Genomic DNA, 114,217 nt, shown 5'->3' on the forward strand with positions numbered 1-114,217 from the left:
GTCAGCGCTCGACAGAGAACACAGTCAGCGCTCGACAGAGAACACAGTCAGCGCTCGACAGAGAACACAGTCAGCGCTCGACAGAGAACACAGTCAGCGCTCGACAGAGAACACAGTCAGCGCTCGACAGAGAACACAGTCAGCGCTCGACAGATATCACTGCCTTGCGCGCTGCTTGATCCGTGAGGTGAGTTCCTGGACCTGGTCGTAGATGCGCCGTCGTTCGGCCATCTCCTTGCGGATCTTCTTGTCCGCGTGCATGACGGTCGTGTGGTCGCGGCCGCCGAAGGTCTGCCCGATCTTCGGCAGCGACATGTCGGTCAGTTCGCGGCAGAGGTACATCGCGATCTGGCGCGCGGTCGCGAGCGCCTTCGTCTTGCCGGGGCCGCAGAGGTCGTCGAGGGTCACGTCGAAGAACTCCGATGTGACGCCCATGATGGTCGGCGCGGTGATCTCCGGTGCGTGCGAATCCGGGATGAGGTCCCGGAGCACGATCTCGGCGAGCGCGACGTCGACGGGCTGCTGGTTCAGCGACGCGAAGGCGGTGACGCGGATGAGCGCGCCTTCGAGTTCCCGGATGTTCGCCTCGACGCGCGAGGCGATGAACTCCAGGACCTCGCCGGGAACCGCGAGCCGGTCCTGCGCCGCCTTCTTGCGAAGGATCGCGATACGGGTTTCGAGTTCCGGCGGCTGGATGTCGGTGATGAGACCCCACTCGAACCGCGTGCGCAGCCGGTCTTCCAGCGTTTCGAGGCGCTTCGGCGGGCGGTCGGAGGAGACGACGATCTGCTTGTTCGCGTTGTGGAGGGTGTTGAAGGTGTGGAAGAACTCTTCCTGCGTACCTTCCTTGCCTTCCAGGAACTGGATGTCGTCGACGAGCAGGATGTCGATGTCGCGGTAGCGGCGCTGGAACGCGACCTTGCGGTCGTCCCGCAGCGAGTTGATGAAGTCGTTGGTGAACTCTTCGGTCGACACGTACCGCACGCGCATCCCGGGGAACAGCCGCTGGGCGTAGTGCCCGACAGCGTGCAGCAGGTGGGTCTTCCCGAGCCCGGACTCCCCCCAGATGAACAGCGGGTTGTACGCGCGTGCCGGTGCTTCGGCGACGGCGACCGCGGCCGCGTGCGCGAAGCGGTTCGACGCACCGATGACGAAGGTGTCGAACGTGTACTTCTCGTTGAGCTTCGTCTTCGACGTCTGCGGCTGCGCCGGCGCGGTGTAGGGCTGGCCCGCGATCGGCTGACCGGAGAACGTCGGCCAGATCTCGGTCACGGCGGCGAGGGCCTCGCCCTCTTCGTCGACTTCTTCATCGCTGTCATCGCCATCGTTGAGGCTGTTGTCCACCGGCTGCTGCCTCGGCGGCCTCGGCTTGGGGGGCTCGGGCCGGGGCCTGGTCGGGGACAGCATGCCGTCACCCTCGGGCAGCGGAGGAGTACCCGGCACCGGGCCGGACCCGTTTTCCACCCGGCTGGGTGACGTCGGTTCGTAGCGAGGGCCCGGCGACGGCGGAGGCATCGAAGTGTGGGGCTCGGTGCTGTCGACCTTCACCGCGAGCGAGACCGCGCGGCCGAGCCGGCGCGAAAGGGCTTCGGTGATCGCGCCGCGCAGGGCGCGTTCGATCGCTTCCTTGGCGAAGTCGCTGGGGGCGGCGAGCAGCGCGGTGCCGTCGAGCAGGCCGATCGGCCGGGTCACCCGCATCCAGGCGCGCTGCTGCGGGGAGAGGGTGCCATCGGACAGCTCGCGCACGACCTGCTCCCAGATGACGCCAAGATTGTGCTGGTGATCGGACACCTGCCTGACTCCCCTCCCCTCGTCGGTGCGCTGCGGCGAGATCACTCAGCGGCCCGAACGCCGGGTCGAGCGTCATCATGGCCCGGTCGGCTCATGCGCACAGCAAATATCCACATAGTTGTCCACAGCTGTGCACTAATGTACGGCGACCCGCGGTGACGCCACCTGCGGGATCGTCGTATGCCGACGGGACGCCTCCACATCCCCAAGGACACCCGGGCGCCTGCACCGTTCCACCTCGGCGAAAACCCGGGAGGGGCACGCTAACAAGCCCCGCTCGTTGCCACAAGGCGTCCTCGCGCGCAAGCATTTCACGGTGTACGGCGTGTTGCCATTCGATGCCCTCGCGTCGTCGGTGATCACTCTCCACGTACGGTCGCGGTCCGTGGTCGAGGGGGTGCCTGCCGGGCCCGGGCGGTGGGTGCGTACCCTCGTAAGGTCTCCCGTATACAGCGGGGGCGTTTCGCGTGCCCACGTTGTCGTCGCTCGACGTGACGAGGCCACACGTTGGTAGGAGACACCAGAGACTGCCGTGCGTCAGCACGACACGCCCGGAACGGGTCGAACCGTTCCAGGCGGCCGAGAAACAGGAGAAGTTAGTCGTGAGCAAGGGTAAGCGCACCTTCCAGCCGAACAACCGCCGCCGCGCCCGGGTCCACGGATTCCGGCTGCGCATGCGGACCCGCGCCGGCCGGGCCATCCTGGCGGCTCGTCGTCGCAAGGGCCGCGGCGCGCTGTCCGCCTGATCCGGCCGTCGTCGAGGGACGTCGTGCTGCCGGCCGCCGCGAGATTGCGGCGCAGTGAGGACTTCCGTGCCGTGATGCGGCGTGGGGCCAAGGCAGGCAGGCGCCGCCTCGTCGTCCATGCGTTGACCACGGACCCGCCCGATGCCGCCGAAGCGGCGCGGGCGGGTTTTGTGGTGAGCAAGGCCGTGGGCAATTCGGTGGTCCGCCACCGGGTCACCCGCCGATTGAGGCATCTCGTTTCCGCCAGGATCGGAACACTGCCGCCGGGCAGCTCGTTGGTGATACGGGCACTACCTCCGGCCGCGGACGCGTCCAGCGCGGAACTCGGCTCGGACCTCGACGCGTCGTTGCGGCGTCTCGGGCTGTCCCGCCAGACGCGACCCCCCGACCACGGATCAGCGGTGTAACGGCATGCGAGCCACCGAGAACGACACCACCGAAGAAGCCCGTCCCGGCCCGGTGGCATGGGTGCTGCTCCTGCCCATCAAGCTGTATCGCAAGGCGATCTCGCCCTTCCTTCCTCCGGCGTGCCGGTTCTACCCGAGCTGTAGCGCGTACGCCGTCGAGGCACTGACCCGGCATGGCGCCGGCCGCGGCACTTATCTCGCGGTCCGGCGTCTGCTGCGCTGTGGCCCGTGGACCATGCCCGGCCGCGATCCGGTACCCGAGACGTTCTCGTGGCGCCACCGCCGACCTGAAACACCGATCGAGGAGTAGCTCAGTGCTCGACTTCATCTACTACCCCGTGTCCTTCATCTTGTGGTGTTGGCACAAGGTCTTCGGGCTCGTGTTCGGTGAGGCGAACGCGGTCTCCTGGATCCTCGCGATCATCTTCTTGACGTTCACGGTCCGCGGCATCATGTTCAAGCCGTTCGTGAACCAGGTCCGGTCGATGAAGAAAATGCAGGACTTCGCGCCGGAAATGAAGAAGATCCAGAAGAAGTACGCGAACGACCGGCAGCGCCAGGCGATGGAGATGCAGAAGCTCCAGAAGGAGCACGGCGTCAACCCGCTGGGCAGCTGCCTGCCGATGCTGCTTCAGATCCCGGTCTTCATCGGTCTGAACCACGTCCTGCGGATGTTCACCATCAACCCGTACGGCGGCCCGAAGACCGAGAACTACTTCTTCGACCAGGCCGGCGTCGAGTCCTACGTTCACGCGAAGCTGTTCGGCACCAACCTCGGTGACGCGATCTACACCGGCGTCGACATGGTCAGCGGCGGCAACGCGGCGACCGGCTTCCACTGGGGCGTCGCCCCGGTCGCGATCCCGCTGATGATCGTCGCCAGCATCGCCACGCACCTCACCGCGCGTCACTCGGTCCAGCGCCAGAACCCCGAGTCGGCCACCCCGCAGACCGCGATGATGAACAAGCTGACGATGTACATCTTCCCGCTCGGTGTCCTCATCTTCGGTGCGCTGTTCCCGGTCGGCCTTCTCTTCTACTGGCTCGCCAACAACGGCTGGACCCTGATGCAGCAGCGGCTCGTCTACACGAAGATCGACAAGGAAGAAGAGGCCCGCAAGGCCGCCGAGAAGGAGAAGCGCTCCAACCTCGGCCCGAAGCCCGGTCAGAAGCCGACCGCGCCGCGCCCCGGCCAGAAGCCGGTCCAGCAGAAGAAGAACAAGCAGTCCTCCGGTGGTCAGGTCAAGAAGGCGGGCTCCCCGCACGGCTTCGCCCAGACCGGTTCGTCCGCCGCGGAGAAGAAGGACGCCAACGACGCAACAGCCGAGCCGTCGACGAACGGCTCGAAGGAGAACGGTGCGGACGTGCCCGGTCTCATCTCGGACTCGACTAAGAAATCGGGCCGGAAGCGTCGCTGACGCCGATCCGGTTCGGAGAGGAGACCAGTAATGGCGGAGACGATCGACACGATCGACGCCGAGGAGAACAGCGCGGCCGAGGTTGAGGGCGCCGCTGAAGAGACCGCTCGCAAGGGAGGTGTCGACGACGACGTCCTCGTGAAGGAGGGCGACATCGCCGGTGACTACCTCGAGCGGCTGCTCGACCTTTTGGACTACGACGGCGACATCGACCTCGATGTCGAAGCGGGCCGCGCGATCGTCAGCATCGACGGCGGCGAGGACCTCGAGAAGCTCGTCGGTCCCCGCGGCACCGTGCTGGAGGCGCTGCAGGAGCTGACGCGGCTGGCGGTGCAGCAGGAGACCGGTTCGCGAAGCAGGCTGATGTTGGACATCGCGGGCTGGCGCGCCGACCGTCGCGAGGAGCTCCGCGAGCTCGGCCGCTCGACCGCCGAGACGGTCGTCTCGTCCGGCGAGCGTGTCCGGCTGCAGCCGATGAGCCCGTTCGAGCGGAAGGTCGTGCACGACGCGGTCGCCGCCGTCGATGGGGTCAAGAGCGAGAGCGAAGGAGAGGACCCGAAGCGCCGGGTCGTCATCTTCCCCGCCTGACGGTTACTCGAAAGAAGCGGCCCGCCGGTCATCCGGCGGGCCGCTTCTTTGTGTCCGGGGTGAATTACACGCGTGGCGTTTCACGTGAAACGGGGGAAGGCGAGTGGAGTTGTCCACAACTTCGGACTGTCTCCCCGCTTTGCGCTCGGCGTCATGGACAATCAGTGGAGCGCGTTTCACGTGAAACGGCGTCGAGGGTTGAGGAGCGAGAGTGGGCTTGGACGGGGTCGCCGCATCGGTACGGACCGCGGCGTCGGGAGTATTCGGAGACCGCGTCGAGCAAGCCGCCGGCTACGTCGAACTCCTGGAGCGGCATGGCGTCGAGCGCGGGCTCATCGGCCCCCGCGAGGTCGACCGGTTGTGGGAGCGGCACGTCCTCAACTCCGCCGTGATCGGCGAGCGGATCCCGGACGGCGCCCGGGTGGTCGACGTCGGCTCGGGCGCGGGGCTTCCGGGTGTACCGCTCGCGATCAGCCGACCGGACCTCGATATCGTTCTGCTCGAACCGATGGCTCGCCGGGTCGACTGGCTGGCCGAGGTTGCCGAGAAGCTGGAACTCCCCATCACCGTTGTCCGCGGGCGCGCGGAGGAGCGGCAGGTACGTGAGGAGCTCGGTGGCGCGGATGTCGTCACCGCCCGGGCGGTCGCTCCCTTGGCCCGGCTCGCGAACTGGTGCCTCCCCCTCGTGCGTTCCCAAGGTGCTCTGGTCGCCCTCAAAGGAGCGAGCGCTGGAGAGGAAATCGAACGCGATCGCGCCGCCGTCCGGAAGGCCGGCGGCGGCGAGCCGGAAGTCTTCGAGTGCGGTACCAAGGTGCTCGAGATCCCGAGCACGGTCGTCGTGATCCACCGTCTGCCCCGAAACCGTCTCGACAGCGCGGCAGGCGCAGCTAGACCGGTTCCACGTGAAACAACGCAGAACGACTCTCACGTCCACTACAGAGGAGGCTCGAGACCGGTGACTCCCCCGCCGTCCGACCCTGCGAGCGCCGGCCAGGAACTCGGCTGGACGCCCATCGCCGAAGAAGCCGTCCGCGCCGCCAGCGTGCTGCACCCCAAGGAGGGTGCACTCCCCCGGCCGAACCGTCGGCGAGTGCTGACGGTCGCCAACCAGAAGGGCGGCGTCGGCAAGACGACGAGCACGGTGAACCTCGCCGCCGCCCTCGCCGTCCACGGGCTCAAGACGCTCGTGATCGACCTGGACCCTCAGGGCAACGCGAGCACCGCGCTCGACATCGACCACCGATCCGGCACGCCGTCGATCTACGAGGTGCTGATCGGTGAGGTGTCGCTGGCCGAGGCGGCGGCGCAGAGCGAGCAGTCGCCCAACCTCTACTGCGTCCCCGCGACCATCGACCTCGCCGGCGCCGAGATCGAACTCGTCTCCATGGCGTCCCGCGAGATGCGGCTCAAGGAGGCGCTCTCGTCCGAGATCCTCGACGAGATCGGCGTCGACTACGTCTTCATCGACTGCCCGCCGTCGCTCGGTCTGCTGACCGTCAACGCGATGGTCGCCGCGCAGGAGGTGCTGATCCCGATCCAGTGTGAGTACTACGCGCTCGAAGGTCTGGGGCAGCTGCTGAGCAACATCGAACTCGTTCAGGCGCACCTGAACCGCGAACTTAGTGTCTCCACGATTCTGCTCACCATGTACGACGGCCGGACGAAGCTGGCCGATCAGGTGACGAACGAGGTCCGAAACCACTTCGGGGACACTGTTCTCAAGACGGTGATCCCGCGCAGTGTGAAGGTCTCCGAGGCGCCCGGGTACGGGCAGACCGTCCTCGCTTACGACCCGGGTTCGCGGGGTGCGATGAGCTACGTGGACGCGGCGAAGGAGATCGCCCAGCGCGGAGTGGAGATGAAGGAAAGGAGCGGTACGGCATGAGCGAGCGCAGAGGAGGGCTCGGGCGCGGGCTCGCCGCCCTGATCCCCACCGGCCCTCCGCCGGGTTCGGCGGCTCCCGTCGAGAACGGTTCCCCTGCCCCGTCCGCTCCCGCGAGCAAGCCCGCGGGGCCGGACGACAAGGGCTGGTTCGCGGCCAACGGCGCGGCCGGTTCGCACGGCGGAACGGTCGCCGGCGCGGTCTACCGCGAGGTGCCGGTCAGCCAGATCAAGCCGAACCCGAAGCAGCCGCGGCAGGTCTTCGACGAGGACGCGCTCAACGAGCTGGAGCACTCGATCCGCGAGTTCGGGCTCATGCAGCCCATCGTGGTCCGGGAGCTCGGCAACGACGAGTACGAACTCGTCATGGGCGAGCGGCGGCTGCGTGCCTCCCAGCTGGCGGAGCTGGAGGCGATCCCGGCGATCGTCCGCCAGACCGCCGACGAGGCGATGCTGCGCGACGCGCTGCTCGAGAACATCCACCGCGTTCAGCTCAACCCGCTCGAAGAGGCGGCCGCGTATCAGCAGCTGCTCGACGAATTCGCGGTCACGCACGAGGAACTGGCGAGCCGGATCGGGCGTAGCCGCCCGGTCATCACGAACACGATCCGCTTGCTCAAACTCCCCCTCGCGGTCCAGCGACGGGTCGCGGCCGGGGTGCTTTCGGCGGGCCACGCGCGGGCGCTGCTGTCTCTCGAAGACGCCGAGAGTCAGGAAGAGCTGGCCGCGCGGATCGTCGCGGAGGGTATGTCGGTCCGCGCGACCGAAGAAGCCGTGACGCTCAAGAAGAGCGAAAAGCCGGCCAAGCCGAAGCCCGCTCCCCGCAAGCCGATCCAGGCACCCGGTCTCCAGGAACTGGCGAACCGGCTTTCGGACCGGTTCGACACTCGCGTGAAGGTCGACTTGGGTCGCCGCAAGGGGCGGATCACCCTCGAATTCGGCTCGGTTGACGATCTTGAACGCATCGTGGCGCTCATGGATCAAAATCAGGCAAATCAGACACCGAAAATCGATTAGGGATCACCCCGGGTCGTTTTGTCACGGTGACGATAGCTCGCTGCTGATGATTCTGTGACGCTGAGTGCTTGAACTGGGGGCAAGCGTGAAGGGGTTCTTCGGCGGTCGAAATCCGCGCGCGGTGGTCTTCGACTGCGACGGATTGCTGTTCGCGCGGCGCGGGCTCCCCTTCGGAGCAGACGAGAAGGCGTTGGTGATCGGCAAGTCGCTCCCGGCCGCCGCCGACGCGATGGCGGCTGCGGCCGGCGAACCGGATGCCGGCGCCGAGATCGCGGACGAGTTGCTGAGGTTGGTGACCGAGGTCGTCACCGCGAAAGCGGAGGCGATGCCCGGCGCGCGTGAATTGGTCGAACTGACCGCCGCGGCCGTACCGGTCGCCGTCGCGAGCAACTCGCCCCGGGCGCTCCTGGACGCCGCACTCGTTCGCGGCGGCCTGGCGGAAATGTTTCCCGTGAAACTGGCCGCCGACGAGGTGACCGCGCCGAAGCCGGATCCAGAGATGTACTTGACCGCTTGTGGTCTCTTGAACGTCGAGCCTGCCGACGCGCTGGCGTTCGAAGACTCCATGACGGGCCTTGGCGTGCCCGTCATCGGGGTACCGACGTTGAAGCATCAGGACTTCCCCGCCGATGTCGTGATCGGCTCGCTGCGCGACGAAGAGCTGTTGTCCTGGGTACGCGGATGGTCTCGGCGATGACCGGACTCCCCTTCGTCCGGTTCCAAAGCCCGACTCGGGATCTCGTCAAGGGGCTCGCCCGCGCCGGACGCCTCACTGTCGAGCAGGAAGCGTTCCGCCGGACGAACAACGACTGGTTAGACACGAAGCTCAATCCCGGGCCGAGACGTGGTTCAAGGCGACCGCTCGCGTCTTCATCGAGCGAGTCGACGGCTACCTGTCTGCTCGGCGAATCCAGGGCAGGTCGTCGTCGTGGCCCGGAAACAGAAAGGGGACTCGCCCGCAGTGGGCAAGTCCCCTTCGCCGGGTCTGGTTCAGCTCTTGCGGGAAATCGCCCGTCCGACGAGGTCGGCGAAGACCGAGCCGAGGGTGGCGCCGGCCGCCTCGATCGCCACCGGCACGATCGAGGTCTCGGTGAGACCCGGTGAGGGGTTCACCGCGAGGAAGTGGACCGTGCCGTCTTCGGTGATCACCGCGTCGGTGCGGGAGATGTCGCGAAGCCCGAGTTGCCGGTGCACGGCGACGGCCAGTTCGCCCACTGCCTTGGCGGCGTCGTCGGGAATCCGCGCGGGGGTAAAGAAGTCGGTCAGCCCGGCGGTGTAGCGGGCGGTGTAGTCGTATACGCCGCTCTCCGGCACGATTTCGACCGCGGGCAAGGCCTCGGGTCCCTCTTCGCCTTCGATGACCGTGACGGCCACCTCGACGCCGGAAACGAACTTCTCGGCGAGGACGGTGTCGCCGTAGGCGAAGCAGCCGACCATCGCGCCGGGCATTTCCGCGGCGTCCTTGACGACCTGGGCGCCCAGCGCCGATCCTCCCTGGTCGGGCTTCAGGATCATGGGCAGCCCGAGTGTGTCGACCATCGAGTCCAGCACGGCTTGCGCGCCGAGCTCGCGGAAGGTGCTGTGCGGCAGCACTACCCAGTCCGGCGTGGTGAAGCCCGCGTCGGCGACGAGCGCTTTGGCCGTCGGCTTGTCCCACGCGCGTCGGCAGCCTCGCGAGCTGGTGCCGACGTAAGGCACGTCGAGCATCTCCAGCACCGTCTGCACCGCACCGTTCTCCCCTTCACCTCCGTGTAGGGCGACGATGGCCGCGTCGGGCCGCTGGGTGCGTAGACGTTCGAGCAGACCCGCGTCGGTGTCCCACTCCTCGACGATGAGGCCTTCCGCCCGCAACGCGACCGAGAGCCGGCGTCCGGAGCGGAGAGAGACATCGCGTTCGTGGGACAGGCCGCCTGCGAGTACGGCAACGGTGCGGTCGACCACCGAGACTCCTTTGTGCTTGGGGACGTCCGGTCGATCAGACCGTGTCCGGAGAGGGGTTCTGCGGCCCCGAGATCGAGCGTGGGCTCGCGTTACCGAAGGTACGCGCCAGGTCCATTTCGGACTCGAGCACCGCGGCGAGCCGCCGGACGCCTTCGCGGATCCGTTCGGGCGTCGGGTAGCAGTAGGAAAGACGAAGCTGTCTGCTGCCGAAACCGTCGGCGTAGAAACCGGTTCCGGAGGCGTACGCGACCCGGGCCGTGACGGCCCTCGGCAGCATCGCCTTCGTGTCCACGCCTTCGGGGACGGTCATCCAGACGTAGAAACCGCCGTCGGGTTTGGTCCAGCTGCAGCCGGCGGGCATGTGCTGTTCGAGCGCGGACAGGATCGCGTCCCGGCGCTCACGGTAGTTTTCGCGGAAGGTCTTGATCTGGCCCATCCAGTCGTGAGTCGAGAGGTATCGCGACACGATCAACTGGTTAAGCGTCGGCGGACAAAGCGTCGCAGACTCGGCCGCGAGTACGAGCTTCTCCCGGACCGCGTGGGGTGCGAGCACCCAGCCGACCCGCAGACCGGAGGCGAAGGTCTTCGAAAAAGAGCCCAAGTACACGACATTGTCGGGGTCGATCGAGCGGAGCGCCGGGTACGTCTGGCCGCTGAATCCCAGCAGACCGTACGGGTTGTCCTCGACGATGAGGATGTCGTTCTCGCGGCAGATCTCCACGATCTCCGCGCGCCGCTCGACGGCCAGCGTGACGCCGCCGGGGTTGTGGAAGTTGGGGATCGTGTAGAGGAATTTGACCCGGCGGCCCGCTTTCCGCGTCTCCGCGAGCGCGGCGCGCAGCCCCTCGGGGACGAGGCCGTGGTCGTCCATCGCGACGTGGACGACGTCCGCCTGGTACGCGGCGAAAGAGCCGAGCGCGCCGACGTACGAGGGACCTTCGGCGATGATGACGTCGCCAGGATCGCAGAACAGCCGGGTCACCATGTCGAGCCCCATCTGGGAGCCGACCGTCACGACGACGTCGTCCGGGTGGGCCTTGATCCCTTCGAGGGCCATGATTTCGCAGATCTGCTCGCGCAGGGCGGGGACGCCGTGCGCGGAGCCGTACTGGAGCGCGACCAGGCCGTCCTCGGCGATGAGCTCGCCGACCTGCGTGGACAGCGTGTCCAACGGGAGCGCGGCGAGGTTCGGCATTCCGCCGGCGAGCGATACCACTTCGGGGCGACTGGCCACCGCGAACAAGGCCCTGATCTCGGAAGCAGTCATCCCGGCCGTACGCGCGGCGTAGCGGTCGAGGTGAGGGTCGAGGTTGTGGCGGCCGGGCTCCGGCCGGACAGGGCGGTTCTCGGTCATCAGGCGCTTCACCCGGCTTCGAAGTGGACATAGTCGCTACCGACTGGTAGTTCCATCGAGTGTAACCACCCTCCCTCTAGGGGCCCTGGCCTTCCGGTGTTCATCACATCGGCCTATCCTCGGTCAGGAACCCTTCGGTGAGCCCTGCTCGGGACAAGGCTGCGTCGGGTGTCGTCATTCAGGGAGGTTTGTCTGTGTCGCGTCGCGTCGTGGGCGTAACCCTGGACAACCTCGAGCATCTGCCGAAGAGCTGCCGCCGCTGCGTGTACTGGGAGCTGGCGCCGCATCTGAAGGCGCAGGCCGAGGAATACGGCGCGACCGAGGTCGAAAAGGAAGCTTGGGTCTCCAGCGTGCTGCTGGAGTGGGGTTCCTGCGGCCGGATCGTCTACAGCGACACCCTGCCCGTCGGTTTCGTGCTCTACGCGCCGCCGAACGCCGTGCCGCGCTCGCTGGCCTTCCCGACTTCGCCTCCCGGCCCGGACGCGGTACTGCTGACCGCCTTCCAGGTCCTCCCCGAATTCCAAGGTGGCGGACTCGGCCGCATGCTGGTGCAGGCCGTCGCGAAGGATCTGACCAAACGCGGTGTCCGCGCGATCGAAGCGTTCGGGGACGCCAAACCCGACGAGACCGATCCGGACGGCGGGCACAGCTGTGTGCTGCCCGCCGCGTTCCTGCAGAGCGTCGGGTTCAAGACCGTGCGGCCGCATCCGCGGTGGCCGCGGCTGCGGCTGGAACTGCGGTCGGCTATTTCGTGGAAGGAAGACGTGGAGGCGGCCCTCGAACGGCTGCTCGGCCAGGTCTCCATCACGACGGCCGAGCCGAGCCTCGGCCGCGCCTGACCCTCTCCGCCCGCGCCGTTTAGCAGAGTTTTCGAGCGCGCGCAGCAGCCATCCCCCGGCCTGGGGACAGCTGTGGGTAACCCGCCGAGTTATCCACAGATCGCTGATAGGAGCGGTGGAAAATCTGTGGATGGGTAGGCTGGACCTGGGGACGCCCCCCGGGAAGGGCGGGGGCTGCGCGCCGGGTGGATCTAGGGGTGGCGTGGTCGGCCGAGGGGGCACACAACCGGTTGTGCCGAGGGCGTCGGCAGAGGGATGTGCGCCCGCGTGCGGGTGTGGAGGACTGGCTACTCCGCTTTGGCGAGTTCGTGGGCCAGGACGTCCGCGAAGGTGAACGTGCCGGTCGGCTGGTCCCCTTCGCCGAGGAGGTACAGGCGCTTCACGGCGACCAGGATGCCTTCGGCGACGACGTCGCGGAAAGCCGGGTCCGCCAGTTTGCGGCTGTCTTCCGGGTTGGTCAGGTAGCCGATCTCGATCCGCACCGCCGGGCAGCGGGTGCGGGTGAAGATCTCCCAGGTCTTGTAGTGCGTGCGGCAGTCGAGCATGCCGGTGCGCGCGGCCAGCTCACGCTGGATGAAGCCCGCCAGCAGCTCGCCGACGGTCGACGTGGTGCCGTTGCCGGTGCCGAAGTGGAAGCTCGCGACCCCCTGCGCCTTGGGCGAGGAGTTCTTGTCGTTGTGCAGCGAAAGGAACAGGTCGGCGCCCGCCTCGTTCGCGAACTTCGCCCGGTCGCCCTCGCTCGGGCTCTGGTTCGGGCCGCGCGAGATCAGCGCCTCCATACCGGTGGCCTGCATCCGGCCTTCGAGCCGCCGCGCCAGGTCCCAGGCGATGTCCGCCTCGCGCAGACCGCCGGCGACGACGCCGAGGTCCTCGCCGCCGTGGCCGGGGTCGATCACGATGCGCTTGCCGCGCAGCCGGGGGCCCGCCTGCCGCACCTGCTCCTGCTCACGCAGGAAAACGGGACGGCCGCCGCGGGCACGCGGCGACGAGAGCCGGTGCAGCTCACGGATCGTGGCCGGGCCGCACATACCGTCGGCGACCAGGCGCATGTCGCGCTGGAAGGTCTTGAGCGCGCGTTCGGTCTGCGGGCCGAAGTGCCCGTCGGGGCGGCCTGCGTCGAAACCGAGTTCGGTCAGCCGCTCCTGGAGCGCGAAGACGTCGTCACCCTGCATGGGGGCGGAGAACATGTAGGTCAGCGGGCGGCTGCCCAGATGGAAGCCCGCGCCGCGAAGCGCCTGGTAGGTCGCCGGACCCACCAGACCGTCGGTGATGAGCCCACGGCGCTGCTGGAACGCTCGAACGGCGTGTTCCATCGCCGTGTCGAAGACCTCGTACTCCCCGGATTCGGTCACCGGCGGGAGCAGCTCCATCGCCGCCAGCGTGGACCTGATCTCGGCGACGTCCGGTCCGGCGTCACCGCGGCGGAGTACCCGCATGCACTCCTCGCTCTTCCCTTTGGGGCACCGATCGAGCTCGATGCACGACTATGAAAACCCTGCGGGGCGAACCCCGGTGCTCTATTGTGCCCTGTGAACTCTCGGTGAGCGCGGAGGCCCGGTCGGTGCGTCAAGTCGCCGTTCGTGGAACTCGTCCAGGCGTTCCCGTAACAGGGAGTTTTACCCATTCCGGGGAACGACGAAACCCGGAGCCTGGGCAGGCCCCGGGTTTCGGCAGGTGAAACGCGAGATCAGAGGACGTCGGCGAGGTCCGAGAGCAGCGCGGCCTTCGGCTTGGCGCCGACGATCTGCTTCACCGGCTTGCCGCCCTGGAACAGGATCAGCGTCGGAATCGACATCACCTGGTAGTCACGCGCAGTGTTCGGGTTGGCATCGATGTCGAGCTTCGCGATGGTCAGCTTCTCGCCGTTCTCCGCCGCGATCTCCTCGAGCACCGGGGCGACCATCTTGCACGGACCGCACCAGGTCGCCCAGAAGTCGACCAGGACGGGCTTCTCGCTCGTCAGCACGTCGTCGACGAACGTCTTGTCGGTCACCGTCACGGTGTTGGCCATGGTGTCTCCTTCTGGGTGGTGAACGGGCTGGGAAAGTCAGTTGGTGGTGGCGCCGTAGCCGCCGCCGACCAGCTCAGGAGTCTCTTGGGCGGTCTCGACACCGGCGTGCTCCGCCAGCCATCGTTCTGCATCGATGGCGGCCGCGCAGCCCGAGCCGGCGGCGGTGATCGCCTGCCGGTACGTGCGGTCGACCAGGTCGCCCGCCGCGAAGACACCGGGAAGGTTCGTGTACGAGGTCCGGCCCTTGGTGAGCACGTAGCCGTCCTCGTCGAGGTCCACCTGGCCGCGCACCAGTTCGCTGCGCGGGTCGTGCCCGATCGCCACGAAGAACCCGGTCACGTCGAGCTTGGACTCCTCGCCGGTCACCGTGTCCTTGAGCTTCAGGCCCTCGACCTTGCCTTCACCCTCGACTCCGGTGATCTGCTTGTTGAGCGCCCACTTGATCTTCTCGTTCTCGCGGGCGCGCTCCAGCATGATCTTGGAGGCGCGGAACTCCTCGCGGCGGTGGACGATCGTGACGGACTTCGCGAACTTCGTCAGGAAGGTCGCCTCCTCCATCGCGGAGTCACCGCCGCCCGCGACCACGATGTCGTGGTCGCGGAAGAAGAAGCCGTCGCAGGTGGCGCAGGCCGAAACACCGCGGCCGAGCAGTTCCTGCTCGCCGGGCACGTTCAGATAGCGGGCGGCGGCACCCATCGAGAGCACGACCGCGCGGGCCGCGTAGCGCTTGCCGTTCGCGACGACGTACTTGACGTCACCAGTCAGCTCGACGGACTCGACATCTTCCTGGCGCAGGTCGGCGCCGAAACGCTTCGCCTGCTCCCGCATCTCTTCCATGAGGTCGGGACCCTGGATGCCTTCGCGGAAGCCGGGGAAGTTCTCGACCTCCGTCGTCGTCATCAGCGCACCGCCGAACTGAGTGCCCTCGAACACCAGCGGTTCGAGCTGCGCTCGTGCCGCGTAGACAGCGGCGGTGTATCCCGCAGGACCCGATCCCACAATGATCAGGTTCCTGATCTCCTCGGCAGCCACCCGTGACCTCCGCTCGTAGTGACCTGTTCACCAGGCTCAACACGATCGTAAGGGCCGGTGTTCCCGGGGTGACCGGCGCTACTTTCTCCCGCCTTGCGGCACGGAGGAGATCCGACCTCTAGCGCCGCTAGAAAACCTAGCGTGGTAGCAAAGGTCCCTCGCTCCCCCTGAAATGGGGCTGGTGGGGAGCGAGGGACCAGTGAGGTTTGGGCCGGTTACTTGGCTCCGATGATTTTGTCGAAGAGGACCGCCGGGTTGCCGGGGCCGCAGTCGGCACCGAAGGCGACGATGCGGAACTGGGCGAGTTTGCCCGTGGTGTAGATCACCATCACGCCGTCCTTGCCCGCGACGTTCACCGGCCGGATGCCCTCCGGCCGTACGTCGGCGTCCATTCCGGCCGCGGTGACGCAGGCGTCGAGGCGCTCTTCGGTCTTCAGCGAGCCGAAGTCGCGGACGCCGATCGCCTTGCCGACGAGGGCTTCGGCGCCGCCGCCGTCTCCGCCGACCGAAGGTCCGGGAACCGAGGCCGAGGGCGCGGGCTGGGCGATTCCGCCCGAATCCGGCTCCCGCGTGGTCGGGACGACGATTGCCACGGCGGCGATGGCCGCCGCCGCCACGGTCGCTATCCCGGCGCCCCAGCCGATCCGCTTGTTCCGCCGCCGCCGTGCGGCCGCGAGGTCCACCACCGGGGCGACCTGCTCCTGCTGCCTTTCAGGTGCGCCTTGAAACGCAGGCGTCGCCCGCATTTCGGCGGCCAGCGCGGCGTCGATCCGTGCCGCGTACTCCGCAGGCATCGGTGCGACCGGCTCGTTCGCGAGTTCCGCGAGGTCGGCCGTGGTCGCTTCCAGTGCTTCGATGATCGCCAGTGCTTCGGGGTCGGCGTTCACCAACGGCCACAGTTCGGCCGCCTCACGCTCGTCCAGCACACCTGCGTGCAGGTCGGCGAGCACATCGACAGACCACGGCGGACCGACGGTCCCACCGATCCCCCTGCTCTCGTCTGTCATCGTCCCTCCCCGTCACCCGGCGTGCCCTGAGGACGCCTGGCACCCCGTTGCGGGGTAGCGCGCTCTCGTTTGCTTTCGTGAGTTGGGACGTTCGCAATAGCATCGGGGTTCCGTAGATGTCCGAGAACCTTCGCGAGCTTTCCGCGACCTCGGGCACACCGGCTCTTGACCGTGCCCTCGGCGATGCCGAGCATCTTCGCCGTCTCGGCGACGGAGTATCCCTCGACATCGACCAACACGATCGGGGCACGTTGCTCTTCGGGGAGCTGGTCGAGGGCTTCCTTGACGACCAGGCTCGTCTCGCGCTCGGACATCGAGTCGCGCGGCGAGGCGGGTTCGTTGAACTGCCCGGTCTCGGGCAGCGGAACGGTCGGTCTGGCCTTGCCCCGCCGGATGCGGTCGAGGCACGCGTTCACGACGATGCGGTGCAACCACGTCGTGACCTGCGATTCCGCCCTGAAGTTGCCCGCCGCTCGGAACGCGGAGATGAAGGCGTCCTGCAGGGCGTCCGCGGCTTCTTCCGGATCCCGCAAGGTGCGCAGGGCCACCGCCCACATGCGGTCTCGATGTCGCTGGACCAGTTCACTGAACGCGTGCGGGTCTCCAGCGGCGTGTGCCGCTATGAGATCCGCGTCCGTGGGAGCTGCAGCTGTCACCCGTGAGAGCCTACTGACCCGGTGTCTGAGGTCACCCCGCAGGCAGGAAGGTCAGCTCTTTGAGTTCGGTGATGAACTTGCCTTTGTCATCTTCACCCAGCTGAGTGATCCAGATGATGAAGTACTGACCCTGCTGAGGCTGCTGCAAGGCGACGGTCGACTCGCCCGCCGCGAGGTCCCCGCTCCCGACGACCTTCGTCTCGTCGAGCTTCGGGTTCTTCTTGTCGGCGGAGCGGATCTCGACCTTCGAACCGGCACTCGCCGCGTCGATCTTCACCTGGCTGAGATTGATCGGGTCCTTGAAGGTCACGACCAGCCCGACGCCGTCCTTGAGCACCGGGAACTGCTCGTCGTACTGGTCGGTCTTCCACGAGGTGACCGCGTCGCCGTCGGTGGCGTTCCTGGCTTTGCCGGGGCTGTCGCCCTTGCTGCCCGGGTTGTAGACGGCCACGGCCGACGGTTTCACCGCGGCACCCACCGCGGGGGCCGGCGGCTTCTGCGCGGGCGGCGGCTGCTGCTCGCCCGAGGGCGGCACGACCTGCGAGGACGACGCGGCGACGTTCATCTTCGGACCGCTGGACTTCGACTCACCCTGGAACAGGTTGATCAGCATCATCCCGCCCCAGGCGAGGATGACCACGGTCGCGACGACCAGCACGGTCACGCCGAACGCCAGCTTCTTGCGCCGCGCGACGTCCTTGACCGGTTTCTTCGTCGTCCACACCGTGCCGTCCGATTCGGCGACGGCCTCTTCCTCGCCGACGGCCTTGATCAGCTGGGTGCGTTCTTCGGCTTCGGCGACCTGGTCCAGCACGCGCAGGATGGCCGCGCTGGTGCGGATGCCGCCGTGGCCACCGTCCTCGATGGTGCGGACGGCGAGCGACGACAGCTCGACCGGGACCGTCGGGACCAGTGAACGCGGCGGGATGACGCGCCCGGTCGGCGCGTGCGGCGCCGCCGGGATCGCGGCCGGGCCGCCGGGAAGGGCCCAACGGCCGGTCAGCAGCAGGTACAGGACGGCGCCGAGTGCTTTGACGTCGTCGCGAAGGGTCGCTTCGGGCAGCGGGCCGGGGAAGGCGAGCTTCAGCGCGCCGTCCGGGGTGAGCCGCAGGCGCTGCGGGTGGTCGAGGCCGAGGACGAGACCGTTCTGATGGGCGTGGTCGACGGCTTCCGCCAGTGCCTGCACCATCCGGGCCGCCGCGGCGGGCGCCACCGGGCGCTGCGCCACGAGGTCGACCAGGTCGCTGCCCTTGGTCCATTCCGCCACGACGACACCGAGCAGACCTTCGCTCGAGGTGACGCCGCTGCCGAGACTGAGCACGTCGAGGACGCGCGCGACCCCGCCGTGGCCGAATTTCGACGCGTGCGCGGCGCGTTCCAGCGTCCGGCGCGCGAGCCGGGCGGCCTCCGCGTCCGCGGGGTCGCCGACCAGCAGCGTCAGCGCCACGTCCCGCTTCAGCTGCCCGTCGCGGGCGCGCCAAAGATGCGCGGCTGCCCGCTCGTCCACCCCGAACTGTGCGAGCAGGCGATACCGGCCGTCACCGACGACCCGGCCAGGGGCCAGCGACCCGCCTTGGGCCCGGATGCCCACCTGGCTCGCCTCCCCTGCCTGTTCGCTCCGTCTCGTATCCACCGCACTCTCCCGCGTAGCTCCCGCCCCGAGGGTACCCAGAATACGACCCGTGAACGCGCGTCATCCGTACGTGAATCGTTATCCGCGCTTGATCAACCGGGTGATCCTCGCCGTGGCGGGCTTCAATTCCTCGACCTTCAAGGCGATGAGCACGCCGAACGACACCGCGATCCCGACCACCGTCTGCAGGAGAAGTTTCACCCAGGCATGGAAAGTAGGCCCGAACGAGTCAGGAACGATCTGCCCGGCGAGCCACGCCGCGCCGACCCCGAGCACACTCGCGACGACCGTGAAGAGGATCACCCCGAGAACGCGCTTGCTCCGGAGGTTCCCGAGGGTCACCCACAGCCACACCTGGCCGAGGATCGCGCCGACGACGAACGTGAGGCCGTTGACCATCATCACGCCGAGCACGATGTTGTCCGGCGACAGCAACGCGGGGCACAGGTACAGCAGCGGCACCTTGACCACGGTCATCACGATCATGATCAGCACCGGCGTCCGCGCGTCCTTCATCGCGTAGAACACCCGCATCTGAAGCATGACCAGCGCGTACGGCAGCAGCGCGAACGCGGAGATGGCCAGCGCCTCGCCCATCCGCGACGCGTCCTCGACCGTGCCCTTGCCCAGGGTGAACAGGGCGATACCGACCGAACCACCGACCACGGTCATCACCGCGGAGATCGGCACGAGCATCACCGTCGAGATCCGCGACGCGTAGGAGAGGTCGCCGATCAGCTTCTTGTGGTCGCCGTCGGCGGCCGCGCGGCTCATCCGCGGCATGATCGCGGTCAGCAGCGACACACCGATGACGCCGTACGGCAGCTGGAAGAGCAGCCACGCGTTGCTGTACGCGGTCACACCGCCCTGCGAACCGCTGGTCAGCACGCGGGTGGTGATCGTGTAGCCGACCTGGCTGACCGCGACGTAGCCGACGGTCCACAGCGCGAGCCCGCCGAATTCCTTCATGCGCTTGTCGATGCCCCAGCGCCATTTGAACTTGAACCCGGACCGCAGCAGCGGCGGGATCAGCAGCACCGACTGCGCCACGATGCCCGAGGTCACGCCGATGCCCAGGGTCAGCAGCTTCGGGTCGGTGATCGACACCGGATCGGTGGAGATGTTCCCGGGCATGATCCACACGACGAGGATCGTGAAGATCACGACGAGGTTGTTGATCACCGGCGCCCACGCCGTCGGGCCGAAGATGTTCTTCGCGTTCAGCACCGCCGAGAGCAGCGCGAACACACCGTAGAAGAAGATCTGCGGCAGCAGCAGGTACGCGAACGCGGTGACCAGCTCGGGATTCGCCTGGCCCTTGTCGTCGACGTAGAGCTTGGTGATCAGCGGCGCGGCGAACACGGCGATCGTCGTCCCGACGACGAGCAGCGTGCCCGCCACCGTGACCAGTCGCTGGGTGTAGGCCTCGCCGCCGTCCTTGTCGTCCTGCGACCGCACGAGCAGCGGGACCACGAGGCTGGACAGCACCCCGCCCATCAGCAGTTCGAAGATGATGTTCGGCATGGTGTTGGCGACGTTGAACGAGTCGTTCTCCACCTGGGCGCCGATGGCCGCGACCAGCAGCAGCTTCCACGCGAAACCGGTGATGCGGCTGATGAGCGACGCGATCGCCATCCGGCCGCTGGACTTCGCGATCGACGGCGCCTTCGCCGGGGCGGCGACGTCCTGTTCGCCGGTGTCCCCCGGCCGCGGTTTGACCAGCGGCGCGTCCTTGATCGCCGGCATGACCTGCGTGGCGAGCTGGTCGTACGGGCGGAGGACGTCGGGGTCGGCGACCGGCCAGCGCGAACCCATCGGGACGCCGGGGGTGCGCGGGATGAACCGCGTCGCGTCGGCTTCGTCGCGCCGGTCGACCTGCCACGGGCGGACCGGTGGCGGCTGGCGGCGCCCGCGATGCGGCGGGGGCGGTGTCTGATTGAGGGCCTGCGGAGGCTGGGGTGCCGCCGGACGGCGCGGTGCCTGGCTCTGCGACGGCTGCGGCAGCGGCGGCCCCTGCGGAGGCGGCACCGGCTGACGGCGGGTCGGCGGAGGCGGCGTCCCCTGCCCAGGGGGCATTTTCCGCGGCGGCGGGTTCTGGGGTGGCCTCAGCCGGCGCGTCTCGTCGTCGGGGCGGCCCGCCACCCGCTGGCGGCGGCCGTCCGGCGGCGGCTGCTGGGGTGGCGGCGGCACGGCTCGCCGCGGCCGCTCACCGCGTTCGGGCGGGGGCTGCTGCGGGGGCGGCTGGCGACGCTCCGGACGGCGCGCCGGTCCGTCGGTGCGGCGGGGCGGTGGCGGAGTACCTTCGCGCCGGGGACGGCCTGCACGCTCGGGCGGTACACCCGGCTCTCTTTCCAACGCGTGCCCAATCCTCGGTGCTCGGCTACGTGATGCCCGGCGGCATCGTTCGACCCAGGGTAATCGGGAACGGCCGGAAACACTTAAACCTGTGCGTCCTCGGTCACACGTGGGGCGGTTTCGTTCGTCCGATCGGCCCGTGAGTCCTTGATCCTCCGGTAGATCCGCCGGGACGACAGGAGCAGCAGCGCACCCGCCGCGGTGATGGTGATGATGATGGTGATCGCGCCGTACTCCGTGGAGGTCAGCTCGAACCGCGCGTCGGAACCGAGCGGGGTCCCGTCGGGCGTGGTCAGCGCCACGTCGACGCTGAACCGGCCCGCTCGCAGCGCCTCCACCGGGAGCAGCTGGTTGATGGCGCCGTTCGCCGGGACGGTGCGCTCCGGGACCGCTTCGGTGGGGCGCAGGCCCACGTTGTTCTTGAGCACGGTGCGGACGTTGATGCCGACCGGAAGGCCGTTGGTGATGTAGGCGGGCAGGGGCGACGCGCCGGAGGCCAGCGCGATCGTCTGCTTCGGCCGCTCCACGGTGACCTGGCTGCGGATCGCTTCGAGGTCGCCGCGGGCGTTGCCGGTGACGATCGCGGCGTCCGCGCCACGCCACGAGGTGGACGCGGCCCGGATGAGGGCGAACCGGACCGGGGCGATCACGTCGGCCGGATTCACTCGTTTGGTGGCATCCATCGTCATCGCCGACGAAAGGCCCAGCGTCTCGTTGTCGATCTGGGACATCTTCGCGGTGACCTCACCGCTGGTCGCGGCCGTCAGATCCTGCGGGTCGTAGTTGACCGACGCCGTCCCGGACGGGCTGTCACCGAGCAGATCGGGCAACGGCGCCGGCTTGATCAGACCGGCGGTGTAGAAGTCGCCCATCCGCTCCAGGAACGTGGTGAGTTCGGTGCCGCTCGCGGCCCAGTGCCGCGGCGGCGCGATCAGCAGGCGCGAACGCGACGGCCCCTCGGGCTGGCCGCCGAGCCCCGCCCGGAAGGCGATGGCGCCGAGCCCGTTCTGGGTGGATCCCGAGCCGTTCAGCGCGGACGAGATCAGCGCGTCGATCGGCTGCGCGCGCAGCTCCGTTCCCTCGATCGACACCCCGCCCGAAAGCGGCGAGCCGGACTGGAGCTTGCCCGAATCGGTCAGCAAGGTCTTGACGCCGGCTTTGCCGATCGCTTCGACGGTCTGCGAGTCGAGGGCGCCGCCTGGCCAGAGCACGCCGTCTTGCGGCTGGATGCCGAGCAGGTTCTTGATCGTCCCCGCGCCGCCCAGCGCGCTCGCCAGGAGCGCGGTGTCGGTGGCGTCGCCCGCGCGGACCTTCGTCAGCGCGGTGAGGTCGGCGTCGGCGAACGGGAGGGTGACCACGCACCGGCCCGCGACCAGTGCCTTCAGCCTGCCGAGCCAGTTCTTCGCGGTCTCGACGCCCTTGCCGGGAGCGCCGCCCGCGACCTGGTAGCCGCGGGTCATCCCGTCGACGGTCGCGACCAGGTCGGGGTCGATGGCCAGGCACAACGACGACGAGACCTTCGTGTCGGCCTCGGCCGCCCGCGCCGCCTCGACCAGCGAGTCGAGCCGTCCGCCGGCGGCCAGTTCGACGGCGAGCCGTTCGTCCGCCAGGGTCAGCGGGCCGCCGAGCGGGGACGAGACGACGTGCACGGTGCTGTTCGCGATCGGCCACAGCAGGCTCGTGGACGGTGCCGAAGGCGGACGGGTCGCGGGGGGTTTGCCGGGGACGCCGAGCACCGGCATCAGCAGGGTGACCGCCGCCAGCCGTTCCGGACCGCCGAAGTCCGGGGTGCCGTTGACGTTGACCAGCAGCGGGTACACGCCGGGCCTCGGGAACTGCAGCTTCGACGACTGGCCGAGCGGCACGGACAGGTTCAGCGCGGCGCTCTGCCCCGGCTCAAGCTCGTCCGGTTCGAGGTCGACGAACTCCGTCGCCGCGAGGTCCTTGAACTTGTCACCGGCGAGGACGTCGCCGATCTGCTGTTCGTTCTGCAGCCTGGTGCCCAGCTGCAGCCGGACGCCCAGCTTGCTGATCCGCCGGTCGCCGATGTTGGTGACGCGGCCGGTGACCGTCAGCGAGGCCGAGGTCGTGGTGATCACGCGGGGGTTCAGCTGGTCGAGGTCCACGCGCAGCCGGGGCTGGTCCTGGGCCTGCGCGACCGCGACGGGCAACGCGGTGAAGACCAGGAACAGGATCGACAGGACAGTGGCGGCAAGCCGCTTCACTCAGGTGCTCCCTCGGCGGTGTGCTGTTGCTGCGCGAAGAGTTCTTTGGCCTTCCGGACCAGCTTGCGCTCGTCGGAGTAGGCGAGTTTGGTCTCCAGGTCGGCGAGCGGTACCCAGGCGACCTCGGTCACCTCGACATCCTCGTCCGAAAGTTCGCCGCCGGTGGATTCCAGGATGAAATGGTGCACCGTCTTGTGCACGCGCCGTCGCTCGGCCACGAACCAGTAGTCGATGGTGCCGAGGGGCTGCAGGACGCGCGCGGAGATGCCGGTCTCTTCCTTCACCTCGCGCACCGCGGTCTGCTCCACCGTTTCACCGTCCTCGATGTGGCCCTTCGGCAGCGACCACAGCAGTCTGCCGTGCCGGTCGAGCCGCCCGATCAGCGCGGCGTTCGCCCGTTCGGCGTCGACGACGAGTCCACCGGCCGAGGTTTCGTCGACCGTGGTCAGCCGCCGCCCCCGCCTGCGCCTCCGCCGGCGGCCCGGCTTCGAAGCGCCGGAGCGGCCGGCTGATCCAGACATGCTGCGATGCTAGAGCAAACGGCGGTACGGGTACGCTGGCTCACCGTGCCCGTGTTGGGCCCGGCCGTAGTAAGTACATCCAAATCGTGGTGGGATTGTCGTGAACAAGGTGGTCGCCGGGCAGGCGATTGCGGGGAAGAGCACTGCGATGCAGAACGCTGTGACAGAGCTGATGCGCATCTCCCCGCTCGCGGACGAGCTCGCGAAGCTCTTCGCGAAGGCGGGGCACAGCCTGTACCTGGTCGGCGGCAGCGTCCGCGACATGATGCTGCGCAGGCTGTCGAGCGACCTCGACTTCACCACCGACGCCCGGCCGGACCAGGTGCTCAAGATCGTCAGCGCCTGGGGCGACGCGGTGTGGGACGTCGGCATCGCGTTCGGCACCGTCGGCGTGACCAAACAGGGCATGACCCTGGAGATCACCACGTTCCGCGCCGACAGCTACGACCGCGTCGGCCGCAATCCCGAGGTCACCTTCGGCGACAGCATCGAGGGCGACCTGCTGCGCCGCGACTTCACGGTCAACGCGATGGCGATCGACCTGGCGAACAAGACCTTCGTCGATCCGCACGGCGGCCTCCAGGCGCTGCAGGACAAGGTGCTCGACACGCCCGCCACCCCGCAGGAGTCCTTCGCCGACGACCCGCTGCGCATGCTGCGGGCCGCGCGGTTCTCCGCGCAGCTCGGGTTCACCGCGGCGCCGCGCGTGGTCGACGCGATGTCGTCGATGGCCGAGGAGATCGACCGGATCACCGCCGAGCGCGTCCAGGCCGAGCTGTCGAAGCTGCTGCTCGCGGACGATCCCCGTCCCGGGATCGAGCTGCTGGTGGACACCCGTCTCGCCGATCGCGTGCTCCCCGAGGTGCCGGGGATGCGGCTGGCGATCGACGAGCACCACCAGCACAAGGACGTCTACCAGCACTCGCTGACCGTGCTCGCGCAGGCGATCGACCTGGAGAAGTCGCACGAACCGACCTCCGAGCCGGATCTGATCCTGCGGCTCGCGGCGCTCCTGCACGACGTCGGCAAGCCCGCGACGCGCGAGTTCCAGCCCGGTGGCGGCGTGAGCTTCCACCACCACGAGGTCGTCGGCGCGAAGATGGCCCGCAAACGTTTGCGGGCGCTGAAGTTCTCGAAGGAGATCGTCCAGGACGTCAGCCAGCTCGTGTTCCTGCACCTGCGGTTCCACGGCTACGGCAAGGGCGAATGGACGGATTCGGCGGTGCGGCGCTACGTCACCGACGCCGGCGACCTGCTGCCCCGCCTGCACAAGCTGGTGCGCGCCGACTGCACCACGCGCAACCGCAAGAAGGCGGCCGCGCTGCAGGCGACCTACGACGACCTCGAGCGACGGATCGCCGCGATCCAGGCGCAGGAGGACCTCGACCGGGTCCGGCCGGACCTCAACGGCGAGGAGATCATGCGCATCCTCGACCTCAAGCCGGGGCCGGACGTCGGCAAGGCGTGGAAGCACCTGAAGGAACTGCGGCTCGACCGCGGCCCGCTGGAGCACGACGAGGCGGTGGCCGAATTGAAGAAGTGGGCCGCCGAGAACGGCATAGGCTGAGATAAACCCCCTTGGTCTCTGGATCCACGCGGCGTAACCCGAGATACTCCTGCCGGTGCTCCGGGCAGGGGGAAAATCCATGGCGAAGCGGCCGCCCAGTTTCCTGGTGACTTTGCTGCGCCGTGGCGCGCCCGCGCTGGCGACGGCGACGAGCGAGCTGTCGGACGAGGTCGGCGACCCGACACCGATGCGCGCGCTGCGGCGGATCCAGCAGATGTCCGGCCCCATCGACACGGCCCATCGCGACAACCTGCTGCTCAGGGCAGCCCGCTACGTCGCCCTCGTCCCGCTGGTCTACCGGCTCTTCGCGGTGCCCGGCGCGTTCGGCGTCTACGTCTCCACCCACGGCATGATCGGGATCGGCCCGGTCGGGCTGGTGGCGCTCGGCTCGGTCGGGCTGTCGCTCTACGGGATCCGGTGGATGCTGCGTTCGGCGCCGTTCCGCCCGCAGCACGCCGCCCGGCTGCTGGCGATCGACCTCGTGTTCACCCTGCTCGCGCCGTTGGCCGTCGGTGCGCTGGTGCCGGCTTCGGTCTTCACCGAGGCGATGGCGGTGCCCGGCAAGCACCTGCTCGGCGAGGTCGCGCTGCTGGCGCTGGCGCTGGGCATGCCCGCCGCCGCGGCGCTCGCCGTCGTCAGCTTCCCGGTGCGGATGCTGGCGTCGGTGTTCGGCACCGGTCACGCCGCGCCCGGCGACGCGATGGCCACCTTCCCGGCGATCCTCGGTGTCCTTTTCACCGCGAGCGGTGCCCTCGTCCTGATCGGGCTCGGCACCCGGCTGGCCCTCGCGTACGGCATCCGCAACGGCCGGATCGCCGAACGCGCCCGCCAGCATCGGATGCTGCACGACTCCGTGTTGCAGACCCTCGAAGCGATCGCGCTGGCCAACAAGGGCGATCCGGCCGCGCGGCTCGCGGAGGTGCAGCGGCTGGCGCGGGCGCAATCGATGGAGCTGCGGCGGACGATCGAGAACGAGGCGTCGGAACGGTCTGAGGCCGGTTCGCGGCCGCTGGGCGAGAAGCTCGCGTCGCTGGCGGCGGAGATGGCGCGGGACGGGCTGCGCGCCCAGCTCGTGATCGCCGAGCTCGACGACGACACGCTTTCCGAGGTCCGGCAGATCGCCATCCGCGACGCCGTCCGCGAGTCGCTGCGCAACACCCTCAAACACGCGGGGACGGACAAGGTCGTGGTGCGGGTCGAGGAGCAGGAAGGCGGCGTCGCGGTGATCACGCGCGATCACGGCGCCGGGTTCAGCCTCGACACCCGGCCCGCCGGTTTCGGGATCAGCGAGTCCATCACCGCCCGCCTGAACGAGGTCGGCGGGACCGCGAGGGTGGAGTCGGCTCCGGGCAATGGCACCAGAGTCACCCTTTGGGTGCCTTTCTGACGGTAAACAGGAGAACATGAAGAAATCGGACGTCCTGGCCGAAGCGCTCACCGCGTACCGCGACGGTGACCGGGCCCAGGCAGCGGACCTCGCCGAGCGGGCCGGATCCACGCTCGGCATCGAACTGCACCGGTACCTGACCGAGGGTGGCGGTGGTGCCGTCTACGACCGGCCCGCCGCGTTCACCGCGTTCATCCGTGGCGGTGGCAACGTCAAGCTCTACCGGCAGCTCAGCGCCATGCTCGCCCGGCGCTACGGCAGCGTCGGTTCCCTGCTCGACCTCGGTTGCGGAGACGGTCTCGCCGTCGTCCCGGCGCTCGAACAGGCGGACCGGCAGCCCGGCCGGATCGATCTGGTCGAGCCGTCCAGCGCGCTGCTCGCGGAAACGCGCAAGCACCTCGACGGCACCCGTGGTCTGCACACGTGGGAGGCCACCGCGCAGGAGTTCCTCGGCCGCGACGACGACCAGCAGTGGCAGCTGACGCAGTCGACCTTCGCGCTCCAGTCGATCCCGACCGGGGAACGCACCGAGGTCCTGCGGGCACTCCGGCCCCGTACGTCGTGTCTGGTGCTGGCCGAATTCGACGTGCCCGAATACGACGAAGACTCCGCCGAGTACCTGCTTTCCCTGGTCACGCGCTACGAACGCGGGATCGCGGAGTACGGCAAGGAGGCGCCGCTGGTGGCGCAGGGGTTCCTGCTGCCGGTCCTGCTCGGCCTGGTCGAACCCGGGACGGGCCGGACGAACTGGGAACAGCCCGCCACCGATTGGGCTTCGCAGCTGAAGGAAGCGGGCTTCACCGGCATCCGGATCGAGCCGCTCGCGGACTACTGGTGGTCGCCCGCGGTGCTGATCACCGCGTCCTGAGTTTGGCTACGTTGGGTGCATGGGGATCCTGCTTTCCGCGCTCGAACTCGCCATCGTCGAGGACGGCCGCGCGGCCACCGAAGTACTCGCGTCGACAGCCACCGTCACCACGAAACTGGAGGAACTGGGGTATCACCGCGTCTGGATCGCGGAGCACCACGGCTCGCCCGCCATCGCCACGGCTTCGCCGCCGGTGCTGGCCGCGCATCTGGCGGCGGTGACGTCGTCGATCCGGGTCGGCTCCGGCGGGGTGATGGCACCGAACCACGCCCCGCTGGCGGTCGCCGAGCAGTTCGCGACGCTTTCGGCGCTGCACCCCGGCCGGATCGACCTCGGCGTCGGGCGTGGGCCCGGCACCTTCGACGAGAAGATCGTCCGCGCGTTGCGGCGGGGCGCCGATCCGGCGACGGACGAGGACTACCGCGCCGACGTCGCCGAGCTGCTGCGGCATCTGGCCGGGGAGACCGGGATCCGGGTGCTGCCCGGCGAGGTGCCGACGCCGGAGCCGTGGCTGCTGTGCTCCAGCGCGGCCGGCGCCCTGCTCGCCGCCGAGCTCGGCCTACCGATCGCGGTCGCGCACCACATCCGTCCGCAGAACACCGCCGAGGTGCTGCGGGCGTATCGCGAGAACTTCAAGCCGTCCCAGTGGCGCGAAGAGCCGTACGTGATCCTCTGCGTCGAGACCATCTGCGCGGACACAGACGCCGAAGCGGCCTACGTCGCCGGGCCGTGCGCGGTGATCAAGTCGTACCTGCTGAACGGCGAGGGCGGCGACCTCGCCTTCCCGACCAGGGAGCAGGCCGCCACGCACGAGTTCACCCCGGAATCGAAGGAGCTGATCGCTCAGTTCACCGCCGCGCAGGCGCACGGCGGACCGGCGAAGGTGGTGCGGTCGCTGAAGGATCTCGCTGCGGCCACCGGTGCCGACGAGCTGATGCTGACGGCACCGGTGTACGACGCGGCCGCGCGGGCCCGCTCCTACGAGCTGGTCGCGAAGGCGTTCTGACGCCCTGCATTTAGTCCTCTGAATGCGGTAGTTGCGTGTGCAAGGACCGCATCCAGAGGACTAAATGCGGGAAAGCGCGCCGGATTCGAGATGCTGGGCGATCGGCCGCGGCAGCACGTAGGCCACCGCCCCGCCCGGCGTCCCGTTCCACGGCGCGGTGATGCCGGTGACCACGCGCAGCGGCCGCAGGACGCGGTAGAGCCGCCGCTCGCGTTCGCGGTCCGCGGCCAGCGACGTCTCGATGAACCGCGCCGATTCGGCGTGCACGAGGTTGCCGGTCTCGTTCCCGAACCGCTGCACCGTGGTGCCCGCCGGGAGGACGACGATCCGCTTGCGCCGGAAGAAGTTCAGCGGCGGCTCGCCTCGCAGCGGCAGGATCGGCCAGTCGGCCGGGTTGTCGGCCTCCTCGCTCGCGCCCGCCGCGGCCCGTGCCGGATACAGCAGCAGGGTGCCGAGGAAGAACCGCGCAGCCTCTTCGAGTTTGGCGAACGCCACCGGCTCGTCGGTCGGCGGACGGGACACTTCCCAGCCGCTTTCGGTGCGGCGCAAGGTCCACAGCCCCGGCTCCGGGACCGCGTTCGCGCCGATCCGGTAGGCCGTCGGCGCCACGCCGTGCTCGGCCAGCCGCTGGTAGAGGACGTCCAGCACCTCGACGGCCCGGATGTCGCGGGCGGGCTCGCCGTCGCGTTCGACCCGGGTGCGGGCGCTCTCGTCCGGCAGGTCCGCGGCGGTCTGCGGCGGCCGCGGCTTGCCGACGATGTCCGCCTCGGCGGTCGCCCGCACCAGCTCGCCGACCAGCGGCGGCCGGAAACCGGCGGCCCGGATGTGCTCGATCAGCTCGGGCTCCGGCGGCACCCCGTATTTCCGCAGGTAGTGCGGGACGGCGGCGGGCCAGATCCAGACGCCGTCGGTGTGGAAGGCGTTCGGCACGTCCGGCGGGCCGTTCGGGGTGAAGATGTCGGGCTGCGGACCCGGTCTGGTCAACGCCACCGGCGAGCGGAAGAGGTAGTCCAGGACGCCGCGCATCATGTCCGGCGGCACCGGCGGCCGGTTGACGACCGGACGTTCGCCCTCGTTGTGGGCGTCGACGACCTGCGCGTGCCGGAACACGACGTCCAGCGGCAGCCCCGCCTTGGCCGAAAGCCAGGCCGGGACGTGCTTCTGGTCGCGCGGGAAGATCGCGAGCTCGGTCGCGTACGCGCGCGGAGACGGCTTACCGCCTTCGTTCGGCGCTAGCCGCCACGTCGGCTCCTGATCGGCGTCGAAGTCGAAGTCGAAGTGCGACTCCGCGTCGAGCGTGAACGTGCCCTGGAACCAGGTGCCGGTCTCGGGCTGATGCATCGCCGCGCGCAGCCGCGCGAACAGCGAGCCGAGCTCCGGCGGGGCCGCGACCGACACCGACACCGGGCCGTTGCCCTCGTCGCCGACCGAGCGGACCTCGAGTTCGGAGTAGTCGCCGACCTGCCGGAACTGGGCACCGACCCGCTGCCAGCCGGGCGGCAGCACCCGCAGCAGGGTCCGGCCGATGGCGCGCAGCAGCGCGGCCTGGTCACCCGTACCCGCCTGAAGCCGGGATTCCGGCGTCTCGACAAAGTCGTGCCTGGTCTGCCACAAGGCCGTCAGCCGTGTCGGCGCGGCGGTGGTCGAGAAGTCCGTCAGGCCCAGCTCTGCCGCGCGGGCCGCGTCCTCGCCCGCCCAGCGCAACGTCAGGTCGCCGCCGCCGGTGCTCGGCGCGATCTGGAAATGCTCGTCGTCGAACCGGCCGTACGACTGCAGGCTGAAGGTCGCGCCCGCCTCGCCGTTCAGCACGACCCTGGCCGGACGGCCGTTCCAGTCGCGGTCGAAGCCCTCGGGCGCCGCTTCCCCCGGCGGCGCGATGAGCAGTAACGTGCCGTCTTCGGTCGACCGCTGGGCCGCGAAGACGGTGTCCCCCCAGACGGCGTACAGGCCATCCGGCCGCTCCGCCGCTTGAACCCGGTAACGCACTATGTGTCCCCTCCCCAAGTACCCCAAACCGGAGGTAAATCTAGTGGGCCGGATAGCGGGCGTACCACCGGTCGTCACCCGGTGCGCTCCCGCCGAACTCCGCGAGCGCGTCGTCCGCCAGCCGTCCGATCACCTCGGCCAGTTCCAGCTTCTCGAGCCAGTCCGTCCGCAGGGCCTGCTCGCCGTACATCGCGCCGACGAGGTTTCCGCAGATCGACCCCGTCGAGTCGCTGTCGCCGCTGTGGTTCACCGACGCGAGCAGCGCGGTGTTCGCGTCCGTGGTGGTCAGTGCGACGTAGACCGACATCGAAAGCGCGGTTTCGCCGATGTTCCCCTGGCCGAGTGTTTCGAGCTTCTCCGGCGTCGGAGCACCTTCGCGGGCCAGGGCGAGTGCCTGGTCCAGCGCGACGCTCTGCTCCTCGTGCCCCCGGTACTTCTCCAGCTCGGCACGGGCGGTCGCGACGGCGTCGAGCAGCGGTTTCCCGAGCAGCAGCTCGCGCACGATCACCGCGAAGGCACCCGACGAGAGATACCCGCTCGGGTGACCGTGCGTCAGCGCCGCGCTCTCGGCGCCGAGCCGGAACACCTCGGCGAGGTCGTCCGACCACAGCGCGACCGGTGCCGCGCGCATGATCCCGCCGCAGCCCTTCGAGTTGTTCACCGGCTTGTCCATGCCGACGCGCACGCCCGTCCTGCCGTACGCCTCCAGCTCGCCGAAGCAGGTGAGCCCGGGCGCGCGACGGCTGAACAGCTCGCGGTTCGTGATCAGCCAGCCGTCCGGTTCCGCGCTCGTGTCCTTCGGGCCGCGTGCCCGCTCCCACGGAATGCCCTGGGTGTGCAGCCAGCGCTGGTAGGCCAGCTGGAGCGACTGCTCTACGGGGGTGGTAGCAAAGGTCCCTTGCTCCCGGCGGGCGGCGGCATGGGCCCTGACCAGGCCTTCGAGGGTGAAGAGCGTCATCTGGGTGTCGTCGGTGATCCGCCCGACGCCGCCGTACGCGGGGATGAGGTCGGTGATCCCGGCGGGGCCGGCGATCTCGCGGATGCGGTCGATCGAGTCGAACTCGGTCTTCGCGCCGAGCGCGTCGCCGATCGCCCCGGCGAGCAGGCTGCCGCGCAGCCGCGACCTGGTCGCCGGATGTTGAAGCCACTCGCGCATTGGTCTACTGATCTCCTCGTGGATACCGTTTCGCGTCCCAGCGCCGCCGCTCTTCGGGCTCGCGGGGCAGGCCGAAGCGGTTGAAGTAGTAATAGGCGTCGCCCGCCAGATTGTCGATGACGCCGAGTCCGGAGTACGCGGCGAGCCAGGCCTCCGGGAGACCGGGCACGGTGAGCCTCGCGCCCACCATGGCTCCAGTGAGCGCCGCGGTCACCGAGCCGCCGCGGGCGGCCAGCGCCAGCGCTGCTTCGGCGTCGTACCCGCGCTTGGCGGCGGCGAACAGGGCCCGGCCGAGCACCGAAAGCGGCGTCCTGCCGTCCCCGATGCTGTCGAACTGCTCGACGTCATCACCGCCGACGTCGTTCCGGAGGTCGAGCACGGTTTTGACCAGCTCGCCGACCTCGCCGCTGTACTCGTCGAAGCCTTCGAGGAAGTTCGCGACCGCCAGCTCGCCGTCCCGGGCCGCGAGCTGGGCGCGGAACACGTTCACCAGCAGTTCGGCGCCGTGGACGACCTCGTGCCCGGCGGCGGAACCGACCAGTTCGCGGACCACCTTCATCGCGTAGAAGGTGCTGTCGGCGGGACCCTGCACGCCACCGGTCACCGTCGCGGCGAGCGCGGTCGCCAGCATCGCCGAGAACTCGGCGGGCGCGGGTCCGGCGTTCGCGGTGGCCTTGGCGACCCAGCCGTCCGGCCGTCCGCCCGCGGGCAGCGAGGCCGGGATCTCGGGTTTGTCCGGCGTGGGATCCAGGCCGCGGATCACCGATTCGGTGTGGAACAGCAGCTGCCGGGTCAGGCCGCCGAGCGGCAGGCCGTCGGCGGGATCGGCGCCCGAGCCGAGTGCGTCGCCGAGCGCGAAGCCGACGTACGCGCCGAGAAGCCGCGGGTACGCGAAGCTGCCGACGGGGAGCGTCGGGTCGTAGAACTTCCCGAACGTCCAGGCGCTCGGACGCGGCTCGCCGTTGTCGTAGTAGTGCGTGACCAGCCCGTTGGTGAACAGGTCTTCGGGCAGTTCGGGCAGCGGACGGCCGTCGTACTTCGCCCGGGAGCGCTCGAACGACAGCGTCGAGGCCTGCGTGAAGCGAGTGAGCTCTTCGCTGCTCAGGGGGTAGCCGTTGTCCCGCGCCTGGTCGACGAGGCTCCGCAGGTTCGCGACGGCCGCGGTGTCGTACTCCCCGCTGAAGTAGGCGGGACGCCCGACGGACTCGGGGCGCTCGGTCCCGGCCGGGAGGTCGAGGTCGGCGACCTGCCGCAGCGTCTCCGGGTAGACGTTGAACGTCTCCGGGCGGCCGGGGTTGACCAGCAGGCCGAGGCCCGGGGTGTCCTTGCCCCGGCGCAACAGCACGCGGGGCTGGATCCGCTGCCACACCGTGTACTCGGACGGGACCTGGGCCTCGGAGGTGTAGACGACGAAACGCACGCCCGCGTCACCGAAGTCGCGGACCTGCAGGTGGCCGTCCTTCGCCGGGGCCAGCACGTCGAGGTCGAGCATCCAGTGGACGAACTCCTCCGGCGTGATCCACTCGACGCGGAGGTAGCCGAGGAGCGTCTCGACGGGGCTTTCCGGCGCCGGGCGGCCGGCGAAACGCGGCCCGGGCCGGTGCTCCGGGTTCGCGCGGACCGCGCCGGTCGGCTCGCCGAAGAGCGTGTGCTGCTCCCAGCGCAGGATCGCCGCCTTCGGCACGGGCAAGCCGGGGACGGCGGCCGGGTCGAACTCGGGATCGACGACTTCCGTCCACCGGGTGAACGCTTCAGTGTCGTCGCCCGCCGCCGAAACGGCCATCAGCTCCAGGTCGAGGCGGATTTCGCCACCGTCGTCCGGGACGAAGGCGACCGGGCTGGGGAACAGCCCGGTGCCGGGGTCGGTGCCGTCGAGCCAGCCGACGGTGTTGTAGGTGACGTTCCAGCCGTCGGTCGCGCGCACGACGTACTCGCGGCGGACCCGCAACGCGCCGGTCCCCTCCCCGCCCTGGTCCGTCAGCCATTCCTCGACGCGGCTGACGGCTTCCTCTTCGTTCATCATCCCCATTTCGTTCACCAGCGGGGATACCGCTGGGACCAGCCGTCGACCTCGTGCAGCGCCGAGTGGCGGTCGAAGTGCCAGAACGCGTCCGTGGCGATGTTCTCCAGCAGGTACCGCAGTTCCAGTTGCTCGACCCACTTCTGCGGCAGCCCCGGGATACCGGTGCGGGCGCCGAGCAGCGCGCCGGCGATGGCGCCGGTGATCGCGCTGCGGCCCGAGTGGTTGACCGCCCGCAGCAGCGCCTGCTCCGGGTAGTTCTCGAAGCCGGACAGCGCCGCGAACGCGCGGCCCAGCACGGAAAGCGTGCCCTTGCCGTCGCCGATCAGCTCCGGGACCCGCAGATCGGGCAGGCCGTGTTTGCCGAAGAACGGCACCGATTCCGCGACCATCGCCTTGAGATCCGCCCAGACCGGGCCCCGCTGGTGCGGGTTCTGGTCGCTGAAGATCTCGCGGGAGGTGTTCCAGACCGGGTAGCTGAACGCCTCCGAGGTCAGCGCCGGTTCGAACAGCCAGGTCAGGTAGGTCGCCGCCTCGACGTCGACCTCACCCGGATGCGTGACCGCGACGAGGTCGCGCACCGCCTGCCGGACGCCGCCGCTCATCGCGCTCCCCGGCCCGGCCGCGGTCATCGCCGCCGGCAGCGCCGCGACCAGCGCGTCCGGTCCGCTCATCGGCATCGCCGTCGGCGAGACGGTCGCCAGCGCGTGGTAGGCGTTCAGCTCGGCGTCGTCGGGGGTGCGGCGGACGCGGAGTTCCGGCACCTTCACGAGCCAGCCGTCGGCGTTGTCCAGCGGCGCGCCCTGGGTGTGCAGCCAGCGCATCAGCGAGTTGCGGGCGACCGTGCCGAGCGCCTTTTCGGCGTCGCGGTTCTCCGGCTGCTCGCGATGCGGGCTGCGGATCACGGCCTCGGTGTAGAACAGCAGCCGCTGGGTGAGCGGCCCGACGCGACCGGGCAGGTCGAAGGCGACCGTCAGGTCCGAGACGCCCTCGGGGCCGTAGGTGTTGTGGATCTCGTCGAGCCGCATCCGGTCGACAGCCGCGCCGAGGGCCTCGCCGAGCGCGAAGCCCACATACGCGCCCGTGACGCGCTGCCAGCCGTAGCGCGAGCTGGAGCGGTCTCGGTCGAAGTACTTGCCGAAGGTGTCCAGACGCGGCTGGATCTGGCCTTCGTTGTCGTAGCCCGGCGCCAGCCCGTTCGCCCGAAGGTCGTTCGGACGGGAGCGGGGCGGCTCCGGCTGCTTGAGCCGGGCCAGCCAAGACTGGCCGAGGATGGTCTTCTGGCATTCCTCGGCGCTCAGCTCGAAACCACGACGGCGTGCCCGCTCGGCCGCCGCCAGTGGCGGTTTCACCGGCTCGGCCAGGCCCATCTTCGCGGCGGTTTCGGCGGCGAAGGTCTCCAGTTCCGGATCCGCTTCCGGGCAGCGTTCGTTGACGTCGACCCCCGCGCCCCGGCGGGGGAACCGCTGCGCGGTCTCGGCGAGTTCGGCGCCGCTGACGTCCTCGAACGTCGCGGGACCGCCGTTGATCACGAGGTTCGGCGGACTCTCGTACCCGGCCAGGGTGGCGATGTCGACCTTCCAGTACCCGTGTTCGCGGGACGGGAGGTTCCTGGTCGAGCTGAACACCCGCAGCTCGGCGCGCTCCTCGTTGAAGTAGAACCGCTCCGTCTTGCCCGACGCCAGGTCGAGCGGGACGTAGACCTCGCAGCGCAGCAGCCCGATGAGCAGCTGTTCCCTGGTCAGCCAGCCGACGCTGGCGAACGACAGCAGCGTTTCGAGCTTGTTCTCCGGCTTCGGGTAACCACGGCGGACCGGACCGGCCTTGTACTCGGGTTCTCCCGTTCCTCCCCGGTCTGCACGCCTTCCGCGTTGACCTTGACCCAGCCCGCGACGACGGCAGGCGGGACGCCGAGGTCACCGAGACCGGCCTTGGCGTACTCGGGGTCGACGACCTCGCGCCAGGCCTCCTGGCCGGGGAACGCGACCGGGACGCTGAGCCCGCCGGGCTGCGGATGCGCCTGGCGCAGCTCGCCGTCGGGCTCGCGCACGATCACCGACGGCGGCGGGAAGATCTCCTTCTCGGCGTGACCCTCGTCGAGGAAGGCGATCGTGTTGTAGGGGACCGACCAGCCCTCAGGGATGCGCAGGACCTTCTCGTGGTTCACGCGCAGGCCGGCGCCGCCCGGTTCGGACACGTCCGGACCGTGGACCGCGCGCAGCCACTCTTCGACCTTGGCTACCGCTTCCGCCGATTCCACCTACTCGATCCTCTCCAGGCTGCCGTCGGACACGTGCTCGGCGATGGTCCTCGGGAGCACGTAGGCCACCGCCCCACCAGGCATGTTCGCCCAAGGGACGGTGACACCGATGATCACGTGGAGCGGGCGTCGCAGCCGGTAGGTCCCACCGACACGCTCCCGTTCCAGCGGCAGGGACGTCGTGGCGAACCGTACCCCTCCGTGGTGAACCAGATTGCCGGTTTCCTCGCCGAACCGCAGTACGACCGTACCGGCGACCATCCGGCTCACGCGCTTGTTGCGGAGCAAGGTGAGGGGAGGCTCACCCGGTGCCGCGTGCACCGGCCAGTCGGCGAGTTCCTTCGCCGTCTCCAGTGGCGTCTCGTGTCCGGCGGTCATCCGCGCCGGATGCAGCAGAACCGCGCCGAGGAGCTGATGCGACGCGTCTTCGAGCTTGTCGAAATACTTCGGCGAGACCGCGGCGCCGCCCGAGTAGGCCGCGACCTCCCAGCCCTTCTCGGTGAAGTTGAGGCACCAGGCGCCGTCCGCGCGGTCGCCGATGCGGTACGCCTCCGGCCAGACGGCGTGCTCGCCGAGCCTGCTGACCAGCACGACCAGGAGTTCTTCGTCGGTCAGGTCCGGATTCGGCGACGTCTCCAGCTCCGCGGCGATGTCGCCCTCGGTCTTCTTGACGTCGGAGCGGCCCGGTCTCGGTCTCGGCTTCCCGAGCAGGTCCGCTTCCGCGGTCCGCCGCACCAGATGTTCGACGTACGGCGGCTGGAACCGCTGGCCGCGGATGTGCTCGACCAGCTCCTGCTCCGGCGGGATCCCGTATTTCCGCAGGTAGTGCGGCACGGACGCGTGCCAGATCCAGGTGCCGTCGGTGTGGTAGCTCTCCGGGACGTCGCCGTCGGCCTCCGGATCGAAGATGTCCTTGCCGAGCCCGCTGCCGGACAGGATCGCCGGTTCCCGTTCGAGGTACTGCGCGATCAGCGGCGCTTCGGACTCGTCGAGCTCCGGCCGGTCCACCACCGGCGGTTCGCCCTCGGTGTACGCGTCGACGATCCGGGCGTGCCGGAACTCGACGCGCAACGGAAGCTGCGCGCGCAGCCGCCACCAGTCCGGGACGTGCTCGTCCTCGCGCGGGAACGCGGCCAGCTCGTCCGGGTACGCCGAAGCCGGCGGTGCCTCGGTCCACGACGGCTCGTCGTCGAGGGTGAAGTCGAAGTCGAAGGTGCCGTCGGGTTTCAGCGTGAACCGCGACTGGAGCCACGTCCCCCGGCCGGTCGTGTACATCCCGGTGCGGAGCCTGCCGAAGAGCTCGTTCAGCTCGGGCGCGGGCACGAGGTTGTGGCCCTCGAGTTCGGTGTGCTCCCCGGCCTGCCGGAAATCGGCGACCGCGGCGTGGGCGGGGTCGGTGATGCCCGCCAGGATGAGCCTGCCGATCTGGACCAGGAGCGCGCGCTGTTGTTCCGGAGTGAGTTGTTCCACGTGAATCATCGCGCCCGGTTCGGCCGGCTGAGCGGGCTCATTCCGAGTCCCCTTCCTCCGGTGGTTCGTATTCGGGGAACCGCGGCTCCGCCCGGAAGGACGGCGGTTCACCGGCGGCGCGGCGGGCCAGCTCGTCCTCCCACATCTTGAAGGTGCGCTTGCGCAGCGACTGGATTAACGCCACTTCCTGTGGCTGCATGTCGCGTTCTTCTCGCCGAGCCTGGTCGTAGAGGCCGTCGATGGTGTCGTAAAGCGCGAAGACCGCACCCTCGCCTTTGAGGTAGCGCGAGCGGGCGTACTCGGTCTCCTGCACGAACTTCTGCTCGGGAACCTTGCTGATGTCCGAGCTGGCCATCGCGCGAAGGACTTCACGGACGTGGCTCGGGTCTTCCTCGAATTCACCGGTGCGCAGATTGAGGAGATACCCGGTGAGGCCGCCGTCCGGCGTCGCGTCGACCCGGTAGGTCTGCGCGTAGTAGGTGAAGTAGGCCGGCGTCTCGATCACGTGCTCTCCTCCGGGGGCTTCGGCAGCCCCTGCTTCAGCCCGTCCATGAACTTCACCCGCACCTGGTTGATCAGCGCGGCTTCCAGCTGCGCCTGCAACTCGGTCAGCCTGCCCTGGCTTTTCGCGTCCTCGCCCGCCGAGTCGGGGATGTTCTCGTCCATCGCCCGGTTGTACGTCGGGAAGTCCCGGCGGACCTCGTAGAGGGCGTGCTCGAAGACGGCGACGTCGTCGATGCTCTTCAGATGCAGCCGCAGTTCGGCGACGTGCCCGTTCGGGAGCCGGACGTTCATCTGCAGGTCGCGGTAACCACTCGCCTGCGGGTTCGCGAACCGGTCCTCGAACTTGACGATCTTGAGGTCGTCCCGCTTCATGATCTTGTCCAGCGCCTGGTAGGCGTCCGCGACGGTGTTGAACTGGATCTTCGCGCCGACGAGGTCGACCAGCCGGGAGGCGTCACCGCCGTACTTGGCGATCTTAGCCAGCGCCCGGCTTTCCGTCTTGGGTTCGGTCCGGGCGCCGGGGATGTCGTTCTCCCCGGCAAGCTCGGCGACGATTCGGTTGAGATGCCCCTGGTTTTCGGCCCAGGCGGCTTCTTCCCTGGCGAGGAATTCCTTGATCTTGGCGATGTTCCCGACGTGCTCTTCGGGGAACCCGGCGTGGACCCGGTGCTGCAGCGGCGCATTGGCGGCCACCGCGGCCGCCGCGTCGGCGATCTCCCGCTGCTCCGGGGTCAGTGGCGTCTCGCCCGGCCCCGCCTGTTCGACGCGGTCGATCAGCTGGTTGTCGTTCTCGCCCGCCTCCGTGACCGCGTCGTGCAGCATCGGGATCGCGTCCGGATGCTGGAGCAGGCTGCCGATGGTCTTCGGATTGTGCAGCAGGGAGTCGACGAGGTACCGGTTGTCCGGATCCAGCATCAGGTCGACGAGCTTCTGCTGACCAGGAAGGTGGTCGCGGATGAAGTCGCTCAGCGGCCCGAGGTCGTGCTGGACACCATCGTCGGTCGTGATCCGGACACGATCCCTGGTGTCGTCGAGTCCGGCGAGCGCCGCCTCGAACTCCGGGGTGGCGAGCAGCCGGTCGGCATTGGCGCGCGTCTCGGGATCGACGTGCGCGGGGGGTTCCGGCAACGACTGGGACGCCATGCCGTAGCCCGCGTCGCGCGGCGGCGTGACGATGGGGCGGCCGTCCGGCCCGATCCGCGACGGCTGCACGTCGGGCGCGTCTTCCCTGGCGAACGCGATCCGCGGGTCCACCGCCGGCTGATCCGGCCGCGCGAACGCGATCCGCGGGTCGACGGGCCGCGTCGACGAGGTCTCCGTCTGCGTGGTGTGGCCGTCGGTGTGCTGCGCGGCCGGGCCCTCCGGGACACCGACGTGCATCAGCTTCACGCCCAGCGGCGGATGCGGCAGGTTCATCAGCGCGCCCGACTGCGGGTCGAGGAACGCGACGCCGTCACGCGTGTTCGCCACCATGGCGACGTGGCCGCGCTCGACGCCGTTCTCGTCGAGGTACTTCACCGCGACCACCGCGTGGTGATCGGTCGGCATGCCGCGCATCTCGCGGATGACGGTGTCGTAGTCGGCTCGGTCGGAGAACTGCCCGCCGAACCGCCCTTCGACGTGCTCCAGCGTGCCGCGGCTGTCCATCTCGTGCACGAGCAGCGGGCCGGCGGTCGAGTCGATGCCGTTCAGGCGATCCATGTACGCGCCCGGCGTGCGGGTGCAGTTGGAGCGGTAACCGTTCGCCAGCGCGTCGGGGTCGTTGAAGCGCGGGTTGACCTCGCCGAGCCGCGGATGCCGGTCGGCGATGTACGCGGCCTGCTGCTCGGGGCTCGCCGAACCGGCGTGGATCGCCGGCTCGCTCGGCGGGTTGGTCGCGACCGCCATCGACGAGTAGTCCCGCTCCGGGGCGGGCAGCTCGATCGTGTTGTCGGTGACGGGCTGCTCGCCGTACTCGGGTCCCTTGTCGGCGTCCGCGACCTTGTGGTCCGCCGGGTTCTCCGTGGTGACGTGCGGGGTCTGCGGCTCGTCGAAGCCACCGAGGCGCGCCATCGACTGCGCCTGGGCGAGGCGAGCGAGCTCCGGCGCCTCCGCGGCGTGCCGGGCCCGCCGCTCGTCCATTTTCTGCTTGGCGGTCTCGGGGTCGAGGTAGCGCGGGTCGCCGGGAGTGACCTCTTCGGCGTGGATGACCCACTTCGGCCGGTCGACCAGCGGCGGAGTCTTGAACTCCTTGCTGTGCACGTAAAGCTGCGTGGCCGGCTTGTTGATGGCCTCGTTCTCGCCGGGGTTCTCGGCGAGCGACGAGACGTCCTTGCCCGTCTTCGAGACGATGTGGATCTCGACGTCCTGGCCGAACTTCGACTTCGTGTCCGGCGACGTCTTGATGGTGGAGCTGGTCATCGTCGGCTCGGGCACGGTCTGGCCGGGCTCGTAATGCGCCGCCATGATCGCGGCGGCCTGCATGTCGCCCTTGGTGTCGATGCCGCGGATGGCCTCGCCGTGGAAGTCCGGCAGCTCGTTGAGCGCGCCGACGATCGCCCGGGTGCTGCGCTGGGCGTTCTCGAAGTCGGGGTGCGACTCACCCTTGCGGTTCGCTTCGTTGATCGCGTAGGCGTGCTCGCGCGAGTACGAGTAGATCGCTTCGGCCGCTTCGGGCGAGACGCGGTCCTTCAGCGGGCTCGCTTCGAGACGCTTCAGCGCCTTTTCGCGGGCCTGCTCGGCGAGTTCGGCGCTGTCGTAGCGATCACGGAGGCTCTTGTGATCCTCAGGCGTGCCACGGAAGTTCTCGTCGCCGAGGTAGCTCTCGTCGATTCGGGCCGGCGTTTCCTCCGGACCCTTGAGCCGCTCGGCGATGTCGAGTTCGGTCTTGGGCGCCTGCTCCTGGGCCGGGCTTTCGGTATGCGTGCGCTCCGGCGCTTCCGGCGTGTGCGGAGCGTCGCCGCCGCCCATCGGCATCGCCTTGATCGACGTCGGATCGTCGGGCAGCGTCGCGAGCCGCCCGGTCATCGGGTCGGCGAAGACCACGCCGTGCGGCGTGTTCACCGCGGCGACGATGCGCGTCTCGATCCGGTCCTTGGACCGCGGTGAGCCTTCCGGCGCGTTCGGATCGGCGGCGGCGTGATGCTCGAACGCCACCGCGGTCCGCGCGCCGACCGGTCGTTCGCCCAGCTCACGGGCGATGTCGGCGAAGCCGTTCCGATCCGACCACTGCCCGCCGAGCCGGTCGCTCACGTGCTGCAGCGGCGAACCACCCGTCGACTGCCCGGCGACGGCGTCGCCACCGTCCATCCGGTTCTCGAACGCGACCAGCGCCTCGGCCGAGTTCGTCTGATAGCCGTCCTTCCACGATTCGGGCGCGTAGTAGTTGCGGGTGTTGGCCTCGCCGATCGCGGGGAGCTCGTCCATGACCAGCCGGACCTGCTGGTGCGGCGTCTCGGTCGAACCGGCGTGGATGACCGGCGTCCCGCCCTCTTCGAGCGGTTTCGCCAGCTCGGACCAGCCGCCGTCGGGGGCGTGCTCTCTCGGCGGCTTCGGGGTCTCCCGGACCGGCGCGTCCGTGGCGTCGACCCAGCCGCCCTTGCCGTCGGCCAGCTTGGTTTCGAGCCCGCCGAGGCCCTGGTTCTGGAACAGCTCCGGGTGATCGCGGCGCAGCTGGGCTTCCTGGTCGGCGGCTTCCTGCGCCAGCCGCTCCTGCACGGCGTTGTTGTAGTCGCGCCGTTCGGCGACCTTCTGGTGGACCTCGTCCGGGCTCAGGTGGCCGTCTTCACCGGCGACGACCTCTTCGCATTCGACGATCCACTTCGGCAGGTCGTTCGGCGAACCGTCGTCCAGCCGCTTCTTGTAGTCCGGGTGTTCGGGATGCCCCGGGCCCATCTTGACGTCGGTGACACGCAGCTGCGTCGCCGACTTCATCAGCACTTCGCGTTCGTCCTTTTTGGACGCGAGGTCTTCGATGTGGCGTCCGGTCTTCGACTGGATGCGCATCTCGACTTCGCCGGGGAAGTTGCTGCGCGGATGCTCGGGCGTGACCCGCGACGTGCTCAGCATCTGCGGGTCGACCATGACCTGGCCCTTGGTGTGCGCATCGAGGAAGGCACGGATCGCGCTCTCGTTGCCGCCGAAGTTCACCCGCCGCGAAACGAGCCCCTCGTAGGCGGGCATCTCGTTGAGGCCGGAGGTGATCGCCTCGATATGCGGACGGAGCGCGTCCAGCTCCGGGCCGCCGTGGCGCTGGGCGTGCGTGATCCGCTCGGCCATGTCGGTGCGCGTGTAGCTGTGCACCGCGTAGGCGCCCTGATCCGACATTTCCTTGACGCGCGGATCTTCGTGGGCGTCGCGTTTGGCGAGACCTTCGCGGCGGACCTGTTCGCTCCGCGCTTCCCCGGTGTCCTTGTCGAAACCTCGTTTGTCGATCTGCGTCTCGGCGAGCGCGCGATAGGCGGCCGGATCGTCCGTGTGGAAGTCCGGGTCGGTCAGGTACGGCTCGTCGACAGTGGTCTTGTCGGTGCTGTCGGTGCTGTCGGTCTTGTCGTCGGGCGTGACGTCCTGGGGCGCCTCGGTGTCGTGCGGAGCGTCGGGGTCCTTGGGGGTCTCGACGTTCTTCGGCGTCTCGGCGTCCTTGGGGACTTCGGTGTCCTTCGGCGCCTGAGTGTCCTTCGGCGTCTCGATGTCCTTGGGCGGGTTCCCGCCGCGGTCCTGGGGCACCTGCTGCGGCGCGTGCTCCACCGGCCGCACCGGTGGCTGCTGCTGCGGCGGACGCTGGGGACCCGCGTTCCCGTCGTGGCCGGGGCGCGGGGCCGGGACCTGCGGCGGACGTTGCGGACCACCGAACCGCGGCGGCTCGGCTCCGGGCGGCATCGGCCGGCCGGGCTGCTGTCCGGGACGGCCCGGCTGCCCGGGGTGGTGACCGGGCGGAGGCGGCGGCATGGGGCCGCGGTTGCCGGGGAACGGACCGTTGCCCGGATGCGGGGGCCGCGGCGGATATCCCGCCGGGCCGCGGTTGCCAGGAGGCGGACCGGGCGGAGGTGTCTGCGGGCGCGGCGGAACCCCGCCGTTCGGACCAGGACCGGGACCAGGCCTGCCCTGATACCCCTGGGGCGGCCGCGGCGGACCGGGCGGCTGTGGCGGTTGCTGCGGACCCTGAGGACGCTGACGCTGCGGAGGCCCACCCTGGCCAGGGTGCGGGGGCGGCGGCTGCGGCCCGGTCGGACGCGTCCCCATCGGGCCGGGCTGCCCCTGCTGTCCTCGATGCGGCATCGGTCCGCCGCCACCACCAGGAGGAGGCGGCGGAGGCGCGAAACCACCGGGAGGCGGCGGCTGCGTCGGCTGCTGGCCCTGGAAGGGCATCGGCGCGGGCGGCTGGTCGAACCGCGGCTGCTGCGGTCCGCCGTTCCCGGCGAGGCCCGCGGCCTGGACGCTGTCGTTCGGCCGGGCGGGCCGGGACGGATCGTGTCCGCCGGGCGGGAAGCCGCCTGGCGTGGGCCCATTGCCGGGCGGGTTGCCGCCGGGCGCCATGCCGTAGCCACCCGACGGAGCGGACGAGCCCGAGTTCGACGCCATGCCGTAGCCACCGGAACTCGACGGCGCGCCCGAGGAAGCGGCGGGCGGCATCGCGCTGGATTGCGACGGACTCGGCGAAGGGCTGTGCGACGGACTCGGCGCCGGACTGGACGCCGGTCCTTGTGACGGGCCGGCCGCCGGCGTTTGTGCCGGAGCGCTCGCCGGTGTCTGGGCAGGGTTCGCCGCCGGGGCTTGCGACTGGGCGGCGGGTGCCTGCTGCTGATTCCCCGCCGCGGCCTGCTGCTGCTGTTGTTGTTGCTGACCGGATCCGTTGTCCGCGGCCGGTGCGTTCTGGTGGGTCTGCGCCGCACGCTGACCGTCACCGGTGTTCGCCGGGGCGTCCGCCGGACGTTCCGGAGCCTGCGTCGAGGACTGGCTGACCCGGTCGCCGTCGGCCGCCCGCTGCGGCTGCGGATCGGCACTCCGCGGCGAAGCGTCACTGTCCGAAGTGGACCGTGGCGCCGGATCCGACGAAGAGTCCGACCGCGAGGACGAACCCGAATCCGACGAAGAACCCGAGTCCGACGAAGAGTCCGACCGCGAGGACGAACCCGAATCCGACGAAGAACCCGAGTCCGACGAAGAGTCCGACCGCGAGGACGAACCCGAATCCGACGAAGAACCCGAGTCCGATGAAGAGTCCGACCGCGTAGCGGAACCCGAGTCCGAAGAACCCGAGTCCGATGAAGAGTCCGACCGCGTAGCGGAACCCGAGTCCGAAGAACCCGGCGTGCGCGAAGGCGTCCCCGAATCCCCGGTATCCACATCCGGCGTCGAAGGCCCGTCGCCCGCCGAAGGGCCGGGCGTGTTCGCGGCCTTGATGTCGCCGATCTGGCTCTTGGCCCCGTCGACACCGCCGCCGACCGCCCCGCCGGACGCGCCCATCAGGACGTCCTTGGCCGAAAGCTTGTCCAGGTCGCCGGTGACGGCGGCCTGCCCGACCGTGCTGGCGACCCCTTCGGCCGCGCCGCGGACGGCACCGCGCGCCGCGCTGTCAACGATCTGGCCGCCGACGCTGTCCGAAAGCCCCTTGGTGGCGCCCTTGCCGATACTGCTGCTGCCCGCGCCCACCACGCCGTCGACGGCACCGCTGATCGCGGAATCCTTGGTCTTGCTGAAATCCCAGCTGTCGCGGTCGCCCTTGGCCATCTGCAGGCCCTGGATCCCCGCGTCCATGGCGAGGTTCATCGCCGTGTTCTGCAGGACTTCCTTGCCGATCTTCTTCAGGCCCTCCTTGAGCAGCTTCTCGAGGAGTTCCTTCGCGACCTTCTTGAAGCCTTCCTGCGCGAGCTTCTGCATCAGCTGGCGGAAGATCATCTGGACGGTCATGCGGGTGGCGATCTGCGCCGGTGCGATCCCGGCCGTCGAACCGCCGAACGTCACCGCCGCGGCCGCGATCATCGCGACGATCTGCGCGGCCAGGATCACCAGCGAGATGATGATCATGTACTTCGTGTACTCGACGTCCAGCGCGGTCGCGTTGCACGAGTCGCCGAGCGCCTTCGAAGAATCGGCGAGCGACTTGAAGTACGCCTCGTCGCCCTCGACGAACTTCTTCCAGGCCTCGGCGAACTTCTCCGCGCCCTGGCCGCTCCAGCCGCCGAGGACCTCGGTGGCGCCCTTGGTCGCGGTGTCGGCGATCGGCTGGATCGCCTTCGAGGCGTTGTGCCAGGCGTCGCGCAGTTCGCGGAGCTTGTCCTCGTCGCCTTCGGGCCAGCTTTCCCCGACGACGATCGGCAAGAGCCACTTGACCGCGTCGGGCATCTCCATACCCACGGCGCTAGACCTTCTTGTCCAGCGTCGACTTGATCTCTTCCTCGGCGTTCGTGAACGCGGTCATCGACCGTTCGACGTTGTGCTGCATGCCCCGCAGCGCCTCGACGATGTTCGCGAACCCCTCGGACGAGCCCTGCGCGCCCGGCTCGTAGTCCTTCGCGAACTCCTTGCCCGCGTCGTCGTTGCCCCAGCACTGGCCGAGCGAGTTCATCGCGGCCAGCAGTTCCTTGCCCGCCTCGTCCAGCTGGTCCGCGGCGATCCCCAGTTTGGCCGCGGCCGACTTCACCGCGTCCGGATCCGCGGTGAATCCGCCGCCGCCCCCACCGTTCGGCATCAGACCCCCCTGGTCAGCCAGCTCGAAGGCGGCTCTTCCTCATCGTCGTCCTGCTGGCGCACCCGTTTCGGAACCGGTTTCGGCGTCGGCGGTGCCGGCGGAGCAGGCGGTGGCGGAGGAGGCGGGGCGTCGTCCTTGATCATCAGCGGGGCGTCGAAGTCTTCGTCGGACTTCGCCGGTGCCTCTTCCTCCTCGGCCGCGAGGAAGTCCGGGATCGCCGGCATCAGCCCTTGGAGCGAAGGCGCGCCTTCGATGAGGTCCGACAGATCCGGCAGCCCTTCGGTGATCGGGGCCATCAGCTCGGCGACCTGCTGCTTGACCTGCAGCGATCCCTGACGGACCAGGGTCAGCACGGTATTGGCCAGCTGCGCGGGGTTGGTGCGCTCGAAGGCGTTCGGCTGGATCTCGAGTTTGGCGAGGGTGCCGGTCGCGTCGATGGTGGCGCGGACGAGGCCGTCCTGCGAGACCACCGTCGCCGATGTCTGCGAAGCGGCTTCCTGCGCGTCCCGTAGCTGGGCCGTCTGGCGCTCGAACTGTTCGAGCAGCGTGTCGACCTGGTCCTTCATGGCGGCATTACGCGCTTCGAGGCGTGCGCTGTCGTCGCCGGCCGTCGTCACTTGAGCCCCCGCTAGTGCTGGATCCCGGGCATACGCCACCCGGTGTCGGTAAGCGTCACCCTAATGCCAACGCCCGCCCCATATCACCGGATCTGGCGTTTTCGCCCGGCGAGCAGATGACCGGCGGCTCCCGCCAGGTAGAGCACGGTCGCCGTGAGGAGCAGCCCCGGCGAGCGGCCGTCGGCCGGGATCACCGTCGCGGCCAGCGAGACCGCGACGACCTGGGTGATGTTGAAAAGCGTGTCGTAGAGCGCGAAGACCCGGCCCCTCGCTTCGTCGGCGACGTCGAGCTGCACCGAGGAATCGACGCAGAGTTTCAGCACCTGCCCGGCCCCGGTCACCAGGAACGCCGCGAGCAACGCGGTGGGGATCGCCATCGGCAGCCCGAGCGCCGACTGCGCGACCGCCGCCAGCACCAGCGCCCCCACCACGACGCGGACCCTGCCGAACCGCTTGATCAGCCGGGCGGTCAGCAGTCCGGCGACGAGGATCCCGGCACCGGCGAACGCCGCCATCTGCCCCAGCCCCGTCATTCCGGCGGCGAAATGGTTGCGCATCAGCAGGACGGTCACCAGCAGCGAGATGCCGTACGACGCGCGATGGGCGAACAGCGCGACGAACCCGGCCGTGACGCTGGGCGTGCGCCAGGCCGCCTTCGCGCCGTCGGCCAGGCCTCGGGCGACGGCGAGGGCCGGGTTCGACGGCTCGTCGACCGTCGACGGCCCGAGCAGCCCGCGCGTGAATCCGGCGGCGAGGACGGCGGCGCCGATCCCGCCCAGCGCGGCGACGGCGGTGACCGAGGCGGAACCGGCGTCGTCCGCGCCGGTCAGCGCCCGGAGGCCGATCGCGCAGCCGCCCCCGACGACGGCGAGCACCGAACCCCAAGTGGCCGCGAAGGCGTTCGCGGCCACCACGGACTTCTCTTCGACGACATGCGGAAGCGACGCGGACAGCCCCGAGCCGATGAACCGCGAGACGCCTTCGGACGCCAGCGCCAGGGAGAACAGCCCGATCCCGGCCGCGCCCGTGCCCACGGCGACGGCCGTCGCGAGGATGGTGGCCGACCGCAGGAGGCTCGCGAAGATCAAGACCTTCCGGCGGTCCCAGCGGTCGAGGAGCGCGCCCGCGAACGGGCCGACGATCGAGTACGGCAGCAGCAACGCGGCGAACCCGCCGGCCATGGCGAGCGCGTCGGCGGCGCGTTCGGGGTTGAAGAGGACGGCACCGGCCAGCCCGGCCTGGTACATGCCGTTGCCCCAGTGCGCGGAGAATCGCGTGAACAGTAGTCGGAGGAAGTCACGGTCGCGGACGAACGCCCTGGTGGGCGCCGTGGCGGTGGTCGTCACGGGAGCAGCCTATTAAAGGTGGCCGATGCGCTTTGAGGTCGCCTCTCGGCGGCTATGCGCAGTGTGGCTCCAGCCGGACGGTATTCCACAAAGGCGGTTCTTCAGTGAGCCCGGGGGACACGGAAAGCGCACCGACCGTTGTGTCCAACGGTGCTCGTGATGCTGTTGTTCCCAGAGCCGGACGATTTGTCTCCGCTCGAAGTGGGATCATGGCGGACGTGCCAGCGGACGCCGAGGTCGAACCGGGAACGCTCCTGGTCGCCGCCCCCACGATGTTCGATCCCAACTTCCGGCGAACCGTCGTGTTCGTCATCGATCACCGGGACGAGGGAACGCTCGGCGTCGTGCTCAACCGGCCGAGTGACGTGCCGGTGTACGACGTGCTCCCGAACTGGGGCGGGCACGTCGCCGAGCCGCAGTCGGTGTTCGTCGGCGGACCGGTCGAGAAGAAGACCGCGTTGTGCCTGGCCGCGCTGCGGACCGGCGAGACGGCGTCGAGCGTGCCCGGCGTGATCGCCGTCCGCGGCCCGGTCGCGCTGGTCGACCTCGACACCGATCCCGAGATCCTGGTGCCGAAGGTCCGCGGAGTGCGGGTCTTCGCCGGCTACGCGGGCTGGGATTCCGGCCAGCTGGCGAACGAGATCGAACGCGACGACTGGGTGATCGTCCCGGCGTTGCCCAGCGACGTCCTCGCTTCGCCGCACCACGACCTCTGGGGCCAGGTGCTACGGCGTCAGGGCATTCCGCTGGCGCTGCTGGCCACCCATCCGGGAGACCTGCAGCGTAATTAGGCGGTGGCGGTGTCGGCCTTCTTGAAGACGCCGCAGGTGCCGCAGGCGCAGCCACTGCAGCCGGCGGGCCGCTCCGGTTCGGGCTCCGGCACCGTCGCGGCGGCGCGGTTGCCGAGCACTCCCCCGGCCGCGACCAGGGCGATCAGCCCGACCACGCCCACGAACGAGGCGAGCAGCAGCCCGAAGGTCGTCGGCATGACCAGCGCGGCGATCCCCGCGAGCACGGCGATCACGCCGCCCGCCAGCGTCGGGACCCCGGCGACCTTGTTGCCGAGCCGGAAGGCGTCTTCGCTGCGCATCGTGGCGGCGGTGCGCACGCCGGCGCCGCGGTCACGCGGCAGCTTCTCACGCAGGCCGAGGAACCCACCCCAGCCGACGAGGACACCCAGCACGATCGGGACCAGCGCTATGACGAACACTCCACGAGGATAAGCGTGACGTCCCGGCAACCTGCCGGATACCCTGATCGACTGTGCTACAGGCCATGTCACGCCGTGCTCTCACTCTCGCCCTGATCGGGGCCGTCCCCCTCACCCTGATGGCCGCACCGGCCGCCGAAGCGGGTCACCGTCCGCTTCGCCTGATCGGGGAACAGATCGTCCCGAACGCCCTGCCCTACGAAGGCACCGTCGTCGGCGGCCTGTCCAGCATCGACTACGACCCCCGCACCGGCGAGTACGCGCTGATCTGCGACGACCGCTCCGCCCTCAACCCGGCACGCTTCTACACCGCGAAGTTCTCCCTCGACGCCAAGGGCCTCGGCCCGGTGACCTTCACCGGCACCAAGCCGCTCCTGCGTCCCGACGGCACGCCGTATCCGCCGCTCGCGAAGAACGACCCCGCGCAGCCGCCGAACATGCAGACCATCGACCCCGAAGAGCTGCGCGTCGACCCCTGGACCGGCCAGTACGTCTGGTCGCAAGAGGGCGAGCGGTCGGCCGCGGCCAGGATCGACCCGTCGATCCGCGAGGCGGGACGCGACGGCTCCTACGTCCGTGACCTGCCGATTCCCGCCAACGAGAAGATGGCCGAGACGGCGGGGCCGCGGCAGAACCTCGCCCTCGAAGGCCTCACCTTCGCGGGCTTCGGGTCGCTGGTCGCCAGCTCGGTCGAGGGCCCGCTGCTCCAGGACGGCCCGGAGGCGAACACCACGTCGGGCGCCCTTTCGCGGATCACCGTGCAGTCGCGGTTCGGGCCGGTCCTCGCGCAGTACGCGTACCCGCAGGAGAAGGTCTTCGCGTCGCCGAACCCGCCCGGCGCGTTCGCGACCACCGGCATCTCGTCGCTGCTGGCCGTCGACCAGGCCGATCCGACCCGCTACCTGGTGATGGAGCGGTCGTTCGTCACCGGCGTCGGCAACAAGATCCGCATCTACGAGATCGACACCAAGGGCGCCACGAACATCCTGAAGACGCCCTCGCTGGCCGACGCGAAGAAGGTCAAGCCGGTCAAGAAGCGGCTGCTCGCGGACCTCGCGGACTTCGAACTGTCCACGGTGGACAACGTCGAGGGCATGACCTGGGGCCCGCGCCTCCCGAACGGGGAGCGCAGCCTGGTCCTGGTCAGCGACAACAACTTCTCCGCGACCCAGGTGACCCAGTTCATCGCTCTGGCGGTCCCCTCGGAACGCCTTTGACCTGGGCGTTAAACTGGACCCATGAACACGGCTCGGCTGCTCCTTAGCCTGCCGCGCTGAACTCGGTCCAACGGCCGGGACCAGCGCGGCGACCCTCATGCCCTCCGGGCTGAGGGGTCGAGTTGTTTCTGGAGTGGCTTGACGTGGATGAGCACGGAGGATTTCGGCGATGAACCAGGCGAGCGAAGGCGCCGACGCGGCCCCTCAGCACCGCTATACCGCGGAGCTGGCGGGCCAGATCGAGCAGCGTTGGCAGGACTACTGGTCCGACCACGGCACCTACCACGCACCGAACCCGGTGGGCCCGCTCGCGGACGAGAGCGGTGAGGTCCCGTCGGACAAGCTGTTCGTCCAGGACATGTTCCCGTACCCGTCGGGCTCCGGCCTGCACGTCGGGCACCCGCTGGGCTTCATCGCGACCGACGTCTTCGCGCGGTACCACCGCATGATCGGCCGCAACGTGCTGCACACGATGGGCTTCGACGCCTTCGGCCTGCCCGCCGAGCAGTACGCGGTGCAGACCGGGCAGCACCCGCGCAAGACGACCGAAGAGAACATGGAGACCTACCTGCGCCAGATCCGGCGCCTGGGGCTGGGGCACGACGAGCGTCGCCGGATTTCGACGATCGACCCGGACTACTACAAGTGGACCCAGTGGATCTTCCTGCAGATCTTCAACTCCTGGTACGACGAGAAGGCGGGCAAGGCCCGGCCGATCGTCGAGCTGGAGACCGAGTACGCCCAGGACAAGCGCCGGACGCCCGACGGCCGCAACTGGTGCGAGCTGACCCGCGCCGAGCAGCTGGAGATCATCGACACGCACCGGCTGGTCTATTTCTCCGAGGCGCCGGTGAACTGGTGCCCCGGCCTGGGCACGGTGCTGTCGAACGAAGAGGTCACCGCCGACGGCCGCAGTGAACGCGGCAACTTCCCGGTGTTCCGGCGCAATCTGCGGCAGTGGATGATGCGGATCACCGCCTACGCCGATCGCCTGGTCGACGACCTGGACCTGCTGGACTGGCCGGAGAAGGTCAAGTCCATGCAGCGCAACTGGATCGGCCGTTCGCACGGCGCGCGGGTCTCGTTCGCGTCCGGCGACAAGAAGATCGAGGTCTTCACCACCCGGCCGGACACCCTGTTCGGCGCCACGTACCTGGTGGTCGCGCCCGAGCACCCGCTGGTCGACGAATTGACCGCCGCCACGTGGCCGGAAGGCGTCGACGCCGGCTGGACCGGCGACGCCGCCACCCCGGCCGAAGCCATCGCCGAATACCGCGCCGCCGCTTCGCGTAAGTCCGAATTGGACCGCCAGGAGAACAAGGAGAAGACCGGCGTCTTCACCGGCTCCTACGCGGTGAATCCGGCCGACGGCAAGGAGATCCCGGTCTTCGTCGCCGACTACGTCCTGATGGGCTACGGCACGGGCGCGATCATGGCCGTCCCCGGCCAGGACACCCGCGACTGGGAGTTCGCCGAGAAATTCGGCCTGGAGATCATCCGCACGGTTCAGCCGACGGAAGGGTTCGACGGCAAGGCGTTCACCGGCGACGGACCGGCGATCAACTCGGGCTTCCTGGACGGCATGGGCGTCGACGAGGCCAAGAAGACGATGATCGGCTGGCTGGAGGAGAACGAGCACGGCCGCGGCACCGTCCAGTACAAGCTGCGCGACTGGCTGTTCTCGCGCCAGCGCTACTGGGGCGAGCCGTTCCCGGTGGTCTACGACGAGGACGGCCACGTCCACGCGCTGCCGGAAAGCATGCTGCCGGTCGAGCTGCCCGAGGTCGCCGACTACTCGCCGGTGACGTTCGACCCGGAGGACAAGGACAGCACGCCGTCCTCGCCGCTGGCCCGCGCCACCGACTGGGTCGAGGTCGAGCTGGATCTGGGCGAGGGCAAGAAGACCTACCGCCGCGACATCAACACCATGCCGAACTGGGCGGGTTCCTGCTGGTACCAGCTGCGGTACCTGGACCCGACCAACCAGGACGTGTTCGTCGCGCCGGAGAACGAGGCGTACTGGGTCGGGCCGCGGCCCGCCGAACACGGCGTCGACGACCCCGGCGGCACGGATCTGTACGTCGGCGGAGTCGAGCACGCCGTGCTGCACCTGCTGTACTCGCGGTTCTGGCACAAGGTGCTGTTCGACCTGGGCCACGTGTCGTCCAGGGAGCCGTACCGGAAGCTGTTCAACCAGGGCTACGTGCAGGCGTACGCGTACACCGATGCCCGCGGTGTGCACGTCCAGGCCGACCAGGTCGTGGAGCGGGACGGCAAGTTCTTCTTCGGCGAAGAAGAGGTCAAGCAGGAATACGGCAAAATGGGCAAGAGCCTGAAGAATGTCGTGACGCCTGACCAGATGGCCGCCGACTACGGCGCCGACACCTTCCGTTTCTACGAGATGTCGATGGGCCCGCTGGACGTCTCGCGGCCGTGGGCGACCAAGGACGTCGTCGGCGCGCAGCGGTTCCTGCAGCGCCTGTGGCGCCTGGTCGTCAACGAGGAGACCGGCGAGCTGCGTGTGTCCACAGTGGACGCCACGGACGCCGATCGCAAGCAGCTGCACAAGGTGATCGCCGGGGTCCGCGAGGACTACGCGGAACTGCGGTTCAACACGGCGGGCGCGAAGCTGATCGAGCTGAACAACCACGTCACCAAGGTCTACGGCGGCGCCGAGGCGACTCCGCGCGAGCTGGTGGAGCCCCTGGTGCTGATGCTGGCGCCGCTGGCCCCGCACCTGGCCGAGGAGCTGTGGAAGCGCCTGGGCCACGCGGATTCCCTGGTGCACGGGCCGTTCCCGGTCGTCGACGAGAAGTACCTGGTCGAGGACTCCGTGGAGTATCCGATCCAGGTCAACGGCAAGGTGCGTTCCCGCGTCACCGTGCCCGCCGACGCGGGCAAGGACGCCGTGCAGGCGGCCGCGCTGGCCGACGAGAAGGTCGCCGCGCTGGTCGGCGACGGCACCCCGCGCAAGGTGATCGTCGTGCCGGGACGGTTGGTCAACATCGTGCTGTAGCGCCGTGGCCGATTTGCGCCAGCGTCGAGGGTCATGAGGCGATTCGATGGAGTTGTTCAAGGACAACGAAATCGAACGGAGAACACCGCATGACCCTCGACGGCAAGGTGGCTTTGGTGACCGGCGGCAGCCGCGGGATCGGTGCCGCCACGGCGATCCGGCTCGCCGAGGACGGCGCCGACATCGCGCTCACCTATCAGAACAACGCCGAACTCGCGGCCGGCGTCGTGGACAAGATCAAGGCCCTCGGTCGCCGCGCGCTGGCGATCCAGGCCGACAGCGCCGACGCCGCGGCCGTGGTCTCCGCGGTCGACACGGCGGTCGCCGAATTCGGCAGGCTCGACGTGCTGGTCAACAACGGGGGCGTCGGCTTCGTCGGCCCGCTCGACCAGACGAGCCTGGAGGACATCGACCGCGTGCTCGCGGTCAACGTCCGTGGTGTCTACGTGGCCACCCAGGCCGCGGCCCGGCACCTCGGCGACGGCGGACGCGTGATCACCATCGGCAGCTGCGTCTCGGACCGCGTTCCCGGCCCCGGGATGTCGCTGTACGCGGTGAGCAAGACCGCGCTGCTGGGCATGACCAAGGGCCTCGCCAGGGAACTGGGGCCGCGCGGCATCACCGTGAACATCGTCCACCCCGGCCCGACCGACACCGACATGAACCCGGCCGACGGCCCCTACGCCGCCGACCAGAGGAGCCTGACGGCGTTCGACCGCTACGGTTCGCCGTCGGAGGTCGCCGCCACCGTGTCGTTCCTGGCCCGGCCGGAAAGCAAGTACGTGACCGGCTCGACCGTCTCGGTCGACGGCGGGCACGCGGCGTAGCTACTCGGTGGACAGGCCGATCTCGCGCGCGAGATCGGCCAGCATCGCGTCGAAGAGGACGTCCGGTTTCGAGAACGGGATCGGATAGTTGCCGAAGACCTCGAGCGTGACGTGCCCGTAGAGCCGGGCCCAGAACTGGATCATCAGGTACGTCACGCCGAGGTCGAGCTTTTCGAGCGGGAACGTCGCCCCGGACTCCTTCAGCACGGCGAGCAGTTCTTCTTGGAAGGACGTGAGATCGTCGCGCAGCTCGGCCGGGACCACGTCGTTCGACGGCGTCACCAGATCGTGCATCGCGAGCACCCGGCCCGCCGCCGCGAGGAAGATCCGCCCGAACGGCTCACCCAGCCTGCTCAACGTGTCGTCGCCCGCGGGTGAGGCGAAGACCAGCGTGAACTCCTTGGTGTGCGCGAGCGCCCAGCGCCGAAATCCCTTGCAGATCGCGAAAAGCTGCAGCGCGCCCTCGTCCGGCAGCTGCGCGATGTCCTCGGCGAGCCCGGCCGCCAGATCCGCGACGACGTCCGCGCGAAGATGCTCGACCAGATCGTCGCGGGAACCGTAGTAGCGGTACAACGCCGGCGCCGTGATGCCGAGCTCGCGCGCGATCGCCCGCAGGGTCACGGCCTCCGGCCCCTGCTCGACCAGGAGCGCCCGCGCCGTCCGGCGGATGTCCTGATCGGTCGCGGCCCGCTCGCGACCCCTGCGGCCGGTGTTGGTCATCCGCGCATTCTAGGTGGTCAGTACGGGATCGGCGGCAAATGGACCACTCCGGAGTGGGCTGGCTTCCGCGACGGCAACTCGTAGCGTTCCAGCTTGATGAAACGCGTACTTCTGCTGGTCGTGCCCGCCTTGCTCGGCGCGGCTTGCCTGCCTCGATCCGGCCCCGCCGACACCGCCGCCCCTCCTCCGCCACAACGCTTCCTGCTGAAGGAGACCCCCAGCGCCGAACCACCCGCGACCTTCCAGGGCGGATTCGTCCACAACGCGTGCGCGGTCCTCACCTCCGAGGTCCTGGCCGGCGCTGGGATGGAGTTGAAGGACGGTGTCCTCCAGGGCGGCGATCGCCTGAGCACCACCGACGGAGACCGCCCGGAGCTCGCCGGAACGGGCTCGTGGGTGAGTACCTGCGGTGGCAGCGTCAGCGTGTCCGGCGCACCGGAGCTGCCCGGCACGAGCGTGAACCTGAACGTCCTGCACTCGCGCTTTTCGCTGCGGATGGATTGGCGGGACGCTGTCCTGAAGGTCGGTACTCGCCGAGGGACCGACGACATCAGGGTGAGCCTCCAGACTGACTACAACATCCTGGAACTCGGCATTTCCGGCTTCACGAAGCTCCCCGACCCCGAAGCCACCTTGGCCAAGCTGCTCGACGGCATCCGCCGCAACGTCGCCCAAGGGCCGCGGTCCATGCCCGTGCGGAGCTATCCCGCGCCTTACGACCTCGTCGCCGACCCTTGCTCCGCCTTCCCGGCGGAGGTCTTCACCACGATCACCGCACGGCCGACCGACGGTCTGCAGCGGGATCTGTTCAGTTTGAGCGAAAACCCCGGCTCGAAGTACAACACGATCGAAATGCGCTGCGATCGTGCCGGTCAGGTGGACCTTTCGGAGGGAATCGCGCCGAACGTCTCCGTGAGCCAGACCGTGCTGTCCGTGCCGGACCCGGCCGCCGCCATCGCCGCCGTTCGCGAGCAGTGCGCTCTCGAACGCGGCGAGGCCTTGTCCCGCCCGATCAGCGAGGCCAGTTGCGGTCACTTCGGCGCCGACGGCGGCCAGGTCCTGTTCCCGAGCGGGCGCTCGATGGTGCGGATCAGTCTCATCGCCGCGAAAACCGATCCGGCCACCACCCGCGAAAACCTGGCCAAAGGCGCGGAGGCCGTCTATGCGCGGCTTACGCCCTCCCCTTGAGGTTCTTCAGGACTTCGGAGGCCACATCGCGGCCGAGGGCGCAGCCGTCCTTGCCCTGCTGAGCCGCCTTGTCGCCAAGGGAAAGGGAGACCGAGTAGGCGAGTTGATCGGAGACTCCGACCACGACGGCGCAGCCGTTGTCGTCCTGGATGTTTGTGTAGCCGATCGCCGGATAACCGTCGATGGGTTCGAGTTCGACCCAGCGAGCCGCATTCGGTTTCACGTTCTTGTAGGGGAGGCTGATTCCCTGATCGGATTTGGTCTGGTAACTGATCGTGAATCCTGCGCCGCTGCCGGATGCGGAGCTCCACCTACAGGCTGCGCCGAGTGCGTCGGTGCTGGGCTTGCCAGGGCTCGGTTCGCCGATGAAAGTTTCGAGTTGCTGAGGAGTCAGTGCGCTGTCACAGGGGCTTCCGTCGAGGACCTTGGCCGGCAGTGGGTTCTGGACAGCGGGTGCTCCGTTGTTCGGGACACCCGCGCTTGATGACGAGGCAGATGCGCCTGGTGTCGGCGTTCCTGGATTGGTGCGGTCGCCGTCGCAAGCCGACAGGAGCAGGGTGCCGGTGGCCACCAACGCGAAGGCGGCCAGCTGGTGTCGTGAGGTCAATCGATTGTCCCGCTTTTCTTGGTCGCGTCGGCTGCTTGCCGGTCGGCTTCCTCGGTCAGTCCCAGTGCTTTTTCCAGTCGGAGGATGAGTTCCGTGAAGTACTTCTCCTGGAATCGTAGATGCCCTTCATAGAATCGCCCGGTTTCGTTGACACCGTTCGGGCCGTTTACCGCGTGCCTGCTTGCTGGTTCATCGCCTGGTGGCGCGACCTGCGACAACTTTCTTGCAGCTTCGAACTGCTCACGGATGAAGTCGCGTTGGACTTGGCATTTCTTGAGCAAGCCCCGCATCTCGTCGCCGCTCATGGTGAAGCCCTGGCCACCGGCCGGTGCCGCTCCACCGCCCACGACGTCGTCACTGTTCCGGAACCAGACGTCCCCGAAGAACGAAGTCATCGAAATCCCCTTACTTCAGTCCGTGCAGGGTCGCGTAGAGGACGTCAACGAGGACATCCCGGCGCCCCGGTTCGAAGCTGACCAGCGGTTCGCCGTCCTCGCCGGGCAGCACGTAGGTGAGGACGCGTCCGGCATTTGCGGTGTCGACCACGGTCAGCGGAGTGCTCCTGGTGCCGTTGTTGGCCGCGTAGAGCTGGTGCACGCCGGTTCGTTTCGCCGCCATCAGCTCTCGCGCCGAAGGCAACGGGTCGTATTCGGGCTCTTCGGTCGGGTCCTCTAGATCGTACGAATCCTCGTAGACCGGCTGCCCCGAGAAGCGGGATTTCGGGATCTTGACCGGGTCGATCCGGGCCGCTTCGACCGGGGGCAACATGTCGACCAGCGATTCGGCGCCGTAACCGGGGTCGATGACGTCGATACGGACCTTCTCGTCCTGGCGGATCACCCGGACCGCGTCCTGGCCGGACGCCGACACGAGGATGTTCCCGGTCTCGTCCGACTCGATGTCGCCGAGCCAGGCGGTGAACCGGAGCGGGCCGGTGGCCAGCACGCGGAGGAGGTCGCGGAACTCCCTGGTCAGGGCGCCTCCGGAGGCCAGCTTCAGCTCGGTGAGGGTGTCGAGCACGGCGTCGTCGAGCTTCTTCTTGGTGTCCTCGGCGAGCCACAGGTGGTCCGGGCCGAGCACCGCGGGCGGAGTGCCGAGGCGCTCCCATTCCCACGCGGTGAGCAGGACGGTCTTCGGCAGATACAAAGGTGCTTCGAACACGATCAGAGCCCGATCACCGGCGGGACCGGCTTTGTCTCAGTGCCGCCGAAGACGCTGTCAGGGTCGGCTTCCTGCAGGTAAGAAGCGCGCTTGTGTTCCTCGTCTTCGCCGCCTTTGCCCTTGCCCGCACCGGCGCCCATCGGGCCCATCCCCGGTGCGCCAGGCCTGCCCGCGCCCCCGGCGGGACCACCGGGCATCCCGGGGCGGGCCACCTGGCCGGGCTGACCGGGAGGCATCGCCCCGCTGCCGCGACCGGGTCCAGGCGCCGAGCCGCTTCCCGGGCCGCCGGACGAGCCCGAGCCGGGCCCGAAACCGCCGCCTACACCAGGCCCGAAGCCCGGCCCGAAACCACTTCCGCCACCACCAGGGCCGAAGTTGGTACCGCCGCCGGTGCCGGGGCCGAAGGACGGCGGCTGGTAACCCGGATACGACGATGGCTGCGGAGGCGTGTATCCCGCCGCCCGCGTGCCGTCGTCGTACTGACCAGGGCGGAAGCCCGGATCGGAGGGCTGCGGGCTTGGGACCTCATACGGCCGTTGGTTCGGTGTTTCGGGACCGCCAGGCGGAGGCCCCGACGGTGGTGGCGGCGGCTGGACCCCGCCCGGAGGCGGCCGATACCCGTCGCCACCGGAATCCGAGCGCCCGTCGAACCCGCGCACTTTGCCGCCGTCGCCAGGACCGGGCCGGCTGTCGTCGACCTTGAAATCGCCGCCGTCGAACGCGCCGAGCTGCCCGTAGTCGATGGTTCGGCCGGCGTTGTTCGAGGTGGACTGCTCGTTGTAGGCGTGGTAGCGCTCGAGATTCGCCTGCGCTTTTTGGTTGTACTGGTTGACCTTGTCTTCGGTGTCGGTGTCCCACGGCGTCACGTCGTCGTAGGTGCCCGTGGTCGGCGGGTCGGCGGCGACTTCGCGGTTCAGCGAGTTCTTCAGCGACACGAACTGATCCAGCTGCGTCTGCGTCAGCCCCGAATTGCGCTCCAGGCTCGATGACGCCGACGTGGAGGAGTCGGCGAGCGGCTGAAGCTTCGCCCGCGCGGCGTCCGCCGCTCCACCGGTCCAGGCGGTCTCCAACGCCGCCATCACGTCGCGGGTCCCGTCGTGCAGCTGGGTCTGGTTCCGCGCTTGCTCACCACCGACCCTGCGCGCCTCTTCCAGCGAGCCGGTGCCAGGGCCGTTCACGACGGCTTCGAGCAGCTGCTTGGGCGTCAGACCGCCTTGATCGACCCCGCCGGAGCCGTCACTCGCGTTCGAGGCGACGATGCCGCCGACGATCGCGCCGACCGGCCCGCCCACGGCGAAACCGGCCACCGCACCGGCACCGGTCTTGCCGAGCAGGCCGGTGGCCGCCGCCCACACGTCCCCGAACAAACCCATCGAAGCCCTCCCCGGCCCAATCGGTCGATGTCGTGCGCTCACGCACAATACCGCGCCGATCACACCTGGTAGGCGGGTTTCAGCCGAGAAGGCGAGCTTGGAGCCTGGTGAGCGGCCGGAGGGCCAGGAAGATCGGAACGGCCATCCCGGCCGCGATGAGGAAGTGCACGATCCACGCTCCCGCCAGCGTCGGCCCGCCCCACGTGCCCTCGGGATCGCTCCCCGTCCAGAAGAGCCCATAGGTCGCGATACGCCCGACGAGATAGAACAGCAGCAAGGCGAGCAGAAACGCGACCGCGCTCGGACCGAAGGCCGCTACGAACCGCGGCCGTGACCCGCTTTCCTGCCCGAGCCAGCGCCGCGCCAGTCCACGCTGGACCTTCGCGCCACCGAGGTACCCCGGAAGCACGAGAAGCGCATAGACGGCGCGTTTCCAGTCCGAAATCGTCATACCTAGCACGCTAGGGGCCACTGACCTGCGAGAACATCGGGTAAGCCGTCGGATCCGGTAGGGAAAACCGGAGTTCTCTGTGGTGATCCACACGACCGGGGTGCGGATGTCCGCCAAACGTTCCCCGATGTCAGACGCGTATGCCACACTCGGTCGCCGAATGGCTACGACGTGAACAGGGGAGGTTCGCGTGTCGAACCCTGAGCAGCTCTTCGCTGATTTCGAGGCCAAACTGGCCGACGCCCAGCGGAAGGCGAATCAGATGCGCACCGAGATCGAAAGCGTCTCGGTGTCCGAACGCAGCAAGGACGGCCAGATCTCGGTCAAGGTCAACCACGCGGGGAACCTGGTGGGCCTGGAGATCGGCCCGTCCGTACGGGACAACCCCGCGCTCGCGCAGGAGATCCTCCGCGTCGTCCAGAGCGCGCAGAGCAAGCTCGCGGGCGCGATGCAGACCGGCGTGCCGTCCATCGCGGGCACCGAAACGATGAACGAACTGGTCAACCAGCTGCACAACGAGTACCCCGAACCCGAACCGACGGGTTACGTCGAGGGCGGTCACCAGGAGGCGGACGAGGACGACCGCTTCGTCGCCGAAGACGAACTCGACGCGCCTCCGCCCCCTCCCGCCCCGAAGCCGCCCGCACCCCCGGCCCCGCCCGCGCCGCCGCGTGCCGCGCGCCGGCAGCAGACGGACCACGAGGACGACTACTTCACCGGCGGCGACTTCCTGCGCTGAGCGGGTTCTTGAGGGAGGGAAAGAATGGGGCAGCCACAAGGTAAGCAGGGCTTCAACGTCGATCCGGTGAGGATCGACGAGCACGCCAAGCAGGTCGAGAAAACTCTGGAGCTGCTTCAGACCGCGTTGAGCGCCGACCAGACGAGCCGGATCAAGTCAGAGGACTTCGGTCTGATCGGCGACCTCGTGCAACTCGACGCCTGGTGCAACACCGCCGCAGACAAGGCGGTCGAAGCTCTCAAGGCCGCTGTCGATGCCGGAAACCACCATGTGGACACGGTCCGAGCGTGGGCTCAGGCGCGCCGCGTCGACGATGAATCCGCCCAGGATCTGGTCAATCGTGCGGGGCAGGTGAAGCATGGCTGAGCCGGGCTCGAACCAGATCATCCAGGACGCCACGAAGGAAACGGACTCCGAGAAGTACGTCGTCGACAGCGCCCTGGAGGGTGCGGGCGCGATTCAGGACACCATCGGCGGCATCGAGAAGCTCGTCCACGGCGACTGGACGGAAGGCCTGCTCAGTCTGGGTAGTGCGGGCGTCGACATCGGCATGATCGCCGCCGGCGGCAACCCGTTCGAATCTCTCTTGAGCTGGGGGTTCGGCTGGGTCATCGAGCATGTCGACTTTCTGAAGGAACCGCTCGACTATGTCACCGGTGATCAGGACGCGCTGGATCTCGAAGCGCAGAAGTGGACCACCATCAGCAAAGACGTCCAGAAGATGGCGGAGGAACTCACGGACGAGGTCCGTAAGAACACCATGGACTGGACCGGTCAGGTGGCGGACCGGTACCGCGAGTACGTCCAGGAACAGCTGGACACCTATCGTGCGCTTTCCGACGCCGCGAGCAACGCGGGTGCGGTCGTGGAGATCTGCAAGACGATCCTCGACGTCGTCCGCACACTCATCCGCGACCTCATCACCGATACCCTCGCCAAGATCATCTTCATTCTGCTCAGGTACCCACCGCCCGGCTATCCCGGAGCCCTTGCCGGTGAAGGTGTTCCATTCGCCGTGAAGCAGGCGCGTAAGGCGATGGGGCAGGTTCAGCGCCTGATGAAGGCCTTTTCGAATGCCAAGAGCATTCTCAAGCTCCTGGGCGAGGCGCTGGAATCCATCGCGAAGGGATTCGGCAAGTACGCGAAGGGCGTCGGGCAGGGGCTCAGCCACATGGCCAAGGAAGTCGTCCCAGACCTCGGTGGCGCGGCGATCAAGGAAGCCGTGAAAGGCGTTCTCGACGTCGGTGTCGGCAGTGACAACAACCAGAGCGACCTGGATAGGCAGCGTGACAAGACGAACACCACCATCGAGCCCAAGGACAGTGGAGTGGTCGGCAGCAGTGGCGGAAGGACGGCTGCTTCGTCGGTACGCAAGGCCGGCGTCGAGCCGGTATTCGATCAGCCTGGCGAGCAGCGGATCTCCGGTTCGTTGTAATGAAGAAGGCAAGCCGGACGAAGGCGACCGGCGCGGGTGTACTCGCCACGGCAGTGGCGGTCGCACTGGTGATCGGGCCTTTGCTCTTCTTCGTCTGCCTGACGATGTTCCGCTTGGCGGGGACGCCGGAGAACAACACGGGACAGACGGCGGTCGACGACGCTTCGGCGGTGATCAAGACCTGCGATCGCCGAGGTCCCGTTTCCTCTGAGGGCTTCGGCTACTTCTGGGAGTGTGATGCCGAGGTCACGGTGAACGGCCATTCGCTCGGCGTCGTCGAATTCGATCCCGACGAACTGACACCGGTCGATGGGACGAATGTGGTCGGCGTTCAGCGGAGTGGCGATCACTGGCAACGCGACGTCGCTCATCCCTATCGCCTGCTGCATGTGGCCGGGCTCGTGATCCTGGCGGCCGACTTCCTCGCAGTACTGGCTGCCCTGATTCCGCTGCTCGTCTCCGTCTTGTGGGTGTTCGCCCGCCTTCGGCGTCGAAAAGCACCCGAAACCGTTGCCTCGTGGGAAGAGGGGCAGCAGGTCATCGTCCGGCTCAAGGCACCTCCGAAGCCGAAGCGTCGCTCTCCCGCCGGAGCCACCGTGCTGGGCTTCAGCGGTCTCTTCTCACTGTTGATCGGCGTGTGGATGTTCTACATCCACGGGCGCCTGAGCGGCGATCTTTGGGGATTCGCCGCGGCTCTGTCGATCGTGCTGCTCGGAATCGGATTCACGGCGGCTGCGGCTTGGTGGGCTTTCGCGCCGGATAAACCCGGCGATGTACGGACGATCGAACTCACGGAAGCGGGGATCAGGCAGCAGGGCGATTCGTCGGAACCGTTGGTGTTGCCGTGGAAGGATTTGCGCTCTGTCGTGTTCGACGAACGCGGGCGCCCGGGATGGATCAGTGTCCACCTGGCCCTGGCCGGCGAGGCGTCGAGGGAGAAGCTTCTCGAGGAGTACAGACGGCCCTCGAAACACGGTGTCCTCCTGACTCCGGAAATCGAGTTGGAGGAGGCGGAGTCGGCGTCGGAAGCGATCGAAGGTTTTTGCCCTGGCCTGGTGCATTGGCGCTCGCGCGAACTTTCGCGCAGTGGTTTCGGGCCCGGCGGAAGTTCCGGGTCGCGCCTGGTGAGATGGAAGGATGGGGTATCCGCCACGCAGAGAGTGGAAGCCTCGCCGGCGGACGAGCCGGTCAGGATCCGGTCAGGCCGGATGCCAGGAGCGAGAATCCTCGGTTTCGCGGGGCTCTACGCGCTGATCGTCTTGTTGTTCGTCCTTCGTCAATCCGCTGATTCCGTGCCTGTCTGGCTGTCGCCTGTAGTCGTGCTCGCGACTGTGGTCTGTGGCGTCGTTCTCCACAAAACTCGATTCAGGGGAACGTCCGGCTTTCTCGAGGTGGACGAAGATTCTCTGACCTGGTTCGAGCGCGACACGCCCCCAAGACATGTCGTGCCGCGCGAAATTCCACCGGTCGATGTCCTTCTCTCGAGTCTCCAGGAGATCCGGTTCGAGCGTGTTCCATCGGAGCACGGCCGGAGGTACGTCAGGGTTTCGGTTCGCACCGATGGTGTCCGGTCGGTTCTCGCGGAAAAGATCACGGCAGCCGCCGCGGCACGTCTGAAAGAGACACTGAAAGCAAGATCCGCCTTCGCAGGCGACGTGGCGCTCGACCAGTCAACGGGAACACCGGTCTGACCGAGGCGCCCGTGGAAGCCGGGGCGCCGCCGGCGCCGATCACTCGGGGGGCTACGTGATCGACGCCGGCGACCCGATGCCCTCTTCCCGGCGAAAGCCGGGATCGGGGCAACGTCACCGCTTGGACGCGGCAACGCATCTCAAGAGCGGGCGTGATCGCCGAAGTGACGTCCGGGGGAAGGTTATCCCCGAAAGAGTGACGGCGTTCCGCTGCTCGCCTGATTGTCGCACTACGCGCCGAGAAAGTTACAAAGTTCTTCACATCTTCGCCTGGAGAAGGGTGTCGACCGGACAACCGCTGGTCATGGCATGGTCTCTTCCATGACTTCTCAGGTGCTGGTCATCGGGTCCGCCAATGCCGATCTCGTCGTCCCGGTCGATCGGCGACCTGGTGGTGGCGAAACCGTACTCGGTGGCGACACGATCTTGTCGCCGGGTGGCAAGGGCGCCAACACCGCGGTCGCCGCGGCCAGGCTCGGGGCGGACGTCGCGTTGCTCGGCGCGGTCGGCGACGACCCGTACGGCGAGTTGCTCAAGCGGTCGCTCGCCGAGTCCGGGGTGGACACGGGCTCGCTGCGCACGAGTGAGCGCCCGACGGGGATCGCGTACATCACGGTCACGCCGGACGGCGAGAACTCGATCCTCGTCTCGCCCGGCGCCAATTCCGTCTTGCGGCCCGAGGACGTCGACCTCGACGGCGCCGAGATCGTGGTGTTGTCGCTGGAGATCCCGCTCGAAACCGTCGAGCACGCGGTCGCGAAAGCCGTTGAGCGCCACGTGAAGACGCTGCTGAACCTGTCGCCTGCCGCCGAGCTTTCCGCGAAGACGCTTCAGGGGCTCGACGTCCTTCTGGTCAACGAGCACGAGGCCGCCTTCCTGCTCGGCGGCGAGGCGGATTTCCCCAAGCTGCTCGACCTCGGTCCGAAGGCCGCCGTCGTGACGCTCGGCGCGAAGGGGGCTGCGGTGGTCACAGCGGATGGGGTGACGGAGGTGCCGTCGCCGAAGGTCGAGGCTGTCGACACGACGGGCGCCGGTGACGCTTTCGCGGGGGCGCTCGCGACTTCGCTCGCGAAGGGTGAGGAGCTGGCCGATGCGGCGCGCAAGGCGGTGAAGGTGGCGGCGATCACGGTGACCCGCCAAGGCGCGCAGCCTTCCTATCCGACGGCGTCCGAACTGGAATGATGTCCTCTTCTGTGTTCTGCTGGTGGCTATGAGCCAGGTCACGCCGCCTATGAGATATGGTCTAGACCATGCCGTCTGAGTCACTGTCCGGGGTCGCCGTCAGTCCCGGCCGCGCGAGCGGTCCTGTCGTCCGGGTCGCCGAGCCGCTCGGTGAACCCGCGAGCACACCGGCACCGGCCGATCCCGCCGCCGAGGCCGCCCGGATCGCCCCGGCCGCGCAGATCGTGGCCGGCAGGCTCGAGAAGCTCGCCGAGACGGCCACCGGCGAGGCCGCGACGATCCTCATCACCACCGCGGCGATGGCGGCCGACCCGGCGCTCGTCTCCTCGGCGGAGCAACTCGTCAAAGACCAGAACCTGCCCGCACCGCGTGCGGTACATCAGGCGGCGGGGAAGTTCGCCGACGCGCTCGCGGCCGCCGGCGGTTACATGGCCGAGCGGGCCCGCGACGTCCTCGACGTGCGCGACAGGCTCATCGCCGAACTGCTCGGCATCGCGCCTCCTGGCGTCCCCGACCTGTCGTCGCCGAGCGTGCTCGTCGCCCGCGACCTCGCGCCCGCCGACACCGCCGGCCTCGACCCGGACAAGGTGCTGGCGCTTGTCACCGAAGAGGGCGGCCCCACCAGCCACACCGCGATCCTCGCCCGCGCGCTCGGGATTCCCGCCGTCGTCGCGGTCCGCGGCATCCTCGCGCTCGACGCGCAAGCGCTTGCGGTGGACGGTGACACCGGCGTCGTCGAGGTCGCGGACCCGAACGCCGAAGTCGTCGCGGCCGCCAAGACCGGCGCGATCGAGTGGGACGGCACCGGCGCGACCTCCGACGGGCACCGGGTGAAGGTGCTCGGCAACGTCGGGTCCGCCACCGACGCCCAGACCGCCGCCGAGGCGGGTGCGGAAGGTGTCGGCCTCTTCCGCACCGAGTTCTGCTACCTCGACGCCTCCTCCGAGCCGAGCGTCGAAGAGCAGCGCAAGGCCTACACCGCCGTGCTCACGCCGTTCCGCGGCAAGCCGGTCATCGTCCGCACCCTCGACGCGGGCGCGGACAAACCCCTCGCGTTCCTGGAGCCCGAGGACGAGCCCAACCCGGCGCTCGGCGTACGCGGCCTTCGTGTCGCCTTCGACCGTCCCGAGATCCTCGACCGCCAGCTCGAGGCCATCGCGGGTGCCGCGCAGGACTCCGGCGCCGAGGTTTCGGTGATGGCCCCGATGGTCGCCACCGCCGCCGAGGCCGCCTGGTTCGCCGAGCGCGCCCGCGCCGCCGGAATCGCCCGTGCGGGCGTGATGATCGAGATCCCGGCCGCCGCGCTGACCGCCCGCGAGATCCTCGACGCGGTCGACTTCGTCTCCGTCGGCACCAACGACCTCGCGCAGTACACCTTCGCCGCGGATCGCCAGCTCGGCGCCGTCGCCAAGCTCAACGACCCGTGGCAGCCCGGCCTGCTGCGCCTGCTCAAGATCATCGGCCAGGCCGCGAAGGACACCGGCAAGCCCGCCGGGGTCTGCGGTGAGGCCGCCGCCGACCCGAGGCTCGCGCTGGTGCTGGCCGGGCTCGGCCTGACCAGCCTTTCGATGAACGCGCCCGCCGTGCGCGCGGTCGGCGCGAGCCTGGCGGCCACGACGCTGGCCGAATGCGAGGCGCTGGCCGACGCCGCGTTGGCCACGTCGGACCCGGTCGCCGCCCGGCAGGCCGCGAATTCTGTCGCGCGCTGACGAAAACCCGCCGAAGGGGCACCGTTTCGCACACACCTCACGTGAGTGCGAAGGTGCCCCTTCATCGTGTTTTCGTGGGGCCTTCGGCCCCGAAAGAGGGCGCGCGACGTGAAGTCTCCGTCGGGCGCGGGGCGCCCTTTGGGAGACGCCAAGCGGTAGCAAAGGTCCCCCGCTCCCCGAAAAGGATCGGGGGGCATGTCGAAATCCGGTCGACCGCTTCGACGCCTAGGTGAAGACACCGAAGCGACGAAAGGACGCCGACCATGACGACCACCATGACCCCGACGCGGGCGGGACGCCGGGAATGGGTCGGGCTGGCCGTGCTGGCCCTGCCCACCTTCCTGGTCTCCCTCGACGTGTTCGTGCTGATCCTCGCGCTGCCGAAGCTCAGCCAGAGCCTCGGCGCCGACAGCACCCAGCAGCTGTGGATCATGGACGTCTACGGCTTCATGATCGCCGGGTTCATGGTCACCATGGGCACCCTCGGCGACCGCATCGGCCGCCGGAAACTGCTGCTCATCGGCGCCACGGCGTTCGGGCTGGCCTCCGTGCTCGCCGCGTTCTCGACCAGCGCGCTGATGCTCATCGCCGCCCGCGCGATCCTCGGGATCGCGGGTGCGACGCTGGCGCCGTCGACGCTCGCCCTCATCAGCAACCTGTTCTCCGACAGCCGTCAGCGCTCCCTCGCGATCGGCATCTGGGCGGGCTGTTTCACCGTCGGCGCGATCGTGGGTCCGATGGTCGGCGGCGTGCTGCTGGAGCACTACTGGTGGGGTTCGGTGTTCCTGCTCGGTGTCCCCGCGATGGTCCTGCTGCTCGTGGTCGGCCCGAAGCTCCTGCCCGAGTACCGCAACGAGAACGCCGGCCGCCTCGACCTCGCGAGCGTCGCGCTTTCGCTGGTCACGATCCTGCCCACGGTCTACGGCATCAAGGAGCTCGCCCGCGAGGGTGTGCACGTGGTCCCGGCGGCCTCGCTCCTGATCGGTCTCGGCTTCGGCGCGGTGTTCGTGCGGCGCCAGCGGACCCTGCGGGACCCGCTGATCGACCTGACGCTGTTCCGCGGCCGTGCGTTCTCGACGGCGTTGGGCGGGATGTGCGCGTTTTCGATGCTCGGCGGGACGACCATGCTGTTCGTCGCGCAGTTCTTCCAGATCGTGCTGGAGCTTTCCCCGATCGGCGCCGCGCTGGCGCTGCTGCCCGGGATGCTGGCTTCGACCGTCAGCTTCCTGGCCGCCCCGATCCTCGCCCGTCGCGTCCGCCCCGCGACGTTGATCGCCACCGGGCTGGCCGGTGCGATCGCGGGGTTCCTGCTGCTGACGCAGGTCGAGGCGAGCGCCGGTCCGGTGATCCCGTCGATCGCGTTCGCCATCACCTGCCTGTGCGGCGGCCCGCTGATCACCCTGGGCACGGATCTGGTCGTCGGCTCCGTGCCGCCGGAGAAGGCCGGTTCGGCGGCCTCGCTTTCGCAGACCGGCAACGAATTCGGCTACGCGCTGGGCATCGCGACCGTCGGGACGCTGGGCAACGCGGTCACCCGGTCCCGGCTCGCCGACGCCGTCCCCGCGCACGACGCGTTCGCCAGCGGGATGCACGCGGTGTCCGGGCTGGCCGCGCTGGTGCTGGCCGCGGTCGCGTACTTCGTGGTCCGGCACCTGCGCCACATCTAGCCGAAGAAACCCCGCCGCGGGTACTTGATGATCAGCGACCCCCCGTGCACGCGCCCGGTGATGACGAACCGGGGCGTGCCGGGGCGGCCGTTCGAGCGGGTCCGGTCGTCGAGGTTGCCGAACTTGATGTCGGTGATCGAGTTGGTGTCGACGGCGCCGTCCTCGGGGATGGTGATCTCCACCGGCCCCCATTTGGCCTGCAGTTCGATATGCACCACCGGATACCGGATCTCGGCCTGGGAGAAGTCCAGTTTCGTGGCGCCGTACTTGTTCCGGATCACCATCGACTCGGGGACGAGCCAGTTCCCGTTGCGCTGCAACGCCGAGTACTTGCCGTTGAGTTCCATGACACCGGACGTCGAGGCGTAGGCGGGCTGCTGAGGCGGAGCCCACGGGTTCTGCTGCTGCCGGGGCACCATCCCGGCTTCGGGATGCACCAGGCCGGGCAGATCCGTGAGCACCGCGTTCAGCTCACCGCGGGTCTTGGAGGCGAGGGCGCGGTCGGTCCGCTCGGTGAACTCGTCGAGGTTCAGCATCCCGAGGCCGATCGCCTTCTGCAGGACCTCGACGACGTGCTCGCGCTCCGCGTCGGAGACCCTGATGTCCCGTCCGGTCAACGGCTTGGTTTCGGTCGCCGGCTGCTCTTCCTCGCCCATGCTGGGAATGGTAGAACCGATTCTCACGCGCGAGATCGGGGAAATACCCTGAACAGACCCGCATTTCTCCCCTGTGCCGCCTTGCTGGCGGCTGCCCTGCTGACCGGCTGCACCGTCGAAGCAGACCCGCCGCAGGCCGTTCCGCCGCCGACATCACCGCCGCTGTCGAAACTCGAAGGCATTCCGGTGGACTACGCGGGGTTCCGCCTGGTCATGACGACTTCGCCGCCGTCGATGCTCGATCCCGCCACCGGCGCCACCACCCCGCTGCCCGGTGCTCCGGCCGGTGACCGGGTCAACGACGTCATCCGGGTCGGCAAGTTCCCGGTCGTGCTGTCGGCCGCCCGCTGCGGTCCGTCGTGCCTGGAGCCGTCCGAGGTACTCGTCTACGGCGACCCCAAGAACCAGCCGTGGAAACTCGGCAAGGCCCGTAGTGTCGCCCCGGCCGCCGACGAAAGCGGCGTCTGGCTGATCCGCGACGACGGCAACGACCTGTGCCGCCTCCAATACGTCTCCTTGCTCGGTGCCGAGCGCGGACGCGGGCGGCCGGCGAGCTGCACGATGGCGGTGCGCCAGGAGGTGCCGAAGGGGCTGCTGATCACGGTGAACACCGGGACGGCCACCGCCGAGGACGTGCTGATCGACCCTGCCACCGGCCGCGCCGTCCGCCAGTTCCCCCGCGTCCTCGCGATCACCAAGGATCGGATGCTGCTCGCCGAACTGACCGAATTCTCCGTGCTCGACCTGCGGAACGACCAGCGCACGCCGGTCCGGTGGCCGGTGTCCAACGGCAAACCGGGCCAGGTGGTGCCGAGCCGCGACGGATACAAGGTCGCCGTGCTGTTCGGCGACCCCGCCTGGGCGGGGACGGCGACGCAGACGGCCGACGTCTGGGTGCTCGCCCTCGACACGCTGACCTGGACACACGCGCCCGCGATGCCGATCGCGACCGAGCTCAAACGGGTCGCGATCGAATGGACCGAAAGCGACGACCTGGTGATCGCGACCGACGTCGTCGCGGCCTGGCACCTCGACCGGCCACGCTGGACGGTCGTCAAGACCCCGCTGCCCGCCGAGCGGAACCAGCGGGTGGTGGCGATCGGCCAGGGCTGACTATTCCTCGTCCAGCCCGTGTTCGATGGCGTACCGGGCGAGTTCGACGCGGTTGTGCAGCTGGAGTTTGCGCAGCGTCGACTGGACGTGGTTCTCCACCGTCCGATGCGAGAGCACGAGTTTCTCGGCGATCTGCCGCGCCGTCATCCCCTTCGCGACCAGGCGCAGGACGTCGGTCTCGCGTTCGGTCAGCCGCGGCGGCGCGGGCCCGTCGTCAGGCGCGTCGGCCATCCGGCGGTACTCGCCGAGGACGAGCCCGGCGAGCCCGGCGGTGAACACCGGGTCGCCCGCCGCGGTCCGCTTGACCGCGTCCACCAGTTCGCTCGCCGAAGCCGATTTCACCAGGTATCCCGACGCCCCGGCCTTGACCGCCTCGAGGACGTCGCTGTGCTCGCCGCTCGCGGACAGCACGAGCACCTTCGTCGACGGCAGTTCCGCGGTGATCTCGCGGGTGGCGTCGACGCCCGACGTCTCGCCGAGGTTGAGGTCCATCAGCACGACGTCCGGCCGGACCGTGCGCGCGATCCGCACCGCGGCGGGCGCGTCCGGCGCGGTGGCCTTCACGTCGAACCCGTGCTCGGCCAGGTCGCGCGCGACGCCGTCCCGCCACATCGGATGGTCGTCGACCACCATCACCGAGACCTGAGGCGCTTCGGTCATCGCTTCCCCCTCGCCGCCACTGGAACCTTGACTTCCCATTCCGTGCCCTGGCCGGGCGCGGTGTCCAGGGCGACGCTTCCGCCCAGATCCCGCACGCGGCCCTTGATGGACTCCGCGATACCTAGATGTCCCTCGGCCGCCGCGCGTTCCAAGACACCGGGCGCGATCCCCGGGCCGTCGTCGCGGACGCTGACCACGACCTCGGTGCCGAGGTCCTCCAACAGCACCCAGGCGTGCGCGTCGTCGCCCGCGTGCTTCTCGACGTTCGACAGCGCCTCGCGCGCCACGGCCACCAGCTCCGCGGTCACGTGTTCGGGCAGCTGGACCTCGCCTGCGGGCGTCGAAACCTGCACGGACGGCGTCGCGAGCAGCTGCAGCGCGGACCGGAGGTCGGTGGTCCCGTTTTCGCTCGAATGCGTCGGCTCGGTGGTGACCAGCGCCCGCAGCGCGATCTCCTGCTCGCCGGCCAGCTTCGCCAGTTCGGCGGCCTCCCCGCCGAATTCGGCGCCGCGTTTGCGCACCCGCGCGAGCACCTGGAGGACGCTGTCGTGGATCGAGCGGGCGAGCCGCTCCCGTTCGGCCGTCGCGGCCTCCATGCGCAACGCCCTGGTCAGCGCGTCGGCCGACCGGCGGGCCATGGTCGCGGCGAGCCCGATCACGAACCCGCTCGCGGTCAGCAGGAAGCCGTCCCGCGCGACGTCGACGTCGAACCGCCAGCGCACCAGCCCGGTGACCACCGAGACCACCAGCCCGGCGAGCACCCCGCCGAGCGCGCCGAACCGCGTCCCGGCGGCCGCGGGCGGGACCGCCGCCCACACCGTCGTGATGAGCGGGGTGTTGGCGTCGAACTGCGCGGTGGTCAGGATCCACGCCGAGGTGAACATGAGGACGACGGTCAGCGCGAGATCGACGCCGACCAGCCACGGCCAGCGGCTCGACGGCCGCGCGTAGAACACGCTGCTCAGCACCGTCCACAGCGTCATCACGCCGAACGACGTCCACGCGAGCCACTTATTCGCGTAGCCGTCGTAATGGACGATGAACGAGCCGAGCGCGAAGAGCAGCGTCGTCACGCGAAGCACGATCACCCCGCGCCACAGCGGAGTGGCCGGGTCCCGCGTGCCGAGCGCCGAAACGGCGCGCCAGAGCGGGGGCTCGGTCATGACTTGGCTTCGGCCTCTTCCCCGGGGTCGTTCGGCTGGGCCGCCTGATCCCGCAGGACGTCGATCTCGGCCGGATCGGGATCCTGTTCGTGCAGCAGGGACCGGATACCCGCGTTGAGCACCGCGAGCAACGGCACCGACAGCAGCGCGCCGGCGATCCCGGCGGCGACGAGACCGGCGGTGATCGCGAGCACCACGGCCAGCGGGTGCAGCTTCACCGCGCGGCCGAGCAGGATCGGCTGCAGCACGTGGCTCTCCAGCTGCATGACACCGATGACGATGGCCAGCACGATCAGCGCGCCGACGACGCCCTTCGTCACCAGCGCGATCAGCACGGCGACGGCGCCCGCGATCACCGCGCCGATGATCGGGATGAAGGCGCCGAGGAACACCAGCGTCGCCAGCGGGATCACCAGCGGCACGCCGACGATCGCCAGGCCGATGCCGATACCGACGGCGTCGACCACGGCCACCGCCGCCGTCGCGCGCACGTAGCTGACCAGCGACGCGAAGCCCCGCCGCCCCGCGACGTCGACCCGGTTCCGCACGCGGCCCGGCACGCCGCGCACGAGGAACTTCCAGATCTGGTCGCCGCCGGAGAGGAAGAAGATGAGGATGAACAGCGTCAGGATGAAACCGGTGACGATCTCGCCGACCGTGCCCGCCGTGGTGAGCGCGGTGGTGGTGATCGACGCCTGATTGTTCTGCAGGAAGCTGATCGCCTGGTTGATGAACTCCTGGATCTGCTCCTGGCGCAGGTGCAGCGGCCCGTCGATGAGCCAGACCTTGATCTGGTTGAGGCTCTCCGTCAGCTGCTTCTGCAGTTCCGGCAGGCCGGAGGAGAACTGCGCGACGACGAACGTCAGCAGCCCGCCGAGCACCGCGAGGCCCGCGATCAGCACTATCCCGGCCGCCAGCCCGCGCGGGAACCTCAACGCCGTCAGCTTGGAGACCGCCGGTGCGAGCAGCGCGGCGAGCAGCAGCGCGATCGACAACGGGATCACGACCACCGACAGATAGCCGATGAGGAACACGATGACGTAGAGCGCGGCGATCACCACGATGAACCGCCACGACAACGCCGCGCCGATCCGCAGGCCGCGGGGCACGAGGTTGGTGACGTCTTCGGTGGACTCCGAAAGGAACGGGTTCGCCGGGTCGAATTCCGGCTGTTTGCGCTGGGGCTCGCTCACGGGCACACCGTATCGGTCCGAGGCGACGTTTCTTGAACATTCCGGGCAACGCGCGAGAGGCGAATTCGCCCGATGCGACGCTTGACACATCGCCGGTGGATCGACTCCGGAGTAACCGGGCTCCGCCAGCCTTGATCACCGATCGTGATTTCGGGTTACACCGTGTGTTCTTCACACGATCGTGCCATCAAGGCCTTTCAAACTCGCGCAAGCCTTCCGCACTTTGCTTACCTCGGTCCCGCAACGACGAATCGAAGCGACAGGAGACCGAGTGACGAACGCGGCGAAGAACGAGAGGCGTGGCGCTGTGCGCTTCGGCCGTCTCGCTTCGCGTGCGCTGTTCGTGCTCGGTGGTGCCGTCGCCGGTTCCGCCGCGGCGTGGGCCGTTTCCGGCGCTTCCGCTTCCGCGGACATCGCCCCGGTGGTCTCCGCGCCCGAAACGAGCGTCACTCCGGTCACCGACGCCACCTCGGCGGGTTTGACCGACGTCTCCCACGGCGCGTCGAAGTTCGCGGGTGACGTCGCCGGCGCGATGTGCGGCGACAGCCAGCAGGACGCCACCACGTGGTCCATGCCGGGCGAGAACGGGTCCGCTCCCGCGAAGCACCACTGCGGCGACCTCCGCGCCGACCGGCACGAGGTCTCCACCCGCGTCAGCGACGCGGTCACCGACTTCGCCGACAACTCGGTGGTCACCCCGGTCAAGCGGACCCTCGGCGCCGTCGAGCACATCGTGCGCAAGCCGCAGGACACCCGCCAGGTGCTGGACGAGACCTTCGCCCCGTCGCCCGACTTCGGCCGCGACGTCTGGGACCTCCTCGACCCGAAGGGGCACGGCGACCTCGTCCCGGAACTCCCGGTCGGCGGAAGCCCGGTCGACCCGGAGTCCCCGCTGGACACCATCGGCGCGGGTGAGCAGGTCACCGACTTCGCGCAGCTGGCGACGACGCAGTTCCCCGCTGCTTCCGAGACCGTCCTCCCGATGCCGGCCTTCGCGCAGTCGCACGATGCCTTCGATCAGGTCGAGGACGCTCCGGCGCGTGACGGTCACCGTGGTGACTTCCCGCGTCCGATCACCCCGGCGCCGCTTCCCGCCGCGCCTTCCTTCCCGACTGTCCCCGGCGGCTCTGCCCCCGGTGGTCACCTCGACGGCATGACCCACGGCGTTCCCGCCTGGGTCGCCGCCGCCGTCGAGCGTTCCCTGACCGGCTACGCGCTGGCAGGCACGCGGTACATGCCGCTCACCCCGGGCTCGCAGCCCGGCGTCACTCCCGACTGAACACCTCCCTCCGCGGGGTAGCCGACGCGCCTCACGCCTCCCGATTCCGGGCTTGGCTTCGCGTCCGCTCCTGATCCCCGCGAAACGGCGGTGCGCTTTCGTGCGCCCGCAATCCGCTCCACCCCCCTCTGGTGCTTCTTCGAGAGCACCTCCTCGAACCCGAAAGGGAACCCGAAATGAAGGAGAAAAACCCCATGCAATCCTGGGCAAAGCGCGGACTCCAGACCGCGTTGGTCACGGGTGGGTTGTTGATGCTGGGCACCGGCATCGCCTCGGCTGACGAACAGGTCAACCCCGACACCCCGGCCTCCCCGCTCGACGCGAACGTCACCGTTCCGGTCGAGATCGACAACAACGCCGTTGGCACGCCCCTCGGCCAGGCCGACCTCCCCGGCTACAAGGGTGAGATCAGCACCAAGGCCGTCACCAAGCCCGTCTCGGACGCGCTGGACTCGGCTTCGTCGCCCGGCGGCAGCACCGACGGCATCGGTGGAGGGCTCCCCAGCCTCTCCGGCAAGAACGCCGCCGTCCCGGCGCCGCTGGCCGCCAAGGACTCGGCCCGCCAGATCACCGGCGGCCCGACCGGCGGTGGGTTCACCACCACGGACGACATCCTCAAGGGCAACAAGGTCGTCGGTGACGTCGTCGTCCCGATCCAGATCGTCGACAACGCCATCGGCGTGATCGGCGACGCCGAGGTCGAGGGCGGCACGCACGACCAGACCTGGTCGCACAACCAGGACGTCGAGACCACCGGTGAGGGCTCCAGCCTCGCCGGGAACGTCGTGTCCCTCGACTGGGCGCTGCCCGTGCAGATCGCCGGCAACGGCGGCGGGCTCGCCGGCGGCACCGGCCGCGTGGTCGGCGGTTCCGCCAGCCAGAGCACCACCGAGACCGGCAACATCACCACCGACGGCGAGGGCTCCGCCCTGTCCGGCAACGTGCTGGCCGGTCAGTTCGCCACCCCGGTCCAGGTCACCGGCAACGCCGCCTCCTGGATCATCGGCAACGCCAACAGCTCCGGCTACGAGGCCGAGACCGAGGCCACCTCCGGCGGCTGGGTCGTGACCGACGGTGACGAGTCCGCCCTCGGCGGCAACGTCGGCGCGGTGCCGATCGCCCTCCCGGTGAAGGTGAACGACAACGCGGCCGCCGCGTGGGGTTCGCTCGCGAACTCCAACAGCAGCTCGTCGGCCGACGCCACCGCCGGTGACACCACCCCCGGCTGGAGCAACGTCCCCAGCTACGTGCAGACCTCCGGCGAGGACTCGGCCGTCGCGGGTAACGCGATCGTGCCGCAGACCGCGGACGTCGCGAACGTCGGCGGCGTGGCCGCCAGCTGGATCGGCCTCGCGAACACCGGCACCGACGGCGGGACCAGCCAGTCCAGCACCGTCGACGCCGGTGGGTTCATCAGCAGCGAGGGCGAAGGCTCCGCCGGCGGCGGCAACATCGTCGACCCGGCCGTGGCCGCTCCCGTCGAGGTGACCTGCATCGCGGGCACCTACATCGGCAGCGCGAACGTCGCCTCCTGCGAGAACACCGTCGACGCGAACGCCGGGAACGGCACCCACACCACGGGTGACGACTCCACCCTGGCGGGCAACGTCGTCAACACCCAGGCCGCGCTGGCCCCCGAGGTGTTCGGCGTCGCCGGCTCGCACATCGGACAGGCGACCGCCGAGGCGTCCGAGACGAAGACCGTGACCGCGGGTGCGTACGACGGCACCACCGGCAACGACTCGTCCGGCTCGGGCAACATCGTCCAGGTCCCGGCCGCGGTTCCGGCCGAGGTCTTCGGCGTCGGTGGCTCGTTCATCGGTCAGAGCACCGCTTCGGCCGAGGAGACCAAGGTCGTCTCCGGTGGCGGCGGCGGGAACACCGCCGACGACAACGGCTTCCTCAGCTCCAACCTGGGCACCGTGCCGGTTTCGCTGCCGGTGCAGGCGTTCGGGATCGGTGGCGCGTTCATCGGCCAGGGCCACGGCGGCGCCGACGGTGACACCACCTCCAACGCGGGCGGCGACGTCCACGCGACCGGTGACGGTGGCGCGGGCTCGGGCAACCTGGTCTACGGCCCGGTCTCCCTGCCGGTCCAGGCGCACAACTTCGCCGCGGTGCTCGGCGGCATCGCCTCGGGCAAGGGCACGAACCTCACCGACTCCAACGCGGGCGGCGACGCCACGGCGAACGGTGAAGAAGGCGCGCTGGCGGGCAACATCGTCCAGACGCCGATCGGCGGCACGGGCCAGCTGACCGGGCACGGCATCGCCGGCGCGGGCATCGCCGAGGGCGAGAGCGTCAGCGACGTCCTTTCGGAGGCGGGTGGCGACGCCACCACCACCGGTGACGAGGGCGCGGTTTCGGGCAACATCGTCGGCGTACAGGCGCTGCCGATCGTGCCGATCACCCACGACGCGGTCGCGGCCGCCGGCCTGGCCGACGCCGAAGGCGCCAACACCGTCGACGCCCTTTCGGGTGGCGACGTGGAGACCTCGGGTCTCGACGGATCGCTCTCGGGCAACATCCTCGACATCCCGGCCGCGGTCGACCCCGAGGTGTTCGGCAACGCCGTCGCGGTGGCCGGTGCCGTGTCCGAGACCGAAGCCGACAGCATGATCACCGGCCAGGCCGGTGGCGACAGCATCACCGACGGCAGCGGATCGGCCCTCTCGGGCTTCAACTTCCACCACCCGCTGGTGTTCGTGGTCCCGCTGAACGAGTTCGAGATCCCGATCCTGGCGATCGCGGACGAGAACTCGACCGACTCCACCGTGATCAACGAGGAGGAGTTCACCCGCGCCTTCACCGACACGGTCGGTTCGGAGATGCCGATCGACGCGCTGCCCGCGCTGCCGTTCGGTGCCCCCGCGGTGCCGTCGCTGAACGGTGCCGGCGCCCTGCCGACCACCCCGGCGATCGGTGGCGCCCGCGCCGACGGTCCCCAGGTGGCGACCCTCCCGGTGCAGGTGGCCGGCCTGACCGCGCTCAAGCAGCTGCAGACCATCCCGGCGCAGCTGCCGAAGTCGGACCTGCCCGAGCTGCCCGGCACCCCGGCCCTGCCCGGTGTCCCGGCCCTGCCGAACACCCCGGGGCTGCCCGGTGACGCCGCTCGTGCGGACGCCCCCAAGGTCGCGCAGCTGCCGACCCTGCCGGCGCTGACCAAGGGCCTGCCCACCACGGGCAAGCTGCCGGTTCAGCTGCCGACCGCGGGCAACCTGCCCACCGCCGGCAACCTGCCTGCCGCCGGCAACCTGCCTGCCGCGGGCGAGCTGCCGGTGCAGCTGCCCACCACGGGCACCCTGCCCGCGGTGAACAGCACCCCGGCGATGCCGACCGCGCAGGTCCCGGCTCTGGCGGGCGTCGACTCGTCGCCGCTGAGCATGTTCCAGCGTTTCATCGGCACCCTGACCGGCAAGAAGTTCCACACCATGTGAACCTGCCAGTCGGCCAGCGCCACTGAATGAACCGAAGCGGGCCCGGGAGACACTCCCGGGCCCGCTTTGTGTGCTGTTCAGGGAGGGGCTGAAGGGGACTTTCACCGCATGACACGCGGTGAAAGCGCCCTTCACCGCGTTACATGCGGTGAAAGTCCCCTTCAGCCCCTTGGGGTGAAGAGCGCGTCCTGCGCGGCGCCCATCGCGGTCAGCACCGCGCCTTCCAGCACCGCGCCCCCGCCCACGGTCCCCGCCCGAACCTCGGTGCGCAGCGGCGAGATCTCCGAGAGCCGGCGGCTCACCCGTGCCGCCAGCGCGTCGCCACCGGCCCGCCCGATCTCGCCGCCGAGGACGAGACAGCCCGGGTCCAGCACCGCGGTGACCGCGGCGGCGCCGATCGCGATCCGCTCCGCGACGATCTCCAGGAAATCCTCGGCCTTCGCGTCGATCGCGTAGCCGACAGCCGCTTCCGCCGCCGCGGCGTCGTCGGTCCTCGAAGCCGGGATGCCGTGCTCACGGGCCAGTTCGCAGAGCGCGGCGCTGCCCGCCAGCGTGTGGAAGCCGCCGTCGCAGTCGGTCGCCGTCGGCAACCGCCCGGGGCCCAGCATCGGCAGGAACCCGATCTCCCCCGCACCGCCCGACGCGCCCCGCCGCAGCGAACCGTCGAGGACGACGGCCGCGCCGACCCCGAAGCCCAGCCACAGCAGGACGAACGTGTCCCGGTCGCGGGCGGCGCCGAGCCGCTGTTCGGCGGCGGCCGCGAGGTTGACCTCGTTCTCCAGCAGCACCGGGACCCCCAGCCGCCGCCGGAGTTCGTCGACGAGTTTCCCGTGCCACGCGGGCAATCCCCCGGCGTGCCGCAGTCCGCCGGTCGCCGGGTCGACCAGACCGGGGGCGCCGACGGCGATCGTGTGCAGCGCGGTCGCGCCCGCTTCGGCGGTGGTGGTCTTCAACAGGGCGATCGCCCGCTCCACGGCCTCGTCGGTGTCGACGTCCGGGTCGAACGGCAGCGACGCTTCCGCCCGGGGCCGGCCCAGCAGGTCCGCGACCGAAACGGCCATGCCGTGGGTGCGGACGTCGAGCCCAGCGAGGTACGCGCGTTCGGCGACGATGCCGTACAGCTTCGCGTTCGGGCCGCGGCGGTCCGCGCCCGCTTCGCCGACGATCTCGATCAGCCCGGCGTCCTGCAGGCGTTCGACGAGGTCCGCCACCGTCGGCCGGGAAAGCCCGGTCAACGTCTTGAGCTGGGCGGCCGTCAGCGAACCCTCGCGGTGGAGCAGGTCGAGGGCGAGGCGGTCGTTGATGGCGCGCGCCGTGCTCGGGGAGGCGGACGGCGTCCGGATGACACTCACCGGCAGATCCTCCCAGAATTAATTATCAGGTTCCCTTCCTGATAGTTTACGCTGACGCCGTCGAGTCGTCTCATGGACCTTGGGGGCCCAGTGACCAACACAGTGGAAACCGTCGGCGGGCCGACGCGGCGGGTGCGGCAGGCGCGGGTCGCCATCGCCGCCGTCTTCGCCGTGCACGGCGCGGTGACCGGCAGTTTCGCCACCCGGATCCCGTGGATCCAGGAACACGCGGGGATCAGCGCGGGCCAGCTCGGCCTCGCGCTCGCCTTCCCTGCGATCGGTGCCTCGCTCACCATGCCGCTCGCCGCGCGGATCGGGCACAGGCTCGGCGGCAGGCTGGGGCTCCGGCTGCTGCTCGCGTACTGGACGCTGGCGCTGATCCTCCCGTCCCTGGCCGGAAACCTCTTCACGCTGTGTCTCGCGCTGTTCGTCATGGGGACCGCGGCGGGCACCTCCGACGTGCTGATGAACGCACTCGGCGTCGACGTCGAGGAGAAGATGGGCAAGTCGGTCATGTCGGGGTTGCACGGCATGTGGACCACGGGCGCGCTCGTCGGTTCCGCCGCCGGCACGCTCGCCGCGCACGCCGGCTTGGACGCCCGGATCCACTTCGTGATCGCGTCGGCCGTGCTCACCGTCGCCGGCGCACTCATCTGCCAGGGGGTTTTCGACGTCCGGAGCGCACCCGACGAGCACCCGCCGCCGAGGTTCGCGCTGCCGCCGAAGTCGGCCGTGATCATCGGTGCCGTCGCGTTCTGCGCCGTCTTCGCCGAGGGGGCGAGCCTCGACTGGTCCGCCGTCTACCTGCGTGACGTCCTCGGCACCTCGCCGGGGATCGCGGCCGCGTCGACCACCGCGTTCACCTGCACGATGGCGGTCGCGCGGCTCTCGGGCGACGCGCTGGTGCGGCGCTTCGGCTCGGTCAAGACCGTCCGCGCGGGCGGGGTGTTCGCGACCGCGGGCGGCCTGCTGGTCGTCTTCGCCGTCCATCCGGTGATGGCGATGGCCGGTTTCGCCTTGATCGGACTCGGTGTCTCCGTCGTCGTGCCGCTCGCCTTCGCGGCGGCCGGACGCAGCGGGCCGACGCCGAGCCAGTCGATCGCGGGCGTCGCGACCATCACCTATTCGTCGGGTCTCGTCGCGCCGTCGCTCATCGGCGGGATCGCCGACCTGACGTCGCTGACGGTGTCCTTCGCGGTGGTCACGCTGCTCGCGCTCGGCCTGGTCGCGGGCGCCGGTGTACTGCGATCCCGCTAGCCGAACTGGAGGGAACGCTTGGCGAGGCCGTGCCAGTAGCCGTCGATCACGGTCTCGCCTTTGCCCTCCGAAGAGCTCGCGCCGAGCGAAACGAACAGCGGCGCGAAGTGCTCGATCCTGGGGTGCGCGATCGCCGCGGCGGGGGCCTTGCGCTGGAAGTCCAGCAACGCGTCGAGGTCGCCCTCGCGCAGGGTTTCCGCACCCCAGTGGTCGAATTCGCTCGACCACGACGGCGGGGCTCCATCGGTGCCGTCGGTCTCGCGCATCGCGCTCAGGTTGTGGGTGAAGAAGCCGCTGCCGATGATCAGCACGCCTTCGTCGCGCAGCGGCGCGAGCTTGCGCCCGAGGTCGAACAGTTCCCGGGGGTCCAGCGAGGGCATCGACACCTGCAGCACCGGGATGTCGGCGTCCGGGTACATCTCCACGAGCGGGACGTACGCGCCGTGATCAAGGCCGCGGTCGGGTGCGTCGTGGACCGGTGTCTGGGCCGAGCGCAGGAGTTTGCGCACCTTGCCCGCCAGCTCGGGAGCGCCGGGCGCGGCGTATTTCACCTGGTAGTAGCGATCCGGGAAGCCCCAGAAGTCGTAGACCAGCGGCACCGTGGTGGTGGCGCCGAGGGTCAGCGGCGCCTCTTCCCAGTGCGCCGAGACGACGAGGATCGCCTTCGGCTTCTCGAGGTCCGCCGACCAGCCGGCGAGCTGGCTGGTCCAGGTGGCGTCGTCGGCGAGCGGCGGCGCGCCGTGGCTGAGGTAGAGCACCGGCGTCATGTCAGCTCCAGGTGTTTGAACTTTCAACTACCAGGATAGACGACGTCGGCCGCCTCCGCCTTATTCCCGGGCGAGGTTCGCCGCCATGCGTTCCAGTACGTCGACCGTCGTCCGGTACTCGTCTTCGCTGATGCCTTCGGTCACTCGGGATCGGAACTCGCCGATCTTGGCCTTGAGCCGGAGGTGTGCCGCGCGGCCTGCTTCGGTCAGGCCGTCCTCGTTGATCCAGCCGCGAAGGCGCAGGTCGGCGACGGTTTCCCGGAGATCTCCGAAGGGCTTCAGTGCCTCGTCGGGCGACGCTCCCGTGTTCAGGACCTGCCAGTGGCGGCGGGTCAGGGATTCGGCGGCGAGGAGGTGGTCCAGTGAAGATTCGAGGGCCTGGTGAAGGTGGGCGAACCAGAATCCGATGGGCTTCATGGATACTCCTCATGAGGACGACAACTACATGTAAAAATACATGCACTTGATGAGGACGGGCAATGACGGACGCCGTGGCCGACGTGGAACGCGCGATGATCGCCATCCGGCGAAGCCAGGCGAGGCGATCACTGTCGAAACTCGCCCGCGACCGCGCCGAAACGATGCCGGACCAGGCGATCCAGGGGCTCCTCGACGCCGTCGAAGCGGCCGAGGAGAGCGGCGAACCGGGCACCGTCACCAGCCTCGCGGCGGCGTTGACCATCGACCAGCCGCGGGCGAGCCGTCTGGTCGCCCGCGCGGTCGAGAGCGGTTTCCTCCGGCGTGAAGCCGATCAGCGCGACGGCCGCCGCGCCGTCCTCGTGCTCACCGAGACCGGGCGCGCCGAAGTGGCGCGGATGCACGAATTCCGCCGCTCGGTGTTCGCCGAGGCGATGGCGGACTGGCCGGACGGCGACCGTCGCGAATTCGCGCGGCTGCTGACGGCGTTCGTCCGGAACTACGGGGCGCTCGGCGTGAAGTAGTTGACCAGGTTGCCGTCGGGGTCGCGGAACAGCAGCGACCGGTTCCCCCACGGCATCGTGGTCGGCTCCTGCACGATCTCGGCCAGGTCCGCGAGGCGCTCGTATTCGCGGTCGACGTCCTCGACTCGGAATTCGAGGATCGCGGTCCGGTTCGATTCGGGCACGGCTGCGCCCGCGCCGAACAACGTCATCGTCTCGGCGCTGCCGATCGCCAAGGTGCACGACGGGCCGACGAGTTCGGCGAACTGCTCGGAGCGCCACCGCGCGTCGAGGCCGGTCGCCTTCTCGTAGAACCCGGCGAGGCGGGCGACGTCGTGGGTGATCACACGGACGGAAACGAACTGCATGGCTGGTCCTTTCGGGGTGCCGGAAAGCGGGACACCCGCCACGCTAGGAGCGATACCGGGCAGAATCCGCCCGGTATTCTCCGGCTTGTGACCAGGCCCATCGCCCGTGTGCTCGCGCTGCTGGAGATCCTCCAGAGCGGCGGGACACGCACCGTCGCGGAGCTCGCCGGGCGGCTCGACGTGGACGAGCGCACCGTCCGCCGCTACGCCGAACACCTCGTCGACCTGGACATCCCGGTGCGCTCGGTACGCGGCCGGTACGGCGGCTACCGGCTGGCCCCCGGCTACCGGATGCCGCCGCTGATGCTGACCGACGAGGAGGCCTTGGCCGTTCTGCTCGGCCTGGTCGCGGGGCGGCGTGCGGGGCTGATCACCACGTCGGTCGCGGCCGTCGAGAGCGCGGTCGCGAAGGTCCGGCGGGTGCTTCCCGAGGCGCTGGGACGCCGGTTGGACGCGCTGCTGGAGACCGCGGACTTCACCGCTCCCGCCCGCAAGGCCTTGTCGGCCGAGGCCGAAGTGCTGCTCACCGTCGCGGAGGCGGCGCGGGACCGGCGTCCCGTCGGGCTCGCGTATCTCGCCGGTCACGGCGGGGCGAGCGAACGCGTCGTCCATCCGTACGGCGTGGTGGCGCACTCCGGACGGTGGTACTTGACCGGCTTCGATTCGGCCAGCGGTGAGGTACGCACCTTCCGCGTCGACCGGATCAAGTCGGCCGAGACCCGAGCCGGGACCTTCGAGGCTCCGGATGGTTTCGATCCGGCCGAGCGAGTGCTGACCGCGCTGGCCGAGACGCCGTACCGGTACGACGTTTCCGTGCGGATCGAGGCGACGCCCGAGGAGATCCGCGCCGTCTTCCCTCCGTCGGTGGCCACCCTCGAAGCCGACGGTGATCGGGTGCGTGTCCGCATCCGAGCGCAGCGGCTGGACTGGATCCCGCCGCTGCTCGCCGCGCTCGACCGGCCGTTCGTCATCGAACGGCCGGCCGAACTTCGAGACCTGGTCGGCGCGCTGGCGGCCCGGCTGGCCGAGCGGGCGCGCTGACCGGCCCGCTCACTTACCGCAGAACACCGTCCGGACGAGCTTGTTCAGCGCCGCCGGGAACGCCTTCGCCGCGTTCGCGTCGTCCCCGGCGGTGATCGACGCCGTCAGCGTCTTGCTGCCGTCCGGCGTGCTGTACATCAGCGATCCGTAGCCGTTGAGGCCACCGTTGTGGTTGAGGACGACACCGACACAACCCGGGCCCAAGTCCTGCGAGAACTGCCCGAGACCGTAGAAGCCGTAGAGGCTTTCGCTGCCGGGGTGCGTCACGCGCATCTCGGCCAGCAGCCAGGCCGGGAGGAGTTTTCCGCTCTGCAGTGCGGAAAAGTACGTCTGGAGGTCCTTGGTCGTCGAGATCATGTCACCGGCGCTGGAGATCCAGGTCGGGTTCTGGTGGGTCACGTCGATCGTCTTCCACTGGCCTGCGTCTTCGTAGCGGTAGTAGGCGTGGGCGTACGGCTTGGGCATCCCGGCCCACGACCCCGGCGACAAGGTGTCACGCAGCTTGAGCGGCCGCAGGATCCGCTGGTCCAGCTCGTCGGCGAAGGGACGGCCGGTGAGCTTCTCGACCAGCAGCCTGGCCACCACGGAGTTGGTGTTGGAGTAGCTCCAGCGCGCTCCCGGCTCGAAGACCGCGGGCTTGGACACGGCAAGGCGCACCAGCTCTTCCGGCTGGTAGGTGTGGAACCTCTTGTCCACCCATTCCTTGCCTGTCCACGGGATTCCCGGCGTGACCGTCCCGTCCGGGTTGTACTCGCCGGTGTGGTTGAACAGCCCGCTGGTGTGCTGCAGCAGCATCCGCACGGTGATCCGGGAGTCCAGCCCCAACTCGGGAAGGAACTTCGCCACCGGCGTGTCGAGCCCGATCCGGCCTTCGGCCACCAGCTGCAGGAGCAGGGTCGCGGTGAAGTTCTTCGTCGTGCTGCCGAGGCGGAAGTGGCCGTTCGTCGGCGGCTTCGCGGTCCCGCCCAGCTCGCGCACCCCGACGCTGCCGGTCCATTCGCCCCGCTCGTCACGGACTCGCAGCTGCATCCCGGCGAAGCCCGCGTCGACGAACTCCTGGGCCGCCTGCCGCAGCTCCGGGCGATCCTGGCCGGCGGAGGCGACGGGAGCGGTCACGCCCGCCAGCAGTGCGGCGGCCAACGCGGTGAGGCCGAGGCGGCGGAAGGTCTTCAGTGTCTTCGTCATGGCGACAACATTCGCGGGCCGCGCTGACACGGGACGGTCACGGCGCTGACACGCGGGCTCCGATGCCGTCGAGGAGGAAGTCGAGGCCGATCCGGAAGGTCTCGTCGGCGTCCAGGTGGACGGCGTCGCGGACGACCGTGGCCAGCGCGGGCAGCTTGCCGGAGGCGAACGACCGCGTCAGATAGGGCCCGAGCGTGGCCTGCCACCGCTGCTCGTCCATCCCGGTGGCCCGTTCGGCGCGGCGCTCGGCGATCTCCCGGCGTACCGCGCCGATCGTGTACGCGTTGACCGCCGAGACCACCGGCATCGCGGAGTCCACGCCGACGTCGCCCAGCGCCGCCATCACGGCCTCGGAGGTGGCCAGCGCGTGTGGCCCCAGCTGGGGCCTGCCGCCCAGGAGGTCGGCGAGCCACTCGTGCCGGTGAACGGCGTGGCGCATGGCGTCGGCGAGCGACCGCAGCACCTCCCGCCAGCCGTCCCCGGACGGCCGGATCTCGGCGTGGGCGGCGTCGACCATCAGGTCGAGCAGCTCCTCTTTGCTCTCGATGTAGCCGTACAGCCGCATCGGGCCGACGTCCAGCGCGGTGGCGATCTTGCGCAGGGACACCGCGTCCAGGCCGTCCGCGTCGGCGAGCCGGATCGCCGCGCGCACGATCAGCTCCCGGCTCAGCGGGGCCAATGCGGGCCGATCCGGCGGCTCCGGCCGCTCCCACACCACCATGGCGGTGACAATACATCGCATCGCTCGATACAGTGTATCGACCAATACGCTGTATCGAGAGGTGTGGATCATGACCATCGCCATCGTCGGAGCGGGCCTCGGCGGCCTGGCTCTCGCCCGTGTCCTGCACGTCCACGGCATCGAGTCGGTCGTCTACGAACGGGAATCGTCGCGCGACGCCCGCGGGCAGGGCGGCATGCTCGACATCCACGCCGACACCGGGCAGCGGGCGCTGCGCGAAGCGGGCCTGATCGACAGTTTTACCGAGATCGCCCGCGGCGAGGGCCAGGACATGCGGCTACTGGAACCGGACGGCACTCTGCTGCTGCATGAGGACACGCCGGACGACGCGCCGTTCGAGCGGCCCGAGGTCGACCGGGCCGACCTGCGCGACCTGCTGCTGGATTCGCTCCCCGGGCACACGGTGCGCTGGGGGCACGCTTTCGAAACCGCCGGAGACGGCGTCCTGCGCTTCGACGGTGGGCGCGGCTCGACGTACGACCTGCTGGTCGGTGCCGACGGCGCCAACTCCCGCGTCCGAGCCCTGCTCACCGACGCCCGCCCGGCGCATCTCGGCCACAACCTGGTCGATCTCCGTATCCCCGACATCGATCGCACCCATCCCGACCTCGCGGCGATGGTCGGGCGCGGCACCTACTGGGTGCTCGGCGACGGGAAATCCCTCGCGGCGCAGCGCAACGGCGACGGCACCGTTCGCGTCGGCCTCAGCTTCTACGACACCGCCGAGGACTGGTTCTCCGCCAGCGGGATGCCGCTCGACGACCCGGCCGCCGCCCGGACCTGGCTGATCGACCGGCTCGACGGCTGGGACGCACGGTTCACCGCGCTGATCGCGGCCTGCGACGACGTGATCGTGCCGCGGCCGGTCACCGCCCTCCCGGCCGGTCTGACCTGGCCGTCGAGGCCGGACGTCACCCTGCTCGGCGATGCCGCGCACCTGATGCCGGCGGTGGGCGAAGGCGCCAACATGGCCCTGCTCGACGGCGCCCTGCTCGGTCTCGCGCTGGCCGCACGGCCGGACGACTTCCCCGCCGCAGTCAAGGAGTACGAACGCGAGATGTTCGACCGCGCCGGCGCCGCCGCCCGGATGTCCGAGCAGGTCCACGAGCTCCTGACCGCCCCGGACGCCTCCCGGAAAATGCTCGCCTTCTTCCAGCCGGGCTGACGCTAAAGTGGCTATGAACGAAAACCCATTTCGTTCACTGCCCACAGGAGTCGAGATGCCGAGCCCGTTCAGCGCCGAGGACCGCGCCAGGATCACCGAGCGGCTCCTGGACGCCGGACGTGCCCTGTTCGCCGCACAGGGCCTGCGCAAGACGTCTCTGGACGACCTCGTGACCCCCGCCGGGATCGCCAAAAGCAGCTTTTACGCCTTCTTCGACTCCAAGGAGGCGCTGTACCTGGAGCTTATGCTGCGGCAGGCTCCTGAGCTGCACGAACAGCTGGCGGCGGTGGTGAACGAGGCCGAAAACGCGCGCGCCGTCCTCGGCGGTTTCCTGCGTGCCACGGTGCGGATCCTGGAGGAGAACCCGCTCTACCGCCGGCTGATCACCCATCCCGAGGAGATGCGGGCGGTGGCCCGGCGGATGGGTCCCGACGAGATGGCCAGGGCCGAGCAGGTGCTGCCGCTGCCCGGATTCCTGGCGGCGGCCAGACGCAAGGGGCAGCTCGTCGATGCCGACGACGACGAGCTGACCGGGGTACTCCAGGCCGTGTTGCTGCTGCCGATGCACCGGCAGGACATCGGCGAGCGGCGCTACCCCGCCGTACTCGACCGGCTCATCGACATCGTGGCGGCGGGACTGATCAAGGAGTGACCATGCGCGAAGGTGTACTGGCAGGTGGCGCCCCGTATTTCGAGTTCGGGACGGGAAGCCCGCTCGTGGTCTTCCGTACGGTGCTGCCCGACTCGGCCAACCCCACCGGCGTCGCCAGATGGGCGGAGCTGCGGTCACTCAAACCGCTGGCCGCGCGGTTCACCGTGCTGACGGTCGGCCGCCGTCCGGGGCTCGAGCCCGGCGTCACCATGGCCGACCTCGCCGCCCACCACGCCGAAGAGCTACAGGAGCGCTTCGGCCGCCCTGTCGATGTGCTGGGCGTGTCCACGGCCGGCTGCCTGGCACTGCAGTTCGCCGCCGACCATCCCGGCCTGGTGCGGCGGCTCGTGGTCGGAGCCGCCGGTGTCCGCCTCGGCACGCTCGGCCGCCGTGTCCAACGCGAATACGCGGATCGGCTGGCCGCCGGACGGCACCGGGCCGCGGCCATGGCGCTGGCGCCCACCGTCGCGGACTCCCTGCCAGGGCAGGTTTTGCTGGCCGGTCTGCTGGCGCTGACCTCCGGCCGCCCGGCGGACCCGAGCGGCATGGTGGCCATGCTGCGGGCCGAGGACGCCTTCGACATCGAAGACCGGCTCGGCGAGATCGCCGCGCCCACCTTGATGATCGCCGGTTCGCACGACGCGCTCTACCCGCTCGAACTCGCCGAGCGGGTGGCCGACAAGACACGCCGCGGCGACCTCAAGGTCTACCCGGGACGTCGGCACCACACCGTGATGAGCGACCGCCGCTTCACCAAAGACGTCTTCGAGTTCCTGCTCTAGTCGTGTGACAGGTCGACGAAGCGGCTGTAGTGCAGCTGGTGCGCGACGGTGATCGTCGCCGTCGGCCCGGCACGGTGCTTCGCGATGATCAGGTCCGCCTCGCCGGCCCGCGGGTCGTCCCGCTCCCAGGCGTCGGGGCGGTTGACCAGGATGACGAGGTCGGCGTCCTGCTCCAGCGAGCCGGACTCACGGAGGTCGGACAGCATCGGGCGTTTGTCGGTCCGCTGCTCGGGACCACGGTTCAGCTGGCTGATCGCGATCACCGGGACCTCGATCTCCTTCGCCAGCAGCTTCATCTGCCGCGAGAACTCCGAGACCTCCTGCTGCCGCGACTCGACGCGCTTGCCCGAGGTCATCAGCTGGAGATAGTCGAGGACGACGAGTTTGAGGTCGTTGCGCTGCTTGAGCCGCCGGGCCTTCGCGCGGATCTCCATCATCGTCATGTTCGGCGAATCGTCGACGAACAGCGGCGCCTCGGAGACCTCGCTCATCCGGCGCGCGAGCCGCGTCCAGTCGTCGTCGGACATCTTGCCACCGCGCATATCCGCCAGGCGGATCCGAGCTTCGGCCGAGAGCATGCGCATGACGATCTCGGTCCTGCTCATTTCCAGCGAGAAGATGACGCTGGTCAGACCGTGTTTGATGGACGCCGAACGCGCGAAATCCAATCCCAAGGTCGATTTTCCGACACCGGGACGTGCCGCGACGATGATCATCTGGCCGGGGTGCAGGCCGTTGGTCAGATCGTCGAAGTCGGCGAACCCGGTCGGGATGCCCTGCGACTGCCCGCCGCGCGACGCGATCGCGTCGATCTCGTCCATGGTCGGCTGGAGCAGCTCTTCCAGCGCGACGTAGTCCTCGCTGGTGCGCCGCTCGGTGACGTCGTAGATCGCGGCCTGCGCACGGTCGACGACCTCGTCGATGTTCGCGCCGTCGGCCGCGGCCGCGCCGTAGCCGTACTGCACGATCCGCGTGCCCGCCTCGACCAGGCGCCGCAGCACCGCCTTCTCGGAGACGATCTCGGCGTAGTACCCGGCGTTCGCCGCCGTCGGCACCGTCGCGATCAGGGTGTGCAGATACGGGGCGCCGCCGACGCGGCCCAGCTCGCCGCGGCGTTCCAGCTCGGCGGAGACGGTGATCGGGTCGGCGGGTTCGCCTCGGCCGTAGAGATCGAGGATGACGTCGTAGATCGCTTGGTGCGCGGGACGGTAGAAGTCGTCGGGGCCGAGGGCTTCGATGACGTCGGCGACGGCGTCCTTCGACAGCAGCATTCCGCCGAGCACGGATTGCTCGGCCGCGATGTCCTGCGGAGGCTGGCGGTCGTATTCGCCGCCACGCGGACCGGGGTCGCCGGGACCCGGGTCGGACTCCGCGTACATCGGATTGCGGTCGTCGGTCAGCGCCACCGCTGCTGCCACCTCCTCAAGACATCGAACACGCGTTCGATTATGCCAGAATTTTCCCCGGTCGATCCGCCCGCGCCCGTCCGCCCCTCCCGCGGCTCCGGGCTCTCCCCTGTCATCCCCACTTCGGCCGGACGGCCACCACGGTGTGTACCGGCCCGGCGGGCACGCTAGGCCCCCCGAAAGGACGAGCGCAATTTCGCCTGGGGACCGCCCTGTGGATAACCTGGGGATGACTGCGGGCATCCCTTCACAGGTGGCCGAAACCCTGTGTACAACTTGTGGGCAACGCTGGGATGGTCTGACAAAAGCGCTGGTCAGGGCCTGTGGAGACACTGTGGAGAACTTAATTCACCGCACGACGGCGTGTCGGGCAAAACTCGTCGTTCGGCGTGTCGCACGCGGGCGCACAGGGGTGCCCTGTGGATGAATGCTACGGAGGGTAGAGGGGTGACCCGCCGGGCTGAACGGGCCGGAATTCAGGACGCGAACAACCTGCCCTGTGCGCTCCGTAGTCGTTCTCCGAGAACCTGCTGGTCGGCGGGTGTGAAGGCGATCCTCGGCTCGCCACTCCCCGGTACCTCTTCGGTCAGCCACCGGCCCTCGGTCGTATCGATGTAGTTCACCGGGCGTTCGATCCGCTGCCGCGCGCCGCTCCGGCCGCGGGCCGCGACATAGAGGCTTCCACTCCCCAAACGGCGTAACGCGAGGATGCGGCGAAGCTCGTCGGCCTCCTGGCTTCCGGTGCTCTGCCGTCCGCTGCGAAGCACCTCGAAACCCTCGTCCTGCGCCGTCGACGACGAGCGCGGAGCCTCGACCTGACTCTTCGGGACGGCGATCGGACGGCCGCGTCCGGGCGCGAGCTTCGGGATCTGGTCGAGGAACTCGGTGAGCAGCTCTTCGGGCCGTGCGGAAGCCAGCGCGACACCGTCGTGCTCGCTGTGCCGGGCGAGCACGAAACCCTCGCCGCCGGCGCTCCCCGCGAGCAGGCTGAAGCTCAGCGCCTTGCCCTCGAACCCGCCGTCGACCCAGCCGTAGTACTCCAGCGACGGCCTGGCGATCGCTTCGAGCGTCGCCTTGAACCCGGGATGCAGGCCTCGCGCGCCGAAGAGGCCCTGGCTCGCCAGCTCCTCGTTGGTCCGCTCGTCCTCGGCCCGCTGCGCGTCCTCGTCGTACCAGGTCGGGGTTTCCGACAGGATCGTGTGCGGTTCGCCGCCTCGGCGGCGGATCAGCGTGATGAGGGTGCCGGTCGTGATCGTGACCTGTTTGTCCAGCACCGGAACTGCCCCCTAGTCGTTCTGTTCGTCCAGCCCGGAACAAGACAAGCCGGGCGCGCCCCAATCTTGGCACGCGCCCGGCCCGCTCGTGACGACTAGTCCTTCATCGGTGAACCCGCGACCGCGATCGACGCGGGTTCACTCCTGTGGCCGCATCCCGCCATCGCCCGGCTCACTCGCCGATCACCGGCGGTGCGGTGAGTTCGTCGGTTCCGAAGATCTCGTTGGGGTCGTCGCCGACGAGGAACTTGGAGCTGCGCTCCTCGTCTTCGCCGCCCTTCCCCCTGGCGCCACCGGCTCCCATACCGCCCATGCCGCCCATCATTCCGCCCGCGCCGCGGCCCGCTCCGGAACCGGCGCCACCGGCACCGCCGCCCATACCGGCGCCACCCATCGCGCCCGCGTTGCCGGGCAGGGCCGCGCCACTGCCGCCGCCGGGCCCGAAGCCACCACCGGGACCGAATCCGCCGTCCGGGCCGAAGCCGCCCGCACCAGGGATGTCGGTGCCACCGAAGCCGGCGCCACCGCCACCGCCGCCACCTGGGCCGAAGCCACCGGCGCCGGGGATCTTCGGCGGGGTGTAGCCGGACGCGTTCGTCCCGTCGTCCCAGGACGGCGGCTTGTAGTTGCTGCCGGGGATGTTCGGGTTGTACTGCCCGCCGGGGAGGTTCGACCCCGGGAGATTCGATCCGGGCAGGTTCGACCCGGGCAGATTGCTGCCCGGCAGGTTCGAGCCCGGTGTGTTGACGCCGGGGATGTTCGGAGCGGGGACGTTCGGCATCCCGCCGGGCGGCATCGAACCGGGCGGCGTCGAGATGCCCGGCATGCCGTTGTTCCCGTTCCGGTCGCCCTGACCGCCGCCGTCCTTGTCCTTGCCGTCTTTGTCCTTGCCGCCGCCGTTGACGTCGACGTTGGTGTTCTGCCCCTCCATCTTGTTGTAGGTGGGCAGCTTCTTGCCGTTCTCGGAACTGGCCTTGAAGTACTCGTTGAACGCGTCGACGTTCGCTTGACCCTTTTGGTTGTAGTCCCGGATCGCGCGGTCGGTGTCGGTGGTCCACGGGGTGATGGAGTTGAGCAGGTTGTTCTTCGGCGGATCCTTCGGGACCTGCTGCACCTTCGCCTTCACCGTGGTGAAGGCGGTGTTCTGCTCACCGAGGTACTTGTCGGAGTCCACCAGCTTCTTGCCGGAGTCCTCCATCCACGTCCGCAGCGGATGTGCGCCCGACTGCTGCGCGGCTTCGGCGCTCTTGCCGGTCCAGGCGGCGTCCATCTCCTTCGACAGGTTGTCGATGGTGGTCAGCCTGTCCTGGTAGCCGGCCTTGAGCCGGGTCGCCGCGGCCTGGCCCTCCTGGATCGACCCGGTACCCGGACCGGTGACGATCTTCTCCCAGATGTGGTAGCAGTCGATCTTGCGATCGCCGCCGGACGCTTCGAAGTCGCCGGATTTCGTGGTCGCCAGGTTGTAGGCCGAATACCCGGCGATGATCGGCAGCAGGAACACGCGTCAGCCCTCCTTCAACGTCTCGATCATCGCTTCCCCCACTTTGAGCGCGACCGGGCACGGATCGCTCGCGCCGGGTCCGTTGTCGTACTGCACCAGGATGTTCACCGACAGCTGGTCGGTGACGCCGACGAAAAGACCGCACTTGCCGTTCTTGCGGTGGTCGAGCGACGCGGCGTACACCGCCGGGTAGCCGGCGACCTCGGTCGGCTCGAAGTACTCGTTGTTGGCCTTCGTGTCGTAGACGTCGCTCAGGCCGTTCTTGTTCGCGAGCACCGGGCTGATCTCGATCTGGTTCAGCTTGTCGTCGGCGGCGAAGATCGAGCAGCCGGGCCCGGCGCTCGTGGTCCGGCGCTCGCCTTCGCCGAGACCGAGCTCGGTCCGCTTCGCCGCGGAAAGCGCGGAGCAGGCGTCGCTCTCGATCGACGAGGTCTTCAACGGGTTCGACACCTTGGGCGCGGAGCCGGACGAGCCGCTCGACGCGCTGGGGGCACCGGCCCCGGTCGTGTAGGACGGCTCCGAAGAGGCGGTGCCGTTCTTGGTGCCGGAACAGCCTGCGGCGACCAGCGCGCCCGCGGCCAGGAGGAGAACGAGGGAACGTCGCATCACACGGCCTTGTGCTTGTTGAGCGAAGCCTGCGTTTCGGCCTCGTTCGTGGCGATCTTCTGCTTGGCGGCGGTCAGCTGGTCGATGTAGTTCTTGACGTAGTCCTGCATCTTCTGGTTCTGCTCCAGGAACGCCTTGCCCGACGGGTTGGCCAGCTTCTCCCAGTCGCCGCTCGCGAACTCCTTGCCGGGCGCCTTGACGTTCGCCATCAGGTTCGCGTCGGCGTAGTCCTTCTTGAGCTCGGCCTGCAGGTCCGTCCACTTCTTGATGATGCCGTCGATCTTGTCCTTGTCGAAGGTGAACCCGCCGCCACCCCCGCCCGACGCCGGCTTGTCCGGGTTGGCGGGTGCGGACACCGAGACCTTCTCCTGCCGGTTCTGCTCGGCGTTGCTGTCGTAAGCCATGCGTCCAGATCTCCCCGTGCCTCGACGTCGAGTCTCGATAATGCCTTGATCCCCAGTCAAGCTTAAGACGTGGCCCGAAGGGGTGGGGTTCCCCGTAAAACAAAGGGCGGGACACCTCCGGAATGGAGACGTCCCGCCCTGTGCCGAAGCGGTGTTACTTGGCCTTGACCTCGAGCCGCACGTCGACGCGGACGTCGGGGTGCAGACGGGCGCCGACCGAGTGCTTGCCCACGGTCTTGATGTGGTCCTTCAGCTCGATGACGCGCTTGTCGAGCAGCGGGCCACCCGCGGCCTTGATCGCGTCCACGATCTCGGCGGTGGTGATCGAACCGAAGAGCTTCTTCGAGCCCTCGGCCGCCTTGCCGCTCAGCTGGATGGCGCCGAGGCCCTCCAGAGTCGCCTTGATCTCCTTGGCGTGGTCGAGGTCGCGGATGCGACGGCTCTCCTGCGCCCGCTTGATCGTGCGCACGTTCTTCTCCGCGCCCTTGGTGGCCACGATGGCGTAGCCGCGGGGGAGCAGGTAGTTGCGTGCGTAGCCGTCCTTGACCTCGACGATGTCGCCGGGCCCACCGAGGTTGGCGACGTCGGTGGTGAGAATGATCTTCGCCATTGACGTGCCTCCTTAGCGAGCGGTCGAGGTGTAGGGCAGCAGCGCCATTTCGCGGGAGTTCTTGACCGCGATGGCGATGTCACGCTGGTGCTGGCTGCAGTTGCCGGTCACGCGACGGGCACGGATCTTCCCGCGGTCGGAGATGTACTTCCGAAGCAGGTTGGTGTCCTTGTAGTCGATGTTCTCCGGGCGGCCCTTCTTCTCGGCCTTGCAGAACACGCAGACCTTCTTCTTGGGCTTGCGGATGGGTGGCTTGGCCACGGTATTTCTCCTGGATTTCTACGTAGTGGTTGTCTCGCGGCGTCTCGCGGAGCTTTCGCCCGCGGTGGATCGCCTGATCAGAAGGGCGGCTCGTCGGAGAAACCGCCGCCACCGCCGCCACCGGCGGGCGGGGCGGAACCCCACGGGTCGTCGGCGGGCGGGGCGCTCTGGCCACCGCCACCACCACCGAAGCCGCCGCCACCGCCACCGGTGCCACGGCTGACCTTGTTCACCTTGGCGGTGGCGTAGCGCAGCGACGGGCCGATCTCATCGACCTCGAGCTCGACGACCGTGCGCTTCTCGCCTTCCTTGGTCTCGAAAGACCGCTGCTTGAGGCGCCCCTGCACGACGACTCGCGCGCCACGCGTCAGCGACTCGGCGACGTTCTCGGCCGCCTGACGCCAGATGTTGCAGCGCAGGAACAGGGCCTCGCCGTCCTTCCACTCACCGGACTGACGGTCCAGCGTGCGCGGGGTGGACGCGACGGTGAAGTTCGCGACCGCCGCACCGGAAGGGGTGAAGCGAAGCTCCGGGTCGGACGTGAGGTTGCCGATCACCGTGATGACGGTGTCTCCAGCCATCGGGAAAGTCCTTCGGCTCAGGCCTTGGCGGCGGCGGTCGCGGCGCGCTTGATCTCGCGGCGCATGACCTTGGTGCGGAGCACGGTCTCCTGCAGCGAGAGCTGACGGTCCAGCTCCTTGACCGCTTCCGAAGTCGAGTTCAGGTCGAGGAGCGCGTAGATGCCCTCGGCGTGCTTCTTGATCTCGTAGGACAGCCGGCGACGGCCCCAGACGTCGACCTTCTCGACGCTTCCGCCCGAAGTGCGGATCACGTTGAGGAAGTTGTCCAGGGTCGGGGCCACCGTACGCTCGTCGAGCGTGGGGTCCAGGATGACCATTACCTCGTAATGGCGTGACACAACCACTCACCTCCTATGGGCTCGCGGCCACGGACTGTCCGTGGCAGGAGGGTTTGTCCAGGTAAGCGTACCTGGCGGTGCCGACGCTCCCGCTCCCGGCCCTGGAGAGCGGCGAAGGGGACTTTCCCCGCATGCGATGCGACGAAAGTCCCCTTCACCACGTCTTATGCGGGGATGGTCCCCTTCGGCCCCCGGCGGTCAGGAGACGCGGCGCAGGACCCAGGTGCGGACCAGCGCGGCGGTCACCCCGGCGAGCACGAGCACCGCGAGCAGCATCGGCAGCTGGACGTCGCCGCCGGGCATGCCGTCGGTCGCGAGCGCTTCGGCGTTGCCCGCGTTGCGGACGTCGGGACCCTGCCCGGCCTGGCCGTCGGTGCCGTACTGCGGGGCACCCTCGCCGGGGAGCGGGCTGTTGGCCGGGTAGCGCACGCCCGGCGCCACCGCGACACCCGGCTGCGCGACCGGCAGGTTGCCGTAGTCGCGCGGCGGGGCGTAGCCGGTGCCGTTGCTGCCGCCGGGCAGCAGGCTCGGCGAGCACGGGAGACCGTTGGTGCCGCCGCCGTTGCCGCCCTGCTGCGGGGCGGTGGTGCCCGGCGTCGGCAGGGTGGGCGCGACGTAGTTCGTGGCGACCGTGGTCAGGCCACAGCTGCCGGCGACCTTGTGCTCGATGGAGTTCAGCGTCTTCTCGGGGTTGAGGCCGAGTCCCCAGGACTTGGTGTCCTTGACCGCCTGGCGCACGGCCGCGCCGATCGCCTTGCCCTCGATCGAGCCGCCCGCGGCGTTCGGGACCGTGCCGAGGTCGATCCTGTTGACCTTCGCGATGTCGTTCGCGGCGACGTCGTACAGGGCCAGCGTGCCCGCTTCCCGCGCGCCCGCCCGCACCAGCTCCTTGACCGAGGTGCCGGTGATCGCGACGGTGTCGCCCATCCCGCCGTTCACGGTGCCGCTGCACGCGTTCGCCAGTGTGGTGGCCGCCGAGGCCGTCCCCGCCGACAGGAGCGCGCCACCGGTGACCATGGTCGCGAGTGCGGTGACGGTGAGCGCCTTGCGGGTGGTCTGCCAGATGGTGGTCTTCCGCACGGGCGCGATCCTCCGGGTCGGTGGGGGCGTGAAGCAGTGCATGAGGAATCACTGCAACGGGGATAACGAGGGAGTGACCAGAAAGATACTAGGCGGTAGGACTAACTTGTAGCGGCCATTCGGCGGAGGACCCAGGTGCGGACGAGGCCCGCACTGACTCCGGAGAGTGCCAAAACGGCGATCAGCAGCGGCAATTTCCCGTCCTGAGTGAATCCGTCGCTCACGCTCGGTAGCGCTTCGGCCTGTCCCGCGTTCTGGACGTCCGGGTTCCCCGCCTGGTTTTCGGCCGCGATGCCGAACTGCGGCGTGTAACCCGGGATCTGACCGCCGTACCGGAGGCCGGGCGACGGGCTGAAGAGACCGGCCGTCGCCATCGGGATGGAGCTGTAGTCGCGCATCGGCGCGTAGCCCGTGCTGATCCCCCACGGCAGGCCGCCGAAGTTCGGGGTGAAGGTGCCGGGCAGGAGCGGGCTGTTCGCCGCCGGGATACCGCCAGCCGGTGCGCCGCCCTGCGCGGGAGCGCCCGGCCCGCCGGTCTGCGGTCCGCCGCTGCCGGGCGTTCCGGGAGCGGGTTTCCCGGGCTGGGGCTGGGTTCCGGGGGCGGGCTGGCCGCCGCCGGTCAAGGCCTGGGTGGTGCCCGCGACCGCGCCGTTCAACGCTTCCGCGGCGGGTGCGCCGACGACCGGGACCGGCGCGACGACGGTGTTCACCACGGTCACCGTCACCTTGCAGACCGTGCCGAGCAGCGCGTTGATCGTGCCCGTGAGCACGCCGGACACCGGTCCGGCTTGGCCGAGGTTGAGCGGGATGCCGAGCAACGGGGTCTTGCCGAGGATCGTGTCGCCGGTCTTCGCGGTCACCGAGCCGCCACAGGTGGCGGTCTTGGTCTCCGCGGCGGCGGCCGTGCCGGGCATGGCGAGGGCGGCCGAACCCGCGAGAATGAAGGCCGACGCACCCAGGGCGGTCGCCCTCCGTGTCCGTTCGCGCATGCCTTCGACTCCTCCGTCGTCGGGGTCACCTACCCGGATAACGACGCTAATGGAGACAAGTAACGCCCGCTCACTCGAAGAGGTCAGGCATTCGAGTGGAAGCGGGCGTCACTTACGGTGAAGATCAGGCGGGCTTACCCCGCAGCCAAGCGCGGACCAGAGCCGCGGCGACGACGGCCAGCGCCAGCACCGCGAGCAGCAGCGGCAGCTTGGCCGGGGCGACCGGCGCCTCGACGGCCTGCGCGTTCCCGGTGTCCTTCTCGTCGACGGTGGGCGGCGGCACCTCGCCGGGGATGATCTCGGTGATCACCGGCGCCTGGACGAAGCTGCCGGGGAGCAGCGCCGCGTTGCTGATCAGGCCGGCGATCGAGTCGCCGCCGATGCCGGTGGAAGAACCCGGGGCGGTTTCGACCGGGAGCTCGCTGCCCGGGCCGCCGGGCTGGCCAGGACCCGGCTTCGGGGGCTCGGGCTTGGGCGGTTCGGGCTTCGGCGGTTTGGGGATCTCCGGGACTCCCGGAACCTCCTCGACGACGCCCTGGGTCAGGTTCCCGACCGCGTTCACCGCGCCCTGTGCCGGCGTGCAGACGCCGTTCGCGACGAGGTCGCCTGCCGCGTTGTCGGTGAGGCCGGTCGTCTTGACCAGATCGCCGACCGGCAGCGAGAGCAGGGGCTTCCGGCCTTCGGCGGTCTTGGCCTGCGAATCGAGACCGACCGTCAGCACCTCGTTCGAACCGACCGGCGCACCCAGGTCGGCGGTGAGGCCGTTGCCGGACTTCCCGTTCTGCAGGGTCGATCCGCATTCGCCGGAAAGGGTCGGGCTCGGTTCCTCGGCGGCCGTCGCGGTCATCGGGAACGCTAGTCCGGCCGTGACCGAAAGCGCGAATCCCCAAGCCGTGATCCGCCCGGCAGTCTTCCCCATCGAGTTCGTCCTCCGCCCCTCAAAGACCCAACGCGGTTTAACGGAACGCGCTCACGCTACCCCACGAGCGTGACCATCCGGTCCGCGACGGCGAAAAACCCGCGAGGGTAAGTTGCCAGCATGAAAATCGGTGCCCATGTCCGCGACGACGATCCCCTTTCCGCGGTCGCCGAACGCGAGGCCGAGGTCCTCCAGTTCTTCCTTTCCGACCCGCAGGGCTGGAAGGCTCCCAAACCCCACCCGCACGGTGAGGCGATCAAGGAATCGCCGGTCGAGGTGTTCATCCACTCGCCGTACCTGATCAATGTGGCGTCGCTGAACAACCGCATCCGCATCCCGTCGCGGAAGAACGTCACACAGCACGCGAACGGCGCCGCCGAAATCGGCGCGAAAGGGCTCGTCGTGCACGGCGGCCACGTCGGTTCCGGGGAAGACGTCGAAGAAGGTCTCGTCAACTGGCGCAAGCTTTTCGAGCGGGAACAGGAAAAGGGCGGCTTCGCCGTGCCGATCCTGATCGAGAACACCGCCGGCGGCGACAACGCGATGACCCGCGACCTCGACACGATCGCCCGGCTCTGGGACAAGGTCGGCGAATTCGGCGCGGGTTTCTGTTTCGACACCTGCCACGCGTACGCGGCGGGCTGGGACCTGACCGAGGCGGTCAAGAAGGTCAAGGCCATCACCGGCCGGATCGACCTGGTGCACCTCAACAACTCACGTGACGAGTTCGGTTCCACCCGGGACCGGCACGCCAACGTGGTCGGCGGCGACGGCACGATCGACCCCGAGGTGCTGGCCGCGGTCGCGGCCGAAGCGGGCGCGCCCGTGGTCGTCGAGACCCCGGCCGAAGGGCAGGCCGCGGACATCGCCTACGTCCGGGAGCGCGTCGCGTCCGCCTAGTGCTACCCCGGCGGGAGATCGTTCCCTCTCCAGCGGGAGGGCCGGGCACGCCGATCGAGGAAGGCTCGGTTCCAGCCGGGACACACCCGGTTTCTGGAGGGAAGCCATGAAGATCAAGGCCAAGGTCGCCGCCGTCGCGGTGCTCGCCGTCGCCGCGGGAACGCTGGGGGCGACACAGGCGACGGCGGCGCAGGCCCCGTCGTCCGGCTCGGTCGTCCTCGGGTCGGCGGGCGGTCCGCTGACGTTTCCGGGCTACGAAGGCGATCCGGTCCGGTTCGACTTCGCCGCCTTCGGCGATCCCGGGAAGTCGTCCGGCCGGTTCCACGTGAATCATCTGACCAAGGACGGAAAGCCCTTCGCCGATTTCGAGGGCAAGGTCGACTGCGTCTCGCGGGAAGGCGACATCGCGGTCCTGACCGGCGTGATCGAACGCGCCGACATCCCCGGGCTCCCGGTGAACCTGGTCGGGCGCCGGGTCGGCTTCTCGGTGCGGGACGTGCCGGGCGGTCACGACCGGATCGGCTGGAGCTGGGCCGTCGGGGGCTTCGATCAGGACACGCTGCGCTGCACGGCCCCGATCCCGTTCTTCGAAACGAGCACGGGCGGCTACCTCGTGCGGTGAATCGGCTTGACCCTCTCGCCACGGGAGGGTCGAGTCTTGGCCGCATGAAGAATCGGACCGTGTACCGGGCGGAGGACGGCGAGCACGTCGGCTACGTCGTCCCCGCGCCGGAAACCCGTTGGCAGGCACTGACCGTTTTCGGCTACCCGCTCGGCGGGCCCGCCGCCTTCGACGACTCCGTCGCGCTGCTGGAGGCCGAGGGGCTGGCCATCCTCGCCGAGCGCTGGTCGGTCCGGCACGGCGAGGACTGGTTCACCTGCAGGCTGGTCGAAACCTCGCCGGAAGCCGTCGTCGTGCGGATCGAGGACTTCGGGGCCGAGGACTTCGGCAAGCACATCAGGCTCGAACGTCCTGGACCTGAGGTGCTGAAGCGTGCTTGACCGCGTGTAGGTCGGGGGCGCCGTCGAGGAATCCGCCGATCGGATCGTCGTCCCCGGCGAGGCGGACCGGGTCTTTGCGTGGCTGGAAGATGTCGCGGATCACCAGCGCGCAAAGGCCCAGCACCGCCAGGTCGCGGACCACGACGGCGCCGAGGAACCAGTCCTGGGGAAGGCCTTTGTTGTCGACGCCGAGGTAGTACATCATCCGCGGCGCCCAGACCAGCGCGTCGAGGATCATCCAGCCGAGCAGCAGCCGCCAGCGCGGGATCGCGAGCACCGCCAGCGGAACGAGCCACAGCGAGTACTGGGGGCTCCACACCTTGTTGGTCAGCAGGAACGCGGCCACCACGAGGAAGGCGAGCTGGCCGAGCCGCGGACGGCGCGGCGCCTTCAGCGCGACGTAGCCGATGCCGGCGCAGGCGGCGAGGAACAGCACCGCGACGACGGCGTTGAGCACGACCGGTGTCTCGCCCGTGGCGAGCTTCCCGTCGAAACCGGCCCAGCCGGACAGATGGGAGATCACGTTGTAGAGCGAGTCCGGATCCATGGGGCGTGCCGTGTTGAGCCGGAAGAACTCCCACCAGCCGGTCGGTGCGACGAGCGCGAACGGGACGTTGACCACCACGAACGTCGTCACGGCCAGCCCGGCGGTGAGCGCCCACTTCTTGACCTTGCCCGCGCGCAGGCAGAGGAAGAACAACGGAATGAGCAGGAGCAGCGGATACAGCTTCGCCGCCGCGCCGAGGCCGAGCAGGAGCCCCGCGACGTCGGGCCATCGCCGGGACCAGGCGAGCAGCGCGAGGGCGGTGAACGCGGTCGCGATGGCGTCGAAGTTGGTGAAGACGTGCACCAGCACCAGCGGCGAGATCGCGACCAGCGCGGCGTCCCACGGACGGCGTTTCAGCGATCGGCCGGTGGCCCACACCGTGACGAGCCAGGCCAGCGCGAGCCACAGTGCCGAGATGTTGAAGTACACGGCCACCGGGAGCGCGCTGGGCAGCCAGCCCGCTTCCGCGACCGAGAGCCAGGCTTCGGTGAGCTTCGCGTTGATCCACTGGAACAGGCCGGTCGCCACCGGGTACTCCATGTACCGGGTGGTCTCCTTCGCCGTTCCCTCGTTTTCGGTCCACGAGGTCACGTACGGGAAGGTGTCCGGATCGTTCAGCCGCTCGGAGCTGTAGAGCGGGACGATGTCCGAGTAGCACATCGCGACGAACGGGCGGCCAGCCCGCCAGTCGAGCTGGTGGGCGCCGGAGTCGTCGGTGTACTGCTGGATGCACGACGCCTTGCCGAACCACGAGAGCACCAGCGCGAGGCAGGCCAGCAGCAGCCCGACCCGCTGCGGTGACCAGAACCAGTGCCGCCCGACGGCCGCGTGCTCGCCGAGCGGGCCGCCGATCGGCCGGGTGGCCGCGGCCACGAGCGGCTCGTTCCAGCTCGGGATGACCCGCTCGCCGGGGGTGAGGGAGAGCGGAGCCTCGGGCTGGGTCGTCTGGTCGGACACGTGGCGGATGTTAGCGCCTGACCGGGTGACCGCCCGGTGATGTCGCCGCTCGGCTCCGTGGACGACACGCGTGACCAGCCGGACGACACGCGTGATTAAACGGACGACACACGTGATCGGCCGGACGGCGCGAGTGTCCGCCGTCAGGTGATGTCGCCGCTTTCGTAGAACCCGGTCGGCGATCTACTGGTGTCCGCAGGCCCACTTCCAGGTGGCGTCCCCGTATGCCTTCGCCGCGGTATCGGGGTCTTTGCCGCGAGCCGGCATCGCTGTCCGGTCGGCCATTTCAGGTGTCAGAACGGTGCGGGCGAGTCCGCTGATCGCGAGCGCGGACCCCGCGCTGCAGAAATTTTTCGCCGCCTCGAACATCTCGTCATAGGTGCGTGGGGAGTTCGGTACGAACCCCGCGCTCTTCATCGCGGTCGTCCATTCGGCCTTGGGGTCGGGAGGGGACACGGCAGTGCTGCATCCGGGCAGCAGAACCCCGCAGGTCACGGTGATGATCGCGATGATCGTCCTGGCGCGCAACTGACTCCCCTTGCTGCCGAATGTCGATGCAAGGTCGTCACGGGAGCCTCGTCCGTTACAAGCGAGTTCCTAGGTGATGTCGCCGCTTTCGTAGAACCCGGCCAGCACCTCCGCCGCCGCGCCGAACGCGACGACGTCGTCGCCCATCTCGTCGAGATCCACCTGGATCCGTTGCCAGTGCGGCAAAGGCAGGAGCTCCCGCAGCCGCGCGGCGACGGTGTCGCGGTACACCTCGGGTTCCGCGCGCACCGAACGTCCGGTCAGCACGACCCGTTCGAGGTCGAGGACCTGGACGAGGTCGGCGAGCCCGATCGCCAGCAGCCCGGCCGCCTCCTCCGTGGTCGCCGCCGCGTTGTGCAGCACCTCGACGCAGCCGCGGCGGCCGCACGCGCAGCGCGGTCCGTCGAAGGCGAGCGTGGTGTGCCCGAATTCGCCCGCGTTGGTGCGCGGCCCGCGGTACAGCCTGCCGTCGATCAGCAGGCCGACGCCGATCCCGGTGCCGACGAGCACGACGGCGGTCGCGGCCTGGTCGCCCTCCGGCCAGTGCTGGGCGAAGGCGGCGGCGTTGGTGTTCTTGTCGAGCCGCACGGGCAGCCCGGTGCGTTTCGCCAGCAGGTCGCGCAGGGGCACGTCGTGCCAGCCCGGCATGTTCGTGGCGTCCCGGACCACTCCTTCGTGGTGATCGAGCGGGCCGACGCTGCCGACGCCGAGCCCGAGGACATGCTCGACGCCGCCGAGCAGCGCTTCGGCCGCTTCGCCGAGCGCGGAAACGGCCTGGCCGGGGGTGAATCCCGGCGTCAGCGGGCCGCCACGCGACGCGATGATCTTCCCGGTCAGGTCGGTCATGACCACCCGGAAGGAGTCCCGGTCGAGCTGGGCGCCGAGCGCGTGGCGGGCGTCCGCGCGGACGCGCAGCAGGGTGCGCGGCTTGCCGACACCCGACGCGGGCTGGCGTTCTTCGTCCAGCAGGCCGGCTTCGAGCAGTTCGGGGACGATCTTCGAGACGGCCTGCTGGGTGAGCCGGGTGCGTTCGGCGAGTTCGACGCGGCTGAGGCCGCCCGCGCGCAGGATATGCGTGAGCAGCAGTGTCCGATTGTGCTGGCGCAGGCCGCGCAGATTGACCCCGGTCTCCGGCATAGCGCGCATCCTGCCATGACTGGCCGATTACGCAACACTGTTGTTTAATGGGGTCATGGCTGACTTGCGAGTGGGGATCTTCGGATACGGCACCGGCGGGCGCGTCTTCCACGCGCCGCTGGTCGACGCGACACCGGGGCTGACCCCGGCCGCCGTCGTCACCTCGAACCCGGACCGGGTCGCGCAGGCACGCGCCGACTATCCGGCCGCCGACGTGCTGCCGGACGCGGACGCGTTGTTCGCGAAGGCGGGCGAGCTGGACCTGGTGGTCGTCAGCACGCCGAACCGCACGCACGTCCCGCTCGCACTCCGGGCGATCGAGGCGGGCCTGCCCGTCGTCGTCGACAAGCCCTTCGCGCCGACGGCGGCCGAAGCGTCGAAGGTCGTCGAAGCCGCGAAGGCCAAGGGCGTCGGGCTGACGGTGTTCCAGAACCGCCGGTTCGACTCGGACTTCCTCACCGTCCGGAAGGTCCTCGACGAGGGCCGCCTCGGCGACGTCTTCCGCTTCGAGTCGCGCTACGACCGCTGGGTGCCGAAGCCGCGGGACAACTGGCGCGAGTTCGGTGACCCCGCCGAGGCCGGCGGGCTCCTCTACGACCTCGGCGCGCATATCGTCGACCAGGCGCTGCAGCTGTTCGGCCCGGTCTCCGAGGTCTACGCGGAGGTCGACAGGCGCCGCGCCGGGGTGTCGGTCGACGACGACGCCTTCGTCGCACTCCAGCACACCAACGGCGTGCGTTCGCACCTGTGGGCGTCCGCGCTCGCGGGCACCCGGAACCCGCGATTCCGCGTGCTCGGCGACAAGGCGACCTTCACGAAGTACGGCCTCGACGTCCAGGAGCCGCAGATCAAGGAGGGGCTGCGGCCCGGCGACCCCGGCTGGGGTGTCGAACCGTCGTCGGACGCCGGCGTGCTCGGCGTGAACGACGACGTCGAGACCGTGCCCACCGAGGTCGGCCGGTACGAGGACTTCTACGCGCAGGTGCGCGACGCGCTGCTCGGCAAGGGCGGCTTCCCGGTCGATCCCGCCTCCGCCGTCGAGACGCTCCGGGTCATCGAAGCCGCCCACCTCGCGGGTGCCGAACGGCGCGTCGTCACCCTCCAGCCCAGGGGCTGAAGGGGACTTTCACCGCATCAGATGCAGCGAAAGGGCCCTTCACCGCATGTCACGCGGTGAAGGGCCCTTTCAGCTACTCGGTATCGCCTCTGCCGCCCCGGCCGGGACCCCCGTTGCCGCCCTCTTCGTTGTTCTCACTGGACGTAGGCGGGTTCTTCGAGCTGGAAGGCGGGTCCTCTTCGTTCCGCGAAGACGAAGGCCCGGTCGACGGGCCGGTCGACGGCGTGCCGGTCTCGGTCGAGCCCTCGTCCTCGTCCGGCGGGGTCTGCGTCGACGGGACGGTGTTGCTGTCGTCTCCGCCGATGATCTTGACCTTGTCGAAGCGCTCCCCCGGTTTCCCGTTCAGGTACAGGGAAAGGAACTTCTGCCAGATCGGCCCGGCGATCGTCGACCCGAAGATCGACTTGCCGTTCTTGCCCTTCAGCGCCTTGTCGCCGTCGCCGCCGACCCACACCGCGGCCGAGATCGACGGCGTGTAGCCGACCATCCAGGTCTGCGAGTTGGCGTCCTTCGCCGACGCGGGCTCGCCCGGCCGGTAGGTGTGCTGCTGGGTCCCGGTCTTGCCGGCGCACTCGTGGTTGTTGGGGCACTTGAGCTTCGAGAACGGGATGACACCCTTGAGCGATTCGGTGACGTTGCCGGCGATCTGCTTGCTCTTGTCGGCGTCGTCGGCGAACGCGGGCTTCGCCTCTTCCGGGGCCGAGTACGCGGCCTCGTCCTGCGAGTTGGTCACCTTGACGACGAAGTGCTTGTCCCGCCGCTGGCCCTCGCCCGCGAAGGTGGCGTACGCGGCGGCCATGTCCTCCGGGGTGACGGCCGTCTTGCCACCGCCGAGCGCGATGTTGTTGTCGGCGAACAGTTCGGAGACACCCTCGGGCGCGGGTTTGATCCCGGCGTCCTTGGCGGCCTGTGCCACCGGCCCGGGTTTGGTCACGTTCACGACCATGTCGTAGAACACCGTGTTCGCGGAGCGCTGCATCGCTTCGGACACCGTGCACTGCGCCGAACACGAGCTGCCGGGACCGGCGTTCCGGATCGTCTGCTTCCCGAACTGCCGGTTGTTGGAGCCGTCGAACGTCGAATTGATGCCGCCCTTGCCGAGCTGCATGTACGCGGTGAGGTCGAACGGCTTCATCGACGATCCGGGGTTCTGCGGTGTGTTCGCCCAGTCACGGCCCTTTTGGTCCTTGCCGTTGGGCCCCTTCACGATGGACGGGCCACCGTAGTACGCCTTCACGCCGCCGGTCTTGGGGTCGATCGCGACGAGCGCGTTGAGCAGGTTCTCGTCGGTCTGGCCCTTCATCCCCTCGGCCACCGCCTGCTCGGCCGCGGCCTGCGCCTTCGGGTCGATGGTCGTGTAGACCTTGTAGCCGCCCCGGTAGTAGACGTCGTCGGTGATGCCGTTCGCGGCGAGCTCCTCCTTGACCTTGTCGCGGATGAACGGGTTGACCACCCCGGCCTGCTGCTTGTCCTCCTGCGGGATCGGCGTCGGGAACTGCAGGTTCGCGCGGTCGGCGGCGGAGAGGAAACCGTTCTGCACCATCCGGTTCAGCGCGACGGTCCAGCGTTCGTTGGCGACCTTCGGGTTCTCCGAGCGGCCCGGCTGCTGGATGAGGCCCGCGAGGAGCGCCGCCTCGGACGCGTTCAGCTCGCCGGCGGGCTTGCCGAAGAACGCCTGCGCGGCCGACTCGATCCCGTACGCGCCGCGCCCGAAGTAGATGATGTTCAGGTACGCCGTGATGATGTCCTTCTTCTCGTACGTCTGGTTCATCTTGAAGGACTTGGCGAGTTCGGTCCATTTACGGGCGAGCGACGACTCGTCGTCCCCGCTGGCGACCTTGATGTACTGCTGGGAGATGGTCGAACCACCGCCCTTGCCCGCGGTCACCTGGTTGTAGACCGCGCGCAGGATGCCGCCGATGTCGAAGCCGGAGTTCGTCTCGAAGGAGGCGTCCTCGGTGGCGATCACGGCCTTCTTGACGATGTCCGGGATCTGCTCCGGCGTCAGGATCTGCCGGTTGCCGCCCTTGGGGACGTCCTTGCCCATCTCGGTGTTGTCGGCGTAGTAGTACGTCACCGCCTGGCCCTGCGTGGCCGCGACGGACTGCGGCGACGGCACGTCGACGGCGAAGTAGGTGATCACGAACGCGATCGCCGGGATGACGACGAACAGGCAGAACAGCGCGAGCAGCACCCGCCGGATGCGTCTCCACCGGCGCTTCTTGCGCTGGGCCGGGGTGAGGATCGGCTTCCCGTTCTCGTCGGTCTCCGGGCCGTACTGCTCGTCGTCGTACGGCTCTTCGTACCCGCGATCGGTGGTGCCGTTGTGCTCGTGATGGGTGATGAGGTCCGGCTCGTGCTGCGGCGCGACCGGCGGCCGCTGCGGACGGCGCGGGGGCGGCTGCTGCTGGGACGGACCCTGGCGCTGCCACGGTGCCTGACCGGGCCCCTGCGGCCCGGGACCCTGGCGCTGCCCGTACCCCGGGGGCGGACCGGCGGGGCGACGGGGCGGTCCGGCCGGGCGTTGCGGACGACGGGCGGGGTCAGGGTCCTGACCTGGCCATCCGCCGTGGGGATCGTCGTTCACTGGGACGTCCTCCGAACCTTCCGTGGGTGAGCGCGGTCCTGCGGTCGCAGGTCTCCTTCTACTTAAGACGTATCGGATCGGTTCAGGTTCACCGGTGCCACGAAAAAAGGTGTGCCGGGCACCCGCCCGGCACACCTTTCATCACGTGCTCAGCCCGATCGTCACGGATCTTCGCCGTTCGGGAACAACGGATCCGAAGTCCCCGGCCCCGGCCTCGTCCAGCTCGGCTTCGTGGGCTTGGTGGGTTTCGTCGGTTCCGTCTCCGTCGGCTCGGTGGGAGTCGTCGGTGTCGGGGTGGTCGACGGCGTCTCGGGGGTGGTGGTGGTCGGTGGCGGCTTCTGCGCCGTCGTCGTCGGCACCGAGCGCGCGTCCTTGCCGATCGGCTTGACCTGGTCGAACTTCTCCGACGGCTTGCCGGTCATGTACCGGGACATGAAGTCTTCCCAGATCGGACCGGCGATGGTGCGGCCGTAGACCGGTTTGTTGTTCTTGTCGTGCAGCGGCTTGTTGCCGTCGCCGCCGACCCAGACCGCGGTCGAGATGCTGGGCGTGTAGCCCACCATCCAGGTCTGCGCGTTGCGATCGCGATAGCTCGCCGGGTCGCTGTCCTTGAAGTCGTACTGCTGCGTCCCGGTCTTGCCCGCGCATTCGTGCCCCTTCGGGCACTTGAGCTTCGAGTACGGGATGACCTCTTCGAGCGCGTCAGTGACGTTGCCGGCGATCTGCTTGCTCTTGGCGGCGTCGTCGCTGAAGGCGGGAGCGCCCTTGGGAGCCGTCTCGTCGAACTCGACCTCGTCCTGGGAGTTGGTCAGCTTCGCGACGAAGTGCTGCTTCTGCCGGACACCTTCACCGGCGAAGGTGGCGAAGCCGGCCGCCATGTCTTCCGCGGTGGTGACCGTGCCACCACCGCCGAGCGCGATGTTGATGTCGGGGCTCAGCTTCGCCTTGCCGCCGTCGGCCTCCACCATCACGCCGGCTTCCTTCGCGGCCTTCGCCACCGGGTCGATCTTCGTCTCGTTGCGGACCATGTCGTAGAACACGGTGTTCGCGGAGACCTTCATCGCCTCGGCGACCGTGCACTGCGGCCCGCAGTTGGAGCTCTCGCCCGCGTTCCGGATCGTGCGGCCGTCGAACTTCCGGTTGTTGGAGCCGTCGAAGGTCTCGCCGAGACCCTTGCCCATCTTGAGGAAGGCGGTCAGGTCGAAGGCCTTGAACGCCGAACCGGGGTTGTGCGGCACGTTCGCCCAGTCGATGGCCTGGACGTCCTGCCCCTGTTCGTTCTTCTTCCAGTCCGGGCCGCCCCAGTACGCGACCACGCCGCCGGTCTTGGGATCGACCGCGACCAGCGCGTTCAGGATGTTCTCGTCCGTCTGGCCCTTCATCCCCTCGGCGACGGACTCCTCGGCCATCTTCTGCGCCTTGGGGTCGATCGTCGTGGTGATCTTGTAGCCGCCCTGGTGCAGCCGGTCCTGGTCGTAGCCGCGGGCTTCGAGTTCGTCGATCACCCGGTTGCGGATGTGCAGGCTCAGCGTCCCGGCGTCGTCGGCCTTTGCCTGCGCCTTCGGGATCGGCTTCGGGAACTGGGCGGTGGCGCGCGCACCCGGTTCGAGCCACTTGTTCGCCACCATCTGGTCCATCACGAAGTTCCAGCGCCGCTGCGCGTACGGCTCGTTCTCCGACCGGCTCGGGCCCTGGATCAGGCCGGCGAGCAGGGCCGCCTCGGACGCGTTGAGTTCCTTGGCGGGCTTCTTGAAGTAGGCCTGCGCGGCCGCTTCGATGCCGTTCGCCCCGCGACCGAAGTAGATGGTGTTGAGGTAGGCGGTGATGATCTCCTCTTTGGACATCTGGTTGTTCATCTTGAAGGATTTCGCCAGCTCGGTCCATTTACGGGTGAGCGTCGGCGCCTCGTTGGCCGTGGCCTTCTTGATGTACTGCTGGGAGATCGTCGAACCGCCGCCCTGGCCGCCGGTGACGTTGTTGTAGACCGCGCGCAGGATGCCGCCGACGTCGAAACCGGAGTTGGTCTCGAACGACGAGTCCTCGGCCGCGTACACGGCCTTCTTGACCACTTCCGGGACCTCGCCGGGCTGCAGCAGGTACCGGCTTCCGCCGCTGGCGGGTGCGATCTTGCCCATCGGGCTGCCGTCGGCGTACATCAGCGTGATCGGCTGGCTCTGCAGGCTCGCGACGCTTTCCTGCGACGGGACGTCCACCAGGAAGTAGGTGATGACGAACGCGATCGCGGGCACCACGACGAACAGGCCGAACATCGCGTAGAGGACTCGGCGGATGATCCGCCAGCGGCGCTTCTTGCGCTGCTTCGGCGTCAGGACCTTCTTCTTGCCGTCTTCGCCCTCGGCGGGCTCGTCTTCGTAGGTGTCTTCGCCCTCGGCGCCGAGCGCGGTGCTTTCGTGACGATCGTCATAGCGATCGTCGTACGGGTCGTAGCCGTACGGGTCTTCGGTGCCGTTGTGCGCGTGATGCGTGATGAGCTCCGGCTCTCGCTCGTACGGCTCCGGCTCGACCGGCCGGACCATCGCGGTCGCCTGGTCGGCGGGGGCCGGAGGACGGCGGTTGCCGGGCGGGGGCGGCGGCGGACGGTGTCCGGTGGCGCCCTGCCGGGCACGCTGGTCACCGGGCGGACGCCCACCGGGCGGCGGGGGTCCCTGCCTGCGCGGGGGCATGCCGTTGGCACGGCGCGGGGCCGCGGGACGGCGCGGTTCGTTGTCGGAGGGCCACTCCGGGCCGCCGGCGTCGCCGCCCGGCCACTGCGGATCGGAAGAACGCTGGGGCGAGGCCGAGCGGGGGGTGCCGTTCGGGGGTGTCCGGCGCTGGGGGCGGCGCGGCGGTTCTTCGCTCGGCCAGCCGGGTTCGTCTTCGCCCGGCCATTGGGCACGGCGAGGTGCATCAGGCTCCTGGCCAGGCCAGGAGCGATTGCGGTCGTCGTTCACGAATGGGCCTCCCAGACCGGCGCTTCGGGGGACGCCGCTCTGTGGTCAACTGCGTTTTCGATACCTGTCACTGACCCGCTGTCCTCTGCGACCGGGTCCGTGGCCGGGTGGTCCCCGGTTCTCCTGTTCCGAGGACGTAGGAGCGCACCAGGTGGTTCCAGTGACAGCTCCCGCAGACCTCGACCTCGTAGACGGTGAACTCCGCGAAGAGCCCGTCCATCCGCACCAGTTCTTCCGGCGTCTTGGCCGATCCGGCGGCGTGCTTGAGCTCGTCGCCGTACACCCAGGACACCAGGGTCAGTTCCTCCCGATGGCAGACCGGGCAGTCCCGCTCGCCTGGTCGGCCGTGGAATTTCGCGGCGCGCAGGAGGTACGGACCCGCGTCGCAGACGTCGTATGTGCCGACCCGTCCGGAGTGGACGCCCTTGAGCAGCGCGCGCCGCTGTAAGGCGTAGTCCACGACCTGCCGCTGGTTTCGCACGCCAACAGAGTACGGGCTCTTGCTGTGTGGTCCACGCCCCGTTGTCGGGGAGACGGTCCGCGCATGGTCGGACACGCCGACGATTCGATAACTCTCCGGTGAATTTCGTCCCGATCCGCCGGGGCTCGATCGGGTTAGCTACGCCACTTCGATGTATCGGCGCGATATAGTGGGCCGGTAGGTTGACCGAGCCGGTCACGGTGGCCAACGCGACCGGTCGCGGTTTGTTCCCGGAAGGGGGTGCGGTGTGCTCGAGCTCGCGATCTTGGGGCTGCTGCACGAGACCCCCATGCACGGTTACGTGCTGCGCAAACGTTTGCACGAGACGCTCGGGATGTTCCGGACGTTCTCGTACGGCTCGCTGTACCCGACCTTGCGCCGGTTGCTGCGCGCCGGTTACCTCGTCGAGGAGCTCGAAGAGGTGGAAGACCGGGCGTGGGCACGGCGGGGCAAGCGCGTGTACAAGCTCACCGCCGAGGGCAAGGAACGGTTCGCCGAACTGCTCGGCGACGCCGGGCCGCAGACGTGGGACGACGAAGGCTTCGGCGTCCACCTGGCGTTCTTTTCGAGGACACCGGCCGACGTCAGGATGCGAATCCTGGAAGGCCGCCGTCGTCGGGTCGAGGAACGCCGAGAAGGACTTCGGACGGCAATGGCGCGGGCCGAGGAGAAGATCGACCGCTACACCCGTGAGCTGCACCGGCTCGGGCTGGAGTCCAGTGAGCGGGAGGTGCGCTGGCTCAACGAGCTGATCGCGCACGAACAGGCCGAGCAGCGCGGACCGGAGACCTGAGGCGCTCTCCGAGCGCGCTGCGCATTACCTACAACTGTTGGACTAATGAAGGAGAAACCGGCATGGGCGAGAACCGCCGCGTTCGGGTGGCCATCGTGGGCGTCGGCAACTGTGCGGCCTCACTGGTCCAGGGCGTTCAGTACTACCGCGACGCGGATGCCGGCACCCGCGTGCCCGGGTTGATGCACGTCGTGTTCGGCGAGTACCACGTCCGCGACATCGAGTTCGTCGCCGCGTTCGACGTGGACGCCAAGAAGGTCAGCCGCGACCTGTCCGAGGCGATCTTCGCCAGCGAGAACAACACCATCAAGATCGCCGACGTGCCGCCGCTGGGTGTCACCGTGCAGCGCGGTCACACCTACGACGGTCTCGGCCGCTTCTACCGCGAGACCATCGAGGAGTCCGACGAGACCCCGGTCGACGTCGTCGCCGCGCTGCGCGAGGCCGAGGTCGACGTGCTCGTTTCCTACCTGCCGGTGGGCTCCGAAGAGGCCGACAAGTTCTACGCGCAGGCGTGCATCGACGCCGGTGTGGCGTTCGTCAACGCGCTGCCGGTGTTCATCGCCTCCGACCCCGAGTGGGCGGAGAAGTTCCGTGCGGCCGGCGTCCCGATCGTCGGTGACGACATCAAGTCCCAGGTCGGCGCCACCATCACGCACCGCGTGCTGGCGAAGCTGTTCGAGGACCGCGGCGTCCAGCTCGACCGGACGATGCAGCTCAACGTGGGCGGGAACATGGACTTCCTGAACATGAAGGAGCTGGAGCGGCTCGAGTCGAAGAAGATCTCGAAGACCCAGTCGGTCACTTCGCAGGTCGACCGCGAGCTCGGCAAGGGCAACGTCCACATCGGGCCGTCCGACTACGTGCAGTGGCTCGACGACCGCAAGTGGGCGTACGTCCGGCTCGAAGGCCGCGCCTTCGGCGACGTGCCGCTGAACCTGGAGTACAAGCTCGAGGTGTGGGACTCGCCGAACTCGGCGGGCATCATCATCGACGCCGTACGCGCCGCGAAGATCGCGAAGGACCGCGGCATCGGCGGCCCGATCCTCTCGGCTTCCTCGTACTTCATGAAGTCGCCGCCGGAGCAGTACGACGACGCCACCGCCCGTGACGCGGTGGAGAAGTTCATCGCCGGCGAGGCGTGACCGTTCTCTGACGTGGGCTGAAGGCTCCCTTCACCGCATTAGACGCGGTGAAGGGAGCCTTCAGCATTTTCCGACTTTCCGACGGTCTCGGCTCAGAACCGGCGATGTCACGTGACTGACCGGACGGCACGCGTGATCCAATGGACGACACGCGTGACTGGAGGGACGACACGACCGCGGCCGGGGTTCCGCCGCGAGTCGTCCGCCCGATCACGTGTGTCGTCCCTCCAGTCACGCGTGTCGTCCGGTCAGTCACGCGACACCGCCACCTGCGCACTGGCAGTAGGTACCTGGACACCTTTGCGCCTAAGCGTTCTCGCCACTCACGAGACCTGGCCGACTCGACGCCGATGCCCGTGGGCTCAAGTGTGCTAAAGGCTCCCTTCACCGCATTAGACGCGGTGAAGGGAGCTTTCGTCGCATCACATGCGGTGAAGGACGCTTTCAGCCCTCTTTGAGCAGCGCCGCCGGCAGGTCCGTGATCACCGGGACCACCGTCGTCTGCTCCAGCACCGCCGGATCCGGCGGGAAATGCGGATTCGGCACCGCGTACACCGTCATCCCCGCGGCCAGCGCCGCGCGCAGCCCGTTCGTGGTGTCCTCCACGGCCGCGCAGTTCTTCGGCTCCGCGCCCAGCAGCTCGGCCGCCTTCAGATACACATCGGGCGCCGGCTTCCCCGCGCCGACCTGCTCCGACGAGACCGCCGTCGGCACCGGCAGCCGCGTGATGTCGAGGAAGGCCTTGATCAGCAGCGGCGGCGACGAGCTCGCGATCGCCACCGGCCAGTGCTTCGCGACCTCGCGGACGACGCCGGGCGCGCCCGGGATGATCGGCGGCTTCTCCGCGTACCGCCGCGCCATCCGGTCGATCACCACCTGCGCGACGTCCGCGGGCCGCAGCTGGACGCCGAGGTCGTGCGCCAGATAGGCGGCCCATTCCGGGGTGCTCATCCCCTGCATGGCCCTGGTCGATTCCTCCCGCCAGGTGCCGTGGAACTCGTGGACGACCGCCCGGCGGACCTCGTCCCACATCGTTTCCGAATCCACCAGGACACCGTCGAGATCGAAGATCACCGCTTCCACACCGTCAACCCTAGGCGCTGGAAACCTGTGCGGCAGATTACTTAGCCATGCTCAGTAATTTTAGTTAGCATGGCTAAGTGACCACGAAAGTCGCCGATCTCGCCCACCGGCTCCGCCCGCTGGTGTTCCGGCTGTACTACCTCGTCCGCCGGGAGACACCGCAGGTGCAGCTCACCCTCACGCAGGGATCGGTGCTGTCGGAGCTGCTCAACGGCGGTCCGCGCCGGATGAGCACGCTCGCCGAACTGGAACGGGTCCGGATGCCGACGATGACCGACGTCGTCCGCCGTCTCGAACGGCTGGGCCTGGTCAGCCGCCGCCGCGATCCCGCCGACGGCCGGGCCGTGCTCGTCGAGGTCACCGAGGTCGGGCAGCGCTTCCATCGCCGGTTGATCGTCGCGAGGGAGGAGTTCTTCCGCGAACGGCTCCTCGAACTCGACGAGACCGACCGCGCCGCGATCGAAGCCGCGCTCCCCGCCCTCACCAGGTTGCTGCACGAAGAAAAGAAGGAGGAACTGATCCTCGATGAGCGCTGAGCCGCACTCGAGCCTGTTGGACGCCGTCAAGGGACAGCCCAAACAGGTCTGGATCACCGCGTTCGCCGCGGTCATCGCGTTCATGGGCATCGGGCTGGTCGACCCGATCCTGCTGTCGATCGCGGAAGGCCTGAAGGCGACGCCGTCCGAAGTGACGCTGCTGTTCTCCAGCTACCTCGGCGTCCAGGCGGTCGCCATGCTGGTGACCGGCGCGATGAGCGCCCGGTTCGGGGCCAAGCGGACCGTGGTCGTCGGGCTGACGCTGGTCGTCGTCGCCACCGCGCTGTGCGCCGCGTCCGGGTCGATCGAGCAGCTCATCGGGCTGCGCGCGATCTGGGGCCTCGGCAACGCCTTCTTCATCGCGACCGCGCTTTCGGTGATCGTCGGCGCCGCGACCGGCGGCCAGGCAGGCGCGATCCTGCTGTACGAAGCCGCGCTCGGGGTCGGTCTCGCGGTCGGCCCGCTGCTGGGTGCCCTGCTCGGCAGCATCTCGTGGCGCGGCCCGTTCCTCGGCACTTCGCTGCTGATGCTGTGCGGTCTCGTGCTGTGCTCGATCTTCCTGACCGCCGACGCGAAGGAGAAGCGGCCGAAGATCCGCCTGCTCGACCCGTTCCGCGCGCTGAAACACGGCGGGTTGCTGCGCACTTCGATCGGTTCCGCGCTGTACACGGCCGCGTTCTTCGTGGTGCTGGCCTGGTCGCCGTTCGTGCTGGAGTGGAGCGCCGTCGCCGTCGGCCTCATCTTCTGCGGCTGGGGCCTTTCGGTCGCCGTCGCGGGTGTGGTGCTGGCGCCGAAGCTGGCCGCGAAGCTCGGCGAGCGGCACGCGACCGTGGTCGCCGTCTTCGGTTACGCCGTCCTGCTGCTGGTCATGGCGATCCCGAGCAAGCCCGTGCTGGTGGTCGGCATCATCCTGTCCGGTCTGGTGTCCGGCCTGCTCAACACGCTCTTCACCGGTACGGCGATGTCGATCAGCGGCGCACCGCGCCCGGTCGCGAGCGCCGGGTACAACTTCTGCCGCTGGCTCGGCGGCGCGGTCGCCGCGACCGTCGTCGGTCACCTGGCCGAGTGGTTCGGCGCCAAGCAGGCGCCGTTCGTGATCGCCGCGATCCTGTGCGTGCTGGCCGGCGCCCTGCTGACGATCCGCGAGAAGTCCGCCGATCCGCACACGATTCCGGCCGAGGCCGTCCTCGTGGGCGAGGAGATGTAAAGCGGAACAAAGGGTGAACACCGGACCAACGAGGGGTTTCCTCTCGTCGGTCCGGTGCCTTAGCGTCGACCTCC

Annotated in this window: 101 protein-coding genes and 1 pseudogene; 43 read left to right on the plus strand and 59 right to left on the minus strand. The window is 69.1% G+C overall.

Annotation, left to right across the window (positions count from 1 at the left end):
* Positions 1 to 156: 156 nt before the first annotated feature.
* A complete protein-coding gene (dnaA, locus tag MJQ72_RS41860) occupies positions 157 to 1,791 on the minus strand; it encodes a chromosomal replication initiator protein DnaA (RefSeq protein ID WP_072029365.1) in 1,635 nt (544 codons plus the stop codon).
* Between the two features lie 602 nt (positions 1,792 to 2,393).
* Here dnaA and rpmH point away from each other — a divergent pair.
* The 9 genes and pseudogenes from rpmH to MJQ72_RS41905 all read left to right on the plus strand — a co-directional run bounded on the left by rpmH (position 2,394) and on the right by MJQ72_RS41905 (position 8,545).
* On the plus strand, positions 2,394 to 2,537 hold the full coding sequence (gene rpmH, locus MJQ72_RS41865) for a 50S ribosomal protein L34 (RefSeq protein WP_005154511.1): 144 nt from the start codon (positions 2,394 to 2,396) through the stop codon (positions 2,535 to 2,537).
* Between the two features lie 23 nt (positions 2,538 to 2,560).
* Entirely contained in the window at positions 2,561 to 2,944 is a 384-nt protein-coding gene (rnpA, locus tag MJQ72_RS41870; protein WP_037333978.1) for a ribonuclease P protein component, read from the plus strand.
* A 4-nt stretch (positions 2,945 to 2,948) separates the two neighbouring features.
* Positions 2,949 to 3,254 carry a membrane protein insertion efficiency factor YidD gene (gene yidD / locus MJQ72_RS41875; protein ID WP_240596378.1) on the plus strand — a complete coding sequence of 102 codons (306 nt, stop codon included), beginning with the start codon at positions 2,949 to 2,951 and terminating at the stop codon, positions 3,252 to 3,254.
* Positions 3,255 to 3,258: 4 nt separating this feature from the next.
* Positions 3,259 to 4,362 (plus strand): membrane protein insertase YidC, encoded by a 1,104-nt coding sequence (yidC, locus tag MJQ72_RS41880; RefSeq protein ID WP_240596379.1) that lies wholly within the window; start codon positions 3,259 to 3,261, stop codon positions 4,360 to 4,362.
* Between the two features lie 30 nt (positions 4,363 to 4,392).
* Entirely contained in the window at positions 4,393 to 4,950 is a 558-nt protein-coding gene (locus MJQ72_RS41885) for a R3H domain-containing nucleic acid-binding protein (RefSeq protein ID WP_007032243.1), read from the plus strand.
* A gap of 211 nt (positions 4,951 to 5,161) precedes the next feature.
* Positions 5,162 to 5,841: pseudogene (gene rsmG, locus MJQ72_RS41890) on the plus strand (16S rRNA (guanine(527)-N(7))-methyltransferase RsmG).
* 64 nt (positions 5,842 to 5,905) lie between these two features.
* Entirely contained in the window at positions 5,906 to 6,835 is a 930-nt protein-coding gene (locus tag MJQ72_RS41895; protein ID WP_016338354.1) for a ParA family protein, read from the plus strand.
* Positions 6,832 to 7,848: a ParB/RepB/Spo0J family partition protein gene (locus tag MJQ72_RS41900; protein ID WP_240596380.1), complete on the plus strand. Its 1,017-nt coding sequence runs from the start codon at positions 6,832 to 6,834 to the stop codon at positions 7,846 to 7,848. Before MJQ72_RS41895 ends, MJQ72_RS41900 begins: the two co-directional genes overlap by 4 nt.
* A gap of 85 nt (positions 7,849 to 7,933) precedes the next feature.
* Entirely contained in the window at positions 7,934 to 8,545 is a 612-nt protein-coding gene (locus tag MJQ72_RS41905) for an HAD family phosphatase (protein WP_240596381.1), read from the plus strand.
* A 293-nt stretch (positions 8,546 to 8,838) separates the two neighbouring features.
* Here MJQ72_RS41905 and MJQ72_RS41910 read toward each other — a convergent pair whose 3' ends face one another.
* Both MJQ72_RS41910 and MJQ72_RS41915 read right to left on the minus strand, forming a co-directional pair.
* The gene (locus tag MJQ72_RS41910) at positions 8,839 to 9,789 is read right to left on the minus strand and encodes a D-alanine--D-alanine ligase (RefSeq protein ID WP_240596382.1); all 951 of its coding nucleotides are present in this window, start codon (positions 9,787 to 9,789) and stop codon (positions 8,839 to 8,841) included.
* A 34-nt stretch (positions 9,790 to 9,823) separates the two neighbouring features.
* A complete protein-coding gene (locus MJQ72_RS41915) occupies positions 9,824 to 11,143 on the minus strand; it encodes a PLP-dependent aminotransferase family protein (protein ID WP_240596383.1) in 1,320 nt (439 codons plus the stop codon).
* 194 nt (positions 11,144 to 11,337) lie between these two features.
* Here MJQ72_RS41915 and MJQ72_RS41920 point away from each other — a divergent pair, with 194 nt between their 5' ends.
* Entirely contained in the window at positions 11,338 to 11,982 is a 645-nt protein-coding gene (locus tag MJQ72_RS41920) for an N-acetyltransferase (RefSeq protein WP_026467184.1), read from the plus strand.
* A gap of 287 nt (positions 11,983 to 12,269) precedes the next feature.
* Here MJQ72_RS41920 and MJQ72_RS41925 read toward each other — a convergent pair whose 3' ends face one another.
* From MJQ72_RS41925 to MJQ72_RS41965, 9 genes are all read right to left on the minus strand, one after another.
* The gene (locus tag MJQ72_RS41925) at positions 12,270 to 13,418 is read right to left on the minus strand and encodes an N-acetylmuramoyl-L-alanine amidase (protein ID WP_063274174.1); all 1,149 of its coding nucleotides are present in this window, start codon (positions 13,416 to 13,418) and stop codon (positions 12,270 to 12,272) included.
* Positions 13,419 to 13,669: 251 nt separating this feature from the next.
* Positions 13,670 to 13,993 carry a thioredoxin gene (gene trxA, locus MJQ72_RS41930; protein ID WP_007032253.1) on the minus strand — a complete coding sequence of 108 codons (324 nt, stop codon included), beginning with the start codon at positions 13,991 to 13,993 and terminating at the stop codon, positions 13,670 to 13,672.
* 36 nt (positions 13,994 to 14,029) lie between these two features.
* A complete protein-coding gene (gene trxB, locus MJQ72_RS41935) occupies positions 14,030 to 15,025 on the minus strand; it encodes a thioredoxin-disulfide reductase (protein WP_007032254.1) in 996 nt (331 codons plus the stop codon).
* Between the two features lie 215 nt (positions 15,026 to 15,240).
* A complete protein-coding gene (locus MJQ72_RS41940; protein ID WP_240596384.1) occupies positions 15,241 to 16,032 on the minus strand; it encodes a hypothetical protein in 792 nt (263 codons plus the stop codon).
* Positions 16,029 to 16,688 carry an RNA polymerase sigma factor SigM gene (sigM, locus tag MJQ72_RS41945; protein ID WP_037333997.1) on the minus strand — a complete coding sequence of 220 codons (660 nt, stop codon included), beginning with the start codon at positions 16,686 to 16,688 and terminating at the stop codon, positions 16,029 to 16,031. The genes MJQ72_RS41940 and sigM overlap by 4 nt, the downstream gene beginning before the upstream one ends.
* Before the next feature lie 31 nt (positions 16,689 to 16,719).
* Positions 16,720 to 18,279, minus strand: a complete 1,560-nt coding sequence (locus MJQ72_RS41950) for a protein kinase family protein (protein ID WP_240601561.1) — start codon at positions 18,277 to 18,279, stop codon at positions 16,720 to 16,722.
* Positions 18,280 to 18,399: 120 nt separating this feature from the next.
* Positions 18,400 to 20,397: a murein biosynthesis integral membrane protein MurJ gene (gene murJ / locus MJQ72_RS41955; RefSeq protein ID WP_396427030.1), complete on the minus strand. Its 1,998-nt coding sequence runs from the start codon at positions 20,395 to 20,397 to the stop codon at positions 18,400 to 18,402.
* A gap of 362 nt (positions 20,398 to 20,759) precedes the next feature.
* Positions 20,760 to 22,901, minus strand: a complete 2,142-nt coding sequence (locus MJQ72_RS41960) for a DUF6049 family protein (RefSeq protein ID WP_240596385.1) — start codon at positions 22,899 to 22,901, stop codon at positions 20,760 to 20,762.
* Entirely contained in the window at positions 22,898 to 23,422 is a 525-nt protein-coding gene (locus MJQ72_RS41965; protein WP_037334014.1) for an NUDIX hydrolase, read from the minus strand. Before MJQ72_RS41965 ends, MJQ72_RS41960 begins: the two co-directional genes overlap by 4 nt.
* Positions 23,423 to 23,570: 148 nt before the next feature.
* Here MJQ72_RS41965 and MJQ72_RS41970 point away from each other — a divergent pair, with 148 nt between their 5' ends.
* From MJQ72_RS41970 to MJQ72_RS41985, 4 genes are all read left to right on the plus strand, one after another.
* Positions 23,571 to 24,989 (plus strand): CCA tRNA nucleotidyltransferase, encoded by a 1,419-nt coding sequence (locus MJQ72_RS41970; protein ID WP_240596386.1) that lies wholly within the window; start codon positions 23,571 to 23,573, stop codon positions 24,987 to 24,989.
* A gap of 79 nt (positions 24,990 to 25,068) precedes the next feature.
* Positions 25,069 to 26,376 carry a sensor histidine kinase gene (locus MJQ72_RS41975; protein ID WP_063274168.1) on the plus strand — a complete coding sequence of 436 codons (1,308 nt, stop codon included), beginning with the start codon at positions 25,069 to 25,071 and terminating at the stop codon, positions 26,374 to 26,376.
* 16 nt (positions 26,377 to 26,392) lie between these two features.
* Entirely contained in the window at positions 26,393 to 27,244 is an 852-nt protein-coding gene (locus MJQ72_RS41980; RefSeq protein ID WP_240596387.1) for a class I SAM-dependent methyltransferase, read from the plus strand.
* A 19-nt stretch (positions 27,245 to 27,263) separates the two neighbouring features.
* Complete coding sequence (locus tag MJQ72_RS41985) at positions 27,264 to 28,250, plus strand: LLM class flavin-dependent oxidoreductase (protein WP_240596388.1); 987 nt, start codon at positions 27,264 to 27,266, stop codon at positions 28,248 to 28,250.
* Between the two features lie 60 nt (positions 28,251 to 28,310).
* Here the strand turns inward: MJQ72_RS41985 and MJQ72_RS41990 are convergent, their stop codons facing one another.
* The 11 genes from MJQ72_RS41990 to MJQ72_RS42040 form a co-directional block, all read right to left on the minus strand.
* Complete coding sequence (locus tag MJQ72_RS41990) at positions 28,311 to 30,236, minus strand: TNT domain-containing protein (RefSeq protein ID WP_240596389.1); 1,926 nt, start codon at positions 30,234 to 30,236, stop codon at positions 28,311 to 28,313.
* A 40-nt stretch (positions 30,237 to 30,276) separates the two neighbouring features.
* Positions 30,277 to 31,392 carry an ADP-ribosylglycohydrolase family protein gene (locus tag MJQ72_RS41995; RefSeq protein WP_240596390.1) on the minus strand — a complete coding sequence of 372 codons (1,116 nt, stop codon included), beginning with the start codon at positions 31,390 to 31,392 and terminating at the stop codon, positions 30,277 to 30,279.
* Positions 31,393 to 31,396: 4 nt separating this feature from the next.
* Positions 31,397 to 33,415, minus strand: coding sequence for a YrhB domain-containing protein (locus tag MJQ72_RS42000; protein WP_240596391.1), 2,019 nt, complete (start codon positions 33,413 to 33,415; stop codon positions 31,397 to 31,399).
* A gap of 11 nt (positions 33,416 to 33,426) precedes the next feature.
* Complete coding sequence (locus MJQ72_RS42005) at positions 33,427 to 35,040, minus strand: ADP-ribosylglycohydrolase family protein (RefSeq protein WP_240596392.1); 1,614 nt, start codon at positions 35,038 to 35,040, stop codon at positions 33,427 to 33,429.
* A 113-nt stretch (positions 35,041 to 35,153) separates the two neighbouring features.
* Positions 35,154 to 35,672, minus strand: a complete 519-nt coding sequence (locus tag MJQ72_RS42010; protein ID WP_240596393.1) for a YrhB family protein — start codon at positions 35,670 to 35,672, stop codon at positions 35,154 to 35,156.
* Positions 35,673 to 37,142, minus strand: coding sequence for a TNT domain-containing protein (locus tag MJQ72_RS42015; RefSeq protein ID WP_240596394.1), 1,470 nt, complete (start codon positions 37,140 to 37,142; stop codon positions 35,673 to 35,675).
* 37 nt (positions 37,143 to 37,179) lie between these two features.
* The gene (locus MJQ72_RS42020; protein WP_240596395.1) at positions 37,180 to 37,647 is read right to left on the minus strand and encodes a hypothetical protein; all 468 of its coding nucleotides are present in this window, start codon (positions 37,645 to 37,647) and stop codon (positions 37,180 to 37,182) included.
* Complete coding sequence (locus MJQ72_RS42025) at positions 37,644 to 44,975, minus strand: toxin glutamine deamidase domain-containing protein (protein ID WP_261367995.1); 7,332 nt, start codon at positions 44,973 to 44,975, stop codon at positions 37,644 to 37,646. Before MJQ72_RS42025 ends, MJQ72_RS42020 begins: the two co-directional genes overlap by 4 nt.
* Before the next feature lie 10 nt (positions 44,976 to 44,985).
* A complete protein-coding gene (locus tag MJQ72_RS42030; RefSeq protein WP_240596396.1) occupies positions 44,986 to 45,315 on the minus strand; it encodes a WXG100 family type VII secretion target in 330 nt (109 codons plus the stop codon).
* Positions 45,315 to 45,932 (minus strand): YbaB/EbfC family nucleoid-associated protein, encoded by a 618-nt coding sequence (locus tag MJQ72_RS42035; RefSeq protein ID WP_240596397.1) that lies wholly within the window; start codon positions 45,930 to 45,932, stop codon positions 45,315 to 45,317. The genes MJQ72_RS42030 and MJQ72_RS42035 overlap by 1 nt, the downstream gene beginning before the upstream one ends.
* An 83-nt stretch (positions 45,933 to 46,015) precedes the next feature.
* On the minus strand, positions 46,016 to 47,278 hold the full coding sequence (locus tag MJQ72_RS42040) for an MFS transporter (protein ID WP_240596398.1): 1,263 nt from the start codon (positions 47,276 to 47,278) through the stop codon (positions 46,016 to 46,018).
* A 209-nt stretch (positions 47,279 to 47,487) separates the two neighbouring features.
* Between MJQ72_RS42040 and MJQ72_RS42045 the strand changes: the two genes are divergently transcribed.
* A complete protein-coding gene (locus MJQ72_RS42045) occupies positions 47,488 to 48,069 on the plus strand; it encodes a YqgE/AlgH family protein (protein ID WP_007032276.1) in 582 nt (193 codons plus the stop codon).
* Here MJQ72_RS42045 and MJQ72_RS42050 read toward each other — a convergent pair.
* Complete coding sequence (locus MJQ72_RS42050; RefSeq protein WP_240596399.1) at positions 48,066 to 48,488, minus strand: SdpI family protein; 423 nt, start codon at positions 48,486 to 48,488, stop codon at positions 48,066 to 48,068. The two genes, MJQ72_RS42045 and MJQ72_RS42050, sit on opposite strands and share 4 nt — an antisense overlap.
* A gap of 65 nt (positions 48,489 to 48,553) precedes the next feature.
* Here MJQ72_RS42050 and MJQ72_RS42055 point away from each other — a divergent pair, with 65 nt between their 5' ends.
* The 3 genes from MJQ72_RS42055 (at position 48,554) to MJQ72_RS42065 (ending at position 53,548) form a co-directional block, all read left to right on the plus strand.
* Positions 48,554 to 49,705, plus strand: a complete 1,152-nt coding sequence (locus MJQ72_RS42055) for an esterase-like activity of phytase family protein (RefSeq protein ID WP_240596400.1) — start codon at positions 48,554 to 48,556, stop codon at positions 49,703 to 49,705.
* 169 nt (positions 49,706 to 49,874) lie between these two features.
* On the plus strand, positions 49,875 to 52,721 hold the full coding sequence (gene leuS, locus MJQ72_RS42060; protein ID WP_240596401.1) for a leucine--tRNA ligase: 2,847 nt from the start codon (positions 49,875 to 49,877) through the stop codon (positions 52,719 to 52,721).
* A gap of 89 nt (positions 52,722 to 52,810) precedes the next feature.
* Positions 52,811 to 53,548, plus strand: a complete 738-nt coding sequence (locus tag MJQ72_RS42065; RefSeq protein ID WP_240596402.1) for an SDR family oxidoreductase — start codon at positions 52,811 to 52,813, stop codon at positions 53,546 to 53,548.
* Here the strand turns inward: MJQ72_RS42065 and MJQ72_RS42070 are convergent, their stop codons facing one another.
* Positions 53,549 to 54,268 carry a TetR/AcrR family transcriptional regulator gene (locus MJQ72_RS42070; RefSeq protein WP_016338322.1) on the minus strand — a complete coding sequence of 240 codons (720 nt, stop codon included), beginning with the start codon at positions 54,266 to 54,268 and terminating at the stop codon, positions 53,549 to 53,551.
* Positions 54,269 to 54,364: 96 nt separating this feature from the next.
* Between MJQ72_RS42070 and MJQ72_RS42075 the strand changes: the two genes are divergently transcribed.
* Complete coding sequence (locus MJQ72_RS42075; RefSeq protein WP_240596403.1) at positions 54,365 to 55,456, plus strand: hypothetical protein; 1,092 nt, start codon at positions 54,365 to 54,367, stop codon at positions 55,454 to 55,456.
* Here the strand turns inward: MJQ72_RS42075 and MJQ72_RS42080 are convergent.
* The 5 genes from MJQ72_RS42080 to MJQ72_RS42100 all read right to left on the minus strand — a co-directional run bounded on the left by MJQ72_RS42080 (position 55,440) and on the right by MJQ72_RS42100 (position 59,048).
* Positions 55,440 to 56,027 carry a DUF3558 domain-containing protein gene (locus MJQ72_RS42080; protein ID WP_240596404.1) on the minus strand — a complete coding sequence of 196 codons (588 nt, stop codon included), beginning with the start codon at positions 56,025 to 56,027 and terminating at the stop codon, positions 55,440 to 55,442. The two genes, MJQ72_RS42075 and MJQ72_RS42080, sit on opposite strands and share 17 nt — an antisense overlap.
* Before the next feature lie 32 nt (positions 56,028 to 56,059).
* Positions 56,060 to 56,458 (minus strand): hypothetical protein, encoded by a 399-nt coding sequence (locus MJQ72_RS42085; protein WP_240596405.1) that lies wholly within the window; start codon positions 56,456 to 56,458, stop codon positions 56,060 to 56,062.
* A 10-nt stretch (positions 56,459 to 56,468) separates the two neighbouring features.
* A complete protein-coding gene (locus tag MJQ72_RS42090; protein ID WP_240596406.1) occupies positions 56,469 to 57,224 on the minus strand; it encodes an ESX secretion-associated protein EspG in 756 nt (251 codons plus the stop codon).
* 2 nt (positions 57,225 to 57,226) lie between these two features.
* Positions 57,227 to 58,597 carry a hypothetical protein gene (locus MJQ72_RS42095; protein ID WP_240596407.1) on the minus strand — a complete coding sequence of 457 codons (1,371 nt, stop codon included), beginning with the start codon at positions 58,595 to 58,597 and terminating at the stop codon, positions 57,227 to 57,229.
* Positions 58,598 to 58,676: 79 nt separating this feature from the next.
* Positions 58,677 to 59,048: a hypothetical protein gene (locus MJQ72_RS42100; RefSeq protein WP_240596408.1), complete on the minus strand. Its 372-nt coding sequence runs from the start codon at positions 59,046 to 59,048 to the stop codon at positions 58,677 to 58,679.
* A 190-nt stretch (positions 59,049 to 59,238) separates the two neighbouring features.
* On the opposite strand from MJQ72_RS42100, the gene MJQ72_RS42105 reads away from it, so the two are divergent.
* From MJQ72_RS42105 to MJQ72_RS42135, 7 genes are all read left to right on the plus strand, one after another.
* Positions 59,239 to 59,787, plus strand: a complete 549-nt coding sequence (locus MJQ72_RS42105) for a YbaB/EbfC family nucleoid-associated protein (RefSeq protein ID WP_240596409.1) — start codon at positions 59,239 to 59,241, stop codon at positions 59,785 to 59,787.
* Positions 59,788 to 59,811: 24 nt separating this feature from the next.
* The gene (locus MJQ72_RS42110) at positions 59,812 to 60,153 is read left to right on the plus strand and encodes a hypothetical protein (RefSeq protein WP_072029392.1); all 342 of its coding nucleotides are present in this window, start codon (positions 59,812 to 59,814) and stop codon (positions 60,151 to 60,153) included.
* Positions 60,146 to 61,222, plus strand: coding sequence for a WXG100 family type VII secretion target (locus MJQ72_RS42115; protein WP_240596410.1), 1,077 nt, complete (start codon positions 60,146 to 60,148; stop codon positions 61,220 to 61,222). The genes MJQ72_RS42110 and MJQ72_RS42115 overlap by 8 nt, the downstream gene beginning before the upstream one ends.
* Positions 61,222 to 62,913 (plus strand): DUF6346 domain-containing protein, encoded by a 1,692-nt coding sequence (locus tag MJQ72_RS42120; protein WP_240596411.1) that lies wholly within the window; start codon positions 61,222 to 61,224, stop codon positions 62,911 to 62,913. The genes MJQ72_RS42115 and MJQ72_RS42120 overlap by 1 nt, the downstream gene beginning before the upstream one ends.
* A 321-nt stretch (positions 62,914 to 63,234) precedes the next feature.
* Positions 63,235 to 64,095: a ribokinase gene (locus MJQ72_RS42125; RefSeq protein ID WP_240596412.1), complete on the plus strand. Its 861-nt coding sequence runs from the start codon at positions 63,235 to 63,237 to the stop codon at positions 64,093 to 64,095.
* 68 nt (positions 64,096 to 64,163) lie between these two features.
* Positions 64,164 to 65,804, plus strand: a complete 1,641-nt coding sequence (gene ptsP / locus MJQ72_RS42130) for a phosphoenolpyruvate--protein phosphotransferase (RefSeq protein ID WP_240596413.1) — start codon at positions 64,164 to 64,166, stop codon at positions 65,802 to 65,804.
* Positions 65,805 to 66,067: 263 nt separating this feature from the next.
* Positions 66,068 to 67,471 (plus strand): MFS transporter, encoded by a 1,404-nt coding sequence (locus MJQ72_RS42135; RefSeq protein WP_240596414.1) that lies wholly within the window; start codon positions 66,068 to 66,070, stop codon positions 67,469 to 67,471.
* Here the strand turns inward: MJQ72_RS42135 and MJQ72_RS42140 are convergent.
* On the minus strand, positions 67,468 to 68,127 hold the full coding sequence (locus MJQ72_RS42140) for a DUF1707 domain-containing protein (protein ID WP_072029397.1): 660 nt from the start codon (positions 68,125 to 68,127) through the stop codon (positions 67,468 to 67,470). The genes MJQ72_RS42135 and MJQ72_RS42140 overlap by 4 nt on opposite strands.
* 81 nt (positions 68,128 to 68,208) lie before the next feature.
* On the opposite strand from MJQ72_RS42140, the gene MJQ72_RS42145 reads away from it, so the two are divergent.
* Positions 68,209 to 69,240: a hypothetical protein gene (locus MJQ72_RS42145; RefSeq protein WP_240596415.1), complete on the plus strand. Its 1,032-nt coding sequence runs from the start codon at positions 68,209 to 68,211 to the stop codon at positions 69,238 to 69,240.
* Here MJQ72_RS42145 and MJQ72_RS42150 read toward each other — a convergent pair whose 3' ends face one another.
* From MJQ72_RS42150 to MJQ72_RS42160, 3 genes are read right to left on the minus strand one after another with little or no spacing between them, the layout of a single operon-like run.
* The gene (locus MJQ72_RS42150; RefSeq protein ID WP_016338311.1) at positions 69,241 to 69,900 is read right to left on the minus strand and encodes a response regulator transcription factor; all 660 of its coding nucleotides are present in this window, start codon (positions 69,898 to 69,900) and stop codon (positions 69,241 to 69,243) included. It lies immediately after the preceding gene.
* Positions 69,897 to 71,063 carry a MacS family sensor histidine kinase gene (gene macS / locus MJQ72_RS42155; RefSeq protein WP_240596416.1) on the minus strand — a complete coding sequence of 389 codons (1,167 nt, stop codon included), beginning with the start codon at positions 71,061 to 71,063 and terminating at the stop codon, positions 69,897 to 69,899. Before macS ends, MJQ72_RS42150 begins: the two co-directional genes overlap by 4 nt.
* A complete protein-coding gene (locus MJQ72_RS42160; RefSeq protein ID WP_240596417.1) occupies positions 71,060 to 72,256 on the minus strand; it encodes an AI-2E family transporter in 1,197 nt (398 codons plus the stop codon). The genes macS and MJQ72_RS42160 overlap by 4 nt, the downstream gene beginning before the upstream one ends.
* Positions 72,257 to 72,527: 271 nt before the next feature.
* Here MJQ72_RS42160 and MJQ72_RS42165 point away from each other — a divergent pair, with 271 nt between their 5' ends.
* Positions 72,528 to 73,535, plus strand: a complete 1,008-nt coding sequence (locus tag MJQ72_RS42165) for a hypothetical protein (RefSeq protein WP_240596418.1) — start codon at positions 72,528 to 72,530, stop codon at positions 73,533 to 73,535.
* 194 nt (positions 73,536 to 73,729) lie between these two features.
* Positions 73,730 to 76,972, plus strand: a complete 3,243-nt coding sequence (locus tag MJQ72_RS42170) for a PE-PGRS family protein (RefSeq protein ID WP_240596419.1) — start codon at positions 73,730 to 73,732, stop codon at positions 76,970 to 76,972.
* A gap of 161 nt (positions 76,973 to 77,133) precedes the next feature.
* Here MJQ72_RS42170 and MJQ72_RS42175 read toward each other — a convergent pair whose 3' ends face one another.
* Entirely contained in the window at positions 77,134 to 78,324 is a 1,191-nt protein-coding gene (locus MJQ72_RS42175; protein ID WP_240596420.1) for an ROK family transcriptional regulator, read from the minus strand.
* A 90-nt stretch (positions 78,325 to 78,414) separates the two neighbouring features.
* On the opposite strand from MJQ72_RS42175, the gene MJQ72_RS42180 reads away from it, so the two are divergent.
* On the plus strand, positions 78,415 to 79,581 hold the full coding sequence (locus MJQ72_RS42180) for an MFS transporter (protein WP_240596421.1): 1,167 nt from the start codon (positions 78,415 to 78,417) through the stop codon (positions 79,579 to 79,581).
* On the opposite strand, the gene MJQ72_RS42185 is transcribed toward MJQ72_RS42180, so the two are convergent.
* Positions 79,578 to 80,348, minus strand: a complete 771-nt coding sequence (locus MJQ72_RS42185) for a dioxygenase (RefSeq protein WP_240596422.1) — start codon at positions 80,346 to 80,348, stop codon at positions 79,578 to 79,580. The genes MJQ72_RS42180 and MJQ72_RS42185 overlap by 4 nt on opposite strands.
* 60 nt (positions 80,349 to 80,408) lie before the next feature.
* Positions 80,409 to 80,765 (minus strand): MarR family transcriptional regulator, encoded by a 357-nt coding sequence (locus MJQ72_RS42190; protein ID WP_240596423.1) that lies wholly within the window; start codon positions 80,763 to 80,765, stop codon positions 80,409 to 80,411.
* 62 nt (positions 80,766 to 80,827) lie between these two features.
* On the opposite strand from MJQ72_RS42190, the gene MJQ72_RS42195 reads away from it, so the two are divergent.
* Entirely contained in the window at positions 80,828 to 81,289 is a 462-nt protein-coding gene (locus MJQ72_RS42195; protein ID WP_240596424.1) for a MarR family winged helix-turn-helix transcriptional regulator, read from the plus strand.
* Here MJQ72_RS42195 and MJQ72_RS42200 read toward each other — a convergent pair.
* Positions 81,265 to 81,636: a VOC family protein gene (locus MJQ72_RS42200; RefSeq protein ID WP_240596425.1), complete on the minus strand. Its 372-nt coding sequence runs from the start codon at positions 81,634 to 81,636 to the stop codon at positions 81,265 to 81,267. The genes MJQ72_RS42195 and MJQ72_RS42200 overlap by 25 nt on opposite strands.
* 87 nt (positions 81,637 to 81,723) lie before the next feature.
* On the opposite strand from MJQ72_RS42200, the gene MJQ72_RS42205 reads away from it, so the two are divergent.
* On the plus strand, positions 81,724 to 82,677 hold the full coding sequence (locus MJQ72_RS42205; protein ID WP_240596426.1) for a YafY family protein: 954 nt from the start codon (positions 81,724 to 81,726) through the stop codon (positions 82,675 to 82,677).
* A gap of 9 nt (positions 82,678 to 82,686) precedes the next feature.
* On the opposite strand, the gene MJQ72_RS42210 is transcribed toward MJQ72_RS42205, so the two are convergent.
* Together MJQ72_RS42210 and MJQ72_RS42215 are read right to left on the minus strand one after the other, a co-directional pair.
* Positions 82,687 to 83,862, minus strand: a complete 1,176-nt coding sequence (locus MJQ72_RS42210; protein WP_240596427.1) for a serine hydrolase — start codon at positions 83,860 to 83,862, stop codon at positions 82,687 to 82,689.
* A gap of 37 nt (positions 83,863 to 83,899) precedes the next feature.
* The gene (locus MJQ72_RS42215) at positions 83,900 to 84,583 is read right to left on the minus strand and encodes a TetR/AcrR family transcriptional regulator (RefSeq protein ID WP_240596428.1); all 684 of its coding nucleotides are present in this window, start codon (positions 84,581 to 84,583) and stop codon (positions 83,900 to 83,902) included.
* Positions 84,584 to 84,653: 70 nt separating this feature from the next.
* On the opposite strand from MJQ72_RS42215, the gene MJQ72_RS42220 reads away from it, so the two are divergent.
* Genes MJQ72_RS42220 through MJQ72_RS42230 form a run of 3 tightly spaced genes read left to right on the plus strand, consistent with a single transcriptional unit; the run spans position 84,654 to position 87,203 of the window.
* Positions 84,654 to 85,769, plus strand: coding sequence for an NAD(P)/FAD-dependent oxidoreductase (locus tag MJQ72_RS42220; RefSeq protein WP_240596429.1), 1,116 nt, complete (start codon positions 84,654 to 84,656; stop codon positions 85,767 to 85,769).
* A gap of 55 nt (positions 85,770 to 85,824) precedes the next feature.
* Positions 85,825 to 86,421 carry a TetR/AcrR family transcriptional regulator gene (locus MJQ72_RS42225; protein ID WP_240596430.1) on the plus strand — a complete coding sequence of 199 codons (597 nt, stop codon included), beginning with the start codon at positions 85,825 to 85,827 and terminating at the stop codon, positions 86,419 to 86,421.
* 2 nt (positions 86,422 to 86,423) lie between these two features.
* Positions 86,424 to 87,203 (plus strand): alpha/beta fold hydrolase, encoded by a 780-nt coding sequence (locus MJQ72_RS42230; RefSeq protein WP_240596431.1) that lies wholly within the window; start codon positions 86,424 to 86,426, stop codon positions 87,201 to 87,203.
* On the opposite strand, the gene dnaB is transcribed toward MJQ72_RS42230, so the two are convergent.
* The 12 genes from dnaB to MJQ72_RS42290 all read right to left on the minus strand — a co-directional run bounded on the left by dnaB (position 87,200) and on the right by MJQ72_RS42290 (position 97,172).
* Complete coding sequence (gene dnaB / locus MJQ72_RS42235; protein ID WP_007032313.1) at positions 87,200 to 88,609, minus strand: replicative DNA helicase; 1,410 nt, start codon at positions 88,607 to 88,609, stop codon at positions 87,200 to 87,202. The genes MJQ72_RS42230 and dnaB overlap by 4 nt on opposite strands.
* A 476-nt stretch (positions 88,610 to 89,085) precedes the next feature.
* Entirely contained in the window at positions 89,086 to 89,883 is a 798-nt protein-coding gene (locus tag MJQ72_RS42240) for an ESX secretion-associated protein EspG (RefSeq protein WP_240596432.1), read from the minus strand.
* A gap of 172 nt (positions 89,884 to 90,055) precedes the next feature.
* Positions 90,056 to 91,384 carry a hypothetical protein gene (locus tag MJQ72_RS42245; RefSeq protein WP_240596433.1) on the minus strand — a complete coding sequence of 443 codons (1,329 nt, stop codon included), beginning with the start codon at positions 91,382 to 91,384 and terminating at the stop codon, positions 90,056 to 90,058.
* Between the two features lie 3 nt (positions 91,385 to 91,387).
* On the minus strand, positions 91,388 to 91,990 hold the full coding sequence (locus MJQ72_RS42250; RefSeq protein ID WP_240596434.1) for a DUF3558 domain-containing protein: 603 nt from the start codon (positions 91,988 to 91,990) through the stop codon (positions 91,388 to 91,390).
* On the minus strand, positions 91,990 to 92,394 hold the full coding sequence (locus tag MJQ72_RS42255) for a hypothetical protein (protein WP_240596435.1): 405 nt from the start codon (positions 92,392 to 92,394) through the stop codon (positions 91,990 to 91,992). The genes MJQ72_RS42250 and MJQ72_RS42255 overlap by 1 nt, the downstream gene beginning before the upstream one ends.
* 154 nt (positions 92,395 to 92,548) lie before the next feature.
* Positions 92,549 to 93,004, minus strand: coding sequence for a 50S ribosomal protein L9 (gene rplI, locus MJQ72_RS42260; protein WP_005168124.1), 456 nt, complete (start codon positions 93,002 to 93,004; stop codon positions 92,549 to 92,551).
* 12 nt (positions 93,005 to 93,016) lie between these two features.
* Complete coding sequence (gene rpsR / locus MJQ72_RS42265; protein ID WP_005168122.1) at positions 93,017 to 93,265, minus strand: 30S ribosomal protein S18; 249 nt, start codon at positions 93,263 to 93,265, stop codon at positions 93,017 to 93,019.
* 77 nt (positions 93,266 to 93,342) lie between these two features.
* Positions 93,343 to 93,846 carry a single-stranded DNA-binding protein gene (locus tag MJQ72_RS42270; protein ID WP_126734698.1) on the minus strand — a complete coding sequence of 168 codons (504 nt, stop codon included), beginning with the start codon at positions 93,844 to 93,846 and terminating at the stop codon, positions 93,343 to 93,345.
* Between the two features lie 17 nt (positions 93,847 to 93,863).
* Positions 93,864 to 94,184: a 30S ribosomal protein S6 gene (gene rpsF, locus MJQ72_RS42275; RefSeq protein ID WP_016338288.1), complete on the minus strand. Its 321-nt coding sequence runs from the start codon at positions 94,182 to 94,184 to the stop codon at positions 93,864 to 93,866.
* 198 nt (positions 94,185 to 94,382) lie between these two features.
* The gene (locus MJQ72_RS42280) at positions 94,383 to 95,264 is read right to left on the minus strand and encodes a hypothetical protein (RefSeq protein WP_240596436.1); all 882 of its coding nucleotides are present in this window, start codon (positions 95,262 to 95,264) and stop codon (positions 94,383 to 94,385) included.
* Between the two features lie 101 nt (positions 95,265 to 95,365).
* Positions 95,366 to 96,253, minus strand: coding sequence for a hypothetical protein (locus tag MJQ72_RS42285; protein WP_240596437.1), 888 nt, complete (start codon positions 96,251 to 96,253; stop codon positions 95,366 to 95,368).
* 124 nt (positions 96,254 to 96,377) lie between these two features.
* Positions 96,378 to 97,172, minus strand: coding sequence for a hypothetical protein (locus MJQ72_RS42290; protein WP_240596438.1), 795 nt, complete (start codon positions 97,170 to 97,172; stop codon positions 96,378 to 96,380).
* Between the two features lie 120 nt (positions 97,173 to 97,292).
* Here MJQ72_RS42290 and MJQ72_RS42295 point away from each other — a divergent pair, with 120 nt between their 5' ends.
* The 3 genes from MJQ72_RS42295 to MJQ72_RS42305 all read left to right on the plus strand — a co-directional run bounded on the left by MJQ72_RS42295 (position 97,293) and on the right by MJQ72_RS42305 (position 99,074).
* Positions 97,293 to 98,072, plus strand: a complete 780-nt coding sequence (locus tag MJQ72_RS42295; RefSeq protein ID WP_240596439.1) for a deoxyribonuclease IV — start codon at positions 97,293 to 97,295, stop codon at positions 98,070 to 98,072.
* A gap of 106 nt (positions 98,073 to 98,178) precedes the next feature.
* Entirely contained in the window at positions 98,179 to 98,694 is a 516-nt protein-coding gene (locus MJQ72_RS42300) for a hypothetical protein (protein ID WP_240596440.1), read from the plus strand.
* Between the two features lie 44 nt (positions 98,695 to 98,738).
* Complete coding sequence (locus MJQ72_RS42305; RefSeq protein WP_037334159.1) at positions 98,739 to 99,074, plus strand: hypothetical protein; 336 nt, start codon at positions 98,739 to 98,741, stop codon at positions 99,072 to 99,074.
* Here MJQ72_RS42305 and MJQ72_RS42310 read toward each other — a convergent pair.
* The 3 genes from MJQ72_RS42310 to MJQ72_RS42320 all read right to left on the minus strand — a co-directional run bounded on the left by MJQ72_RS42310 (position 99,031) and on the right by MJQ72_RS42320 (position 102,243).
* Entirely contained in the window at positions 99,031 to 100,578 is a 1,548-nt protein-coding gene (locus MJQ72_RS42310) for a glycosyltransferase family 87 protein (RefSeq protein ID WP_240596441.1), read from the minus strand. The genes MJQ72_RS42305 and MJQ72_RS42310 overlap by 44 nt on opposite strands.
* A gap of 183 nt (positions 100,579 to 100,761) precedes the next feature.
* Positions 100,762 to 101,106 carry a hypothetical protein gene (locus MJQ72_RS42315; protein ID WP_240596442.1) on the minus strand — a complete coding sequence of 115 codons (345 nt, stop codon included), beginning with the start codon at positions 101,104 to 101,106 and terminating at the stop codon, positions 100,762 to 100,764.
* 69 nt (positions 101,107 to 101,175) lie between these two features.
* Positions 101,176 to 102,243, minus strand: coding sequence for an ROK family transcriptional regulator (locus tag MJQ72_RS42320; RefSeq protein ID WP_240596443.1), 1,068 nt, complete (start codon positions 102,241 to 102,243; stop codon positions 101,176 to 101,178).
* A 55-nt stretch (positions 102,244 to 102,298) separates the two neighbouring features.
* On the opposite strand from MJQ72_RS42320, the gene MJQ72_RS42325 reads away from it, so the two are divergent.
* The gene (locus MJQ72_RS42325) at positions 102,299 to 103,360 is read left to right on the plus strand and encodes a Gfo/Idh/MocA family oxidoreductase (RefSeq protein WP_240596444.1); all 1,062 of its coding nucleotides are present in this window, start codon (positions 102,299 to 102,301) and stop codon (positions 103,358 to 103,360) included.
* Positions 103,361 to 103,433: 73 nt separating this feature from the next.
* Here MJQ72_RS42325 and MJQ72_RS42330 read toward each other — a convergent pair whose 3' ends face one another.
* The 3 genes from MJQ72_RS42330 to MJQ72_RS42340 form a co-directional block, all read right to left on the minus strand.
* Positions 103,434 to 105,947 (minus strand): transglycosylase domain-containing protein, encoded by a 2,514-nt coding sequence (locus MJQ72_RS42330; protein WP_240596445.1) that lies wholly within the window; start codon positions 105,945 to 105,947, stop codon positions 103,434 to 103,436.
* A gap of 161 nt (positions 105,948 to 106,108) precedes the next feature.
* Positions 106,109 to 108,484: a transglycosylase domain-containing protein gene (locus MJQ72_RS42335; RefSeq protein ID WP_240601563.1), complete on the minus strand. Its 2,376-nt coding sequence runs from the start codon at positions 108,482 to 108,484 to the stop codon at positions 106,109 to 106,111.
* Between the two features lie 481 nt (positions 108,485 to 108,965).
* Positions 108,966 to 109,379 (minus strand): DUF5318 domain-containing protein, encoded by a 414-nt coding sequence (locus MJQ72_RS42340; RefSeq protein ID WP_240596446.1) that lies wholly within the window; start codon positions 109,377 to 109,379, stop codon positions 108,966 to 108,968.
* A gap of 247 nt (positions 109,380 to 109,626) precedes the next feature.
* Here MJQ72_RS42340 and MJQ72_RS42345 point away from each other — a divergent pair, with 247 nt between their 5' ends.
* Positions 109,627 to 110,172, plus strand: a complete 546-nt coding sequence (locus tag MJQ72_RS42345) for a PadR family transcriptional regulator (RefSeq protein ID WP_005168208.1) — start codon at positions 109,627 to 109,629, stop codon at positions 110,170 to 110,172.
* Between the two features lie 62 nt (positions 110,173 to 110,234).
* Positions 110,235 to 111,317 carry an inositol-3-phosphate synthase gene (locus MJQ72_RS42350; protein ID WP_016338274.1) on the plus strand — a complete coding sequence of 361 codons (1,083 nt, stop codon included), beginning with the start codon at positions 110,235 to 110,237 and terminating at the stop codon, positions 111,315 to 111,317.
* Between the two features lie 444 nt (positions 111,318 to 111,761).
* Here the strand turns inward: MJQ72_RS42350 and MJQ72_RS42355 are convergent, their stop codons facing one another.
* Complete coding sequence (locus MJQ72_RS42355) at positions 111,762 to 112,400, minus strand: HAD family phosphatase (RefSeq protein ID WP_240596447.1); 639 nt, start codon at positions 112,398 to 112,400, stop codon at positions 111,762 to 111,764.
* 77 nt (positions 112,401 to 112,477) lie between these two features.
* Here MJQ72_RS42355 and MJQ72_RS42360 point away from each other — a divergent pair, with 77 nt between their 5' ends.
* Together MJQ72_RS42360 and MJQ72_RS42365 are read left to right on the plus strand one after the other, a co-directional pair.
* Complete coding sequence (locus MJQ72_RS42360) at positions 112,478 to 112,936, plus strand: MarR family winged helix-turn-helix transcriptional regulator (RefSeq protein ID WP_240596448.1); 459 nt, start codon at positions 112,478 to 112,480, stop codon at positions 112,934 to 112,936.
* Positions 112,926 to 114,143: an MFS transporter gene (locus MJQ72_RS42365; protein ID WP_240596449.1), complete on the plus strand. Its 1,218-nt coding sequence runs from the start codon at positions 112,926 to 112,928 to the stop codon at positions 114,141 to 114,143. The genes MJQ72_RS42360 and MJQ72_RS42365 overlap by 11 nt, the downstream gene beginning before the upstream one ends.
* The last annotated feature ends 74 nt before the right edge of the window (positions 114,144 to 114,217 follow it).

Source organism: Amycolatopsis sp. EV170708-02-1 (assembly GCF_022479115.1).
Taxonomy (GTDB): Bacteria; Actinomycetota; Actinomycetes; order Mycobacteriales; family Pseudonocardiaceae; genus Amycolatopsis.

What these genes read in the sequence shown, in the direction of transcription:
- yidD (WP_240596378.1), top strand. Translation starts at nt 2,949, where the DNA reads ATGCGAGCCACCGAGAACGACACCACCGAAGAAGCCCGTCCCGGCCCG.
- MJQ72_RS41885 (WP_007032243.1), top strand. Translation starts at nt 4,393, where the DNA reads ATGGCGGAGACGATCGACACGATCGACGCCGAGGAGAACAGCGCGGCC.
- MJQ72_RS41900 (WP_240596380.1), top strand. Translation starts at nt 6,832, where the DNA reads ATGAGCGAGCGCAGAGGAGGGCTCGGGCGCGGGCTCGCCGCCCTGATC.
- MJQ72_RS41915 (WP_240596383.1), bottom strand. Translation starts at nt 11,143, where the DNA reads ATGACCGAGAACCGCCCTGTCCGGCCGGAGCCCGGCCGCCACAACCTC.
- MJQ72_RS41925 (WP_063274174.1), bottom strand. Translation starts at nt 13,418, where the DNA reads ATGCGGGTACTCCGCCGCGGTGACGCCGGACCGGACGTCGCCGAGATC.
- trxA (WP_007032253.1), bottom strand. Translation starts at nt 13,993, where the DNA reads ATGGCCAACACCGTGACGGTGACCGACAAGACGTTCGTCGACGACGTG.
- MJQ72_RS41940 (WP_240596384.1), bottom strand. Translation starts at nt 16,032, where the DNA reads ATGACAGACGAGAGCAGGGGGATCGGTGGGACCGTCGGTCCGCCGTGG.
- murJ (WP_396427030.1), bottom strand. Translation starts at nt 20,397, where the DNA reads ATGCCCCCTGGGCAGGGGACGCCGCCTCCGCCGACCCGCCGTCAGCCG.
- MJQ72_RS41965 (WP_037334014.1), bottom strand. Translation starts at nt 23,422, where the DNA reads ATGTCTGGATCAGCCGGCCGCTCCGGCGCTTCGAAGCCGGGCCGCCGG.
- MJQ72_RS41970 (WP_240596386.1), top strand. Translation starts at nt 23,571, where the DNA reads ATGCAGAACGCTGTGACAGAGCTGATGCGCATCTCCCCGCTCGCGGAC.
- MJQ72_RS41975 (WP_063274168.1), top strand. Translation starts at nt 25,069, where the DNA reads ATGGCGAAGCGGCCGCCCAGTTTCCTGGTGACTTTGCTGCGCCGTGGC.
- MJQ72_RS41980 (WP_240596387.1), top strand. Translation starts at nt 26,393, where the DNA reads ATGAAGAAATCGGACGTCCTGGCCGAAGCGCTCACCGCGTACCGCGAC.
- MJQ72_RS41985 (WP_240596388.1), top strand. Translation starts at nt 27,264, where the DNA reads ATGGGGATCCTGCTTTCCGCGCTCGAACTCGCCATCGTCGAGGACGGC.
- MJQ72_RS41995 (WP_240596390.1), bottom strand. Translation starts at nt 31,392, where the DNA reads ATGCGCGAGTGGCTTCAACATCCGGCGACCAGGTCGCGGCTGCGCGGC.
- MJQ72_RS42000 (WP_240596391.1), bottom strand. Translation starts at nt 33,415, where the DNA reads ATGATGAACGAAGAGGAAGCCGTCAGCCGCGTCGAGGAATGGCTGACG.
- MJQ72_RS42025 (WP_261367995.1), bottom strand. Translation starts at nt 44,975, where the DNA reads ATGGAGATGCCCGACGCGGTCAAGTGGCTCTTGCCGATCGTCGTCGGG.
- MJQ72_RS42030 (WP_240596396.1), bottom strand. Translation starts at nt 45,315, where the DNA reads ATGCCGAACGGTGGGGGCGGCGGCGGATTCACCGCGGATCCGGACGCG.
- MJQ72_RS42045 (WP_007032276.1), top strand. Translation starts at nt 47,488, where the DNA reads ATGGCGGACGTGCCAGCGGACGCCGAGGTCGAACCGGGAACGCTCCTG.
- MJQ72_RS42055 (WP_240596400.1), top strand. Translation starts at nt 48,554, where the DNA reads ATGTCACGCCGTGCTCTCACTCTCGCCCTGATCGGGGCCGTCCCCCTC.
- leuS (WP_240596401.1), top strand. Translation starts at nt 49,875, where the DNA reads ATGAACCAGGCGAGCGAAGGCGCCGACGCGGCCCCTCAGCACCGCTAT.
- MJQ72_RS42065 (WP_240596402.1), top strand. Translation starts at nt 52,811, where the DNA reads ATGACCCTCGACGGCAAGGTGGCTTTGGTGACCGGCGGCAGCCGCGGG.
- MJQ72_RS42070 (WP_016338322.1), bottom strand. Translation starts at nt 54,268, where the DNA reads ATGACCAACACCGGCCGCAGGGGTCGCGAGCGGGCCGCGACCGATCAG.
- MJQ72_RS42075 (WP_240596403.1), top strand. Translation starts at nt 54,365, where the DNA reads ATGAAACGCGTACTTCTGCTGGTCGTGCCCGCCTTGCTCGGCGCGGCT.
- MJQ72_RS42085 (WP_240596405.1), bottom strand. Translation starts at nt 56,458, where the DNA reads ATGACTTCGTTCTTCGGGGACGTCTGGTTCCGGAACAGTGACGACGTC.
- MJQ72_RS42095 (WP_240596407.1), bottom strand. Translation starts at nt 58,597, where the DNA reads ATGGGTTTGTTCGGGGACGTGTGGGCGGCGGCCACCGGCCTGCTCGGC.
- MJQ72_RS42100 (WP_240596408.1), bottom strand. Translation starts at nt 59,048, where the DNA reads ATGACGATTTCGGACTGGAAACGCGCCGTCTATGCGCTTCTCGTGCTT.
- MJQ72_RS42110 (WP_072029392.1), top strand. Translation starts at nt 59,812, where the DNA reads ATGGGGCAGCCACAAGGTAAGCAGGGCTTCAACGTCGATCCGGTGAGG.
- MJQ72_RS42115 (WP_240596410.1), top strand. Translation starts at nt 60,146, where the DNA reads ATGGCTGAGCCGGGCTCGAACCAGATCATCCAGGACGCCACGAAGGAA.
- MJQ72_RS42120 (WP_240596411.1), top strand. Translation starts at nt 61,222, where the DNA reads ATGAAGAAGGCAAGCCGGACGAAGGCGACCGGCGCGGGTGTACTCGCC.
- MJQ72_RS42125 (WP_240596412.1), top strand. Translation starts at nt 63,235, where the DNA reads ATGACTTCTCAGGTGCTGGTCATCGGGTCCGCCAATGCCGATCTCGTC.
- ptsP (WP_240596413.1), top strand. Translation starts at nt 64,164, where the DNA reads ATGCCGTCTGAGTCACTGTCCGGGGTCGCCGTCAGTCCCGGCCGCGCG.
- MJQ72_RS42135 (WP_240596414.1), top strand. Translation starts at nt 66,068, where the DNA reads ATGACGACCACCATGACCCCGACGCGGGCGGGACGCCGGGAATGGGTC.
- MJQ72_RS42140 (WP_072029397.1), bottom strand. Translation starts at nt 68,127, where the DNA reads ATGGGCGAGGAAGAGCAGCCGGCGACCGAAACCAAGCCGTTGACCGGA.
- MJQ72_RS42150 (WP_016338311.1), bottom strand. Translation starts at nt 69,900, where the DNA reads ATGACCGAAGCGCCTCAGGTCTCGGTGATGGTGGTCGACGACCATCCG.
- macS (WP_240596416.1), bottom strand. Translation starts at nt 71,063, where the DNA reads ATGACCGAGCCCCCGCTCTGGCGCGCCGTTTCGGCGCTCGGCACGCGG.
- MJQ72_RS42170 (WP_240596419.1), top strand. Translation starts at nt 73,730, where the DNA reads ATGCAATCCTGGGCAAAGCGCGGACTCCAGACCGCGTTGGTCACGGGT.
- MJQ72_RS42185 (WP_240596422.1), bottom strand. Translation starts at nt 80,348, where the DNA reads ATGACGCCGGTGCTCTACCTCAGCCACGGCGCGCCGCCGCTCGCCGAC.
- MJQ72_RS42190 (WP_240596423.1), bottom strand. Translation starts at nt 80,765, where the DNA reads ATGAAGCCCATCGGATTCTGGTTCGCCCACCTTCACCAGGCCCTCGAA.
- MJQ72_RS42195 (WP_240596424.1), top strand. Translation starts at nt 80,828, where the DNA reads ATGACGGACGCCGTGGCCGACGTGGAACGCGCGATGATCGCCATCCGG.
- MJQ72_RS42200 (WP_240596425.1), bottom strand. Translation starts at nt 81,636, where the DNA reads ATGCAGTTCGTTTCCGTCCGTGTGATCACCCACGACGTCGCCCGCCTC.
- MJQ72_RS42210 (WP_240596427.1), bottom strand. Translation starts at nt 83,862, where the DNA reads ATGACGAAGACACTGAAGACCTTCCGCCGCCTCGGCCTCACCGCGTTG.
- MJQ72_RS42215 (WP_240596428.1), bottom strand. Translation starts at nt 84,583, where the DNA reads ATGGTGGTGTGGGAGCGGCCGGAGCCGCCGGATCGGCCCGCATTGGCC.
- MJQ72_RS42220 (WP_240596429.1), top strand. Translation starts at nt 84,654, where the DNA reads ATGACCATCGCCATCGTCGGAGCGGGCCTCGGCGGCCTGGCTCTCGCC.
- MJQ72_RS42225 (WP_240596430.1), top strand. Translation starts at nt 85,825, where the DNA reads ATGCCGAGCCCGTTCAGCGCCGAGGACCGCGCCAGGATCACCGAGCGG.
- MJQ72_RS42230 (WP_240596431.1), top strand. Translation starts at nt 86,424, where the DNA reads ATGCGCGAAGGTGTACTGGCAGGTGGCGCCCCGTATTTCGAGTTCGGG.
- MJQ72_RS42250 (WP_240596434.1), bottom strand. Translation starts at nt 91,990, where the DNA reads ATGCGACGTTCCCTCGTTCTCCTCCTGGCCGCGGGCGCGCTGGTCGCC.
- MJQ72_RS42255 (WP_240596435.1), bottom strand. Translation starts at nt 92,394, where the DNA reads ATGGCTTACGACAGCAACGCCGAGCAGAACCGGCAGGAGAAGGTCTCG.
- rplI (WP_005168124.1), bottom strand. Translation starts at nt 93,004, where the DNA reads ATGGCGAAGATCATTCTCACCACCGACGTCGCCAACCTCGGTGGGCCC.
- MJQ72_RS42270 (WP_126734698.1), bottom strand. Translation starts at nt 93,846, where the DNA reads ATGGCTGGAGACACCGTCATCACGGTGATCGGCAACCTCACGTCCGAC.
- MJQ72_RS42285 (WP_240596437.1), bottom strand. Translation starts at nt 96,253, where the DNA reads ATGCGCGAACGGACACGGAGGGCGACCGCCCTGGGTGCGTCGGCCTTC.
- MJQ72_RS42290 (WP_240596438.1), bottom strand. Translation starts at nt 97,172, where the DNA reads ATGGGGAAGACTGCCGGGCGGATCACGGCTTGGGGATTCGCGCTTTCG.
- MJQ72_RS42295 (WP_240596439.1), top strand. Translation starts at nt 97,293, where the DNA reads ATGAAAATCGGTGCCCATGTCCGCGACGACGATCCCCTTTCCGCGGTC.
- MJQ72_RS42300 (WP_240596440.1), top strand. Translation starts at nt 98,179, where the DNA reads ATGAAGATCAAGGCCAAGGTCGCCGCCGTCGCGGTGCTCGCCGTCGCC.
- MJQ72_RS42305 (WP_037334159.1), top strand. Translation starts at nt 98,739, where the DNA reads ATGAAGAATCGGACCGTGTACCGGGCGGAGGACGGCGAGCACGTCGGC.
- MJQ72_RS42320 (WP_240596443.1), bottom strand. Translation starts at nt 102,243, where the DNA reads ATGCCGGAGACCGGGGTCAATCTGCGCGGCCTGCGCCAGCACAATCGG.
- MJQ72_RS42325 (WP_240596444.1), top strand. Translation starts at nt 102,299, where the DNA reads ATGGCTGACTTGCGAGTGGGGATCTTCGGATACGGCACCGGCGGGCGC.
- MJQ72_RS42335 (WP_240601563.1), bottom strand. Translation starts at nt 108,484, where the DNA reads ATGGTCCGGCCGGTCGAGCCGGAGCCGTACGAGCGAGAGCCGGAGCTC.
- MJQ72_RS42350 (WP_016338274.1), top strand. Translation starts at nt 110,235, where the DNA reads ATGGGCGAGAACCGCCGCGTTCGGGTGGCCATCGTGGGCGTCGGCAAC.
- MJQ72_RS42365 (WP_240596449.1), top strand. Translation starts at nt 112,926, where the DNA reads ATGAGCGCTGAGCCGCACTCGAGCCTGTTGGACGCCGTCAAGGGACAG.